This window comes from Streptomyces sp. NPDC088400 (assembly GCF_044753355.1).
Lineage (GTDB): Bacteria > Actinomycetota > Actinomycetes > Streptomycetales > Streptomycetaceae > Streptomyces.
Genome location: NZ_JBIVMZ010000005.1, coordinates 146,264 through 245,594 on the forward strand (window position 1 = coordinate 146,264; position 99,331 = coordinate 245,594).

General features: G+C 69.7%; 89 protein-coding genes and 4 tRNA genes. 47 read left to right on the plus strand and 46 right to left on the minus strand.

What is annotated here, in order from left to right; genetic code table 11:
- Nucleotides 1–297: 297 nt before the first annotated feature.
- Entirely contained in the window at nt 298–882 is a 585-nt protein-coding gene (locus ACIQD6_RS14725; protein ID WP_401882031.1) for a DUF5819 family protein, read from the plus strand.
- Entirely contained in the window at nt 872–2,020 is a 1,149-nt protein-coding gene (locus ACIQD6_RS14730) for an HTTM domain-containing protein (protein WP_401882033.1), read from the plus strand. The genes ACIQD6_RS14725 and ACIQD6_RS14730 overlap by 11 nt, the downstream gene beginning before the upstream one ends.
- 263 nt (nt 2,021–2,283) lie before the next feature.
- On the opposite strand, the gene ACIQD6_RS14735 is transcribed toward ACIQD6_RS14730, so the two are convergent.
- From ACIQD6_RS14735 to ACIQD6_RS14745, 3 genes are all read right to left on the minus strand, one after another.
- Entirely contained in the window at nt 2,284–2,502 is a 219-nt protein-coding gene (locus ACIQD6_RS14735) for a hypothetical protein (protein WP_401882036.1), read from the minus strand.
- Between the two features lie 576 nt (nt 2,503–3,078).
- A tRNA-Arg gene (locus tag ACIQD6_RS14740) sits at nt 3,079–3,151 on the minus strand.
- Nucleotides 3,152–3,361: 210 nt separating this feature from the next.
- Nucleotides 3,362–3,452: transfer RNA gene (locus tag ACIQD6_RS14745), tRNA-Ser, on the minus strand.
- 206 nt (nt 3,453–3,658) lie between these two features.
- On the opposite strand from ACIQD6_RS14745, the gene ACIQD6_RS14750 reads away from it, so the two are divergent.
- The 4 genes from ACIQD6_RS14750 to ACIQD6_RS14765 all read left to right on the plus strand — a co-directional run bounded on the left by ACIQD6_RS14750 (nt 3,659) and on the right by ACIQD6_RS14765 (nt 12,112).
- Nucleotides 3,659–4,237: an SSI family serine proteinase inhibitor gene (locus ACIQD6_RS14750; protein WP_401882038.1), complete on the plus strand. Its 579-nt coding sequence runs from the start codon at nt 3,659–3,661 to the stop codon at nt 4,235–4,237.
- A 362-nt stretch (nt 4,238–4,599) separates the two neighbouring features.
- Nucleotides 4,600–9,357: a PAS domain-containing protein gene (locus ACIQD6_RS14755; protein WP_401882041.1), complete on the plus strand. Its 4,758-nt coding sequence runs from the start codon at nt 4,600–4,602 to the stop codon at nt 9,355–9,357.
- A gap of 209 nt (nt 9,358–9,566) precedes the next feature.
- Nucleotides 9,567–9,977, plus strand: a complete 411-nt coding sequence (locus ACIQD6_RS14760) for a hypothetical protein (RefSeq protein ID WP_401882044.1) — start codon at nt 9,567–9,569, stop codon at nt 9,975–9,977.
- Nucleotides 9,974–12,112: a tetratricopeptide repeat protein gene (locus ACIQD6_RS14765; RefSeq protein ID WP_401882046.1), complete on the plus strand. Its 2,139-nt coding sequence runs from the start codon at nt 9,974–9,976 to the stop codon at nt 12,110–12,112. Before ACIQD6_RS14760 ends, ACIQD6_RS14765 begins: the two co-directional genes overlap by 4 nt.
- Nucleotides 12,113–12,389: 277 nt before the next feature.
- Here ACIQD6_RS14765 and ACIQD6_RS14770 read toward each other — a convergent pair.
- The 5 genes from ACIQD6_RS14770 to ACIQD6_RS14790 form a co-directional block, all read right to left on the minus strand.
- Nucleotides 12,390–12,479, minus strand: a tRNA-Ser gene (locus ACIQD6_RS14770).
- A 174-nt stretch (nt 12,480–12,653) separates the two neighbouring features.
- Nucleotides 12,654–13,775, minus strand: coding sequence for an asparaginase (locus ACIQD6_RS14775; RefSeq protein WP_401882048.1), 1,122 nt, complete (start codon nt 13,773–13,775; stop codon nt 12,654–12,656).
- 204 nt (nt 13,776–13,979) lie between these two features.
- A complete protein-coding gene (locus tag ACIQD6_RS14780) occupies nt 13,980–15,644 on the minus strand; it encodes a long-chain fatty acid--CoA ligase (RefSeq protein ID WP_401882051.1) in 1,665 nt (554 codons plus the stop codon).
- Between the two features lie 211 nt (nt 15,645–15,855).
- A complete protein-coding gene (locus ACIQD6_RS14785; RefSeq protein ID WP_401882054.1) occupies nt 15,856–16,590 on the minus strand; it encodes a SigE family RNA polymerase sigma factor in 735 nt (244 codons plus the stop codon).
- A gap of 491 nt (nt 16,591–17,081) precedes the next feature.
- Entirely contained in the window at nt 17,082–17,393 is a 312-nt protein-coding gene (locus ACIQD6_RS14790) for a hypothetical protein (RefSeq protein ID WP_401882057.1), read from the minus strand.
- A gap of 351 nt (nt 17,394–17,744) precedes the next feature.
- Here ACIQD6_RS14790 and ACIQD6_RS14795 point away from each other — a divergent pair, with 351 nt between their 5' ends.
- The 12 genes from ACIQD6_RS14795 to ACIQD6_RS14850 all read left to right on the plus strand — a co-directional run bounded on the left by ACIQD6_RS14795 (nt 17,745) and on the right by ACIQD6_RS14850 (nt 30,981).
- Nucleotides 17,745–18,833, plus strand: a complete 1,089-nt coding sequence (locus tag ACIQD6_RS14795) for a bifunctional DNA primase/polymerase (RefSeq protein WP_401882060.1) — start codon at nt 17,745–17,747, stop codon at nt 18,831–18,833.
- A gap of 13 nt (nt 18,834–18,846) precedes the next feature.
- A complete protein-coding gene (locus tag ACIQD6_RS14800; protein WP_401882062.1) occupies nt 18,847–19,425 on the plus strand; it encodes a TetR family transcriptional regulator C-terminal domain-containing protein in 579 nt (192 codons plus the stop codon).
- 435 nt (nt 19,426–19,860) lie between these two features.
- Nucleotides 19,861–21,213 (plus strand): KamA family radical SAM protein, encoded by a 1,353-nt coding sequence (locus ACIQD6_RS14805; RefSeq protein ID WP_401882065.1) that lies wholly within the window; start codon nt 19,861–19,863, stop codon nt 21,211–21,213.
- Between the two features lie 5 nt (nt 21,214–21,218).
- Entirely contained in the window at nt 21,219–22,241 is a 1,023-nt protein-coding gene (locus ACIQD6_RS14810) for an N-acyl homoserine lactonase family protein (RefSeq protein ID WP_401882068.1), read from the plus strand.
- Between the two features lie 11 nt (nt 22,242–22,252).
- Entirely contained in the window at nt 22,253–24,106 is a 1,854-nt protein-coding gene (locus tag ACIQD6_RS14815) for an FAD/NAD(P)-binding protein (protein ID WP_401882070.1), read from the plus strand.
- 40 nt (nt 24,107–24,146) lie between these two features.
- Complete coding sequence (locus ACIQD6_RS14820; protein ID WP_401882073.1) at nt 24,147–24,581, plus strand: cupin domain-containing protein; 435 nt, start codon at nt 24,147–24,149, stop codon at nt 24,579–24,581.
- A 26-nt stretch (nt 24,582–24,607) separates the two neighbouring features.
- Nucleotides 24,608–25,009: a VOC family protein gene (locus ACIQD6_RS14825; RefSeq protein WP_401882075.1), complete on the plus strand. Its 402-nt coding sequence runs from the start codon at nt 24,608–24,610 to the stop codon at nt 25,007–25,009.
- A 214-nt stretch (nt 25,010–25,223) separates the two neighbouring features.
- A complete protein-coding gene (locus ACIQD6_RS14830; RefSeq protein WP_401882077.1) occupies nt 25,224–26,675 on the plus strand; it encodes an MFS transporter in 1,452 nt (483 codons plus the stop codon).
- Nucleotides 26,676–26,818: 143 nt separating this feature from the next.
- On the plus strand, nt 26,819–27,193 hold the full coding sequence (locus ACIQD6_RS14835) for a cupin domain-containing protein (protein WP_401882080.1): 375 nt from the start codon (nt 26,819–26,821) through the stop codon (nt 27,191–27,193).
- Nucleotides 27,194–27,614: 421 nt separating this feature from the next.
- The gene (locus ACIQD6_RS14840; RefSeq protein WP_401882083.1) at nt 27,615–28,484 is read left to right on the plus strand and encodes a LysR family transcriptional regulator; all 870 of its coding nucleotides are present in this window, start codon (nt 27,615–27,617) and stop codon (nt 28,482–28,484) included.
- 396 nt (nt 28,485–28,880) lie between these two features.
- Nucleotides 28,881–29,792: a D-alanyl-D-alanine carboxypeptidase family protein gene (locus ACIQD6_RS14845; protein WP_401882086.1), complete on the plus strand. Its 912-nt coding sequence runs from the start codon at nt 28,881–28,883 to the stop codon at nt 29,790–29,792.
- 262 nt (nt 29,793–30,054) lie between these two features.
- Nucleotides 30,055–30,981, plus strand: a complete 927-nt coding sequence (locus tag ACIQD6_RS14850; protein WP_401882089.1) for a D-alanyl-D-alanine carboxypeptidase family protein — start codon at nt 30,055–30,057, stop codon at nt 30,979–30,981.
- Nucleotides 30,982–31,062: 81 nt separating this feature from the next.
- Here the strand turns inward: ACIQD6_RS14850 and ACIQD6_RS14855 are convergent, their stop codons facing one another.
- The 3 genes from ACIQD6_RS14855 to ACIQD6_RS14865 form a co-directional block, all read right to left on the minus strand.
- Entirely contained in the window at nt 31,063–32,451 is a 1,389-nt protein-coding gene (locus ACIQD6_RS14855) for a M64 family metallopeptidase (protein WP_401882091.1), read from the minus strand.
- A gap of 139 nt (nt 32,452–32,590) precedes the next feature.
- Entirely contained in the window at nt 32,591–32,800 is a 210-nt protein-coding gene (locus ACIQD6_RS14860; protein WP_401882092.1) for a DUF397 domain-containing protein, read from the minus strand.
- Nucleotides 32,800–33,669, minus strand: coding sequence for a helix-turn-helix domain-containing protein (locus tag ACIQD6_RS14865; protein ID WP_401882093.1), 870 nt, complete (start codon nt 33,667–33,669; stop codon nt 32,800–32,802). Before ACIQD6_RS14865 ends, ACIQD6_RS14860 begins: the two co-directional genes overlap by 1 nt.
- Nucleotides 33,670–33,965: 296 nt before the next feature.
- Here ACIQD6_RS14865 and ACIQD6_RS14870 point away from each other — a divergent pair, with 296 nt between their 5' ends.
- Both ACIQD6_RS14870 and ACIQD6_RS14875 read left to right on the plus strand, forming a co-directional pair.
- A complete protein-coding gene (locus tag ACIQD6_RS14870; RefSeq protein WP_401882095.1) occupies nt 33,966–34,451 on the plus strand; it encodes an ATP-binding protein in 486 nt (161 codons plus the stop codon).
- On the plus strand, nt 34,448–34,762 hold the full coding sequence (locus tag ACIQD6_RS14875) for a hypothetical protein (protein WP_401882097.1): 315 nt from the start codon (nt 34,448–34,450) through the stop codon (nt 34,760–34,762). The genes ACIQD6_RS14870 and ACIQD6_RS14875 overlap by 4 nt, the downstream gene beginning before the upstream one ends.
- Here the strand turns inward: ACIQD6_RS14875 and ACIQD6_RS14880 are convergent.
- Nucleotides 34,722–35,312, minus strand: coding sequence for a TetR/AcrR family transcriptional regulator (locus tag ACIQD6_RS14880; RefSeq protein WP_401882099.1), 591 nt, complete (start codon nt 35,310–35,312; stop codon nt 34,722–34,724). The two genes, ACIQD6_RS14875 and ACIQD6_RS14880, sit on opposite strands and share 41 nt — an antisense overlap.
- 115 nt (nt 35,313–35,427) lie before the next feature.
- Here ACIQD6_RS14880 and ACIQD6_RS14885 point away from each other — a divergent pair, with 115 nt between their 5' ends.
- Complete coding sequence (locus ACIQD6_RS14885; protein WP_401882101.1) at nt 35,428–36,165, plus strand: SDR family oxidoreductase; 738 nt, start codon at nt 35,428–35,430, stop codon at nt 36,163–36,165.
- Nucleotides 36,166–36,235: 70 nt separating this feature from the next.
- Here the strand turns inward: ACIQD6_RS14885 and ACIQD6_RS14890 are convergent, their stop codons facing one another.
- Nucleotides 36,236–37,072, minus strand: coding sequence for an NAD(P)H-binding protein (locus tag ACIQD6_RS14890; protein WP_401882104.1), 837 nt, complete (start codon nt 37,070–37,072; stop codon nt 36,236–36,238).
- A gap of 82 nt (nt 37,073–37,154) precedes the next feature.
- Between ACIQD6_RS14890 and ACIQD6_RS14895 the strand changes: the two genes are divergently transcribed.
- Nucleotides 37,155–38,186 carry an AraC family transcriptional regulator gene (locus ACIQD6_RS14895; RefSeq protein ID WP_401882107.1) on the plus strand — a complete coding sequence of 344 codons (1,032 nt, stop codon included), beginning with the start codon at nt 37,155–37,157 and terminating at the stop codon, nt 38,184–38,186.
- 87 nt (nt 38,187–38,273) lie between these two features.
- On the opposite strand, the gene ACIQD6_RS14900 is transcribed toward ACIQD6_RS14895, so the two are convergent.
- The 7 genes from ACIQD6_RS14900 to pdhA (ACIQD6_RS14930) all read right to left on the minus strand — a co-directional run bounded on the left by ACIQD6_RS14900 (nt 38,274) and on the right by pdhA (ACIQD6_RS14930) (nt 44,094).
- Nucleotides 38,274–38,435 (minus strand): hypothetical protein, encoded by a 162-nt coding sequence (locus tag ACIQD6_RS14900; protein ID WP_401882110.1) that lies wholly within the window; start codon nt 38,433–38,435, stop codon nt 38,274–38,276.
- 29 nt (nt 38,436–38,464) lie between these two features.
- Nucleotides 38,465–39,505, minus strand: coding sequence for a methyltransferase domain-containing protein (locus tag ACIQD6_RS14905; protein WP_401882112.1), 1,041 nt, complete (start codon nt 39,503–39,505; stop codon nt 38,465–38,467).
- Nucleotides 39,506–39,595: 90 nt separating this feature from the next.
- Nucleotides 39,596–40,072, minus strand: coding sequence for a hypothetical protein (locus ACIQD6_RS14910; protein ID WP_401882115.1), 477 nt, complete (start codon nt 40,070–40,072; stop codon nt 39,596–39,598).
- Entirely contained in the window at nt 40,057–40,239 is a 183-nt protein-coding gene (locus tag ACIQD6_RS14915) for a hypothetical protein (protein ID WP_401882117.1), read from the minus strand. The genes ACIQD6_RS14910 and ACIQD6_RS14915 overlap by 16 nt, the downstream gene beginning before the upstream one ends.
- A gap of 107 nt (nt 40,240–40,346) precedes the next feature.
- Nucleotides 40,347–41,897, minus strand: a complete 1,551-nt coding sequence (locus ACIQD6_RS14920) for a dihydrolipoamide acetyltransferase family protein (protein ID WP_401882120.1) — start codon at nt 41,895–41,897, stop codon at nt 40,347–40,349.
- 14 nt (nt 41,898–41,911) lie between these two features.
- Entirely contained in the window at nt 41,912–42,892 is a 981-nt protein-coding gene (locus ACIQD6_RS14925) for an alpha-ketoacid dehydrogenase subunit beta (RefSeq protein WP_401882123.1), read from the minus strand.
- A 2-nt stretch (nt 42,893–42,894) separates the two neighbouring features.
- Nucleotides 42,895–44,094, minus strand: coding sequence for a pyruvate dehydrogenase (acetyl-transferring) E1 component subunit alpha (pdhA, locus tag ACIQD6_RS14930; RefSeq protein ID WP_401882126.1), 1,200 nt, complete (start codon nt 44,092–44,094; stop codon nt 42,895–42,897).
- 323 nt (nt 44,095–44,417) lie between these two features.
- Here pdhA (ACIQD6_RS14930) and ACIQD6_RS14935 point away from each other — a divergent pair, with 323 nt between their 5' ends.
- From ACIQD6_RS14935 to ACIQD6_RS14945, 3 genes are all read left to right on the plus strand, one after another.
- On the plus strand, nt 44,418–45,077 hold the full coding sequence (locus ACIQD6_RS14935) for a response regulator (protein ID WP_401882129.1): 660 nt from the start codon (nt 44,418–44,420) through the stop codon (nt 45,075–45,077).
- Nucleotides 45,078–45,268: 191 nt separating this feature from the next.
- Nucleotides 45,269–45,688: a pyridoxamine 5'-phosphate oxidase family protein gene (locus ACIQD6_RS14940; protein ID WP_401882132.1), complete on the plus strand. Its 420-nt coding sequence runs from the start codon at nt 45,269–45,271 to the stop codon at nt 45,686–45,688.
- A 141-nt stretch (nt 45,689–45,829) separates the two neighbouring features.
- Nucleotides 45,830–46,804: a phosphotransferase gene (locus ACIQD6_RS14945; RefSeq protein ID WP_401882134.1), complete on the plus strand. Its 975-nt coding sequence runs from the start codon at nt 45,830–45,832 to the stop codon at nt 46,802–46,804.
- Between the two features lie 121 nt (nt 46,805–46,925).
- On the opposite strand, the gene ACIQD6_RS14950 is transcribed toward ACIQD6_RS14945, so the two are convergent.
- Nucleotides 46,926–48,512, minus strand: a complete 1,587-nt coding sequence (locus ACIQD6_RS14950) for a protein kinase (protein WP_401882137.1) — start codon at nt 48,510–48,512, stop codon at nt 46,926–46,928.
- A gap of 489 nt (nt 48,513–49,001) precedes the next feature.
- Between ACIQD6_RS14950 and ACIQD6_RS14955 the strand changes: the two genes are divergently transcribed.
- The 6 genes from ACIQD6_RS14955 to ACIQD6_RS14980 all read left to right on the plus strand — a co-directional run bounded on the left by ACIQD6_RS14955 (nt 49,002) and on the right by ACIQD6_RS14980 (nt 57,042).
- Complete coding sequence (locus tag ACIQD6_RS14955; protein WP_401882140.1) at nt 49,002–50,687, plus strand: protein kinase; 1,686 nt, start codon at nt 49,002–49,004, stop codon at nt 50,685–50,687.
- A 228-nt stretch (nt 50,688–50,915) separates the two neighbouring features.
- Entirely contained in the window at nt 50,916–51,620 is a 705-nt protein-coding gene (locus tag ACIQD6_RS14960) for a hypothetical protein (protein ID WP_401882143.1), read from the plus strand.
- A gap of 167 nt (nt 51,621–51,787) precedes the next feature.
- On the plus strand, nt 51,788–52,405 hold the full coding sequence (locus ACIQD6_RS14965) for a PadR family transcriptional regulator (protein ID WP_401882146.1): 618 nt from the start codon (nt 51,788–51,790) through the stop codon (nt 52,403–52,405).
- A 387-nt stretch (nt 52,406–52,792) separates the two neighbouring features.
- Complete coding sequence (locus ACIQD6_RS14970) at nt 52,793–53,509, plus strand: ABC transporter ATP-binding protein (RefSeq protein ID WP_401882149.1); 717 nt, start codon at nt 52,793–52,795, stop codon at nt 53,507–53,509.
- Nucleotides 53,506–56,373: an FtsX-like permease family protein gene (locus ACIQD6_RS14975; protein WP_401882151.1), complete on the plus strand. Its 2,868-nt coding sequence runs from the start codon at nt 53,506–53,508 to the stop codon at nt 56,371–56,373. The genes ACIQD6_RS14970 and ACIQD6_RS14975 overlap by 4 nt, the downstream gene beginning before the upstream one ends.
- A gap of 126 nt (nt 56,374–56,499) precedes the next feature.
- Nucleotides 56,500–57,042: a bacterial proteasome activator family protein gene (locus tag ACIQD6_RS14980; protein ID WP_401882153.1), complete on the plus strand. Its 543-nt coding sequence runs from the start codon at nt 56,500–56,502 to the stop codon at nt 57,040–57,042.
- A 210-nt stretch (nt 57,043–57,252) separates the two neighbouring features.
- On the opposite strand, the gene ACIQD6_RS14985 is transcribed toward ACIQD6_RS14980, so the two are convergent.
- The 7 genes from ACIQD6_RS14985 to pdhA (ACIQD6_RS15015) all read right to left on the minus strand — a co-directional run bounded on the left by ACIQD6_RS14985 (nt 57,253) and on the right by pdhA (ACIQD6_RS15015) (nt 65,790).
- Complete coding sequence (locus ACIQD6_RS14985; RefSeq protein WP_401882156.1) at nt 57,253–58,242, minus strand: NAD(P)H-quinone oxidoreductase; 990 nt, start codon at nt 58,240–58,242, stop codon at nt 57,253–57,255.
- A gap of 177 nt (nt 58,243–58,419) precedes the next feature.
- Nucleotides 58,420–59,475 (minus strand): potassium channel family protein, encoded by a 1,056-nt coding sequence (locus ACIQD6_RS14990; protein ID WP_401882875.1) that lies wholly within the window; start codon nt 59,473–59,475, stop codon nt 58,420–58,422.
- 20 nt (nt 59,476–59,495) lie between these two features.
- A complete protein-coding gene (locus ACIQD6_RS14995) occupies nt 59,496–61,091 on the minus strand; it encodes a molybdopterin molybdotransferase MoeA (RefSeq protein WP_401882159.1) in 1,596 nt (531 codons plus the stop codon).
- Nucleotides 61,088–61,975 carry an NTP transferase domain-containing protein gene (locus tag ACIQD6_RS15000; protein WP_401882162.1) on the minus strand — a complete coding sequence of 296 codons (888 nt, stop codon included), beginning with the start codon at nt 61,973–61,975 and terminating at the stop codon, nt 61,088–61,090. The genes ACIQD6_RS14995 and ACIQD6_RS15000 overlap by 4 nt, the downstream gene beginning before the upstream one ends.
- Before the next feature lie 166 nt (nt 61,976–62,141).
- Nucleotides 62,142–63,623, minus strand: a complete 1,482-nt coding sequence (locus ACIQD6_RS15005) for a dihydrolipoamide acetyltransferase family protein (RefSeq protein ID WP_401882165.1) — start codon at nt 63,621–63,623, stop codon at nt 62,142–62,144.
- On the minus strand, nt 63,623–64,627 hold the full coding sequence (locus ACIQD6_RS15010) for an alpha-ketoacid dehydrogenase subunit beta (protein WP_401882167.1): 1,005 nt from the start codon (nt 64,625–64,627) through the stop codon (nt 63,623–63,625). The genes ACIQD6_RS15005 and ACIQD6_RS15010 overlap by 1 nt, the downstream gene beginning before the upstream one ends.
- Complete coding sequence (gene pdhA / locus ACIQD6_RS15015) at nt 64,624–65,790, minus strand: pyruvate dehydrogenase (acetyl-transferring) E1 component subunit alpha (protein ID WP_401882170.1); 1,167 nt, start codon at nt 65,788–65,790, stop codon at nt 64,624–64,626. The genes ACIQD6_RS15010 and pdhA (ACIQD6_RS15015) overlap by 4 nt, the downstream gene beginning before the upstream one ends.
- A gap of 190 nt (nt 65,791–65,980) precedes the next feature.
- Between pdhA (ACIQD6_RS15015) and ACIQD6_RS15020 the strand changes: the two genes are divergently transcribed.
- The gene (locus tag ACIQD6_RS15020) at nt 65,981–66,508 is read left to right on the plus strand and encodes an Lrp/AsnC family transcriptional regulator (RefSeq protein WP_401882878.1); all 528 of its coding nucleotides are present in this window, start codon (nt 65,981–65,983) and stop codon (nt 66,506–66,508) included.
- A 97-nt stretch (nt 66,509–66,605) separates the two neighbouring features.
- On the opposite strand, the gene ACIQD6_RS15025 is transcribed toward ACIQD6_RS15020, so the two are convergent.
- Both ACIQD6_RS15025 and ACIQD6_RS15030 read right to left on the minus strand, forming a co-directional pair.
- Nucleotides 66,606–67,214 carry a TetR/AcrR family transcriptional regulator gene (locus tag ACIQD6_RS15025; RefSeq protein WP_401882173.1) on the minus strand — a complete coding sequence of 203 codons (609 nt, stop codon included), beginning with the start codon at nt 67,212–67,214 and terminating at the stop codon, nt 66,606–66,608.
- The gene (locus tag ACIQD6_RS15030) at nt 67,211–68,734 is read right to left on the minus strand and encodes a 3-hydroxyacyl-CoA dehydrogenase (protein ID WP_401882175.1); all 1,524 of its coding nucleotides are present in this window, start codon (nt 68,732–68,734) and stop codon (nt 67,211–67,213) included. Before ACIQD6_RS15030 ends, ACIQD6_RS15025 begins: the two co-directional genes overlap by 4 nt.
- A 170-nt stretch (nt 68,735–68,904) precedes the next feature.
- Here ACIQD6_RS15030 and paaN point away from each other — a divergent pair, with 170 nt between their 5' ends.
- Nucleotides 68,905–70,629 carry a phenylacetic acid degradation protein PaaN gene (gene paaN, locus ACIQD6_RS15035; RefSeq protein WP_401882178.1) on the plus strand — a complete coding sequence of 575 codons (1,725 nt, stop codon included), beginning with the start codon at nt 68,905–68,907 and terminating at the stop codon, nt 70,627–70,629.
- A gap of 6 nt (nt 70,630–70,635) precedes the next feature.
- On the opposite strand, the gene ACIQD6_RS15040 is transcribed toward paaN, so the two are convergent.
- From ACIQD6_RS15040 to ACIQD6_RS15050, 3 genes are all read right to left on the minus strand, one after another.
- Entirely contained in the window at nt 70,636–71,286 is a 651-nt protein-coding gene (locus ACIQD6_RS15040) for a TrmH family RNA methyltransferase (protein WP_401882879.1), read from the minus strand.
- 65 nt (nt 71,287–71,351) lie between these two features.
- Nucleotides 71,352–72,593 (minus strand): HTTM domain-containing protein, encoded by a 1,242-nt coding sequence (locus tag ACIQD6_RS15045; protein ID WP_401882180.1) that lies wholly within the window; start codon nt 72,591–72,593, stop codon nt 71,352–71,354.
- A 131-nt stretch (nt 72,594–72,724) separates the two neighbouring features.
- Nucleotides 72,725–73,474 (minus strand): DUF5819 family protein, encoded by a 750-nt coding sequence (locus tag ACIQD6_RS15050; protein WP_401882882.1) that lies wholly within the window; start codon nt 73,472–73,474, stop codon nt 72,725–72,727.
- 75 nt (nt 73,475–73,549) lie between these two features.
- On the opposite strand from ACIQD6_RS15050, the gene paaA reads away from it, so the two are divergent.
- From paaA to ACIQD6_RS15075, 5 genes are read left to right on the plus strand one after another with little or no spacing between them, the layout of a single operon-like run.
- The gene (paaA, locus tag ACIQD6_RS15055; RefSeq protein WP_401882183.1) at nt 73,550–74,548 is read left to right on the plus strand and encodes a 1,2-phenylacetyl-CoA epoxidase subunit PaaA; all 999 of its coding nucleotides are present in this window, start codon (nt 73,550–73,552) and stop codon (nt 74,546–74,548) included.
- Nucleotides 74,545–74,835 carry a 1,2-phenylacetyl-CoA epoxidase subunit PaaB gene (gene paaB / locus ACIQD6_RS15060; protein ID WP_401882185.1) on the plus strand — a complete coding sequence of 97 codons (291 nt, stop codon included), beginning with the start codon at nt 74,545–74,547 and terminating at the stop codon, nt 74,833–74,835. The genes paaA and paaB overlap by 4 nt, the downstream gene beginning before the upstream one ends.
- Nucleotides 74,836–74,876: 41 nt before the next feature.
- Nucleotides 74,877–75,593 (plus strand): 1,2-phenylacetyl-CoA epoxidase subunit PaaC, encoded by a 717-nt coding sequence (paaC, locus tag ACIQD6_RS15065; protein ID WP_401882884.1) that lies wholly within the window; start codon nt 74,877–74,879, stop codon nt 75,591–75,593.
- Between the two features lie 5 nt (nt 75,594–75,598).
- Complete coding sequence (gene paaD / locus ACIQD6_RS15070) at nt 75,599–76,102, plus strand: 1,2-phenylacetyl-CoA epoxidase subunit PaaD (RefSeq protein ID WP_401882188.1); 504 nt, start codon at nt 75,599–75,601, stop codon at nt 76,100–76,102.
- Entirely contained in the window at nt 76,103–77,164 is a 1,062-nt protein-coding gene (locus tag ACIQD6_RS15075; protein WP_401882191.1) for a 2Fe-2S iron-sulfur cluster-binding protein, read from the plus strand.
- Nucleotides 77,165–77,336: 172 nt separating this feature from the next.
- Here the strand turns inward: ACIQD6_RS15075 and ACIQD6_RS15080 are convergent, their stop codons facing one another.
- The 4 genes from ACIQD6_RS15080 to ACIQD6_RS15095 all read right to left on the minus strand — a co-directional run bounded on the left by ACIQD6_RS15080 (nt 77,337) and on the right by ACIQD6_RS15095 (nt 80,895).
- Nucleotides 77,337–77,684, minus strand: a complete 348-nt coding sequence (locus ACIQD6_RS15080) for a rhodanese-like domain-containing protein (protein ID WP_401882192.1) — start codon at nt 77,682–77,684, stop codon at nt 77,337–77,339.
- A 163-nt stretch (nt 77,685–77,847) separates the two neighbouring features.
- On the minus strand, nt 77,848–78,873 hold the full coding sequence (locus ACIQD6_RS15085; RefSeq protein ID WP_401882195.1) for a hypothetical protein: 1,026 nt from the start codon (nt 78,871–78,873) through the stop codon (nt 77,848–77,850).
- 49 nt (nt 78,874–78,922) lie between these two features.
- Nucleotides 78,923–80,371 (minus strand): DUF2252 domain-containing protein, encoded by a 1,449-nt coding sequence (locus ACIQD6_RS15090; protein ID WP_401882198.1) that lies wholly within the window; start codon nt 80,369–80,371, stop codon nt 78,923–78,925.
- Between the two features lie 173 nt (nt 80,372–80,544).
- The gene (locus tag ACIQD6_RS15095) at nt 80,545–80,895 is read right to left on the minus strand and encodes a winged helix-turn-helix transcriptional regulator (RefSeq protein ID WP_401882201.1); all 351 of its coding nucleotides are present in this window, start codon (nt 80,893–80,895) and stop codon (nt 80,545–80,547) included.
- Between the two features lie 113 nt (nt 80,896–81,008).
- Between ACIQD6_RS15095 and ACIQD6_RS15100 the strand changes: the two genes are divergently transcribed.
- Nucleotides 81,009–81,623, plus strand: coding sequence for an FMN-dependent NADH-azoreductase (locus tag ACIQD6_RS15100; protein ID WP_401882204.1), 615 nt, complete (start codon nt 81,009–81,011; stop codon nt 81,621–81,623).
- 383 nt (nt 81,624–82,006) lie between these two features.
- Here ACIQD6_RS15100 and ACIQD6_RS15105 read toward each other — a convergent pair.
- Nucleotides 82,007–82,090, minus strand: a tRNA-Leu gene (locus tag ACIQD6_RS15105).
- 316 nt (nt 82,091–82,406) lie between these two features.
- On the opposite strand from ACIQD6_RS15105, the gene ACIQD6_RS15110 reads away from it, so the two are divergent.
- From ACIQD6_RS15110 to pknB, 6 genes are all read left to right on the plus strand, one after another.
- The gene (locus tag ACIQD6_RS15110; RefSeq protein ID WP_401882207.1) at nt 82,407–83,291 is read left to right on the plus strand and encodes an FhaA domain-containing protein; all 885 of its coding nucleotides are present in this window, start codon (nt 82,407–82,409) and stop codon (nt 83,289–83,291) included.
- Nucleotides 83,292–83,301: 10 nt separating this feature from the next.
- Nucleotides 83,302–83,832, plus strand: a complete 531-nt coding sequence (locus ACIQD6_RS15115; RefSeq protein WP_401882210.1) for an FHA domain-containing protein — start codon at nt 83,302–83,304, stop codon at nt 83,830–83,832.
- Nucleotides 83,833–83,973: 141 nt separating this feature from the next.
- The gene (locus ACIQD6_RS15120; protein ID WP_401882212.1) at nt 83,974–85,470 is read left to right on the plus strand and encodes a PP2C family protein-serine/threonine phosphatase; all 1,497 of its coding nucleotides are present in this window, start codon (nt 83,974–83,976) and stop codon (nt 85,468–85,470) included.
- Nucleotides 85,471–85,499: 29 nt separating this feature from the next.
- A complete protein-coding gene (locus ACIQD6_RS15125; protein WP_401882214.1) occupies nt 85,500–86,924 on the plus strand; it encodes an FtsW/RodA/SpoVE family cell cycle protein in 1,425 nt (474 codons plus the stop codon).
- Entirely contained in the window at nt 86,921–88,387 is a 1,467-nt protein-coding gene (locus tag ACIQD6_RS15130) for a peptidoglycan D,D-transpeptidase FtsI family protein (RefSeq protein WP_401882217.1), read from the plus strand. The genes ACIQD6_RS15125 and ACIQD6_RS15130 overlap by 4 nt, the downstream gene beginning before the upstream one ends.
- A gap of 168 nt (nt 88,388–88,555) precedes the next feature.
- Nucleotides 88,556–90,568 carry a Stk1 family PASTA domain-containing Ser/Thr kinase gene (gene pknB / locus ACIQD6_RS15135; protein ID WP_401882220.1) on the plus strand — a complete coding sequence of 671 codons (2,013 nt, stop codon included), beginning with the start codon at nt 88,556–88,558 and terminating at the stop codon, nt 90,566–90,568.
- 165 nt (nt 90,569–90,733) lie between these two features.
- On the opposite strand, the gene ACIQD6_RS15140 is transcribed toward pknB, so the two are convergent.
- The 5 genes from ACIQD6_RS15140 to ACIQD6_RS15160 all read right to left on the minus strand — a co-directional run bounded on the left by ACIQD6_RS15140 (nt 90,734) and on the right by ACIQD6_RS15160 (nt 94,918).
- Entirely contained in the window at nt 90,734–91,567 is an 834-nt protein-coding gene (locus ACIQD6_RS15140; RefSeq protein WP_401882223.1) for a class E sortase, read from the minus strand.
- Nucleotides 91,568–91,603: 36 nt separating this feature from the next.
- The gene (locus tag ACIQD6_RS15145) at nt 91,604–93,160 is read right to left on the minus strand and encodes a class E sortase (protein ID WP_401882226.1); all 1,557 of its coding nucleotides are present in this window, start codon (nt 93,158–93,160) and stop codon (nt 91,604–91,606) included.
- Nucleotides 93,157–93,795: an aminodeoxychorismate/anthranilate synthase component II gene (locus ACIQD6_RS15150; RefSeq protein WP_401882229.1), complete on the minus strand. Its 639-nt coding sequence runs from the start codon at nt 93,793–93,795 to the stop codon at nt 93,157–93,159. The genes ACIQD6_RS15145 and ACIQD6_RS15150 overlap by 4 nt, the downstream gene beginning before the upstream one ends.
- Nucleotides 93,792–93,965, minus strand: coding sequence for a hypothetical protein (locus tag ACIQD6_RS15155; RefSeq protein ID WP_401882232.1), 174 nt, complete (start codon nt 93,963–93,965; stop codon nt 93,792–93,794). Before ACIQD6_RS15155 ends, ACIQD6_RS15150 begins: the two co-directional genes overlap by 4 nt.
- Nucleotides 93,966–94,150: 185 nt before the next feature.
- Nucleotides 94,151–94,918: a DUF881 domain-containing protein gene (locus ACIQD6_RS15160; protein WP_401882235.1), complete on the minus strand. Its 768-nt coding sequence runs from the start codon at nt 94,916–94,918 to the stop codon at nt 94,151–94,153.
- 141 nt (nt 94,919–95,059) lie between these two features.
- Here ACIQD6_RS15160 and crgA point away from each other — a divergent pair, with 141 nt between their 5' ends.
- Complete coding sequence (gene crgA, locus ACIQD6_RS15165; protein WP_401882238.1) at nt 95,060–95,317, plus strand: cell division protein CrgA; 258 nt, start codon at nt 95,060–95,062, stop codon at nt 95,315–95,317.
- A gap of 333 nt (nt 95,318–95,650) precedes the next feature.
- Here crgA and ACIQD6_RS15170 read toward each other — a convergent pair whose 3' ends face one another.
- Together ACIQD6_RS15170 and ACIQD6_RS15175 are read right to left on the minus strand one after the other, a co-directional pair.
- Nucleotides 95,651–96,568: a rhomboid family intramembrane serine protease gene (locus ACIQD6_RS15170; protein ID WP_401882241.1), complete on the minus strand. Its 918-nt coding sequence runs from the start codon at nt 96,566–96,568 to the stop codon at nt 95,651–95,653.
- Nucleotides 96,569–96,710: 142 nt separating this feature from the next.
- Entirely contained in the window at nt 96,711–97,238 is a 528-nt protein-coding gene (locus ACIQD6_RS15175) for a peptidylprolyl isomerase (RefSeq protein WP_401882244.1), read from the minus strand.
- Nucleotides 97,239–97,706: 468 nt separating this feature from the next.
- On the opposite strand from ACIQD6_RS15175, the gene ACIQD6_RS15180 reads away from it, so the two are divergent.
- Nucleotides 97,707–98,387, plus strand: a complete 681-nt coding sequence (locus tag ACIQD6_RS15180) for a DUF5324 family protein (RefSeq protein WP_401882247.1) — start codon at nt 97,707–97,709, stop codon at nt 98,385–98,387.
- Between the two features lie 187 nt (nt 98,388–98,574).
- Here ACIQD6_RS15180 and ACIQD6_RS15185 read toward each other — a convergent pair whose 3' ends face one another.
- A complete protein-coding gene (locus ACIQD6_RS15185; RefSeq protein ID WP_401882250.1) occupies nt 98,575–98,961 on the minus strand; it encodes a DUF6344 domain-containing protein in 387 nt (128 codons plus the stop codon).
- Nucleotides 98,962–99,331 lie beyond the last annotated feature (370 nt).

Here is a 99,331-nt window from a genome sequence, read left to right on the forward strand (position 1 = left end):
CGCCGCCGTTAGTATTCCCGCGCCCCCCCCCCCCCGCGCGGGCCCCCCCCCCCCCCCCCCCCGCCCCCCCCCCCCCCCCCCCCCCCCCCACCGGTGAAAATCCAGGAAATACGCAGATGAACAGCCGAGTCGGGAAGGCCGGGTGGGGCTGTGCCGGGTGTCTTTGAATCAGTGGATGTGAAGGGCAGGGAGCAGACAGGTGGTGGTCCGACCACACCAGGATCGTCCGGAGAATTACTCGCGGCCCACGGCCCGTCAAAGCCACCCGGTCCGCTGAAGGCAGGACTGGGTGCGGCAGTGGTGCTGTGCCTGGCGATTTCTCTGATCCATGTGCTGATGATGTTTCTGCATGTGGCCCCTCCCAACCCCGTTTCCCAGCAGTTCAGTCGGCAGGTCAACGCGTGGGTCTATCCGTTGTTCGAGCAGAACTGGCGGCTGTTCGCACCGGAACCCGAATCGGTCAACCGGCAGATCTCCGCGAGAACCGCGCACCTCACCGCGGACGGCACCGTGCGGGTGAGCAATTGGTTCGACCTGAGCGCGGTTGACAATTCAGCGACCGAGCACAACGTTCTCCCGAGCCATACGACTCAGAACATGCTGCGCCGGGCCTGGACCACTTACACCGAACTGCACGGCACCGATGACGAACCGCGTACCGAGCGCGCCGTGATGATCCAGAAGTATCTGCGCAATATCGCGGCGGCCCGTGTCACTTCCCATCACCGTGGTGCCTTCGAGTCCATTCAACTTCGCGTCACCAGCCTGCCCATCGCCCCGCCCGCCACAGCGAATGGCGACCGCCCGGCGGCCAGGACAGCACCGGCGCCGAGCGACATCCGTGTCCTCCCCTGGTGGAAGGTGACCCCCGATGGGAACTGAACAAGAGCCGGTCGCGGCATCCGTACCCCGTCCCCGCTCCCGCCCCCGATGGCGCGCGGACAACTCGCGGCTTCTCCACCGGGCCGGTGCGCTCTTGGCCGCGCTGACCGAGCGGCCCGTGTCCCTGTACGCCACGGCGGTGCTGCGCATCGGGTACGGCCTGCTCTACCTCGTCTTCCTGCTGCGCGAGTTCCCGCACCGCGACGAGATCTGGGGGCCGGATTCAGCGTGGACGCCGACGCTGGCGAAGCAGCTGTTCGACCAGACGGAATGGGCGAGCCTCCTGACGCTGTCCGACAACAGGGCGTACTTCGAGGTCTGCTACGCGGTGGCCGTCGTGACGTCCGCACTCTTCATGCTGGGCTGGCGCACCAGAGCCGTGTCCGTGCTGTTCGCGGTGGTGGTGGCCTCGTTCCACGCCCGGTCGATCTTCATGACGGACGGAGGAGACAACCTCATCCTCCTCATGGCCGTCTACCTCGTCTTCACCGCCTGCGGCCGACGCTGGTCCCTCGACGCGCGCAGGTCCCGGCTCCGAGCCTCCCAGGACAGAGCCCCGAAGCGGCCGGCCGACTCGCACAGAACCGGACTTACGGGTCAACTCGGTGACGCGCGGCACACGTTGGTGACTGTCCTGCACAACTGCGGCATGTTCGTCATCGCCGCCCAGATCTGCATCCTCTACGGCTCCGCCGGTCTGTACAAGGTGCAGGGCACCGCCTGGGGCAACGGCTCGGCCCTCCACTACGTACTGAACCTCGACCTGTTCCGGCCCTGGCCCGCACTGTCCCTCATGGCGGACGACCACGTGACGCTGATCGCCATCGTCAGCTATGTGACCGTCCTGCTGCAGGTCGCCTTCCCGTTCGTCCTGTTCGGCCGGCTCAAGTACCCCGTCCTGGCGATGCTGCTGGGCATGCATATCGGCATCGGGGTATTCATGGGGCTGCCGCTCTTCTCCGGCGCGATGATCATCGCGGATGCCGCGTTCCTCCCGGACCGCTTCTACCAGTCCCTGGCGCGGCTGTGGCGCCGTACCACGCGGCGGACAGAGACCACCGGGACCGACTCACCAGCCGAAGGCACCGCGAACGTCCCGTCGCAGCTCGGCCCCGCCGTCGTACAGAGGACGGGCTGACTGTCGGGTACCGACGGCGCCTGTCCGTCCCGGACTCCCGGGCGGTTGCCGGCGAACACCACCGTCAAGGCAGAAACCAGAGGCCCTGTGGATTGCTCCACAGGGCCTCTGAGCTGCTGTGCACTCGGCAGGATTCGAACCTGCAACCTTCTGATCCGGAGTTCTATGTGGACCGGTCAGTGACGGCCATACGGCCACGGCAAGGCTTCTGGGGTCGGTGCGGGACGCCGACGGTCGGTGAAGGTCGCTGTACCGCAGGGATGTCAGGGACGGTTGCTGGTGGCCGGACGCACATGAGGGGCTCCGGCAGCCACCATGATCCCCGCCAACACGACGGAGCTGCCCGCCGCTGCCGCTGCCGTCACCCGAACCCCCAGCGGTACGTCGTCCACTGCTCTACGCTCTCCGTCTTCCATGACGCACAGGGTGCGCAGCGTGAGGAATTGGACGTCATAGTCCGTCGCCCCCTTCAGCTGGCTCATACACGGGTGGTTGTAGGGGAGCGGAGCCGAGTTCGTCCCGCCATCCTGCGCCACGGACACGGTCAACATCAGATTGATGGCCCCCAACGAGTAAAAGGCCGTAGCCGTGGCCGCACAGGCAAGAGCGCCGGCAACGACCACACGGCGCCATCCGGACCAGTCCCGGTTCCCCGGCAGGACAATTCTGAGGCACCGGAGCAGCAAGAACACGACCATCGCGATGGCAGCCAGAAGTACCGCCGGTACCAGGAGGATCACGGCAACCCCTTCTACTGGGCTCGGTTACTCACGGTCATCTAGCCCGCAACCATCCGGCCTCGACGTCAACTGTGGTTGTGGAGGGGGCCAGCCGTGTTCGAGTCGGGCCAGGGCGGGACCAGTCCACGGCGGTGCACCAAGACGAGTCATTCCGAAGTTCCGTCTGCCCCTGCGGCGCCCAGCACGCACGCTCGCAGCGTTGCCGAAATGCCCTGGTAGCTCCGCACCCCCGGCTCCGGGACGTTGCCGTCAACTACTGCCGTCAAAGCAAAAAGTCAGAGGCCCTGTGGATTGCTCCACAGGGCCTCTGAGCTGCTGTGCACTCGGCAGGATTCGAACCTGCAACCTTCTGATCCGTAGTCAGATGCTCTATCCGTTAAGCTACGAGTGCTTGGCGTTCCGGGCTTTTTCTTCCCGGTCGGCGTTGCGAGAACAACATTACATGACCTGCGCCGTCAGATGAAATCCGTTAGCCAGACCATGGCTGACCTGCGAAAACACCTCAGAATCGGCCCGGAGTACCCGGAGTGTCCACGGCCTCCCCGAGCCGTTCAACGACCGAAGCCCCAGCCGTAGGGCCGGGGCTTCGGTGATCAACACGCGGAGGCGGAGGGATTTGAACCCTCGATGGGCTTTAAGACCCAAACCGCATTAGCAGTGCGGCGCCATAGACCGGACTAGGCGACGCCTCCAGCTACATCCGCGCTTGCGCGAATGGTGCGTGCAGATGATGACACAGCCGGGTGGGCTGTCACCAATCGGTTCTCACGGTACTAGGCAGGCGGGCCGTAGAGCAAAGCACCTCCCGGGTGCGCAACGCATGGGGCCCACGCGCGTTAGAGATGCCGGGACGCCGTCCCCCGGATCCGTAGAGATCGGTAACCCTTCAGGAGCTTCCATGCTGCGTCGCCTCGTCTGCACCGCCGCCGCCTCCGTCGCCATGTCCGCCGTCGCGCTGGGCACCGTCGCACCCGCCGCCTCCGCCGATGCCTTCGCCAGTACCTCCACCGTTCCGCTCACGCAGTTCACGCGGCCGGCGCAGATCGCGCCTCTCGCGCCGATCGCACACCGCGCGCCGCTGCCCCTGCCCCTGCCCCTGCCCCAGGAGCGCGAAGGGCGTGGGGGGCGCGAAGGGGGACTGAAGGCTCAGGACGCGTTCAGCGTCACCGTCGCGGGCCTCAAGACCAAGGCCGCCCCGGCGACCTACCAGCTGAGGTGCGGGCCGGCCGGTGGGTCGCATCCGCAGGCCCGGTCCGCGTGCAACCGGCTCGTGGAGCTGGCCGCCGACGGGAAGGATCCGTTCGCGCCGGTGGCCAAGGGCACGCTGTGCACGATGCAGCACGGCGGTGACGCCACCGCGCGCGTCGCCGGCACCTGGAAGGGCCGGAGCGTCAAGGCCGCCTTCAACCAGCAGAACGGATGCGAGATCGCCCGCTGGCGGACGCTGGAGCCGTTCCTGCCCAGCGCCACCTCGTAGGAGTTGCCGGAACCAGTCGTAGTCGGTCATCGGTCATCGTTGGCCGGTCATCGGTCATCGTTGGCCGGTCATCGGCGGTCGCGGCGGTTCGTCGCAGGTCGGGTCGCCGTCGGCCTCCGAAAGCCGGCCCTCGGAATACGTGCAGGTAGCGGGGTTCAAGACGGATTGCGGACCGGTGACCTGGGTATGAGCTGCCGGTGGCACAAGCCATCCGCACACAACCCCTGCGAGAGCTCCCGCTCATCCGCCGCCGGGGTCACCGTTCCAGCCCTTAGACTCCCTTCAGTGACAGGCCAGGACCCGAGGGGCAAGATGGGTGCGGCCGTCCGCAAGGTGCAGTAGGTCAGGGAAGGAAGCGTCTCGTGAGCAGCAGGCCATCCCGGGGCGCTGCTCGCCTCGCGGCGATACTCGACGCACTGCCTGACGGCTTGGTGCTCGTCAACGCCAACGGCACGATCGTCAACGCCAACACCATCGCGCTGGAAATGTTCGAGACGCCCGGCACCGCGCTGGTCGGTCGCGGGCTGCTCGATCTGCTGCCGGAGTTCGACTCCAAGCTGATCCCCGGTTCGATGCGCCGCCCCGCTTCGGCGGACGCCCGTGGGCGTACGAAGCCGACGCGGATGATGGCGCGGCGTACGGACGGCGGTGAGTTCCCGGCCGAAGTCACCAGCGCGAGCCTGGAGGACGGCCGGGACGCCTACAACGACTCGCACAGTTACACCGGCGACGAGCTGCTGATGCTGGTCGTACGGGATCTGTCCGGGACCATGGACACCGAGGCGGAGCTGGCGCGTTCGCAGCGGCAGACCGAGATGATCCTGCGGGCCGCGTCGGAGGGCGTCGTCGGTACGGACACCGACGGCCGGGTCGTGCTCGTCAACCCCGCCGCCGCCCAGATCCTCGGCTTCCGCGCCAGCGACCTGGGTGGCCACGAGCTGCACCCGCTGATCCTGCACTCACGCGCCGACGGCGAGCCGTTCCCGTACTCGGACTCGCCGCTCGCCGACACGCTCAGGTCGGGGCGCAAGCACCGGGTGCGCGGGCAGGTGCTGTGGGCGAAGAGCGGCAAGCAGGTGCCGGTCGACCTGACGACCGCGCCGGTACGGGACGGGGACCAGCTCGTCGGCGCCGTGATGACCTTCACCGACCGGCGTCCGTACGACGAACTCAGCGAGCAGCACACCACCGAACTGGCCGAGGCGGCCGAACAGCACGCGGCGGAGCTGACGGAGACGACGGTCCGCCTCACCACCGAGCTGGCCGAGACGACCGACCGGCTCACCGCCGAACTCGCCGAGACGACCGACCGCCTCACCGCCGAACTCGCCGCCGCCGACGAACGGCACGCGGCGGAACTCGCCGACCGCAGTGACCGGTACGCGGCCGAGATCGAGGAACTGACGGAGCGGTACGGGGAGACAGCCGACCGGCACTCCCAGCTGACCGCCGTCCTCGGCGAATCGCTGCGCGGGCCGCTGGAGGAGCTGCGCGGCGAACTGACCACGCTCGCCGCCGATCCGGCCGGGCAGCTGTGGCCCGAGGCCAACCAGATCCTGCATCATCTGGCCGCCGGTTACTCCCGGATGACGACGCTCGTGGACAACGTCCTCGGGTACCAGAAGCTTGACGTCGGCACGGAACAGCTGGCCAAGACGAACACCCTGCTCGACGGGGTCGTGGCGGCCGGTGTGGAGGGCGCGGTCGAGCTGATCGGGCCCGGCCGGGCGCAGTTCGCGGTGCATGCCCCGCCGATCGAGGCCGAGGTGGACGGCGGACGGCTGGCCACGGCGCTCGCGCATCTGGTCGCCGATGTGGCCGGGGTCGACTCGACCGGCCGGGCCCGGGTGGTGCCGGGCGGCGGTTACGTCGACTCGACGATCGTGGTGGCGGCGGCGCAGCGCGGCAATGTCGTACGGATCGAGGTGCGCGGGCCGTTCGCCGGTGGCGATCCGGTGCATGAACCGATCGTGCGCGGGATCGTACGGGCCCACGGTGGCGTGCTCCAGACGCACGAGGTGCCGGGCATGAGCGGCAGCGCGTACGTACTGGAGCTGCCGCTCGGCGACGGCGCGGGTACGGTCCAGACGCCCGCCCAGGCGCCGTCGGCACAGCCCGCGCTGCCTGCCCAGGCCTCACCGTCCCCGCAGTCTTCGTCGTCCTCGCAGTCTTCGTCGTCCTCACCGTCCTCGCAGCAGCGCGGTCCGGGGACCTCGGCGGGTGGCCGGCGGCGCGCGCGGAGGGCGTCCACGGACGCGTTCCTCGACGGGCCGGTGGAGACACCCGGCGAGCGCGAACCGACGGGACGGCGCCGGGCGCGCGCGGCCGGCGGCGCCGAGGACACCACGGCCTCCGAACAGGACAGCCAGGGCGGTCAGGACAGCCAGGGTGGTCAGGGCAGTCTGGGCGGTGGGAGCGGTCAGGACAGTCAGGCCGGCCAAGGTGGTCAGCTGATTCCGGCGCAGGACTCCGGTCCGGGCGGCGGCACCGGCCGTCGGCGTGGGCGCCCGAGCCCGGCGGAGGAATCCCCGGCCCCCAGGCCGAATGCCGGGTCCCGCTTCGCCCTGCCCCCGGGCGCGCCGTCCGAAGGCTCGGTCGTCACGGCCGCCGAAGGGGCGCATCCGACCGGGCGCGCGGCGCTCGGCCAGGCCGTACCGCCCGGAGGGGTTCCTCCGGAGACCGCGGCGGGGACAGGGCGCCGGGCGCGGCGCGCACTGCCTGCCCTGCCCTCCGGTCCCGTGTCGCCCAGTCCGATCGCGACCCCCGGTCCCGTGGGGCCCGCCAGTGCCATCGCGCCCGAGGCGCCGGCCGAGGCCGCCTCGCCTTCCGTGCCCGCAGCGCCCCCGGCGGGGCCCGCGGCCCAGGGGCAGCTCCAGCCTTCGGGCGCGACGCCAGGGACGTATCCGGTTCCCTCGGCGGGCGCCTCCCCGGGGCAGCCCGCCGGGCGACGGGCCCGGCGCGCGCTGGCCCCCGCGCAGGAACGGCCCGCCCCCGCACCGGCCGAGGAGGGCCCCCGGAGCGCGTTCGCGCTGCCGCCCGCCGCTGCCGACCGGACGCCTTCCCCGGCCCAGTCCGCCGGGCCCGCCGGGCCCATCCGGCCGACCGCCGACGGCTCGGTGCTGGGCCACCACGACGCCGTACGGGACGCTGTACGGACGGAGCCGGACGCCGATCACACCCCGCCCCAGGCGCACCCCTTGCCACCGGGGCGGCGCCGGGCGCGCAGTGCCCCCGCTCCGGCGCCCGAGTGGCCCGAGAGCGGTACTCCCGGTCAGGGACTCGCCTGGCCTGCGGCGGAGGACCAGATCGAAGGGGTCGAAGGGGTCGAAGGGGTCGAAGAGCCCGTCGAGCTCGACACCGGCGCCATGGCCGTCGACCCGCACGGCTGGGCGGGACCCGGTCAGGACGCCCCCGGCCGGGGCGCGGGCCTGGCGACCAACGGGCAGGGACTGCCGGCCTCTTCGGGCTTCGGCATGATGCCCGGCCCGCCCGGCTGGCCCGACGCCCCCGAGCCGAGCAGCGGCACCGACGGTGCCGGTCAGGGCGAATACGGCGCCGGGAACGGCCCGGCCGCCCGCCCCCACGCCCACGAAACGGACAGCCGTACGGACCTTCGTACGAACGGTGGCACCGGCAGCATTCCGACCGGCCAGACATCCCCGGCCCCTGGGGCCCCAGGGGCCGGGCAGACCGGACAGGCCGCACAGGCCTCTGAGGCCACTTCCGCCTCGTCCGCCGCTTCGGCCGCTTCTTCGGAGTCGTCCCTTCCGGATCCCCGGCTCGGCGCTCACCAGCCGCTGCCGCCCGCACAGCCCCTCCCCGAAGAGACACCGGCGCCGCCGACGGCACCGATCCCGCCCGACTCGACCATGGGACGCGCCTTCAACGTGCGCACTCTCGGCCAGGGCATGCCCTTCGTCCAGCCGCAGACGCAGCCCCAGGCGCAGAACCAGACGCAGGGCAAGGCACCCGGGCAGGGGCAGGCGCAGGGCAAGGCTCCGGGACAGCCGCAGTCCCTCGGCTCCGGCAGGCGCCGGAAGCTGGGCACTCCGCCCGACGGCACCGAGCGCGCCGCCGAACGCCCCGAGCCGACTGCCAAGCCCCACCCGCAACTTCACGCGCAGCCTCATCAGGGCCAACAGCCCCCGTCACAAACGGGCGTGGGCACACGCACAGGCGCAGGCCCCCGCACCGGCGCCTCCCAAACCGCCCAGGCCGCCCAGGCCGCGCAGGCCTCCCAAGGCGGTTCGCGGCTGCCCGCCGCGTACTCCGAGGGACGGTCGTACGCGATAGGAGCGCCCGACGAGGGCGCCGAGGGCCCCGAGCCGCTGGACGGTCCCGGCGGCGCGGTCGAGGTCGCCAACCGCCCGCAGCCGCAGCCCGTCGACGACGAACTCCCCCCGGAGCCGCTCGACAACCCCCGGCGGCTGCTGGTCTGGCCCGCGCCGGACGTCGCCACCCAGCACGCGCTGAGCTCCCGCGGCTACCGTCCGGTGATCGTGCACTCCCGTGAGGAGGTCGACGCCCAGATCGCCGCGTTCCCCGCGGCGCTCTTCGTCGACCCGCTGACCGGACCGATCACCCGTACCGCCCTCCAGTCGCTGCGCCAGGCCGCGGTCGCCGCCGAGGTCCCCGTCCTGGTGACGTCGGGTCTGGGCCAGGCGACCCGCGAAGCGGCGTACGGCGCGGACCCGGCCGTACTCCTCAAGGCCCTGGCACCGCGCGACAGCGAACAGCACCCGTCACGGGTCCTGTTGATCGAGGAGCACGACGAGATCGCGGTCGCGCTGACGGAGACGCTGGAGCGGCGCCTCATGCAGGTGGCACGGGCGTCCACCGACGAGGAAGCGGTCCACCTGGCCACCCAGATGCGGCCGAACCTGGTGGTCATGGACCTGATGCAGGTACGGCGCCGGCGCGCGGGGATCATCGACTGGCTGCGGGCGAACGGCCAGTTGAACCGGACCCCGCTGGTCATCTACACCTCGACCGGCATCAACGAGGCGGATCTGCCGCGGCTCGCGTCCGGCGAGACCGTACTGTTCCTCGCGGAACGCTCCACCAGCACCGAGGTGCAGTCCCGGATCGTCGACCTGCTCGCGAAGATCGGGACCAACTAGCCGCCGTACGCGTGCGTAGGAGAGGAGGCGGCGGCCCTGGGCCGCCGCCTCCTCTCCTACGCACGCGATTACAGCAACGGCTCGATCAGCGACCACAGTTCATCCGAGACGATCCACGGACGCTACTCCCTCACGATAGTTGTTTTGCCTACGCTGGAGCACTGGCTAGTCTGAGATCACACGTTACGGCTGATTGGAGGGGTGAGTTCGTGGATCCGGAGATGGCTGCGCTGGCGGGAACTGCAGGGACAACCCTGGTCTCATTATTGACGACTGAGGTGTGGCAGCGGGCCAGCGACAGTATTGTCTCGTTGTGGCGGCGCAGTCAGCCGGATCGGGCCGATGCCATCACTGCGGAGATCGACGCGACCCGCAATGACCTGATTGCCGCGCGGGCCGACGGCGATGCGGGCACGTCGGCTGAGCTGGGTGCGGAGTGGCAGGGCCGCATCCGGCGGCTGCTCGTGGCACATCCTGAGGCCGCCGACGGTCTGCGGGCGCTGCTCGCAGAGCTGGCCCCAGCGGCACCTGTGGCGCCTTCGGTGACGCAGCACGCCAGCGCCTCCGGGCATGCACGGGTCTACCAGGCCGGCCGCGACCAGAACTTCAACCATCGGTGACCCGCCACAACGACGCCCAGGCCGACGGCCAGGGCCGCATCTACCAGGCCTCCGGCGACCAGCACATCACCGAACACCACCACCACAGCCCCGACTGGAGCGGCCCGGACTCCGTACGCCGCCCCGCAGTCGGCCGTGCCCCGGTAGTGCTCCGTGACCGCACTGGAGAGATGGACCGCCTGCGCGCCGCCGTCGAACCCGGCATCGGCAACCGCGTCTATGTCCTGCACGGCCTCGGTGGTTGCGGGAAGACCGCCGTCGCCTACACGCTCTTCGACCACGCGACCATCCAGGTCGGCCGGATCGGCCTATGGGTCAACGCCTCCGACCCCGCCTCCCTCCGCGCTGGGATGCTTGCGGTGGCCGCCGACCGCGGTGCCACCGACGGCGAACTGATGGGCGCTCGCAGTGGACTACGCCCCGCAGCCGACCTTGTCTGGCAGCACCTTGACCGCTCCGACCGACCCTGGCTGCTTGTCCTCGACAACGCCGACGATCCCGCGATCCTCCGCGACGGCGGCTGGCTGCGCACCAGCCCGGTTGGCATCGTCATCGTCACCAGCCGACAAGCAGCAGCCCACTGGTGGCCCGGCGCCGAACTCCTCCAATTCGGCGTACTCCCACGTGACGAAGCCGCCCTGATTCTGCGCGATCTCGCACCCCACGCCGGGACAGTCGAGGACGCCGCAGAAGTCGCCGACCGTCTCGGCCGACTGCCGCTCGCGCTCACGCTCGCTGGTGGGTTCCTGGCCCACCAGGTGATCGATCCCTGGACCATGGCTGACTACGGCCGACGGCTCGAGGGCACAGAGGGCCTCGATCCCATCGAGCTGATCGACCAAGGCGCCGTGGGCGGCAGCGACTCACGTCACCTGCTCAGCCGCACCTGGCAGCTCTCCCTCGACGCCCTTGCCAACCAAGGCCTACCCGAAGCCGGCAGCCTGCTGCGCTTGCTCGCCTGCTGGGCGAGTGACCCGCTGCCACTCGCGCTGCTCCCAGGCGCCGAAATCGGCTCGGACCTGCCCGCGTTCCGTATCGAGTCAGCCCTTCGCGGACTACTCGACCAGTCCCTCACCGAGCTGGTGCCCGGTAGTGTGCGCTGCCTGCGCACCCACGGTGTGCTACTCGACAGCGTGATCCGAACCACAACCGCCGACCAGCGTGAGCTGCTCGCCGCAACGGCCGCCCGGCAACTCAAAACTGCGCTGCCGGAGGCTCCGGAACACGCAGCGCAGGATCCTCAAGTGAGCATGCTCGCCCCGCATGTGCTGGCGCTGCTGCGCCGGGTCGCGGACTGGCCGGTCGACCGAGTGGTTGTCGAGGAAGCCACCCAGTGCTCGTTGCGGCTCGTGGTTGCGCTACACCGCAGCGGCGACTACTCCTCGGCATTGACCGTCGCCAACAAAGCTGTCGAACTTACCAAGCGGCGTCTGTCTGAAGACCACCAGTTGGTTCTCAGGCTGCGTCAACGTGTCGGTCGGGCTTTGTACCGGCTCGGTCGATTCGAGGAAGCCGAGGACCTGCACCGCCATGTACTTGAAGCGTGCGAGCGCTCCTTCGGTTCTGCCGCCTTGGACACCCTTGAGAGCTGCCTGGGCCTGTCGCGGCCGCTGTGGCAACTTGGGCACGAATCTGAGGCAATGCCGCTGATACGGCGGGCCATGACAGGCCGGACCGAGGTGCTGGGATCCGTCCACCCGTTAACGCTCGTCGCGCGGACGTACCTCTTGGAAGTAGCCCCAGGACCAGAGCTGGACGAGGAAGTAGCCATGGGGCAAACCCTCGTTGCGGATTGTCACCGAGCAGCCGGGGAGCAGCATTCGATCACGCTGGCGGCTGAACTCAACCAGGCGGATCTCCTCCGTCGCGCAGGGCAGGCTGCCGAGGCGCTTCCCGGTGCCCGCAGGGCCTTTACAGCGCACGAGCAGCATTACGGGACCGAGTACCCGATCACATTGGCCGCTCGGACGCTGCTGAGCATCGTCCTATCGGAACTCGGCCAGTATGCGGAGGCGATCGAACATGCAGAGGCGGTGGTGGAGGGCCAGACCCGAGTGCTGGGCGCGTCCCATCCTTGGACGCTGGCGTCCCAGAAGCGTCTGGGCCAGTATCGAATCTCGCGCAGGCAGCCGTAGCACGGATGATGCCCGGCGTCCGTGCTAATGAGTAGGTGACCGTCGAGCCGCATAAGTCGCCGCAGCCGCCAGTTTGTGTCTGCACCCCGCTCGCGCGGGGATGTTCGGTCCGGCTGGCGAAAACCCACGCAGAATTCGGCCCCGATCTATAACCAGTAGCAGACGACAGCCCCGGCTGCCCAAGCATCAACGATGACTTTGGAATCATGCTCCCTCCACACAAGCGGAGATATCCCGGAACTCCTCGACGACACCGAAGGGGAAAATTGACACAAAGTAGGGCTAGTGGGGCTTTAACCCACGGTGACATCGCTGCTACAACGGCTTTCAAGGACGTCCCCTTGGGCCGCTCGGGTAGCCCAGCCTTGCCACGCGGAGCGGCTACAGCCTACCGGTCGTGGCCGGTCTCGGGGGCCGTTGGTCGGTCCCTGGGGTCTTCGTGTGGATCCGGCCGCCATGGCGGAGCTCTGGTGACCGGCGACAACGCGGCAAGCCACGGTGCCGGGGCTCGCGAGCCCCGGCACCGTCCGAACGAAGAGCGCTAGCCGCGGCTCTTGAACTCCGCCGTGCCCAGGGTGGTGAACCAGCCGCGGATCTTGTCGACGTCGTCGGTGGTCGCGAGGGAGAGCAGGAGCAGGATGCGGGCCTTCTGGGCGCCGAGGTCCGCCGCGCCGATCACCGAGCCGTCCGCCTTGTCGTCGTAGACGGCGCCGTTGCCCGTACGGGTGGTGGAGGCGAAGACCATGTCCTTCTTCTCGACGGCCTCGTCACGCGCCTTGGTCATCGCCGGTGAGATGCCGCCCGCGCCCGTGCCCGCGGTGACGACCCCGGCCGCGCCGGAGTCGGCGAACGCCTTGATGGCCTCGCCGCCCGCGTCCTGGTAGCTGTAGGCGATCTCGACCTTCGGCAGGCTCTTTCCCGGGCCCGCGATCTTGTCGAGGTCGAACGGCGTCTTCCAGCCCGGCTTGCCGCACTTGTCCACCCGCGCGGGCGCCCTGTTGATCCGGACGCGGTCCTGGTCCACCACGCCCAGGGCGCCGCCGGCACCACTGTTGAACGTGTCCATGCGCAGCGCGTCCGACTTGCGGGCCTCGCGGGCGGCCTGTATCTCGTCGTTGAGCATGATGACGCTGCCGAAGCAGGTCGTCTTGCCGCTGGCGGCAAGCTGGATGGCGTTGTACAGATTCGCCGGGGCGTCGGTTCCGATGACGGTCCAGGGGCGCATCGATCCGGTCAGGATGACCGGCTTGTCGCTGCGGACGGTCAGGTCGAGCCAGTAGGCGAACTCCTCCATGGTGTCCGTCCCGGTGGTGACGACCGCCGCGTCTTTCGTACGCAGTTGTTCGTCGACCGTCCGGGTCAGCTTGCGGAAGTCGGCCATGGTGTAGGCACTCGACCCCTTGTTGCCGAACTGCACGGTGGAGACGTCGGCCACGCGGCCCACCTCGGGCCTGAGATCACCCACCAGCTTGGAGACGGGGAGTTTGCCCGACTCGTAATCCTGGAAGTCCACCCGGCTCTTGCTCACCCCGGCGATCGTTCCGCCGGTGCCGATGACCGCGACCTTGGGCAGCTCGGCCGGGGCCTTGCGCTGCTCGGCGGCGGTGGCCGTACCCGCGGTCAGGGCTATGACGGCCGTCAGCAGGACGGAGCGACGCAGCATTCCTCGCATAACAGAACTCTCTTTTCCGGGATCGACAGGAAGCTGGGGTTCCGGGATCGCCGGTACTGCCGTGATGCGCCCGGATCGGGTGGAGCCGAGCACAGTCTGGGGAAAGAGTGGCCGAGTCACGTTTCACGCTGCGCCGTCCCCGTTAATTCTGCGTTTCTCCTGCCTGCCGTGTTGCAACGACCACTGGAAACGCTCTCAGACCCGCACGACCTCCAACGCCCCCTCAGCGAAGCGTCCCCGCAACACCTTCTTGTCGAACTTCCCCACGCTCGTCTTGGGCACCTCGGCCACCACGGCCCACCGCTCCGGCAGCTGCCACCGTGCGATTCCGTTGGAGGCGAGGTGCTCACGAAGGGCGAGGAAATCGGCCGTGGCACCGTCCCGGAACACTACGGTGGCCAGCGGCCGCTCTCCCCATTTCTCATCCGGGACGGCCACGACGGCGGCCTCGGCAATGCCGGGGTGGGACATGAGCACGTTCTCCAGCTCGACCGACGAAATCCACTCGCCGCCCGACTTGATGACGTCTTTTGCCCGGTCGGTGAGGGTCAGGTATCCGTCGGGGGAGATCGTCCCCACGTCCCCCGTCTTCAGCCAACCGTCCTCGCTGAATTTGTCAGCCGGACGCGTGGACTCACCCTCTACCCCGCCGACGTACGCGCCCGTGACCCAGGGCCCGCGCACCTCCAGCTCACCGGCCGACGCACCGTCCCACGGAAGTTCTTCGCCGCCCGGACCGATGAGGCGTCCCTCGACGCCCGCCGGAAAGCGGCCCTGCGTAAGCCGGTAGGCGAACTCCTCCTCGGAACCGGGCGCCACCGTGGCCGGCGGCCTCGCCACCGTGCCCAGCGGCGACGTCTCCGTCATGCCCCAGGCGTGGAAGACCCGCATTCCGAGCTCGTCGAATGCCTTCATCAGGGACGGCGGGCACGCCGAGCCGCCGATCGTCACCTGAGTCAGGGTGCTGACGTCACGCGGTTTCGCGGTCAACTCGGCGAGCAGGCCCTGCCAGATGGTGGGGACGGCGGCGGCGTGCGTGGGCCTTTCGCGCTCGATCATTTCGGCGAGCGGGGCGGGCTGGAGGAATCGGTCGGGCATCAGCATATTGATGCCGGTCATGAACGCCGCATGCGGCAAACCCCAAGAATTACAATGAAATTGGGGCACGATCACAAGCGAGAGGTCCGCATCCGTCAGACCCATCGACTCGGCCATGTTGACCTGCATGGAGTGCAGATAGATGGACCGATGCGAATACGCGACCCCCTTGGGCTCCCCGGTGGTCCCGGATGTGTAGCAGAGCGAGGCCGCGCGCCGTTCGTCCAGCTCCGGCCAGTCATAGGCCGTAGGGTGCCCGGCGAGCAATTCCTCGTACTCGTGAACCCGCACGCCGGAAGCCGCGGACAATGCCGCACGGGCTTCGTCCGCCACCGCGCCGGAAACGACCACGTGCTCAAGCTGTGGCAAATTCGGGAGGAGCGGGAGCAGCAACCCGACCAATGAGCCATTGACCAAGATCACCTTGTCGCCGGCGTGGCGCGCAATGTAACTCAGCTGATCGGCCGGAAGCCGCAGATTCAGAGTGTGGAGAACCGCACCCATGGACGGCACAGCGAAGTACGCCTCCACATGCTCGGAGTTGTTCCACATCAGGGTTCCCGTAACGTCACCCTCGCCGACACCCAACCCACGGAGCGCGTGCGCCAGCCGCGCGGCACGTGCCCCCACTTCGGCGAAACTGCGGCGCTGTGGCTCGCTCCCGCCGGTCCAGGTGGTGACCTGTGACGTTCCATGTACGGTCATCCCGTGACGCAGGATGCGGGTCACAGTCAGCGGTACGTCCTGCATGGTGCTGAGCACGGCGTCCTCCCGGTGGGCGCTTGCGCTACGTGGCAGAAGAAGCAGAAGAGTTGCGCGAATTGTGCGCACGTACCGTCTGGTATGTCACTACCCAGGAGTAGAAACCGCCGTACGAACTCTCCGAAGCCCGCCTTGGACGCACCGCTCGGGAAACGCCAGGCATCACCTGGAAACGCCAGGTATCAAGCGCCGGGCATCAAACGCCGGGTCATCAGCGGACCGGTGAGAGCTCCGGGTCCTCGCGGAGCTTGCCGAGCGCACGCGACACCGCGCTCTTGACCGTGCCGACCGAGACGCCGAGCACCTCGGCGGTCTGGGTCTCGCTGAGATCCTCGTAGTACCGCAGGACGACCATCGCCCGCTGACGGTCGGGGAGTCTCATCACCGCGCGCCACATCGCGTCGTGGAGCACCTGCTGCTCGGCGGGGTCGGGCTCCGGCAGGCCCGCCGGCTCGGGCAGTTCCTCGCACGCGAACTCGTCGACCTTGCGCTTGCGCCACTGCGAGGTACGGGTGTTCAGCAGGGCGCGGCGGACGTAGCCGTCCAGGGCTCGGTGGTCCTGGATCCGGTCCCAGGCGACATACGTCTTGGTGAGGGCGGTCTGGAGCAGGTCCTCGGCGTCGCACGGGTTGGAGGTGAGCGAGCGCGCGGTCCGCAGCAGCACGGGCCCCCGCGCCCGTACATACGAGGAGAACGACGCGTAGCGCGGGTACTGAGCGAAGGTGACCTGCGGCGAGTGGGCCTGATGCGAGTAGGCCTGATGCGAGTAGGCCTGATGCGAGTGGGCTTGATGTGAATGGGCTTGATGCGGCGGCTGCGTCTGATACGTCTGGTGCACCGGCGGGCCCTGAGCCGGGGGCGCGGAGAGTGCGGGCAGCGATGCGTACGGCGGGAACGCGGCCGGCTTGGCGGCTTTGGAGGCGCTCGTGCAGACAGGCGTGGTCATGGCTCAACGCTAGGAGCGGGCCCCACCTCAGGGGATCGGCCCCAAGTCCCGAAGCGTTGTCCGCCTCAGGGAGTACGAGGGGTGTCGGCTGCACCTCCTGAAGGTGGAGAGGGGGAGTGGACCCGTAAGGGTCCGAACCCCGGGGCGGGACCGGGCGGCACCGGGCGACAGGGGCCCGCGAGCACTCTGCGGGCACTCTGCGGGCGATCGGCGCCGTCCGTCGCAGGTGGGACGCGTACGGTACGAGGCCGACGCGGCGGGCGCATCGGCCATGCGGCCACAGCACGCCGAAAGGCCCGTACACCATGCGTACAGGCCCCCCACGAACAGACCCCACGTACAGACACGTGCGATACGCGTGGCACACGCGGCACAGCGGCACGCGCGGCACACGCGCTACATGAGGGGAACGGACTGCGCGACGGCGCCGAAGCACCGTCGCGCAGAACGTCGTTCACCCCTCGGTCATCCCCCCGTCGGGCCGCGCATTACTACAGGAAGCGGTTGAAATTGACCGCGATGGTCTCGTTGGACTGGTCGATGGCGGTGAAGGCCGAGCCGATCACGTTCGCGGTCTTGTTCTGATTCGAGGCTCCGGCGCCGGTCGCCACCTGTTGCGTGGTCGTCGAATTGCCGAGGTTCGCGCCGCCTACCCCGGTACCGCCGATCGTGGCCACGGTCGCGTTCGATCCATCGTTGGAGACGGCGCCGTTGTCAGCCTGGGCCACACCGGTGTAGAGCGCGGCGACGAGGGGCAGCGCGGCGACAGCGGCGAAGGCACGAGCGGTACGGAAGCTTGCCATGTCATTTCCTCCAGTGAACCAGAAGTACGGCTGTTTCCAAGGCAGTTGGCCGACCGCCTCGGTCGTGGTGACGACGTCGCGAATCCAGAATTGCCCACCGAATCCGCCGCGAACCAGCCTGGAGGACCTGATTCGCTCGCAAGCGTGATGACATGTCGATAAACCCCCGATGCGCCCCCAAAGCCCCAGCTCAACCCCAATCGTCGACAAACCTGCGTCGATGAACCTGGCCACCGCCTGGTCACCACAAGGCTTCCCGACGGCAGGCCAAAAGGTGCGCCATCGCCCGAATCTGGCGTTCTCTCGCCACCACCCCTTCCTTTCTTCGAACGCTTGTACGAACATAGAACCATGGCCACCACCGCCCGGCACTCCGCCACCACCCCGGCCCTCGCCCACGCGCTGTCCGCCGCCGAACGTGGGCTCCCCGTCTTCCCCCTGTCCCCCACCAAGCTCCCCGCGCTGCGCTCGCCCCATCGGGACGAGCCCGAGCCGGTCCGCTGCCGTGGCGAATGCGGGCTCCCGGGCCACGGCGTGCACGACGCGACCACGGACCCCACCGGCGTACGCGCCCTGTTCGCCGCCGCGCCCTGGGCCACCGGCTACGGCATCGCCTGCGGCAGGCCCCCACACCAGCTCATTGGTATCGATCTCGACGTCACGCCCTCCGACGGCGTCGGTGCCGGTGCGGTCGCCGGTGCCGATGCCCGTGCCGGTGCGGGCTCCAGGGCCAGTGCCGGTCCGAGGGCACTCTCCGGTCCCGCCCCGGACTACGGTTTCGCCCCGGACTCCGTGGCCGCCCCGGACTACGGTCCCGCTCCGGACTCCGTGGCCGCCCCGGACTACGGTCCCGCTCCGGACTCCGTGGCCGCCCTCCAGCAGCTGGCGCTCCAGCACCTGTTCACGCTGCCGGAGACCGTGATCATCCTGACCCCCAGCGGCGGCCGCCACATCTGGCTGACGGGCCCGCCGGACGTCGTCGTGCACAACTCGGCGGGCCGCCTCGCCCCCGGCATCGATGTCCGTGGCACCGGCGGCTATCTCGTCGGCCCCGGCTCCGTCACGGCCCGTGGCGCCTACCGGGTGGCTCCGGGCCCGGCCGGACTCCGGCCCGCCCCGTGCCCTCGCGCGCTCCTACGGCTGCTCGCGCCGCCCGTACACCCGCGACACCAGCCCCAGGGGCGGCCCGCGCAGGGCCACGGCCTGGTGCGGTTCGTCCTCGCTGCGCACGAGGGACAGCGCAACACCCGGCTGTTCTGGGCCGCTTGCCGTGCGTACGAGCACGGATACGGCGAAGCTCTCGTGGAACCGCTGGTCGCCGCCGCCGTACGCACGGGCCTGAACGAACGCGAGGCGCGCGCGGCCATCGCCTCGGCCGCCCGCCTGACGGCCGGCCCACGGGAGCACCGTTCACCGGCTTTCCGGTGTAACGAGTGGTAGGTACAGTGACCGCATGAGCAAGAAGGAGGCACTCACCCTGGCCACGGCCGACCTCCTGTGGGAGCGGGGGTACACGGGCATGAGCCCGGCCATGATCCTGGAGCGCGCGGAAGCGGGCCAGGGGAGCATGTACCACCACTTCTCCGGCAAGGCGGGGCTGGCGGTCGCCGCCATGACGCACATGAGCGACCAGCTCCGGTCCAGCGTGGAGGAGGCCCTGGACGGGGAGGAGTCCGCCGTCGCGCGCGTCTGCGCCTTCCTCGACCGGGAGCGCGACCCGCTGGCCGGCTGCCGCATGGGGCGCCTGGCACAGGACCACGACGTCGTCGCCGACGCCGGTCTGCGCGCTCCCACGGCGGACTTCTTCACCTGGCTCGCCGACCGCCTGGCCGCGGTGCTCGCGGACGGGGTACGCACGGGTGAACTGCGTTCCGACACCGACCCGGACGTGATGGCTTCGCTGATCATCGCGACGGTGCAGGGCGGTTACGTCCTCGCCCGCGCGCACCAGGATCCCGCGGCGTTCCACCGGGCGGTCGACGGCGCCAAGCAGGTCGTGACGCGTCTCGCCGCCACTCCGGGACAGGACTGACGCGAACAGGACGGACGCGACGCGGTACGAGTCGCCGATGCGAAGCCGTACGAGCTGACGCTTCGTCGCGGTACAAGCTGACGCTCCGTCATGTCCAGAGTCGACGCTCCGCCATGTCCCTTTCCTGGCACGGCCATTGGGGCCTGCCGCTCGTACGGTCTCCACGACACGGACGCCAAGTCGGCACGACGCAATTGATGCCGCCCGCAGACCATTTATTCAGAAGACTCATGAAACCAATTCATGCACGAGACGAATGGATGGGCGGCTGCGGCTATTTCCCCTCCGCCCGGTCCCTCGTCTAACTTTCTGACGTGCAAGCAGTAATGCCTTGCAGGACCGGGCTCCACCCGGCCGCGGCCGGATCGCCGTATCCCGCCGCAGTATCACGCGCTCACCGATGCTCACCTTCTGCCGTTCGGACGGAGAATCCGCATGGGTAACGAAACTGCCGTCAAGTACAAGCCCTACAATCGTTCGTCGATCAAGCGGGCACCCCAGTGGGAACGCATTCCTGAGGAACTCCGCGAGGCGGTCGACGTGGTCACCCACGTACTGCCGTTCAGAACCAACCAGTACGTGCTGGACCAACTCATCGACTGGGACCGCATACCGGACGATCCGATCTTCCGGCTGAACTTCCCGCACCGGACGATGCTGGATCCGGACGACTACACGACGCTCCGGGACCTGGTGCGCTCGGGCGACAAGAAGCTGCTGGCCAAGGAGATCCACCAGGTCCGCTCGCGCATGAATCCGCATCCGGCCGGCCAGTTGACGCACAACGTGCCGCGGCTGGACGGCGAGGTCGTCCCGGGGATCCAGCACAAGTACGCGCAGACCGTCCTCTTCTTCCCGAGCGCCGGCCAGACGTGCCACGCGTACTGCACGTTCTGCTTCCGGTGGCCGCAGTTCGTCGGGGAGGACGACCTGCACTTCGCGGCCCGGGACGCCGCTGGCCTGGCGGCCTATCTCAAGCGGCACCCCGAGGTCACGGACGTGCTGATCACCGGCGGCGACCCGATGATCATGCGGACGGCCACGCTGGAGCGCTACCTCGAACCGCTCCTGTCGCCGGAGCTGGCGCACATCCAGAACATCAGGATCGGCACGAAGGCCCTCGGGTACTGGCCGCAGCGCTTCGTCAGCGACGTGGACGCCGACGGGCTCCTACGTCTGTTCGAGCGCCTGGTGGCCGCCGGAAAGCACCTCGCGCTGATGGGCCACTACAACCACCCGGCCGAACTGCGGCCCGAGATCGCGCAGAACGCCCTGCGCCGCGTCCTCGCGACCGGCGCCGTCGTCCGTATGCAGTCGCCCGTACTGCGGCACATCAACGACGACCCGGCCGCCTGGAACGAACTCTGGACCCGGGGCGTGCGACTGGGCGCCGTCCCGTACTACATGTTCGTCGAGCGGGACACCGGCGCGCGGTCCTATTTCGAGCTGCCGCTGGCGGAGGCGTACGACATCTTCCGTACCGCCTACGAGTCGGTCTCCGGCCTTTCCCGTACCGTGCGCGGGCCGTCGATGAGCGCCTTTCCCGGAAAGGTACTCATCGACGGAGTCCCAACGATCCGCGGCGAAAAGGTATTCGCCCTGCAATTCCTCCAGGCACGCCGGGGAGATGTCGTACGCCGTCCCTTCTACGCGAAATTCGATCCCGCCGCGACCTGGTTCGACCAGCTTGTCCCGGCCTTCGGCGAGCGCACGTTCTTCTTCGAAGAGGAACCGGTCGCGGACGGCCCTTCCGTGCTCGGCCGGCCGCTCGACCTCGTGGGGGCGTGAGGCGCATGACCGAGGAAACGCATCCGACCTATGAAGTCCTGGCACTCCGTTTCGGCACGCACGCAGACCGGCCGGCGCGGGACAACTTCCTTTTCGACGAAGGGCAGTTCACGCCGGGCCCGATGCCGATGGACTTCTACCTCTGGGTGATCCGCGACGACCGGCGTCTCCTGCTGGTGGACACCGGCTTCTCCGAGGAGATGGCGCTGCGCCGGGGACGGACCCTGTTCCGCTGCCCCGTCGACGCCCTGGCCGACATCGATGTCACGGCCGATGACGTACCGGACGTCGTGATCACCCACATGCACTACGACCACGCCGGGAACCTCGACCGCTTCCCGGCGGCCCGCGTCCATCTGCAAGAGGAGGAACTGCGCTTCTGCACCGGGCCGTCGATGCGCCACCACGCCGTACGCAGACCCTTCGAGCCGGTCAACGTCCACACGGCCGTGCAGGGGCTGTTCGAGGAACGGCTGGTGCTGCACCGGGGGGAGGCCGAGATCCTCCCCGGAGTGACGGTGCACCGGGTACCGGGCCACACCCCGGGCACCCAGGTGGTCCGGGTGCCCACCGCGCGCGGCTGGGTCGTGCTGGCGAGCGACGCCACCCACCTGTGGGACAACATCCGGCTGCGCAGCCCGTTCCCCATCGTCGACCAGCTCACTCCGATGATGGAGGGCTACGCCACGATCGAGGCCCTGGCGGACAGCGACGACCACATCATTCCCGGCCACGACCCGCGGGTGGCCGAGCGGTTCCCCCGGCTGCCCGGGGCGCCGGACTGGGTCCGCCTCCACGAAGAGCCCCTCGCCGAGCCCGTTCCCGTAGAGCCTGTTCTCGACGGCACGCGAACCGGCACGCAAACGGGAACGCCGACCCGTACGCAGACCGGCACGCAGACCCGTACGCCGACCCGTACGCAGACCGGCACGCAGACCCGTACGCGGACCGACACACCGACCCGTACGCGGACCGGCACGCAGACCGGCGCGCAGACCGGCGCGGTGGCGAACGGGGCCCTGCGGTGAGGGCCCTGCGGGTGTCCGTCGTAGGGGTGGGGCCACGCGGCCTGAGCGTCCTGCAACGGATCTCCGACCTCGCCGACCGGCTGCCGGAGGGGTACGCCCTGGAGGTGCACCTCATCGACCCGGGCGACGGCGGCCAGGGCTCGCACTCCGGGCGCCAGCCCGCCCATCTGCTGACCAACACCGTTGCCAGCCAGGTGACGATGTTCGCCGACGGGCGGGGCCCCTCGTTCACCGAGTGGGCGGCGGGCAGCGGCTACCGGGAATTCGGCGCCGCGTTCTATCCGACGGGCGGCGACGCGGGCGACGCGGTCGGGGAACACGCCTATCTGCCACGGCAGATGCTCGGTGCCTATCTCAGCTGGGTCTTCGACCACACGGTGCGCGGCCTGCCGCCCCGGGTCGGCGTCGTGCACCACCGCGACCGGGCCGTGGACATCGTGGTACGGGACGACGGACGCTTCGACGTCCACCTGGAGAAGGGATTCGTCCTCGCCAGCGACTACGTGTTCCTCACCACCGGGCACGGCCGGCGCATCCCCACCGAGGAGGACCGCGCGCACGAGGCGTTCGCCCGGGAGTACGGCAGCCGCAACCCCCGGCTCCTGTACTGCCCCACTCCCTATCCGGTCGACGTGCTCCAGGAGATCGCCCCGGGCTCGACCGTCGCCGTGCAGGGATTCGGGCTGACCGCGCACGACGTGATATCCGAACTGACCGTCGGCCGCGGCGGACAGTTCCACGGGACGGGACCGGACATGGAGTACCGGCCCTCCGGACGCGAGCCCGGCATCCGGCTCTTCTCCCGCCAGTGCCTGCCGTTCAGCGCGCGGGGGGTGAACCAGAAGGGCGTCACCGGACAGCACCGGCCCCGGTTCTTCACCAAGGAGGCCGTCCACCGGCTCCAGGAGGAGGCGCGGGAGCGCAGGGGCGATCCCCGGCTCGATTTCGAGAGCGAGGTCCTTCCTCTCCTGCTGCGGGAAATGGGGTACGCGTACCGCACGGCACGGGAACAACGCCCCGTCGCGCCCGAGGACTACCACCTCACAGCGGCCGAGCGGCGCGCGGTCGAGGCCGTCATCGACCCGTTGCGTGGCAGACGATTCGCGAACCAGCGAGCCTTCACGGACTTCTTCGTCGACTACCTGGTCGGCGACCTGGAGCACGCGGAACTCGGCAACAGGACAAGTCCGGTGAAGGCCGCCACCGATGTCGTCCGGGACACCCGGGCGGCGCTGCGGGAGGCCGTCGAGTTCGGCGGGCTCACCCCCGCGTCGCACCGTACGTTCAACGGGACGTACGTCGCGGTCATGAACCGGATCGCGTTCGGCCCGCCCCGGCACCGCAACCACCAGCTCCTCGCGCTGCTGCGGGCGGGGATCGTGGACCTGGCCGGCGGACCGGGCTGCCGGGTGAGCGCCGACCCGGACGCGGCACGGTTCGCGATCGGCACGGACTACCCGGACGGCCCGGAGGTCCGTCACGCCGACGCCCTGGTCATCGCCCGTCTCGACGCGTTCGTCCCCGGGCACGACAGGTCGCCGCTGATCGGGAACCTGCTGGAGCGCGGCCTGGTCCGCCCCTTCGCGAACGGCTCGTTCGAGCCGGGCGGCCTCGACATCGACGAGCGGGGACGGCCGGTCACGGCGTCCGGTGAGCCGCTCGACGCCGTCTGGGCGGTCGGCTGCCCGGTCGAGGGGCCGCGGTTCTACACCCACGCGCTGCCCCGGCAGGGACTGGCCTCGCAGTTCACCCTCGATGCCGACACCGCCGTACGGGACATGGTCGACCACATCCGCCGACGAGACGACACCACCCGGGAGGAAGAGCATGCCGGTGCAGTCCGGAAGTCAGTTTCCGTACCCTGAGTTCCGCGCGCGCCATGTGCGGCGGAGTCCGTCACCCATCGTGTGGCAGTGGGAGAACCTCGCCAAGGAACTCCAGGCCGCCGAGCACACGGAGTACGGAACGCTCACCCTGGCCGCGCCCGACGGAGGCCACGAGATCGTCCCGGGCACGTCGATGACGTTTCAGGCCGTCCGGCCCGGCGACCGCACCACCCCGCACTCGCACTCCTGGTGGCACCTGTATTTCGTCCGGTCCGGATCCGGCACCGTCGTCTTCGACGAGACCGGGGACACGGCCGCGTTGAGCGAGGGCGACATCCTGCTCATCCCGGCCTGGTCCGTGCACCACTTCGAGAACGGCGAGGTCGAGAACGACGGGTCCGCGAACGGTGCGTTCGAGAACGGCGGGACGGCCGACGACCTGCTTCTCCTCAACATGTCCAACCTGCCCCAACTGGCGCTCCTGGACAACAAGTTCTCCAAAGAGCACGAGTGATCAACCGACACGAGCCGGAGGCGCACATGTTCAAGCGGATTGACCACATCGGTGTGGTGGTCGACGACCTCGCCGAGGCGAGGGCGTTCCTGGAAAGCCTGGGGATGCGGCTGGAACGGGCCCAGGAGGTGCCCGAGCGGAACGTGAAGATCGCGTTCTACCACTGCGGAGACGGCCGGATCGAGCTGATCGAGCCCACGACCGAGGAGGCCCGGGGGCGTCGGCTCGGCGAGGGGAACCAGGCCCGTATCGAGCACATCGGCGTCGAGGTCGACGACGTGCCGCGGATCATGCGGGCGGTCCAGGGGCTGGGGGTCGAGCTGACCACGAGCGAGCCCGTTCCGGTCGGGCCGAACCTCAACGCCTGGACGCGGCCCGAGACATCCGACGGCATCCAGTTCCAACTGGTCCAGCGGGACGCCGTCTAAAAACTCGCTCAGGTCCTGTTTCCCGGGTCACCGAGGACAGCCGGTCCGCGCCGAACGCCCCGCGCGGACCGGCTGTCCGCACCTCAACCGCCATGGGGGGCCTTGACCGCCACGGGGGGCCTTGACCGCCACGGGGGCCTTGCGGGCCGCTCATATTTCAAGGTCGTATTGCGAACCGTACATACTAGTAGTTACATTCTGGGATGTGGATTCCTTGAAGACGTCTGTCGCAAGAGAGTCGGCGCGGACCGGGACCGGGCAGGTCCTTTCGGGACAGCGCGGGAGACGGCCGGGCTGGCTGCTGGCCTCCTTGCTCGGCGGGATGTTCCTCGGAAACGTCGACATCGCGGTGGTCAACGTCGCGATCCCGTCGATCCGCGATCATCTGCACGCGTCCGCCGGCGAACTCGAACTCATCGTCTCGGGCTACACGCTCGCGTACGCGATGCTGCTGATCACCGGCGCCCGGCTGGGCGAGATCCACGGCCGGCGGTTGATGTACCTGCTGGGGCTCACCGTCTTCACTCTGTCCTCACTCGCCTGCGGCCTCGCGCCCAACGCCCCCGCCCTGGTCGGCGCCCGCGTCGTGCAGGGAGTCGGCGCGGCCCTGATGGTGTCTCAGGTCCTGACGGGCATCCAGGTGCACTTCGAGGGCGCCGCGCGCCGCCGGGCCCTCGGCGCGTACACCGGCGTACTCGGTGTCAGCTCCGTCATCGGCCAGGCGCTGGGCGGCGTCCTGGTGGCGGCCGACATCCTCGGGACGGGATGGCGGCCCATCTTTCTGATCAACGTGCCGATCGGCGTCGTCCTGCTGATCACCTCGTTCGTCTTCCTCCCCGACGACGAGACCTCGCGGGAGAAGACGCTCGACATGCGCGGCGTCGGCCTGCTGTCGCTCGGGCTGTTCCTTCTGGTGACCCCGCTGGTCCTCGGCCGGGACGCGGGGTGGGCCCCGTGGACATGGCTGTGCCTCGCGGCCTCCCTGCCGGTGTTCGCCCAGTTCTTCCGGACCGAGCGGCGCATCGCGGGGCGCGGGGGCGATCCGCTGATGAATGTCGCGCTGCTCGCCCGGAAGGAGATATCCCTCGCCCTCGTCTCCCAAGCGGCCACCCGGGCGGGCTACTTCGCGCTCCTGTTCGTCCTCGCGCTGTACCTCCAGCAGGGGCTCGGCAGGAGCGCGGTCTACTCGGGGCTCGTTCCCATCGCGTGGGTGGCGACGTTCGCGCTGGTCGGTCCGGTCCTCGGGCGGGTCGGCGGGCGCGCCAGGAAGCTCGCGGCCCCGGTGGGGGGCCTGCTGATGGCGGTCTCCTTCGCCGCGGTGGCCGCCGGCGCGCAGAGCACCGGCTGGCTGATCGTCCTCCTCGGCATCGGTGGCATCGGCTACGGCGCCGCCTTCAGCGGGACCCTGGCCCACCTGACCGAGTCCGTCGAGTCCCGCTACGCGCCCGACGTGAGCGGCCTGTTCAACACGACGCTCCAGGTCGGCGGAACCCTGGGCGTGGCCGTCTTCGGCACCGTGTACCTGGACCTCGCCGCCCGGAGCGGAGCACCGCAGGACGCGTTCAGCACGACCAGCGCCGTACTGGCCGTCGTGTCGGTCGCCGCCTCCGTGCTGGTCCTGCTGGCCGGGAGGGCCGGTTCCGACACCGCGGCGGGCCGGTCCTGACACCGCAGCCTCCCGGCACCACCGCGGACCGGTCCTGACACCGCCGCCCTCTCCAGCGCCTCCGACACCACTCCCGACACCACCCCCGACACCGCCAACCTCTCACCTCTTACGTCGGCACCCCCGAAGAAGGAGTTCGCTTCATGGACGTCAACCGTCACCCCGGAGACTCGATCAAGGGCCCCGAGGACCGGTTCTCCGGCGACGTATGGCTGTGGCCGCGCATCGGCGCCACCGCCAACGCCGAAGTGCGCAACGTGCTCTTCACGCCCGGCGCGCGCAGCGCCTGGCACCGGCATCCCGCGGGCCAGGTCCTGCACATCACCGAAGGTGTGGGAGTCGTCCAGTCGCGCGGCGGCGAGCGACAGGAGGTCAGGGCGGGCGACACGGTGATCTGCCACCCCGGCGAAGAGCACTGGCACGGCGCGGGGCCGGGCACGTTCATGACGCACATCGCGGTCACGGACGGCCCCACCGAATGGAAGGAACGCGTCACCGACGAGGAGTACCGGAACTGACCTTCCGTATACGAGAAGGCGGTCCGTCCGGCCGGGAACCGGGCTTCCCCCCAGGGCCGGATCCGGGGCGAGTGCCCCTCGACCTCGCCGGATGCCCGTACGGGACATCCGCGAGTACCTCTCAACCCCGCGGGCTGCCCGTACGGGTACACCCGCGAGTGCCCCTCGCGCCCCGCGGATGCCCCTACGGGTACACCTGCGGGGCGCGAGGTTTTAATCCGGATGTCCTGAATAAGTCTGCGTGAGCTTCATCGATTTTTCGGCGTGGTCACGAATCCTGGCGACATAGGAATGCGAGGCCCACGGGATGCATCCCCACAGGTCCTAGGGGAGAGCGGCCCCGAAACATTGGACAGCACGGGAAATTTGATCGTCCGGAAGTTTCCAAGGCGCTCTTGAGCCATTACTTATGCTGCTGTCCATGAGTATTGAGCTACATCACCTGCGCGGGTTCCTGGCCCTGGCGGACGAGAGACACTTCACCCGAGCGGCGAAGCGCATGAACGTGTCCCAGCCGACACTCAGCCGCAACATCCGGCGCCTGGAAGAACTGCTCGGCCGGCGCCTGCTGGAGCGCACGACACGTCAAGTCGCCCTCACATCGGCCGGCGAGGGCCTCTACGACCAACTCAGCCTTCTCTTACCCAAGCTGGAGTCCGCCTTACGTCTCGAACTCCACGACGAACCGTTCCGCATCGGCTTCACCTGGGGTTTTCCCACAGGGTGGCCGCAGGAGGCCATCGCCCGATTCGAGGAGGAAACCGGCCTGTCGGTGAGCGCGCACCGGCACAACTCCTCCCTCGCGGGGGTGGATCGCGGGGACGCCGACCTGGCGATCCTGAGGGGCCGAATAACCGCCCCTCGAACGGAGGTCGTCACCCTGCTGTACGAGCGAGCAATCGCCGCGGTCTCCATACGGTCCGAACTCGCCGGGCGAGAGGAGATCCGCTGGCAGGAAATCGCCGATCAGGACCTCGTCATCGACGAGGTGAGCGGGACGACGGACTTGGCCGACTGGCCGCGCGACCACCGTCCCGGCGTCTCCGTCGTATGCCGCAATTTCGACGAATGGCTGGAAGCCGTCGCCGCCAACAAAGGAATGGGCGTGGTCCCGGAGTTCGTCGGACGGCAGCATATTCATTCGTTCGTATCGTTCCTCACCATTCCGGACGCGCCACTCATTCCCCTCAACCTCGTCTACCCCCGGCACGGCGGACACCCACTGATACCGCGCTTCGTCGCCTTGGCGCAGGCAGCCGTGGCCACACCACCGGGTACGGGCCCGCGTTAACCCCTCCCGCACGCCCCGCCCGAACCCCTTCCCGGCCCCGAAGCCCGCCCTGCCCGACCCGCCCGGATCGACCAGCGGACCACCGCCACCACCCGCCCCGCCCCGGGTCGACCAGCGGACCACCGCCAACTCCCCACCGCCCATTCCCCACCCCCGTCCCCCCTTCTGCGGCATGCACCCGTACGTCCGTACACCTGTACGCCGGTGCACCCCGCACACCCGTGCCCCCGCACACCCCCACGCCGAGAGATTCCGCCCCGAACTCCGGCTTGCCTACATCCTTTCGGTACGTTTGCGTGTCTCACCCTGGGACCCTCTTTCCACCGGGTCCCCTTTAGGCGCATTTCCAAGCATTCGCGAACTCGGAGAGTTTCCTTGACACGCACCCTCCCCACCATGCGGAGAGCCGCCGCAGTCACTCTCGCCACCGGCGCGCTGCTGAGCGTCTCCGCTCTTGCCGCCCCGGCCCAGGCGGCCACCGCACCGACCGTCAGCGCCAAGGGCGCCTTCCTGCTGAACAACGCGTCCAGCGCGACGGTGTACAGCAAGGCCGCCGACACCCGCCGCCAGATGGCCAGCACGACGAAGGTCATGACGGCCGCCGTGGTCCTCAGCACCAAGGGCGTCGACCTGAACCGCAAGGTCACCGTCAAGCAGGCCTACCGCGACTACGTCACCAAAGAGGGCGCCAGCACCGCCGATCTGCGTACCGGTGACAAGATGACCGTGCGCCAGCTGCTGTACGCGACGCTGCTCCCCTCGGGCTGTGACGCGGCGTACGCCCTCGCCGACACCTTCGGCACCGGCTCCACCACCGCCGCGCGCACCAAGTCGTTCGTCTCGAAGATGAACGCGAAGGCCACCGAACTCAAGCTCAAGAACACCAAGTTCGACTCCTTCGACGGCATATCCGGTGGCGGGAACAACTACTCGACGCCGCGTGACCTGGCGAAGGTCGCCCAGTACGCCATGAAGAACACGAATTTCCGTACGGTCGTCAAGGCCACCTCGTACAAGGCCACGGCGCCGGCGAGCAACGGCGGCTCGCGCACGTACACCTGGTACAACACCAACAAGCTGCTCGGCTCCTACAAGGGCGCGATCGGCATCAAGACCGGTACCGGCACGGCCGCGGGCCCCTGCTTGATCTTCGCCGCCACGCGCGGCAGCAAGACCGTTGTCGGCGTCATCCTGAACGGTTCCGACCGTTACAAGGACGCGGCCAAGATGCTCGACTACGGCTTCGGTTCGAGCACCGCGAAGACGATGAAGCTGCGTACGCTCCCGTCGGACGCACAGCGCGACTGATCCAAGCGCCGGTCGACGTGCCCGATCCGGCTCAGGGATGGCTGAGCCGGATCGGGGTCGCAGGTCGAGGCGCAGGTCGAGGCGGCGGGAAATCAAGGCGCGCCTCCGTGCAACCCGTCCCGCATCTCATGGCGTTGATGCGTGGGGCACCTTTCCCCACAGTGCCCCCACCCGAACCACGGATCGCAGGTCACAGATCACAGCTCCACGATCCGCGGTTCCACGGTGCCGGAACAAGCAACGCAGATGCGGAGCAATCGCCTTGACCTCCAGAGTTCTGACCCTACGCAAGGCCGCCGTCGCCACCGTCGCGGCCGGCGCGCTGCTCGCCCTCACCCCCCTGGCCGCCCAGGCCGCCGCCGGGCCCGCGGCCCCGACCCTCGCCGCCAAGGGCGCCTCCCTGGTGAACAGCACGAGCGGCGAGACGCTCTACGGCAAGGACGCCGACACCGTCCGTCCCATGGCGAGCACGGCGAAGATCATGACCGCCACCGTGGTGCTCGACACCAAAGGCGTGAACCTCGACCAGCAGGTGGTCGTCCAGCAGAAGTACCGCGACTACGTCACCGCGCACAGCGCCAGCACGGCGGACCTCCAGACCGGCGACAAGCTCACCGTCCGCCAGCTGCTCTACGCGTCGCTGCTCCCCTCCGGCGCCGACGCGGCCTACGCGCTCGCCGACACGTTCGGCACCGGCGCCGACAGCACCGCGCGGACCGCCTCGTTCATCCAGAAGATGAACACCAAGGCCAACGAACTCCAGCTCGACAAGACGGAGTTCGAGAGCTTCGACGGAGTGAAGGCGGACCGCAGCACCCCGGCGGAGCTGGCCCAACTGGCCCAGCACGCCATGCAGAACGACACGTTCCGTACGGTCGTCAAGTCCACGCAGTACAAGGGCGACGCCCCGGCCGCCAACGGCCGTATCCGCACGTACACCTGGCACAACACGAACCAGCTGCTCGGCTCGTACGACGGCGTCATCGGCATCAAGACCGGTACGACCACCCCGGCGGGCGACTGCCTGGTGTTCGCGGCCACCCGTGGCGGCAAGACCCTCGTCGGTACGGTCCTGAACAGCACCGACCGGTACGGCGACGCGGCGAAGCTGCTCGACTACGGCTTCGGGACGGACGCGGCCGAGAACATGAAGCTGCGGAAGCTCCCGGCGGGCGCGCAGCAGGACTGATCCGCCGAGTTCATACGAGGCAGACGTGCCAGAGGACGCGGTCACAGCGGTGACCGCGCCCTCCGTGCGTGCCGCCCGTACTCAGCCGTGAACCCGCCACTCGACGGAATCCGTCAGGGCCTTGCGGACGGCGGGGTCGCGTACCGCGTCCGTACGGTCCACCGCGCGCGCCGTCAGCGTGTGCTCGGCGCCGTCGTCCGGTACGAGCCCCCCGGTGATCCGTACGTCGGTCTTCCCGCGCAGACCCGCCACCTCCTTGCCGTCCAGGTACCAGCGGAGGTCCGTCCCCCGGTCGCCGACCGGCGTGGGCACCTCGACCGAGACCCGTGCCCCGGGCCGGAGCTCGGACTTGGTGCTGATGCCCGCGCCCACGATGACCGTCTTGGCGTGCCGGTGGAAACCGTTGACCATCGCCTCGGCCCCCGGCAGATTGAACTTCCGGCCCAGCGTCCGCATGATCGAGTTCTCGGTCGGCCGGTAGATGCCCTGCGGGTAGTAACTCGATCCCTCGTACGCCCCGACCGTGCCGCCGTCCGGCGACTGCTGACCGAGCCACCGGTACCACTTGGTCTGCCGGGCGGCCAGCTGATCGGCGGTGTAGATCGAGGAGTTGAGGGAACCCAGCTCGGCGCCGGTGTACCGGCCGTACTCCGCATACGTGTACTCGTCGTCGAGCTTGCCGAGCGAGTGCCCGGTCTCGTGGATCGCGATCTGGCCCGAATCGCTGTTACCGGCGGAGGCCGTGGCGATTCCCTCGTAGCCCAGCTGCGCGTTGCCGCCGGTGTAGCCCGCGCCGCCGTACTTGGTGCTGTTCGCGAGGACGATCACCAGATCGGCCTCCGGAGCCTTCGCCACGTAGCGGTCCAGCCTGTTCGTGTCGACACAGAGCAGCCGCTCGATGTCCCCGCACCAGAAGTTCGAGCCGAGGGCGGTGTTCTTGACGGTGCCCTTCGCCGGGTCACCGGAGACCCCGGAGTCGACGGAGACCGCGTCGACCGCCCAGACGTTGAAGAGCTTCTGATACGTGGTGTACGGCTCGACGCCCAGGACGTCGTTCCACTTGGTCTTCACATCGGTCTGGAACTGGGCGAGTTCGCCCTCCCGGTAACCGTCACCGACGAAGACCACGTCGAGCTTGTCGGCGGTGGCACCGTTGTCGATGACCTTGGTGACAGTGCCGTCGGCGGCTGAACCGCTCGGCTCCGCCGTGTCGGTCGCGTCGGCGGGGCCGCCGCTCGCGGGGACGCGTACGTATCCGGAGCCGGCCGGTGTGTCCTTCCGCTTCCGTCCATCGGCCGACGCGGCGGGCTCGGGCCCAGGGACCTCCACCCGTACCGTACGGCCGTCCCCCTGCCCCGCATCACCGGCGCCGGGAGCGGCCCCCGCACTGCCCGGCGCCGCGAACGCCGCCCCCACAGCCACCATCGCCACCAGCGCGGCACCCGCTGCGCGGGCTCTTCGTATTCGCACGCCAAGTCCTCCTGTACGCAGCCGACGTGCATTGGCCCAGGCCAATGCGACGGGCTGTGACTGTAGAGGCCGCTGTGACGTTCGGCAATGAGTTGGCTAACAATGGCCGGGGAGGCGGCCGACCGCGCCAACCGGCGGCTCAGAGAGGCTGGTTGGTGGAGGAAGCCGTCTGCGGGTCGCGCGCGATACCGGCCTGGAAGTCGGACCAGGCGGCGGGAGCGAGGAGAAGCATCGGGCCGGCGGGGGCCTTGGAGTCCCGTACGGCGACGGTGCCGGGTATGTTGCGGGCGACCTCGACGCATTCACTGGACAGACCGCTGTAGCTGGACTTGCAAAACTGAAAGGCCATCACTCGCTCAATTCCTTGCCCACGCTGTCGATGAACTGAACAGAGTCGTAAGGCGAGAGGCTCGCCCTGGACACTCGGTCGAAGATCATCGCGAAGGCGGAGCTTTCCTCAACGTCTTCGATCCAGATAGTGGACCCGACACTGTCCATGTGTACAACGTCCACCGCCTCTTCTTCACCAAAGGAGAGGATATTGAAGGGCCCTCCGACGCAGGGATGCATGCCAAGCCGAAACGGCAGCACCTGAATGTGGACGTTGGGGAGATCTGTCAGCTCACAGAGGTGCGCAAGCTGTCGGCCCATCACCTTCGATCCGCCCATCAGCTGTCGGAGGGCGGCCTCCCAGATCACCGCGTGGATCCGCAGCGGTTGATCGCCGTACAGCCGTGCCTGGCGCTTGGCACGCCCCGCGACGACGTCCTCGATCCGGTCGATGTCGTCCGAGGAAATATCTCCCATCCCCATGGCACGGGTGTACTCAGGCGTTTGGAACAGCCCTGGAATGAGGGCCATTTGCCACTGCCTGACCTTGAGCGCGGCGTCCTCCATCGCGATGTACTCCACCTGCGTCTCCAGCGTGGGAGTGTCGTTCCACCAGCCCTTGACCTTCCGGCGATCCCGGTCCTGCTTCGCCAGCCTCACAAGTTGATCCACCGCGTGGACGTCAACCACTCCGTAAAAGTGGCACAGCGCCTTGATGTCCGGGTCTCGCATCGGAACCCAACCGCGCTCCATCTTGACGACCTTCGTCGCCGTCGCACTCAGCTCCTCAGCCGCCTGTTGCTGGGTTTTACCGGCCGCAGTACGCAAGCGCAGCAGCTCACCACCCAGTTTGCGTCCCAGCACTGTGGAGGTTCGGTTGCCGCTCACGCGTACCCCAGATGACCGCATATCACTCTCCTCCTCACCGGCGATCAGTCTTGCAGCCCCGCACGCCCGGCGGGAGCGCATCACTCAAATGGGGAAGATATTCCCCGGACTGCTTGCTCCTGGATCACGGACGCCGCTACTTTCAGTGCGCAACCGCTCGCACAGCGGCGCCACTTGGTGGAAGTGCATCGCCCTGCCCTGCCGTCAGCACCACCGCAGGCGTCGGCCGCGACATCGCCACCACCACGCGCACCCCGTACGGGCGACCCCCACCCTCATACGGAGGTGCCGCGTCCATGGCCTCAGCCCAAGAGACGCCCCAGCCCCAACCTCAGCCCGTCATCCAGGAAGACCAGCTCGACTACACCCCCGTCGCCGGGAGCGTCACTCTCGCCCGGCGGCGGGCGGCGCGGCTCGTCACCGAGTGGGGGCATCCCGAACTCGCCTGGTCGACGGCCTTGTTGGTCAGCGAACTCGCCGGCAACGCCCTGCTGCACGGCTGCCTGGGCAACCGCCCCTTCAAAGTACGGACCAGCCTCCGCGCCGACGCCCTCCGTATCGAGGTGAGCGATCCACGCGGAGAACGGCTGCCCAGCCCGCGCCTCGCAGAGGACGAGGAATGCTTCGGCCGGGGCCTGTTGATCGTCGCGCAGGTCGCCGACCGCTGGGGCACCGCGCCCTGCCCCACCGGCAAAACCGTCTACGCCGAGCTCGACATCACCGACAAGCACGACGAGCCCGGCACGCACGACGCACATGACCGTACGGACACCGCACGGTGACCGATCCCGGGAACGACCAGGCCCTGTGGGGCGTCGTGGTGCTCGCCGTCAGCTTTGTCGTACTGGTCCTGGGCGTGCTGTACGCGGTGACGTGGCGCCCCGAGGTTGACGTGCCGCTGGTGCCGTTCGACGCGGAGGAGGCGTACACGTACACCTGTTACTGCTACCGCGAGCCCATCAACGTCCGCCTCCGGGCGTCCGAACTGCCCCGCAGGCACGCGTACGGGCGGCTCGCCATGCGTCACGCGCGCCCGGCGGCACGGAGCACGTTCACCGCTCGTGGTCCGGGCGCTCGCGCAGGCCGTCCATGACGAGAGTGAGCAGGTGCCGTGAGCGCGCTTCCCAGTCGGGGTTCTCCATGCGCCACAGGAAGCTCACGAGCAGCAGTACCTCGTCCGCGTCGACGTCCGGTCGCACCGTACCGGCCGTCTTGCACGCGTCCAGCAGCAGCGTGATCGCGGCGATCACCGGGTCGTAGTACTCGTTGGACAGATCGGCGCGGGTGGCGGCCTCCACTGCCGCCGCGACGCCGTGCTTGATCCTCGCGTAGGAGGCGAGGCGGTCGAACCAGAGGCGCAGCGCCTCGAACGGCGTTTCCTGCGCGAGGAGTTCGGGGGCCGCGTCGATCAGCGCCTGGACGTCGTGGCGGTAGACCGCGAGCAGGAGTGCTTCGCGGTTCGGGAAGTGCCGGTACATGGTGCCCTGGCCGACACCGGCGCGCTTGGCGATCGAGTTCATGGTCGCGTCGCTCGACGCGGTCAGGGCGGTGCGCGCGATCTCCAGGATCCGGGCGCGATTCTGCTCGGCGTCGGAACGCTTCGTCGCTCCTGGCTTCTCGGTCGCCCGCTCCCTTTCGATCATGAGGGCCATCCTACCCCCGCCGAGTGGCTAAGCGGACACATGTCCGGTACTGTCGAAAGCGAGACGGACACGTGTCCGTTTAGGACTTTGTGCCGGAGAGGCCGAGAGGAAAGCCATGTCAGGGATCAAGGGAAAAGTCATCGCGATCACGGGCGCGAGCAGCGGAATCGGGGAGGCCACCGCGCTTCGGCTCGCCGAGGGCGGGGCCAAGCTCGTCCTCGCCGCGCGCCGGTCGGACCGCCTCGAAGCGCTGGCGTCCCGTATCAACGAGGCGGGCGGCGAGGCGAGCTTCCTCGCCACGGACGTACGACGACACGAGGACCTGTCCAGCCTGGTGGCGCTGGCGCGTGAGCTTTACGGGAGGCTCGACGTGCTCGTCAGCAACGCCGGTGTCGGGCTCGTCTCCCGGTTCGACGACCTGCGCGTCGAGGACTGGGACACGATGATCGACGTCAACGTCAAGGGTGTTCTGTACGGCATCGCCGCCGCGCTGCCGGTCTTCCGCGAGCAGGGTGCCGGGCAGTTCGTGCACACCCTCTCCGTCGCGGGCCTGAGCATCACGCCCAACCTGGCGGTCTACGCCGGGACGAAGAACGCCGTACGGGCCATTTCCGAGGGCCTGCGCCAAGAGGCCGGCGACAGTGTGCGCGTGACGACCGTCTCGCCGGGCTTCATCTCGACCGACTTCGCGGAAGCGGCGACGGACCCCGAGCTGAGGGCCCAACTCCTCGCACGCCGGGAGGAAATCGCCATCGCGCCGGATGCCATCGCGCGCGCCATCGCCTTCGCGATCGAGCAACCGGCTGATGTCGACGTGAACGACATCGTCGTCCGCCCGACAGCCCAGGCCTGACATGGAGTGGCGCCGTGCCAGGAAGGGCGCCTCGGGCAGGTCGATGGCGTCCGACGGATGGGTGGAGAGGTCATCGCCGCCAGGCCCCCGCAGCCGCGGCCCGTACGACGTAGTCCTCGAAGGTCCGGGGCGCGCGCCCCAGCACGGTGGCGATACCGTCCGTCGTTTCAGCGAACACCCCGCGCTCCATCAGCACGAACATTTCGGCGACGTGGTGGGCGTCGTCCTCGCTCAAGCCCTGCTCGACCAGCGCCGCGACGTACTCGTCGGGGGAGACCTGCTGGTAGGCGATGGGCAGCCCGGACGCCCGTGAGATCAGCTCGACGGCCTCGGCGAAGGTCAGCGCACGCGGCCCGGTCAGCTCGTAGGTCCGCCCGGCGTGCGGGCCGGGCTCGGCCAGCACCGCGGCCGCCGCGTCGGCGACATCCTCCAGGTCGATGAACGGCTCGGGGACCGCACCGGCCGGGAGCGCCAACTCGCCGCCGAGCAGCGGGGCGTGGAAGACGTCCTCATCGAAGTTCTGGTTGAAGTTCGACGCCCGCAGAACGGTCCACTCCAGCGCCGAGCCGCGCACCGCGTCCTCGGCCGAGCGCATGTCAAGACCGAACGGGGAGTCGCCCCAGGTGTCGGCGCCGTGTCCGGAGAGCAGGACCAGGCGCCGCACGTCGGCGGCCTCCGCCCGCGCCACGAACTCGTGCACCGGTCCGGGCACGGGCGGGGGCACCACGTAGGCGGCGGTGACGCCCTGGAGGGCCGAATCCCAGCCGTCGGGGTCGGACCAGTCGAAGCGGGTCGGGCTGGATCGGGAGGCGGTGCGCACCTGCGTGCCGTGCAGTCGCAACCGGGCGGCGACGCGTCGGCCGGTCTTGCCGGTGGCGCCGAGGACGAGGGTGGTGTCGTTGCTCATGGCAGCGATTCAACGGCACCCTCTCGGACGGATCCATGGGCGAAAAGCCGGATCGCATGTGTGATCGTCTAACCTCGGCGGGATGGACGCATTCGCTGACCTCTTCCGCGGGATGCGGGCCCAGGGCTCGTTGTTCGGCAGTTCGACCCTGACCCCTCCCTGGGCACTGCACTTCGTGGACGGCGCACCGCTGACGTTGTGCACCGTCCTCGGCGGGGCGGGCTGGATCGTGCCGGAGCATCGCCCGCCCGAACGGCTCCGCGACGGTGAGACGGTCATCGTGCGGGGCCCCGCACCGTTCACCTTCGTCGACGAGGTCGGCACCAGGGCCGAACCGATCGAGTGCGGCGAGCACTGCGCGACGCCCGAGCAGGGCGGGACCCGGCACCGGCTCGGCTGGAACGACAACAGCTGCGACGGCTACGGCTACGGTGACGGCGCGACGACGCTGATCGTCGGCGCCTACCCGGTACGTGGCGAGATCAGCCGCAGGCTGCTGGACGCGCTGCCCGTCGTCCTGCGCGTGGCCTCCGGCGGCGGGGCCGACGCCGTACTGGACCACCTCGCCGCCGAGGTCGCCGCCGACACTCCGGGCCAACAGGTGGTACTGGACCGGCTGTTGGACTGGCTGCTGATCTGCGCGCTGCGCGAGTACTTCGACCGGCCCGGCAGCGAGCCACCGGCCTGGTACGCCGCCCAGCGGGACCCGGTGGTCGGCGACGCGCTGCGCCTGCTGCACGCCGAACCGGCGGCGCCCTGGACGATCTCCTCACTGGCCGAGCGGACCGGGGTGTCGCGTTCCACCCTGGCGAAGAGATTCGCCGACCTGGTCGGCGAACCGCCGCTGACCTACCTCACCCGTCGGCGCATGACGCTCGCGGCAGACCTGCTGACCGAGCGCGAGGCCGCGACCGTCGCCGAGATCGCCCGCGCCGTGGGCTACTCGGACGCGTTCGCGTTCAGCGCGGCGTTCAAACGGATCCGAGGCGTCAGCCCGAGCGAGTTCCGGCGCACCGGCACGGCCGTTCCCGAGCGGCCGACCGGCCCGCCCCTGCGGGCTCCGGGTGCTGTGCCGCCTGTCATCCCCGCGCCTTCTGCCGTCGTGCGGTCCTAGATCAGTCCTAGATCCTGTCTGAACACATCCCGCCTGGTCGACAAATGGGCCATGAGCCACGCTCGTCCAGCGCACAGCGAACAGCTCTCAACTCACCGCGTTGCCAGGGGCGTCCAGCCAGATGGCCTGTTCGCCGTCGGACCCGACGGTCACGCCGAACCGCGTCAGGTCCGGGCGCCCCGCACCCTCCCACCAGAGCCGGGCGGCGGTGATCTCGTCCCAGAGCCTTCGGGGACCGGCCTGGCGCACGGCGGATTCGGACGCCCACCCCTCGTACCTCACGGAGGCCCAGGAACCCGCACCGTCCGCGAGCCGCATCCGGAAGGTGCCCTGCGGTTCGGCGTCGTCCCAGGTGTGGGCGTACCGCACGCCGGGGACGCGCAGCCCGATGGCGAAGGCGGCGTGCACGTTCTCCAGCGCGAGGTCGGGTCGATCTCCGAGCGCCCGGGGGAATCAGGGAGGCCAAGGGGATCAGGGAGGCCAAGGGGGTCAGAGGGATCAGGGGCCTTGGGCGACCGGGGCTCGGCCGCCCCGGTCATCGGCGGGGGCCGCTCGGACCGCATCCACATGAAGCTGACGTCGGCCACGAAACGGCCGTACGACTCACCGCCCCGCTCGCCGGTCACCAGCCGCAGCAGTCCCGCGTTGGCGTACGGCGTGCCCCAAGGGGTCACGACGACTCCGCCCGGCCGGGTCTGCTCGATCCAGGCCCGGGGCACGCTCCGTACAGCCGCAGTTGAGTGGATACGGTCGTACGGCGCCTTGGACGGCCATCCGGCGAGACCGTCCCCGACGACGCACCTCGGGGCGAACCCGGCCGCCGCCAACCGTTTCGCCGCCCCGGAGGCGATCCGGGGGTCGACCTCCACGGTGGTGACGTTCCCGTCGCCTACCCGGGCCGAGAGAAGGGCACTTGTCCATCCCGTGCCGGTGCCGATGTCGAGCACGGTGTGGCCGTCGGTCACGTCGAGATGCCGGAGCATGGTGGCGACCAGCGAGGGCATGGACGCCGACGACGTGGCGACCGGAACGTCCGCCCCGCGCCCGCCGCTCCCACCGTCGGCGTCGTCAGCGTCTTCGCCGACGCCGTCGTCCAGTTGTGTCACCACCACGTCGTCCGCGTTCACCAACGCCCACCAGCCGACGGGGTCGTCGGCCCGGGTGAGCCGGCGGTAGCCAGTCGGGGAGGCATCGTCCGCAGCCCAGACGGTCTCCGGGACGAACGCGGACCGCCGGGCCCGCCCGAACGCGCCACGCCACGCTTCGTCCAGCGCACCGGCCTCCGTCAGGTCGGCGAGCAACCGCGCGTACGCGTCCAACCCAGCCCCCTCCCCGAGCCATTACCGTTCGGCTACGGAACGAACGGTAATGGCTCCGCTCTGCAATCAAAGGCGCATCCGCCTGCCTGGTCACCAATCGGTGAGGTCCACCAGATACCGGCAGTGCGGGTCGTCCACCGCGTCCGAGGTCCGCCACTCCTCGCCGAGCAGTGAGGGCAGCGCTGCCAGGAGAGCGGTCAGCGCACCGCCCGGTCGTACGTCGGCGGCGATCACGCCGGGGACTTCGTCACTGTCCATGTACAGGCGCAACAGGCCCCCTTCCCTGAACAGGAACCCGCGCAGACGCGCCTCCGACCGTTCCTCGGAGGGATGGGCCAGGCACCGCAGGAGGGTCGAAGCCCAGTCGTCCGTGGTGAACGGAGCCTCTTTCACGTGCGCCGGATCGACCAGGTACAAGTCGATCCCCATGACGGAAGTAACCCTGCCCGAGGGGTAGATGTGCGTTCCGGTGTGTACCGCGCGAAGCAGGGCGACGACGTCGTGCGAGGTACGCGGTTCCTCGCCCGCGCCCAGGGGAATCTCGTACGCCGTCAGCCGGGACGGCACGCACTCGCCCCTGTCGCCGAGGGCGACCCGGACAGCCGGGGCCCCCGACGGGGCGGGCAGGACTCCCCGTACGTGCTGGTCAGGAGCGGCGCGTAGACGTGGTCCAGCAGGAGGCCGGCCACTTCCACCTGAAGGTCTTCGATCTCGTGGTCGTCCTTGCTCACCACAGCACTCGTTGCTCCTCCGACCGGGAGGTCACCTCGCCCAGGTGGTCGGGCCAGGTGATCCCCCGGTCACGCGGTCCCATCGGGCCCGGGCCGTCGGGACCAGGCCATCACGCCCAGGTGATCAGGCGCTTCGGCTGTTCCAGGATCGCGGCCACGTCCGCCAGGACCTTCGAGCCCAACTCGCCGTCCACCAGGCGGTGGTCGAAGGAGAGCGCGAGCGTGGTGACCTGGCGGGGCTTGACCTTGCCCTTGTGGACCCAGGGCTGGAGCTTGATCGCGCCGACCGCCAGGATCGCGGACTCGCCCGGGTTGAGGATCGGCGTACCGGTGTCGACGCCGAAGACGCCGACATTGGTGATGGTCACCGTGCCGGACTGCATGGACGCCGGGGTCGTCCTGCCCTCGCGGGCCGTGGACACCAGCTCCCCCAGCGCTTCGGCCAGTTGGGGCAGGGTCTTGTCGTGGGCGTCCTTGATGTTCGGGACGATCAGGCCGCGCGGGGTCGCGGCCGCGATGCCCAGGTTGACGTAGTGCTTGACCACGATCTCCTGGGCGGCCTCGTCCCAGGTGGCGTTGATCTCGGGGTGGCGTTTGATGGCCACCAGCAGCGCCTTGGCGACGAGGAGCAGCGGGTTGACCCGCAGGCCGGCCATGTCCTGGTCGGACTTGAGCTCCTCGACCAGCTTCATCGTGCGCGTCACGTCCAGGGTGACGAACTCCGTGACGTGCGGCGCGGTGAAGGCGCTGCCCACCATGGCCGTCGCCGTGGCCTTCCGTACCCCCTTGACGGGGATACGGGTCTCCCGGCCGCCGGTGTCCGTCACCACCGCCGTCGGCTGCGGGGTGGCGGCGGCCGTCGCGGTCACCGGTGCGGGGGCCTGGACGTCCGGCGCCGGGGCCGTCGCCGCGTGGACGTCCTCGCGCGTGATGATCCCGTCCGGTCCGGTCGGCGTGATCGTCGCCAGATCCACCCCGAGGTCCTTGGCCAGCTTGCGCACGGGAGGCTTGGCCAGCGGACGGGCGGACGGGGACGGGACCGGAGCCGCGTGCCCGTTCATCTCGGACTGGATCGCCGCCGAAGCAGGCGAAACAGCCGAAGCAGGCGAAACAGCCGAAGCAGCCGAAGTGTCCGAAGGCACCGAAGCCGCCGGAGCCCCCGTCACCTGTCCGGGCACCGAAGTGCCCCTGCGCGCACGGCGCTTCGTGGACGCCTCGGCGACCCCGTACCCGACGAGGACCGGCGTACGGCCAGCCGGTTCGGCCTTCTCGCCGACGGGCTCGGCAGGTTCAGCGGGTTCAGGAGCCTGGGCCGAAGCCGAAGCCGGTTCGCCGCTTCCCGGCGCCACGTCCACCGTGATGATGGTCGCGCCGACGTCGACCGTCGTCCCCTCCTCGAAGCGCAGATCGTGCACCACGCCGTCGTACGGAATGGGCAGTTCGACGGCGGCCTTCGCGGTCTCGACCTCGCACACCACCTGGCCGTCCTCGACGGAATCGCCGGGCTGTACGTACCACTTGAGGATCTCCGCCTCGGTGAGCCCCTCGCCCACGTCGGGCATCCTGAACTCGCGGTAGCGAGCGGAAGTACCGGCGGAAGTGCCGGCGGAAGTGCCGGCGGAGATGTCGGATGAAGTGTCGGCTGAGGTCTCAGCAGTCATGGTCACGGCACTCCTCAGTACGCGAGCGAGCGGTCGACGGCGTCGAGCACCCGGTCCAGGCCCGGGAGGTACTCGTCCTCCAGCCGGGCCGGCGGATACGGCGCGTGGTAGCCGCCGACCCGCAGTACCGGGGCCTCCAGGTGGTAGAAGGACCGCTCCGTGACGCGGGCGGCGATCTCCGCGCCCGAGCCGAAGAAGACCGGCGCCTCGTGCACCACGACCAGGCGGCGCGTCTTCTCCACCGACGACTGGATCGTGTCGAAGTCGATCGGGGACATCGACCGGAGATCGACGACCTCCAGCGACTTGCCCTCCTCGGCCGCCGCCGACGCCGCCTCCAGACAGACCTTCACCATCGGGCCGTACGCGGCGAGCGTGAGGTCCGAGCCCTCCCGGACGACCCGCGCCGCGTGCAGCGGTCCCGGGATCGACTCGGTGTTGACCTCGCCCTTGTCCCAGTAGCGCCGCTTGGGCTCGAAGAAGATCACCGGGTCGTCGCTCTGGATGGCCTGCTGCATCATCCAGTACGCGTCCGACGCGGTGGACGGCGAGACGATCTTCAGGCCCGCCACGTGCGCGAAGAGCGCCTCGGGGGACTCACTGTGGTGCTCGACCGCGCCGATGCCGCCGCCGTACGGGATACGGATCACGACCGGCAACTTGATCTTGCCCAGCGAGCGGGCGTGCATCTTCGCGAGCTGCGTGACGATCTGGTCGTACGCGGGGAAGACGAAACCGTCGAACTGGATCTCCGCCACCGGACGGTAGCCGCGCAGCGCGAGACCGATGGCCGTGCCGATGATGCCCGACTCGGCGAGCGGGGTGTCGATGACCCGGCCCTCGCCGAAGTCCTTCTGGAGTCCGTCCGTGACCCGGAAGACGCCGCCGAGTTTTCCGACGTCCTCGCCCATGACCAGGACCTTGGGGTCGGTCTCCAACGCCTTGCGGAGCGACTCGTTGATCGCCTTCGCGAGCGGAAGCTTCTTTGCTGCCATGGCTACTTGCCCTCCCCGGCGGAGCCGCTGTCGGGTTCCGCGTCCTCTTCCGCGTCCGCGAACGACGCCTGGTACGCGGTGAACTGGGCGCGCTCCTCGTCGACGAGCGCGTTCCCGTCCGCGTAGACATGGTCGAAGATCGCCAGCGGGTCCGGGTCGGGCATGGCCCGTACCGTCTCGCGCACCCGCTTGCCCAGCGCCTCGCTCTCCTCCTCCAGCGCCGTGAAGAAGGCCTCGTCGGCCAGGCCCTGCTTCTCCAGGTACCGGCCCAGCCGCAGGATCGGGTCCTTGGCCTCCCAGGCCTCCCGCTCCTCGTCCGCGCGGTACTTGGTCGGGTCGTCGGAGGTGGTGTGCGCGCCCATGCGGTACGTGAACGCCTCGACCAGCATGGGCCCTTCACCCCGGCGCGCGCGCTCCAGCGCGGAGCGGGTCACGGCCAGACAGGCGAGTACGTCGTTGCCGTCGACCCGGACGCCCGGGAAGCCGTACCCCTGCGCGCGCTGGTAGAGCGGTACGCGGGTCTGCCGCTCGGTCGGCTCGGAGATCGCCCACTGGTTGTTCTGGCAGAAGAAGACCACCGGCGCGTTGTAGACGGCGGAGAAGGTGAAGGCCTCGGCGACATCGCCCTGACTGGAGGCGCCGTCCCCGAAGTACGCGATCACGGCGCTGTCCGCGCCGTCCTTGGCGACGCCCATGGCGTAGCCGGTGGCGTGCAGGGTCTGCGAGCCGATGACGATCGTGTACAGGTGGAAATTGTTGGAGCTGGGGTCCCAGCCGCCGTTGTTCACCCCGCGGAACATGCCCAGCAGGTTGGTCGGGTCGACCCCGCGGCACCAGGCCACGCCGTGCTCGCGGTAGGTCGGGAAGACGTAGTCGTCGTCGTGCAGCGCGCGGCCCGAGCCGATCTGCGCGGCCTCCTGGCCCAGCAGCGACGCCCACAGTCCGAGCTCGCCCTGGCGCTGGAGCGCCGTGGCCTCGGCATCGAAGCGGCGGGTCAGGACCATGTCCCGGTACAGCCCGCGCAGCTCGTCCGGCGTCGGATCGATCTGGTAGTCAGGGTGCTCGACGCGCTCGCCCTCGGGGCTGAGCAGCTGTACGAGCTGGGGCTCGGAACTCTTGGATTGCGGCGTCTTCTTCGCGCTGGCGCGCTTGGTACCGCTGCTGCGTCGCGGTTTGCGAGCGGCGGTGCTCTCCACGGTCACGTGCGTGCTCCTCCGTCTGTCCGGCCCCCGGGATCCGCCGGGAACCAGTGCGGCTCGCCTGAATCGACCGCGCGCACGGGGTGGGTGCGACCCGGTCGGGACAGACGTGACAGGTGCCCCGGCGAGCGCCCTGTCACAGGCACGTTACCCAGTGGGCCGCATTACCGCGAAACCCCTCTGACCTGCCATTTTGCTTGGATTTCCAAGTAAATCGGCAAAGTCCGGAACAACCACTGGTCACAGCCTTGCAGGCCGCCGGAACAACGGCACGTTATCCCGCTGATCTGCGGCAGGGAAGGGGTGAGTGTGTGAGACTGAATTCTGTGTATGAAGATGGAAAAATCACTGTTTTTCTGGTTGATGACCATGAAGTCGTCCGCCGGGGCGTCCATGAACTTCTCGCCTCCGAGGACGACATCGACGTCGTCGGAGAGGCGGGGACGGCCGCGGACGCCATGGCCCGGATACCGGCGGCGCGCCCCGATGTGGCGGTGCTGGACGTACGGCTGCCGGACGGCAGCGGGGTGGAGGTCTGCCGGGAGGTCCGTTCGCGGGACGAGAGCATCAAGTGCCTGATGCTGACCTCGTTCGCCGACGACGAAGCGCTCTTCGACGCGATCATGGCCGGGGCCTCGGGATATGTGCTGAAGGCGATCCGCGGAAATGAACTCCTGGCGGCGGTAAGGGATGTGGCGGCGGGGCGGTCGCTGCTCGACCCGGTGGCGACGGCCCGGGTGCTGGAGCGGCTGCGCAGCGGCAACGAGCCCAAGGAAGACGACAAGTTGGCCGGTCTGACCGACCAGGAGCGCAAGATCCTGGATCTGATCGGCGAGGGCATGACGAACCGCGCCATCGGCGAGCAGCTGCATCTCGCCGAGAAGACGATCAAGAACTATGTCTCCAGCCTGCTGTCCAAGCTGGGGATGGAGCGGCGCTCGCAGGCGGCGGCGTATGTGGCACGGCTCCAGGCGGAGAGGCGCTGAGGCCGAGGCCGAGGCCGAGACTGAGACTGAGGCCGACGGCATCGAGGTTGCGGGGCTCGGCCTACGTGGCTGGGCGGGCGGCGTGTGGCCCTCGTACCGCGACCGGACCTTTCCTAATCGGGACCAACGTCCTCCGCTTCCGGGGCCGCCTCCTCTGTCGCCGGGCGGGCCGACGACGGAGAGTGGACCACATGCTCACCGAGGACCTCCGCGCCCTGCAGTTGCTCTCCCGCGTCCCGTACGGCCGGGTGGCGACGAGCATGCGCGCGATGCCCTTTGTGACGCCCGCACGCCATGTCGTCGTGACCGACGGCTCTGTCCTGCTGCGCATGCACGCGGGCCACGGCTACCACCGGGCGTGCGGTGGCGGGGTGGTCGCGTACGGGGCGGACAACTACGGCAGCGAGGACGCCGAGCAGTGGTCGGTGCAGTTCACCGGCACCGCCGAACTGGTCGAACCGACGGCGGAGGAGCTCGAACTGTTCGGTTCCGGGCCCTACCAAGTGGATGGACAACCGTTCGAGCCGGTCTATATGCGGCTTGTGCCGCAGTTCGTCTCCGTACATACGCTCGACTACTGCCGGGAGCGACGGAGCCAATACGTTGCGTGATCTAACATCTGACAAGTGCCGCGCTCATATGAATTCGCTGCGCCTGCCGCGACTGCCTTAATCCCCGCACCCGCCTTCGCCGCTCGCGCCCCGCATGCCCCTCGTCAAGGGCAGGCGCATGTCTCCGCCCCGCCCGTCCGGATGCTGCTCCGCCGCTACCGGAACGCGGGCGAGCCCCTGTCCTGCGAACCCGTCGCCCAGGGACTGCTCAACCGCGGCTACCGGCTCTCCACGACCCGGGGCCGCTACTTCCTGAAACACCATCTGGACGGCGACCACGAGGCCATCGCCCGCCAGCACCGGGCGACCCAGCGGCTCCAGACGCTCGGCGTGCCCGTCGCCCCGCCCGTCGAGAAGACCGACGGCGACACCGTCGCGGTGATCGGCGGCGACTGCTACGCCCTGCACCCCTGGGTCGACGGGCGCCACCGCGACGGCGCCCAGCTGACATCCGCCGCGTCGAAGCGGCTCGGCGGGCTCCTCGGGCTCGTACACACCTGCCTGGAGCAGGTGATGGGGCCGGACCCGGCGGCGCTCACGCACGAGAGTCCGGACCCGGCGAACACCTTCGCGCTGATCGACGAACTACTGGGCCTGGCCCGGGACCGTACCCCCCGCAACGTCTTCGACTCGCTCGCCGAACACCGCCTGCTGGAGCGCCGCGCCCTGCTGGAGCGCCATGCCCACCGCCGCCCGCCGCCCGGCGCCGAGCCGGCCACCGGCTGGGTGCACGGCGACTTCCACCCGCTGAACCTGCTCTACCGGGGCGCGGAACCGGCCGCGATCGTCGACTGGGACCGGCTGGGCGTACAGCCGCGCGCCGAGGAGGCGGTACGGGCGGCGGCGATCTTCTTCGTCCGGCCGACCGGCGAACTGGAGCTGCCGAAGGTACGGGCATACGCGCGCGCCTACCGCCGGGCGGCCGGGGCGGGCGCCGACGAACTGGCCGCGGCCGCGCACCGGGTGTGGTGGGAGCGCCTCAACGACTTCTGGATACTGCGCTGGCGGTACCAGCTGGACGACCGAAGGGCCGACCCGCTGTTCGCCGCGGTGTCGGCCCTGGCGGTCTGGTGGACGCGGGAGTACGACGCGGTCCGCGAGGCCTTCGCGGGGTGAGGCGCGGAGTGACGGGGCGAGGTGACGGGGCGGCGGACGAAAGGAGGGCGGGGAGGGCGCGCCGCGCGCGTACCCTCCCCGCCCTTCCGTCCGTCCCGCTGCTCTTCCGTCCCGCCGTGTGTCAGCCGACGGCGCCGGCCGTGTCGGCACCCGCGGAGGTGCCCGCGTTGGTGTCGCCGGTGGGAGGGGTGCCCCCGGTGGGATCGCCCTCGGTCGGCGGCGGATCCTCGTCGTCCGTCTCGCCGCCGCCCCCGTTGTTGTCACCGGTGTCGTCCGTCTCACCCGGATCGGCCGTGGGCTGCGTGTCGTTGGTCGGCACGCCGGACGGACTGGGCGTGAACGACGGTGAGTACGAGGGCGTCCAGCCCGGATTCTGGTTCCCGCCCGAGGAGTTGTCCGTCTCCTCGCTCTCCTCGGTGCTCTGCTCTTCCGACGGTGTCGGATCGTCGGACGGGGCCGACTCGCTCGTGCTGACCGTCGGCTCGTTGTCCGTCGTGTCGCCTGTGCCCGTGTTTCCCACGGAGTTGATCGCGTACGCCACCCCCGCCACGATCGCGATCAGCGCGAGCGCGACGAAGAGGTACATCTTGGAGCGGCCGCCGGAGCTGCGGCGGCGGCCGCGGCCGTCGTATCCGCCGTCGTCCGGGTTCATCGGCGGCAGGATCGGGCCCTGCGAGGTGTCGTGGTGCGGCGGGTGGGCCATCGCCGTCGTCGCGGACATACCCATCGCCGGGGTGCTGCCGCCCATGTGCGGGTCGACCGCGCCGGTGTTCCACACACCGGTGTGGCTGCCCTGCTGCTGGAGCATCTGCAGGCCGTACTGGATCAGCCCGCGCATTTCTTCGGCGCTCTGGAACCGGTCGTCGGGCTCCTTCGCGAGCGAGCGCATGACCAGCCCGTCCAGCTCCGGCGGGGCCACGTCCGAGACCTCGGAGGGCGGCACCGGAATGTCCTGGACATGCTGGTAGACCACGGAGAGCGGGGTCTCACCGGTGAACGGGGGTCTCAGCGCGAGGAGTTCGTAGAGCAGACAGCCCGTCGCGTACAGGTCGCTGCGGTGGTCGACGGCCTTGCCCAGCGCCTGCTCGGGGGAGAGGTACTGCGGCGTGCCCATGACCATGCCGGTCTGGGTCATCGTCGACTGCGCGCCGTGCAGGGCGCGCGCGATGCCGAAGTCCATCACCTTCACCGCGCCCGCGTCCGTGATGATCACGTTGGCGGGCTTGATGTCACGGTGCACGATGCCGTGCTGGTGCGAGTAGGCCAGCGCCTCCAGCACACCGGAGACGATGATCAGCGCCTGCTCCGGCGGCGGGGCGTCGGCGCTGATCAGCAGGTCACGGATGGTGCGGCCCTCGACCAGCTCCATCACGATGTACGGGACGGTCTGCCCGTTGACCGTGTCCTCGCCGGAGTCGTACACCGCGACCACCGCGTGGTGGTTGAGGCCTGCGACCGACTGGGCCTCGCGCGTGAAACGGGCCTTGGAGACCGGGTCCTCGGCGAGATCCGCGCGGAGCAGCTTGACGGCGACGGTGCGTCCGAGCCGTACGTCCTCGGCCGCGAACACCTCGGCCATACCGCCGCGGCCGAGGCGGTGGGTCATGCGGTAGCGGCCGTCTCCGACCAGCCCACCGACGAGCCCGCCGTCGCCCCAGGAGTCCGCAGCATCCGACACTCCGCCGCCTGCTTCGGGTTCGGGTGCCATCAGTCCTCGCCGTCGTTTCTGTCCGCTCGGTGACCGCGCGTGCGGCCGGCGGTGGGTCTGTGTGTCTCAGGGGGTGATTCAAGGGTGGCTATGGCACATCACGCTACAGCCTTCGGGTGACACGCCGGTCCAGGATGGACCGGTCATGAAACCCGCTAGGGCGTCGCCCATGCAAATTCCATGGGTTTCCTGTAACGCTTCCGAGACTCTTGCTGTGCTTACGGTCACGGAACGGGCACCTGGCTTGACGTGTCGGTGCCCTACGGCAGACTTGGCCTGTAATAGCGGATCAGCGGATCACCGTGTCGAAGTCACTGCGGTCCGCGACGGGTTCGGCAACTCGGCGACAGAGCGTGAGCAGCAGGGCGTTCAGAGCGTGAGCAGTATCGCGTTCGGCAAACGGGGCTCGGCGACGGGTTCGGCGACGGGTTCGGCAACGGGTAACGAGTTCAGCACGACGCGTCAGCGCGCCGAGGGGGAAGCACAGTCATGAGCCAGGACGGCGCACAGGGCCGCTACGCGGGCGGTTCGGTCGCGGGCGGCCGGTACCAGCTTCGCGACTTGCTCGGCGAGGGCGGGATGGCGTCCGTGTACCTGGCGTACGACTCCGCGCTGGACCGCCAGGTCGCCATCAAGACGCTCCACACGGAGCTGGGCCGGGAGCAGTCCTTCCGCGAGCGCTTCCGCCGCGAGGCCCAGGCCGTCGCCAAGCTGTCGCACACCAACATCGTCTCCGTCTTCGACACCGGCGAGGACGAGCTGGACGGCGCGATGATGCCGTACATCGTCATGGAGTACGTCGAGGGGCAGCCGCTCGGCTCCGTACTGCAGGCGGACGTCGCGCAGTACGGCGCGATGCCGGCCGACAAGGCGCTCAAGGTGACGGCGGATGTACTGGCCGCGCTGGAGACCAGCCACGAGATGGGCCTGGTCCACCGGGACATCAAGCCCGGCAACGTGATGATGACCAAGCGCGGCATCGTCAAGGTGATGGACTTCGGCATCGCGCGCGCCATGCAGTCGGGTGTCACTTCGATGACGCAGACCGGCATGGTCGTCGGCACGCCGCAGTACCTGTCGCCCGAGCAGGCGCTGGGGCGGGGTGTCGACGCCCGCTCCGACCTCTACTCGGTCGGGATCATGCTCTTCCAACTGCTGACGGGCCGGCTGCCGTTCGACGCGGACTCGCCGCTGGCGATCGCGTACGCGCATGTGCAGGAGGAGCCCGTCGCTCCGTCCAGCTTCAACCGCGCGATCACCCCGGCGATGGACGCGCTGGTGGCGCGGGCGCTGAAGAAGAATCCGAACGAGCGCTTCCCGAGCGCGGAGGCGATGCGCGACGAATGCGCGCGCGTGCTGTCCGCCGGGCAGACGGGCGCCCCGGTGATCGTGCAGGGCGCTCCGCAGAACAGCAGCGGCTCGGGCGTGGGCTCGGCGGTCTTCCCGCCGGTGGACCAGTCGATGCCGACGCCGGCCCCGGCTCAGCAGGGCGTGCAGTCGCCGTACCAGCCGGGTCCGTACGGTCCGCCGACGCCCGCGCACATGCAGACGCCCGCCCCCGGCTACGGCTATCCGCAGGCGTCCCCGGCCTACCAGACGCACACACCGTCGCCGTACACCATGCCGCAGCAGCAGATGGCCGGTTCCGGCCACAATGGCCAGGGCGCGCCCGGTGGAACGAACGGCTCCGGCATCGGTGCCGGTAACGGTCCTGGCAACGGTCCCGGTAACAGCGGCGGCAAGCGGAACATGCCGGTCATCGTGGGCTCGATCGCGGTCGCGGTCGTGGCGATCGCCGGACTGGTCGCGGCACTGTCGATGAACGGCGACGACAAGGGTGGCGGCGGCGCGGACCCCAGCGAGAGCGCGACCGTGGCGGCGGAGCACCGCGGCCCGGAGCGGAACCGGACGATCGAGGCCTCGGAGTGCTCGGAAGCGTCGGAGGACGCCACGGACCCGTCCCGGGTGACGGCTCCCGACCTGCGCTACAAGGACATCCTCTCGGTGAAGGACTGCCTCCGCGCGGCGGGCTGGACCTGGTCGGAGCCGAAGAAGCAGAACGACGGCTCCCAGGCCGAGGACATCGTGATCGACCAGTACCCGCGGCCGGGCGCCGCCGTGCTGCCCAAGGAGCAGGAGTTCGAGCTGACGCTCTCCACCGGCGACGCCGGATAGGCGGCGGGCCGGGCCTCCGCCGGCCCCCTTCGCTGGAGCGCGTGCGCTCGTTCGTCCGCCCACCCGTCCGTTCGTCCGGCCGTCCGTTCATTCGTTGGTTAGTTAGCTAGTTCATTCGTTCGGATATGCCTCGCGCCCACGTGTCTCATCCGTACGTGTCTCATCCGTACGTGTCTCGTCCCGGACATTCGAGATGCCGGAGTTATCGCCTCATGTGACTCTGAGTCGGTGACTCCCACGCTCCGCACTCCCTGCGCGATCGCGGTCGCGACTCTGCTGCTGGCCGCGCTCGCCGCGCCGGTCGCGTACGCGAAGGAGTCCTCCCCACCCACCACGCCTCCCGCCGTGTCCGCGGGGTCGGCCGGCTCCCTGGCCGGGCATCCGTCGGGCGAGGGACGTCCACGGCCGGGGCGGCCGGCGGGGGGCGGAGCCGACTCGGCGGCGGACGCGAACCCGAGCGGGAGCGAGGACGGGGACGAGAGCGGGGACGAGGAACTGGACGCCGCGGCGCGCCCCGACCCGTCAGCCGCGTCCCCCTCCTCGGCGGCTTCCTCTTCGGCGTCCGCTCCCTCCTCCGATACGGCGGCGTCCGCCTCCGCGTCCCCCTCCGCGTCCCCGTCCGCTTCGTCGTCCGGCCGGAGCACGGGTGAGGCGGCTGAGGGAGAGGGGACGGACGAGGACGGGGAAGAGGGCGAAGGGGATGGGGAAGGGGACGGGACGGGGGACGCGGAAGGGCTGACGGAGAAGCCCGTGCAGCCTTCCCGGACACCCTCCGCACCGCGGGACCACCCGCCGACCGCCACCCGTAAGACGGAGGACCAGGGCGTCACGGAGACCGCCGCGCGGCCCGTCGTCGTACTGACCATGGGCGCCGGAATCATGCTGCTCGGGCTGGGGCTCGGCTTCATCGGACTGCGGCTCCGGCGCCGCTGACCGCCGCCGGCCCTGGACACTCTCCCTCGCCGCCGGCCCTCACGGCCGACCCTCGCCGCCGGCCCTCGCCGCTGGCCCTCACCGCCGGTTGTCATCCTTACGGCGTACTTACAGGCTCCGTCTCAAGTCGCTTGTGAGACGCCCCGCCGCCCGGCAACATACTCAGTATGTCGATCCGCCATGGACTACTCGCACTGCTGGAACGCGGTCCTCGCTACGGCTCTCAGCTCCGTACGGAGTTCGAGACCCGTACGGGTTCCACGTGGCCGCTCAACGTCGGTCAGGTCTATACGACCCTGAGCCGCCTGGAGCGCGACAGCATGGTCACGCAGGACGGCGAGGACGACGCGGGCCACACGCTCTACGCGATCACCAACGCCGGCCGCGTGGAGCTGAAGTCCTGGTTCCGTACGCCCGTCGACCGCGCCAGCCCGCCCCGGGACGAGCTGGCGATCAAGCTCGCGATGGCCGTGGGCGCGCCCGGGGTCGACATCCGGGAGGTCATCCAGTCGCAGCGCCGGCACACCATCAAGGCGATGCAGGACTACACGCGCCTCAAGGCCCAGGCCCTCGACACCGTCCCGGCCAACCGGGACGAGGTGGCCTGGCTGCTCGTCCTCGAACAGCTGATCTTCCAGACGGAGGCCGAGGCCCGCTGGCTCGACCACTCCGAGCAGCGGTTGATCCGCCTCTCGATGATGCCGGAACCGATCAAGCCGTCACCCGGGTTGCCCGAACCGAAGATGCCGGTGGGGACCGCGCGGGAGGAGGCCGACGGCCTATGAGGCCTCGGGCCCGTGAACTCGCAGGACCGTGAACCCGCCGGACCGGAGAACGTAGGACCGAGGACCGTAAGGCCCAGGTCCGTAAAGCCCGGGGATCACGGAGTCGGAACCCGCCCACCGTGGCTCCGGCACCTTCATCACTTCGGCGGCCGCCGACTTTTCCGCCTGTGCCGGGCCGGTGCCCCCGTACCTACCCGTCGGGCACCTCGGGGCAGACCGCCCCCGCGTCTCTCGCCCCGCTTCTGACTCCTCACACACATCCGCTCATTGCGTACGCCCTCGCAGGCCTACGCCGAAGGGGGATTCCTCATGCCTCGTAAGTCACATAAGACCCACCAGCAACATCAGTCACAGCGCGCTTCTCAGCCGCAGCAGGCGCGGACGCCTGTGCTGCAACTCCAGGACCTGGCCCGTGTCCATGGCAGCGGCGCCACCGAGGTGCACGCCCTGCGGGGCGTGAACCTCGATGTGTTCCCCGGCGAACTGGTCGCCGTCATGGGCCCCTCCGGCTCCGGCAAGTCCACGCTGCTCACCATCGCCGGTGGCCTCGACACACCCACCTCGGGCCGCGTGATCGTCGAGGGCACCGAGATCAACACCGCCGACCGCAAGAAGCTCGCGGCCCTGCGCCGCCGCAGCATCGGCTATGTCTTCCAGGACTACAACCTGATACCCGCCCTCACCGCCGCCGAGAACATCGCTCTCCCGCGCGAACTCGACGGCGTCTCCGCGCGCAAGGCACGCGTCGAGGCCCTGGCCGCACTGAGCGAGATGGGGCTCGAACAGCTCGCCGACCGCTTCCCCGACGAGATGTCCGGCGGCCAGCAGCAGCGCGTGGCGATCGCCCGCGCGCTCGTCGGCGACCGCCGCCTGGTCCTCGCCGACGAGCCGACCGGCGCGCTGGACTCCGAGACCGGTGAGTCCGTACTCGCCCTGCTGCGCACCCGCTGCGACGCGGGCGCGGCCGGCATCCTGGTCACCCACGAGCCGCGCTTCGCCGCCTGGGCCGACCGTGTGGTCTTCCTCCGGGACGGCGCGGTCGTCGACCAGACCCTCCGCAGCCAGCCGGACTCGCTGCTCGCGGACCAGGCGGCCGAACTGTGACGACCTGGTTCCATTCCTGGCGCGCCGCGGTGCGCATCGCCCGCCGTGACGCCTGGCGTTTCAAGGGACGCAGCTTCCTCGTCCTCGCCATGATCGCCCTTCCCGTCCTCGGCGTGAGCGCCTTGGATCTGACCCTCCGCAGCTCGGAAATCTCGACCGCGGAGAGCCTGAACCGTGAACTCGGCCAGGCCGATGCCCGGTTCACCGATCCTCACCTCGGCGGTGCGCCCCTCCTCCAGGACCCGGAGGGCAGCGGCTACACACCGAAGGGCGACTTCGACGGCGGAGAAAAGCCGTGGCCCGAGGGCGATACCGACGTCTCGAAGGCCTTCCCGCCGGGCGCCGGCACGCTTGAGGACACGAAGGGATCCGGGAAGCTCCGCACCGCGCACGGTCTGCTGCAGGCCGAGATCCGTGAGCTGAAGGCCTCGGACCCGATGGCCCGGGGCATCATGACACTCGACACGGGCCGCTTCCCCGAGAGGGCCGGCGAGGTCGCCGTGACCACCCACTTCCTGGAAAACAGCGGTCTGAGCGTGGGCGGGAAGCTCACGGCGCGTGGACTCGACGCCGACTACCGGATCGTCGGTACGTACGAACTGCCCGACGGCCTCAACACCGACCAGGTGAACGCCCTTCCCGGAGCCTTCCTGGCCCCGCTCGACAAGGCGCTGAAGGCCGACGGACTGGCCGGAACGGACTCGGACACCAGCCACCTGGTGAGCGTCTCCGGTGGTTTCACGTGGAACATGGTGCAAGAGGCCAACACTCTTGGCGTCAAGGTGAGTTCACGCGCCGTGATCCTCGACCCTCCCGCCGACGCGGACGTTCCCCTGTTCCAGCAGGACGACTGGAACAGGTACGCCGGGACGGGGGACGAGGGCGAGGAGATGGCCATAGTCGGCACCATCGTCGGCCTCGCGATGCTGGAGATCTGCCTGCTGGCAGGCCCCGCCTTCGCCGTCGGCGCCCGGCGCTCGCGCCGTCAGCTCGGCCTGGTGGGCGCCAACGGTGGCGACCGGCGCCATATCCGGGCCATCGTCCTCGCCGGCGGTCTGGTGATCGGTGTCGCCGCGGCCGTCGTCGGTACGCTCCTCGGCACCGGCCTCGCCGTCGCCCTGCGACCCGTACTTGAGGAGTACGCGGGCAAGCGCTTCGGCGGCTTCAACGTCCGGCCGCTGGAGCTTCTCGGTATCGCACTGCTCGCCGTACTCACCGGTCTGCTGGCCGCGATCGTCCCCGCCGTCACCGCCTCCCGGCAGACCGTCCTGGCCTCGCTCACCGGCCGCCGCGGGGTACGCAACAGCAGCAGGGTGCTGCCGGTCCTGGGGCTGATCGCGTTCGTGCTGGGTGCGGCGATCGCGCTGTACGGATCAGTGGTGAGCAGCCAGATCATGATCGTCGCGGGCGGCAGCGCCATCGCCGAACTCGGCGTGGTCGCACTGACACCGGCCCTGGTGGGCCTGTTCGGCCGGATCGGCCGCTGGATGCCGCTCTCGCCGCGCCTGGCACTGCGTGACGCCGTACGCAACCGGGGCCGCACGGCCCCTGCCGTGGCGGCGGTGCTGGCCGCGGTCGCCGGCACCGTGGCGGTGTCCACGTACTCCGCGAGCCAAGACGCGGAGAACAGGGCCAAGTACGAGCCGCAGCTGCCCAGCGGCGCCGTCTCCGTCATGGTCGAGCAGAGCGACAGCCGGGATGTTCCGGCCATTCGTGCGGCTGTTCAGAAGAACCTGCCCATCAGCGTACGAGCCGATGCGGCGCATATGAAGGTCGGTAAGCCCGACTGCGTCATGTACGCCGAAGAGAACGCCTGCGGGCGCTACGAAGTGGTGATCCCCAAGGCCAATCGCTGTCCCCTCCGGGACGACGCGGGCATGGATATCTCGGAGAAGCTCAGCGAGGCAGAGCGCCGCAAGTTCGCCAGGGACCCGCGCTGTCAGGAGTCCGACGTCTACAACAGCTTCGCCGAGGGCGTGGTGGTCGGCGACGCCGGGATGCTGAAGGTCCTCGGCATCAAGGATCCGGCGGCGGAGAAGGCCCTGGCGGACGGCGAGATCGTCTCGCTCGACAAGCGGAACGTGCACGACGTCAACTCGGGCAACACGGGCGACACGATCGACATCCGGCTGGTCACGGACGTCGAGAAGGCGGACGCGATCAATGAGAAGGGCAAGGAATCTCCCGGCACCGTCAAGTCGTTCCCGGCGCACCAGGTCTCGGGAGGGCACGAGACGTACGGCATCTCGATGATCGTCTCCCCGGCCACGGTCAAGGCGGCGGGCATTGACACCTTCCCGGTCGGCGCGTACTTCTCGACCGCTTCTACGCCGACCAGCACGCAGAAGCAGCAGCTGGACAGCGATCTCGCCGCGACCGGTGCCGCCGTCAACCTCCACATCGAGAACGGCTACACCAGCGAGAGCGACATAGTGCTGCTGGCACTGACCGTCTTCGCCGGACTGGTCACGATCGGCGCCGCGGGTATCGCCACCGGACTCGCCCAGGCCGACGCCGAGGCCGACCTCAGGACCCTGGCGGCGGTCGGAGCCCCGGCACGGGTCCGCCGGACGCTCAGCGGATTCCAGTGCGCGGTGGTCGCCGCGATGGGTGTGGTGCTGGGTTCGGCGGCCGGGGTGCTCCCCTCGATCGGACTGCGTCTGGCGGAGCGTCGCAACGCATTGGAGTTGCACGAAGAGGCGTTCGGTCAAGGCGTGGGCAGCGACATGCTGCCTCATGTGCCGATCGTCATCCCCTGGGGCACGCTGGCCCTCCTCCTGATCGCCGTTCCGCTGGGTGCCGCGATCCTGGCGGCCCTGGTCACGCGCTCGCACCGGACGGTGGCGCGCCGCGCGGCGACATAGCCCCCTGCCCCGACCGGATCCGTGCCCCCGTACGCAGGTGCGTCACCATGGCGCTTCACCGTGGTGGGTCGTCTTCGTACGGGGGCACACCACGTGGTGATGGGCAGGTGCGAGACAATGGGCCACATGGAGATGCCGAGGAACGAACGGTCGCAGGAGAGCCCCCATGTCCTCGTGGTGGGACAGGACGGGATGGCGCTCGGCGGTGGTGGATCCGGCGACGAGGCACGCGAGATCCCGGTGACGGAGATGGTCGAGCAGCCCGCGAAGGTCATGCGGATCGGCAGCATGATCAAGCAGCTTCTGGAGGAGGTGCGGGCGGCTCCCCTGGACGAGGCGAGCCGGGTACGCCTCAAGGAGATCCACGCCGGCTCGGTGAAGGAGCTGGAGGACGGGCTCGCCCCCGAACTGGTCGAGGAACTGGAGCGGCTCTCGCTTCCCTTCACCGACGAGGCGATCCCCTCGGAGGCCGAACTGCGTATCGCACAGGCCCAGCTGGTGGGCTGGCTGGAGGGCCTCTTCCACGGGATCCAGACGGCGCTGTTCGCCCAGCAGATGGCGGCCAGGGCCCAGCTGGAGCAGATGCGCCGCGCGCTTCCGCCGGGCTCGGTGCCGGAGGAGGACGAGGAGCAGGGGCACGGGCCGATCCGTTCCGGCCCGTATCTGTAAGCCTCCGGACTTCACCGAGCGTCCGGACTCACTCCCGTTTCGTCCCTGCTTCGTCCCGCGCGGCCCGGCACACCAGGAGGTGTGCCGGGCCGTCGGCCGTTGTACGGGACCCGAGTGCGGCGCTTCGGGCAGATCGCGGGGCCTCTGACAGATGGCGCCGTGCCACGTCAGGCAGTGGTCGGACCCCGGTCAGGCGTTGGTCGGCCGCGGTCAGGTTGTCGCGGAGGTGAGCAGCAGCAGCTTGCCGACATGGCCGCCCGCTTCCAGGGCGCGGTGTGCCTCGGCCGCCTCCGCCATCGGCAGGGTCCGGTCCACGACCGGACGGATACCGCCACCGGCGATGAGCGGCCAGACATGCTCCCGTACGGCCGCGACGATCGCCGCCTTCTCGGCCTGTGGACGGGCCCGCAGCGAGGTCGCCGTGACGGCGCCGCGCTTGCTCAGCAGGGCGCCCAGATTGAGCTCGCCCTTCACCCCGCCCTGGAGGCCGATCACCGCGAGCCGGCCGTTCACGGCCAGGGCCTTCACGTTCCGATCCAGGTACTTCGCGCCGACGATGTCGAGGATGACATCCGCGCCGGCGCCGTCCGTGGCCTTGCGGATCTCCTCGACGAAATCCTGCTCGCGGTAGTCGATCAGGATGTCCGCGCCCAGCTCGGCACAGCGCGCCAGCCGGTCGGAGCCGCCCGCCGTCACCGCGACCCGCGCGCCCACGGCCTTCGCGAGCTGGATCGCCATCGTGCCGATCCCGCTCGCCCCGCCGTGCACGAGCAGCGTCTCGCCCGGCCGCAGGTGGGAAATCATGAAGACGTTCGACCAGACCGTGCAGGTGACCTCAGGGAGCGCCGCGGCCGTGGCCAGGTCCAGCCCCTCCGGTACGGGCAGCAACTGCCCGGCCGGTACGGCGACCTTCTCGGCGTATCCGCCGCCGGCGAGCAGCGCGCAGACCTCGTCGCCGACGGCCCAGCCGGAGACCCCCGGCCCAAGCGCGGTGATCCTGCCCGCGCACTCCAGGCCGGGGTACGGGGACGAGCCGGGCGGCGGATCGTAGAAGCCCTGGCGCTGCAACAGATCGGCGCGGTTGACGGCGCTCGCCACGACCTCGACGAGGACCTCTCCCTCGCCGGGTACGGGATCGGGCACCTCGGCCCATACGAGAGCCTCAGGGCCGCCGGGTTCCGGAATCGTGATCGCATGCATGGCCGCGAGGCTACTCCTCGACGGCCCTCCGGAGCGGGTCTCCCGGCGGCGTTCTCCGCGGTGGCTTTCCAACTGCCGCGCAGCCGCACAGGCGCCCCGTGGGGCATGACGCGGACGTTCCGTCACCTACGGCCCCATGGAGCCCCATGGCGACGGCCGGCGCCAACAGCCCGCGCGTCAGCCGGAATAGTCCGGGGCCGAGGTGCTCTCCGCCCGGACGATGGTGATCAGACGGTCGGTCAGCTGGAGCGGGCTCGCGGCCGGGTCGTCGTAGCCGAGCAGCCGGTGGCCGCGCAGAACGCTCACCACCAGGTCGTCCGTCTCCCGTACGCTCCGGCCCACCTCGGACTTTATGACCGGGCGTTCGATGAGATCGAGGCCGCTGCCCTGCTGGATCAGATCCTCCATCACCGTGCCGGCGCTGGGGCTGAGTACGGAGAGACCGAGCAGCCGGCCGGCCGCGCTGGCGCTGGTGATCACCGCGTCGGCTCCGGACTGGCGCAGCAGCGGCGCGTTCTCCTCCTCACGCACGGCTGCGACGATCTTCGCGCCCCGGTTGAGCTGACGCGCGGTCAGCGCGACCAGGACCGCCGTGTCGTCGCGCTGGGTGGCGATGACTATCTGGCGGGCGCGCTGGAGTTCGGCCCGCATCAGTACATCGCTGCGGGTCGCATCGCCGATGACCCCCACGAACCCCTCCGCGCTGGCCGCCTCGATCACCTTGCCCGAGGGGTCGACGATGACGATCTGTTCCTTCTTGATGCCCGTCGCGCAGAGGGTCTGCATCGCGGACCGGCCTTTGGTGCCGTAGCCGACGATGACGGTGTGGTCACGCAAGTTGGACCTCCAGCGGTTCAGCCGCCACTCCTCCCGGGTCCGTTCCGTGAGGACCTCAAGAGTGGTGCCGACCAGGATGATGAGGAAGATCACCCGAAGCGGCGTCACGAGCAGCACGTTCACGAGCCGCGCGCCGTCGCTGTACGGGACGATGTCGCCGTAACCCGTCGTGGAAAGCGTGACGGTGGCGTAGTAGACGGAGTCGAGGAAGTCGACCGAGTCATCCGCGTTGTCGTGGTAGCCCTGTCTGTCGATGTAGACGATGAAGACCGTCAGGGCCAGCACAAACAGGGCCATCAGCAGTCGCCTGCTGACCTGGCGCAGTGGCCGTACGGCCTTGCGGCGCGGCAGCTTCACCCGCGCGGTGACCAGATACTCGTCGGCCTGCCTGGCCATCGCGTCATGGCCGGGAAGTTTCACGTGAAACACCCGCCATCAGCCGAGGCTGCCCATGGCAGATCCAGCACTTCCAACTCCTCACCCGGCCGTGCGCCGCCCGGCGGCACGACCGCGATCCCATCAGCTGCGGCAATGCCACGCAGCATGGCCGGACCGCTGAAACGCAACGGCACGAGTCCCTCATCGCGGTGGACGAAGGGCACCAGACGGGTGTCGTACGGATGGCCATGCACCGCGTCGCGCAGCGGCGCGTGATACGGGACCCGGGGCGCCCGGCCCGCCAGCGCGCGCAGCAGAGGCTCGGCGAGCGTCAAGAGACCGGAGACCGCGGCGAGCGGGTTGCCCGGCAGTCCCACCAGATGCCGCCCCGAGACCAGCCGGGCCAGCAGCATGGGATGGCCCGGACGTACGGCGACGCCGTCCACCAGCAGTTCGGCGCCCACCTTCCGCAGGACCGGGTGGACATGGTCGACCGGCCCCCCGGCCGTACCGCCCGTCGTGATCACGAGATCCGCCGTGGACTTGGCGACCGCGCGGCGCAGCGCCTCGGCGGAGTCGCCGAGGCGGCGGGTGGCGATCACGTCGGCGCCGAGCGTGCGCAGCCAGGGGGCGAGCATCGGGCCCAGGGCGTCGCGGATCAGCCCGTCATGGGGAAGCCCCTTGGCGAGAAGTTCATCGCCGAGGACCAGCACCTCGACGCTCGGGCGCGGGACGGTGAGCAACTCGTCGTACCCGGCGGCCGCCGCGAGGCCCAGTGCGGCCGGGGTCACCAGGGAACCGGCGGGCAGGAGCCGGTCACCGGAGCGGCACTCCTGGCCGCGCGGCCTGATGTCCTGCCCCTGGATCACTTCGCGCTCGGCGTGGAGACGGCCGCTGCCGTCCGTACGGGCATGCTCGGTGCGGATCACCGCGGTCGCGTCGGCCGGGATCCGGGCGCCGGTCGCGATCCGTACCGCCTCGCCGTCGGGGAGCGGCCCGGCGGACGCGTGTCCGGCGAGGATGCCGTTGTCGTCGGCTGCCGGGGGAGCGTCCGTCGCGCGCTGTCCCGTGTCGCTCGCGCGCTGTCCCGTGTCCTCAGCGCTCTGTTTCGCGTCCTTCGCGTCCTTCGCGGTCTGTGTCGCGTCGCTCGCGGTCTGTACGGTCCACGGGCCGGGTCCGGAGACCGCCCAGCCGTCCATGGCCGAGGTGTCGAAGGACGGCAGATCGGTTTGCGCGGTCAGGGACTCGGCGAGGGCCTGACCGAGAGCCTGGTCGAGAGGGACCCGGCGGGCGCGGGCGACCGGAACCGGCCCCGCCGAGCGCGCCGCGAGCGCGCGGGCCGCGTCCCATGACCCGGCCCGATGCCGGGAGGACCGGGCGTCCGTGCCGGCCGCCCCTGACGCCCGGTCGTCCCGGGCCGGGTTCGCGGAGCCCCGACTCCGGACGTGGTCCTGATCCGCAGCGTGGTCGTACGGCCCCGCACCGCCGCCCCGGCTCGCGCCGTGGCCCGGTCCCTGGCTCGCGCGGTGCGCCGGGCCGGTGTCCCGGCCCGGGTCGTGCGTCGCGGCCGGCTGTCGGCCGACCAGGGCCAGGGCATCCTCGATCCCCTCGACCTCGCGGTCCTGGGCCGTCATCCGGTGTCGTCCCTCTTGGCCCCGGCCCCGTCGGTGTCCGTCTCTTCGTCCGCGGCCTCGTCCGCCCAGCGAACGGCGAGCGCCGCGGCCTTGCGGGCCGCTTCGGCGACGGCTGCGGGCCCGTCTCCCCCGGCCTTGGCCGCCGCGTAACCGACCAGGAAGGTCGTCAGCGGCGCCGCCGGCCGGGCGACGCCGTGCGCGGCGTCGCGGGCGAGGTCGAGGAGGGCGTGGGTGTCGACATCCAATTCGATGCCGAGTTCGGCCTTGACTGCGGTGATCCATTCGTCCAGCACAGTCCCATGCTCTCTGATCCGGGCCCGGGCTGTGGAGATGTCTTCCCAGGTGTCGCAGTCGAAGGAGGCGAGGGGACCGGCGTCGACCCGGGCGAGGTCGAGTTCCTGCGACAGCAGACGCAGCGGCAGACCGGAGAGACTGCCGTACTCGGTGGCGAGAAGGGCGAGTTCGCGGCGCAACGGCTCGGTCCGGTAGGCGGCGACCAAGGGCTGGTCCCGGCCGCCGGCATCGGTGAGCAGCGCCGCCTCGCGGCCGGAGACGTCCAGTGCCTCGATCAGCCGGTGCACCGTCTCCGTCCCGAGGAACGGCAGATCCGCCGAGAGCACGAGCACGGTGGCCGCGTCGGCGCGCCGAACCCCCGCGTCGAGCGCGGCGAGCGGTCCGCCACCGGGCGGCTCCTCGCGCGCCCAGCACACCGGCCGCGCCGTGGGCCGTCGGCCGCCCACGACAACGGTGCGGGCGGCCCCCTCACATGCCGCCAGCACCCGGTCGAGCAGCGCCCGGCCCCCGACGCGCACTCCCGGCTTGTCGATCCCGCCGAGCCGCCTGGCGGCACCTCCGGCGAGCACGATGGCGTCATAGGCGGTCATGGCTGAAGTATGGGCCGCGCCGCCCTGCCCGGAGCACACAGGGTTCCCCCTCCGCACGCCGAAGCGCACCCGTCCGCGGACCGCACCCGTCCGCGGACCGCACTCGTACACGGACCTCGACGCGAGGCCCACCCCTACGTGGACCTCCACCCGGGGCCCACAGCGGCTACAGGGTGCGCAGCAGCATCGCCGGCTGTTCGACGCAGTCCGCCACGTACCGCAGGAAACCTCCGGCCGTACCGCCGTCGCAGACCCGGTGGTCGAAGGTGAGCGACAGCTGGACGACCTGGCGGACGGCCAGTTCCCCCTCGTACACCCAGGGCTTGGGCACGATCCGGCCGACCCCGAGCATCGCCGCCTCGGGGTGGTTGATGATCGGCGTGGAACCATCCACGCCGAACACCCCGTAGTTGTTGAGCGTGAACGTCCCGCCGGTCACATCGCCCGGCGTCAGCCCGCCGGCCCTCGCCGCTTCCGTCAGCCGCGCGAACTCGGTGCTCAGCGACTCCGCCGAGCGCGCGTGCGCGTCCCGTACGACGGGGACGACCAGCCCGCGATCGGTCTGCGCGGCGAAGCTCAGATGCACCTCGGGCAGGCGCACGATCTCCCTGGCGGCCATGTCCACAGTGGAGTTGAGCTCCGGATGCCGCGCGAGAGCCGCCGTACAGATCCGCGCGAGCAGGGCGAGGAGCGAGATCCTGGCCCCTCCGGCCGCGTTCATCGCCGTGCGGGCGGCCAGGAGTTCCGTGGCGTCCGCGTCGACCCAGCAGGTCGCGTCGGGGATCTCGTGCCGACTGCGGGAGAGCTTCTCCGCGGCGGCGCCCCGTACGCCTCGCAGCGGCACCCGGGTGGCTCCCGGCTGTGCCCGCGAGGGCTCGGCCGCGACCACGGACACAGGTACGACGGGAGGTGCGGCGGGCGGTGCGGACAAGGCCGGGGACATCGCGCCCCGCCGGATCGCCTGCTCGACATCGGACCGCAGGATCAGCCCGTCCCGTCCCGAGCCCGTCAGGTTCCGCAGATCCAGGCCGTTCTCGCGGGCCAGCCGGCGTACCAGCGGCGAGACGACGGGAACCGGCCCGGCCGAACCGTTCACCGGCTGTGCGGTGGATTCGGACAGCGGGGGCCGCCGGACCCGCCGCCTGCGCGGCACCGGCGCCCCCGTCCCGTACCCGACCAGCACATTGCCCGACGCCCCGGCCGAGGCCGGAGCCGCTGACGGGGCCGCGACCGGTGCCCCGTCAGCCGGTGCCGACGCGTCGTCGCGGGCCGAACCGCCCGAAGAGGCATGACCGTCCGAGCCGGGAGCCGACACGTCCGGTCGCGGCCTCGCCCCGGCCGACGCCTCCGGGGCCGACGGTGCCGCGGGCGACCCCGCCGACGCCGCTTCGTCCCTGGCCTGCGCCCCCACGGCCACGGTCAGCAGCGGCGCCCCGACCGGCAGCTCCGTACCCTCCTCGCCGTAGCGCGCCGTCACCACGCCCTCGTAGGGGCAGGGCACCTCCACCATGGCCTTGGCCGTCTCGACCTCGACGACCGGCTGGTCTATGGCGACGACATCTCCCACCGCCACCAGCCAGCGGACGATCTCCGCCTCGGTCAGTCCTTCCCCGAGGTCCGGCAGTTTGAATTCCAGCACCTGGGCCATCAGCTCTCCGTCTCCCACTGGAGCCGCGCGACCGCGTCCAGCACCCGGTCCACTCCCGGAAGATGGTGCCTCTCCAGCATGGGCGGCGGATAGGGAATGTCGAATCCGGCCACTCTCAGCACCGGTGCCTCCAGATGGTGGAAGCAGCGCTCGGTGACCCGCGCGGCGATCTCCCCGCCGGGGCCGCCGAAGCCGGTGGACTCATGGACGACGACCGCCCGTCCCGTCCTCCGTACGGATGCCGCGACCGTCTCGTCGTCGAACGGCACCAGCGATCGCAGATCGACGACCTCCAGATCCCAGCCCTCGGCGCGCGCCGCCTCCGCCGCCTCCAGACAGACCGGCACGGAAGGCCCGTAGGTGATGAGGGTGGCGCTGCTGCCCCGGCGCCGTACGACAGCCCGTCCGACCGGCTCCACGGCCGCCGGAGCGTCCGGTGACCACGGTGCCTTCGACCAGTAGAGCCGCTTGGGCTCCAGGAAGACGACCGGGTCGTCGGAGGCGATCGCGGCCCGCAGCAGTCCGTACGCGTCCTCGACCGTCGCCGGGGTGACGACATGGAGGCCGGGCGTCGCCATGTAGTACGCCTCGGAGGAGTCGCTGTGGTGCTCGACCCCGCCGATCCCGCCGCCGTACGGCACCCGCACGGTGATCGGCAGCGGCATCTCGCCACGCGTGCGGTTGCGCATCTTCGCCACGTGGCTGATCAGCTGCTCGAACGACGGATAGGCGAAGGCGTCGAACTGCATCTCCACGACGGGCCGCAGCCCGTACATCGCCATCCCGACGGCCGCCCCCAGGATGCCCGCCTCGGCGAGCGGCGTGTCCGTACAGCGCTCGTCGCCGAACTCGGCGGCAAGCCCGTCGGTGATCCGGAAGACACCGCCGAGCGTGCCCACGTCCTCTCCGAGGACATGGACGGACGGGTCCTCGGCCATCGCGTCACGCAGCGCGCGTCGGAGCGCCTGCGCCATGGTGGCGGGCTTCACCGCGACCGTGGTCATCGCTCCTCACCCGGTCCTTTGCCGGCAGCCGCGTCCAGTTCGGCCCGGAGCAGATCCGCCTGTTCGCGCAGCTGGCTGGTCTGTTCCGCGTAGACATGGGCGAACAGGTCCATCGGGTCCAGCGCCGGTTCGGTGTTCAACTGCTCACGCAGCCGCGCGGCCAGCGTCTCGGCGGCCTCGGCGGCCTTCCTGATCCCGGCCTCGTCGAGCACCCCGCGCTGCGTCAACTCGTGCTCCAGCAGCCGTATCGGGTCGTACGCACGCCAGGTCTCGACCTCGCCGTCGGCGCGGTAACGCGTCGCGTCGTCCGCGTTCGTATGGGCATCGATGCGGTACGTCACGGCCTCCACGAGCGTCGGTCCCTCGCCCCGCCCGGCACGGGCCATGGCCTCACCGAGCACCGTGTGGACCGCGACCGCGTCGTTGCCGTCGACGAGCCGGCCCGGCATGCCGTACCCCACGGCCTTGTGGGCGAGGGAGGGCGCCGCGCTCTGCTTGTCGAGCGGTACGGAGATCGCGAAGCCGTTGTTCTGTACGAGGAAGACCACCGGGGCCCGCCATACGGCGGCGAAATTCAGGGCCTCGTGGAAGTCGCCCTCGCTGGTGCCACCGTCGCCCACCAGGGCGAGCGCGACCACATCGTCCCCCTTGAGCTGGGCGGCACGCGCCAGACCCACGGCATGCGGCAACTGGGTGGCGAGCGGGGTGGACAGCGGCGCGATCCGGTGTTCGTGCGGGTCGTAGCCGGAGTGCCAGTCGCCGCGCAGCAGCGTCAGCGCCTGTACGGGGTCGAGCCCGCGCACCACGGCGGCGAGGGTGTCGCGATAGCTCGGGAAGAGCCAGTCCCGCTCCCGCAGGACCAGCGCGGCGGCGACCTGACAGGCCTCCTGTCCGGTGCTCGACGGGTAGACCGCGAGCCTGCCCTGCCGGGTGAGGGCGGTGGCCTGCGTGTTGTACCGCCGGCCGCGGACCAGCTCGGTGTAGAGCCGCAGCAGCAGTGCGGGATCGGCGCCGGCCGCGGCGTCCGTGCCCAGCACGCGGTACGGCTCGGGATCGGGGAGCAGCGGTGCGGGGTCGGTACGCGGCTGCCATACCGGGGGCGTGGTGGGCCGGTGGACGGCGCCACCGGGCGGTTCCTGGACCGGCGTACTGCTCTTCTTCACGCGTGCACCTCCTCATGGGAACGGGGAGAACGGGGCGCCGAGATGCCGCACGCCTCACCTACCGATTGTTCGGTCGTTCAGGCATTTTGGCTACAGGCGGCTCCAGCCTGTGGACAAACGGTTCTCCACAGCCTGGGATGGAAACAGGCCGTCCATTGCGGAGAGGCGGGGAGACATGGGAGCTGAACAAATGGCCGACGACGCCGACCGGACGCCCGGCAGAGGCGGCGACGGCCTGGAGCCGGTTCCCCCACCACGTCCGCTGGACGCGATCGACCGGGACATCCTCCGGATTCTGCAAACGGACGGCCGGGCCTCCATACGGTCCGTGGCCGAGCGCGTCCATGTCTCGCGCGCCAACGCGTACGCCCGCATCAACCGGCTGATCGACGACGGCGTGATCCGGGGATTCAGCGCCAGGGTCAACCATGAACGCGCGGGTCAGGGCGCGTCCGCGTACATCACCCTGAAGATCGTGCAGAACTCCTGGCGCACCGTCCGCGAACAGCTCCAGGAACTGCCGGGCGCCACGCATATCGCTCTGGTGAGCGGCGACTTCGACGTACTGCTGCTGGTGCACACGCCCGACAACCGGACGCTGCGCGAACTGGTCCTGACCAGACTTCAGGCCATTCCCGAGGTCCTGTCGACGCGCACGCTGCTGGTGTTCGAGGAGACGGACCTGGACCCGGGCGCGGGCGCCGTGCCGCCTCCTTAGGAAGCGGCGTCTTCAGGAAGCGGCTTCCTCAGGAAGCAGCTTCCTTCGAGGGCCTCCCGCCGAGGCCTCCGGGAAGCCCTTCAGCCCTTCAGCCCTTTCAGCCCTGCGGGCCCTGAGGGTCCGTGCGCAGCCCGTCCAAAGCCAGCCGTACGACCGCGTCCGCCACCTGGTCACGGTCGTAACCTCCGGCCGCGTGCGGCCGGTACCACTCCACCAGGGAGTTGACCATGCCGAAGAGCAGCCGGGTCGCCAGCCTGATGTCGATATCGGCCCGCAGGTCCCCGTCGGCGGCGGCCGCCTTGAGCAGATCGGCGACCCGCTGGTCGAACTCCCGGCGGCGTTCCATCGCCCAGCGCTCGGTCCCGGTGTTGCCCCTGACCCGCAGCAACAGCGTCACATAGGGCAGTTCGGCCGTCAGCACCTCGACCGTCCGGCGGGTCACGTACTCGACCCGCCCGATGGCCCGTCCGTGTGTCGCACCCTCCTCCTCAAGGATCCCGAAGAGGCCGTCCAGAGCGCGGCTGACCGCACGGCGCAGCAGCTCCTCCTTGCCGACGACATGGTGGTATATCGAGGACTTCGAGATCCCGGCCGCCTTGGAGAGATGCTCCATGGACGTGCCGTCGTAGCCGCGCTCGTTGAAGACCTGGACGGCCACGGTCAGCAGGGTCTCGGGCGTGTAGGTGTCGCGCTTGGCTGTGGTCATGACGCGTCGTCCTCCCGCGCGGCTACCAGACGGCGGAGTTCCTGGGACGGGGCGTAGCGGCCCGTGGGGTACTCGTCGTGCAGGGACTGCAGCGTGGCCAGCACCCACCGGACGCCCAGTTCCAGCACCCAGTCCAGGGGCCCCCGCGGATAGTTGACGCCGAGCCGCATCGCGGTGTCGATGTCGTCCGGGGCCGCCACCTCGCGCGCGGCCGCGTCGAGCGCGAAATCGGCCAGCATCGCGACCGTGCGGGCCACGATCATGCCGGGGATGTCGGCGATCACGCTGACATCCTTGCCCAGCGCCTGGAAGAGGCCGACAGCCTCCTCCACGGCCTTCGGTTCCACCCGGGCGGCCGGCGCGAGGGCGATCCTGGTCGCCTCCCGGTAGTCCAGCGCAAGATCGAAGTGGATGACGGGCATCCCGGCGTCGTCGGCCGCCGTACCGTCCGCCAGGAAGAGGCGTGTGCCGTTGGACAGCTCGATCCAGCCCGGGTAGTCGGGCACGGCGTCGTCCTCACGGACGACTTCGATGCCCGCCTCCTCGAACAGGCCGGGCAGAGCGGACGCGGCGTAGAGCTCGCCCTGGACGGTGATCGAGGAGGGCGCGGGCGCGGGCCCCGCGGTGTGCGCTCTCGGCCTCGGCGCGGCGTTCTCTCCGTACGGGAACCAGCCCTGGCCCGACTTACGGCCCAGGCGCCCCGACTCGACCAGCCTGCGCTGGGCGAGCGACGGCGTGAACTTCACGTCCTGGAAGAAGGATTCCCAGACGGACCGGGTGACGGCCTCGTTGACGTCCTGGCCGATCAGGTCGGTCAGCTCGAAGGGCCCCATCCGGAAGCCCCCGCACTCACGCAGCACCGCGTCGATCGTGGCGGGGTCGGCGGCCCGCTCCTCGTACACGCGCAGCGCTTCTGCGTAGAAGGGGCGGGCGATGCGGTTGACGATGAACCCCGGGGTGTCGGCGCAGCGCACCGGCGTCTTGCCCCAGGCCCGGGCCGTCTCGTACGCGCGGTCGGCGGCCGTCGCGTCCGTCGCGAAGCCACTGACGACCTCCACGAGCGGCAGGAGGGGCGCCGGGTTGAAGAAGTGCAGTCCGACGAAGCGGCCCGGGTGGCGCAGCCCGCCGCCGACGGCGGTGACGGAGAGGGAGGAGGTGTTGGTGGCGAGCAGACAGTCGTCGGAAACGATGTCTTCCAGGGCCGCGAACAGCTCCCGCTTGACGGAGAGGCGTTCCAGGACGGCTTCGACGACGAGCGCGGAATCGGCCAGTTCGGCCAGTTCCGCGGCCGGGTGCAGCCGCGCCGACGCGGACTCGCGCGCCGCCGCGTCGAGCCGGCCCTTCTCGACCAGCCGGTCGAGTCGCCCGGCGATGGATGTGGTGGCCTGCTCCGCGCGGCCCGGCACGGTGTCGTAGAGCCGTACGGAATGGCCGGCGACCAGCGCCACCTGGGCTATGCCCTGGCCCATCGTGCCGGCGCCGACAACCGCGACGACGCGGTCGGGCTCGATTGCTGTCATGGGCGCAATCCTCCCGTATGAGTGAGCCGAGTGGTCCACGGCCGAGTTATCCACAGGTTTCGCCGGACTCTCTTGCCCCGACCGATCGTTCGGTTACTCTAACTCTGTCCGTCCGCTCGCATCCCTGCCCGTGTCCCTGATGCTCAGCCCGACCGAGGAGTGGGTCCGTCATGGCCGTCGCCCAGCTCAGTCCCCAGCAGCTCTCCGAGAAGCACCGGCCCACGCTCGACCAGGCCCTCGATACGATCCGCACCCGCGCCTACTGGTCGCCGCACCCCGAGCATCCCAAGGCGTACGGCGAGAGCGCGCCCGCCGACGGCCTCGCCGCCTTCGAGGCGCTGCGCGGGACCCGCTTCGAGCTGGATCAGCCGGGCCTGGACGGCTGGACGGGCGGCGAGATCTCGCCGTACGGGCCGGCGCTGGAGATCGAGTATCCGCACGCGGACATGGACGTGCTGCTGCCCGCTCTGCGCGCGGGCATGGGCGCGTGGCGCGCGGCGGGCCCCGAGGCTCGCGCCCTGGTCTGCCTGGAGATCCTGGCGCGGATCAGCGCCCGTACGCACGAGTTCGCGCAGGCGGTGATGCACACCAGCGGACAGGCCTTCATGATGGCGTTCCAGGCGGGCGGCCCGCACGCCCAGGACCGCGGCCTGGAGGCCGTGGCGTACGCGTATCAGGAGCAGACCCGTACGCCCGCCGCCGCGGACTGGTCCAAGCCGCAGGGCAAGCGCGACCCTCTTGCGCTGCGGAAGTCCTTCACGGCCGCCCCGCGCGGGATCGCGCTGCTGATCGGCTGCAACACCTTCCCGACGTGGAACGGCTACCCGGGCCTGTTCGCCTCCCTGGCCACCGGCAATCCGGTCCTGGTCAAGCCGCATCCGCGCGCGGTCCTGCCGCTCGCGCTGACGGTCAAGGTGGCCCGCGAGGTGCTCGCCGAAGCCGGTTTCGACCCGAATCTGGTCGCTCTGGCCGTGGAGCGTCCCGGTGAGGGCATCGCCAAGTCGCTGGCCGTGCGCCCCGAGATCCGGATCATCGACTACACCGGGTCCACCGCGTTCGGCACCTGGCTGGAGACCCACGCCGGCCAGGCGCAGGTCTACACGGAGAAGGCCGGCGTCAACACCGTGGTCATCGACTCCACCGACGACTACAAGGGAATGCTCGCCAACCTCGCCTTCTCGCTGTCCCTCTACAGCGGTCAGATGTGCACCACGCCGCAGAACCTGCTGATCCCCCGGGACGGCATCGCCACGGACGCGGGCGAGAAGTCGTACGACGACGTGGTGGCCGATCTCGCGGCCTCGGTGAGCGGGCTGCTGGGCGACGACGCCCGTGCCAACGCGCTGCTGGGTGCGCTGGTCAACCCCGATGTGAAGGCCCGCCTGGAGGCGGCCGCCGGGCTCGGGGACGTCGCGCTCCCCTCGCGCGAGGTCACGCATCCGGACTTCCCGGACGCGGTGGTCCGGACGCCCGCGATCGTGAAGGCCGACGGTGCCCGCAAGGTGTGGGAGAAGTCCGGGGAGGGCGGGCCCACGGGCGAGGCGGCGGAGGTGGCGTATCTGTCCGAGTGCTTCGGCCCGGTGTCGTTCGCGGTTGCCGTGGATTCGACGGCGGACGCGCTGGAGCTGTTGCGGCGCACCGTACGGGACAAGGGCGCGATGACCGTCGGCGCGTACACGACCTCGCCGGAGACGGAGCGTGCGATCGAGGAGGTCTGCCTGGACGAGTCCGCGCAGCTCTCGCTGAATCTCACGGGCGGGGTGTATGTGAACCAGACCGCGGCCTTCTCCGACTTCCACGGCTCCGGGGGCAACCCGGCGGCGAACGCGGCGCTGTGCGACGCGGCGTTCGTGGCGAACCGCTTCCGGGTGGTGGAGGTCAGGCGCCAGGCCTGAGACCTGTCAGAGGGCGGGCGGTGCCGGGATGTCCGCGTACCGCTGGACCCAGGCGTGCATGGCGATCGCCGCGGCCGCTCCCGCGTTGATCGACCGGGTCGATCCGAACTGCGCGATCGAGCACACCATCGAGGCGTGCTCGCGAGCCTCCTCGGTCAGGCCGGGGCCCTCCTGCCCGAAGAGGAGGACACAGCGGCGCGGCAGCTCGGTCCGCTCCAGCGCCACGGCGCCGGGCAGATTGTCGATCCCGATGATCGGCAGCCCCTCGGCCGCCGCCCAGGCCGTCAGCTCCTCGGTTCCGGCGTGGTGGCGGACGTGCTGGTACCGGTCGGTGACCATCGCACCGCGCCGGTTCCAGCGCCGCCGCCCGACGATATGGATCTCCTTCGCGAGGAAGGCGTTGGCGGTACGGACCAAGGAGCCGATGTTGAAGTCATGGCTCCAGTTCTCCACCGCCACATGGAAGTCGTGCCGACGGGTGTCGAGATCGGCGACGACCGCCTCACGCGTCCAGTACCGGTAGCGGTCGATGACATTGCGCCGGTCACCGGCCGCCAGCAGTTCGGGGTCGTACCGCTCACCCTCCGGCCAGGGACCGGGGTGCGGCCCGACGCCGATCTCCGGGCCGAAGCCGTCGTCATACTGAACCGCTTCCACGGCCTCGACCGGGGTCTGAAGGGCTTCAGCCGGTGTGTCAACGGCCTCGGCCGGTCTCTCACTGCTCACCCGACGAGGGTACGTGGCTGCTCCGGGCTCTCGTGCCGCTGCTCCGGCAGGCGCGTGCGGACCCGGGAGTGCAGCCGCTTCCGCAGCCCGGCCATCCGGCCGGCGGACCAGAGCAGGAAGTTCGTCGGCAGGAACACCGCGTCGGCGGCGATCATCGCGAGCGAGAAGAACGGCAGTCCGAGCAGTACGGCGATGCCCGCGTGCTCCATCATCATGGCGACCAGCAGCACATTCTTGACACGCCGGTTGAAGAGCGTGAACGGGAAGGCGACCTGCACGATGACGGTGCCGTACGTCAGCAGCATCACGACGACGGCGCCGGACGCGAGGAGACCGGAGAGCTCCGGCCAGGGGGTGAAGTAGTCCAGCTTGAGCGGGTAGTACAGGGCCGTGCCGTCCTGCCAGCGCGAGCCCTGGACCTTGTACCAGCCGGCGGTGGCGTATACGAGACAGACCTCGGCCATGATCACGCCGAGTGCGGCATTGTGGATGAGGTTGGCGAGGACGTCCAGCAGAGCGCGCGGCTCACCACGGGGCGCGTAGCGGTTCGCCGCCCACCACAGCCCCTGCGAGGCCCAGGTCCCCCAGAGCAGGACCAGCAGCCACGTTTCGACGGGGACGCGATCCGTCACCGTTCCGACGAGGAGGCACAGGCCCAGGGCACCCCAGAGGACCGGCCCGACCAGGTCCCGTGCGGCGCCGCCCCGAGCCGTGGCTCCTTGCTCAGCCACCGGGGCGGCCACCGGGGTCCGCCCGGCCTCGGCCCGTGCCGCACGCCTGGCGTCCAGCGACCAGACCCGACCGCACCGCGTCAGCGTCAGATAGATCGCCATCAGATGAATGATGTTGTCGCCGCCGTCGCCCATGAAGATGCTGCGGTTCTGCAGCGACAGCACGCCGAACATGAAGAGCACGGACATGGTGCGGGTGCGCCAGCCGAGCATCAGCAGCACGCTGGACAGCACTGCGACGGCGAACACCACCTCGAACCACACCGTGCTGTCCGACCACATCAGCCCGGTGAAGGCGCCGTTCTTGGCGATCAGTTGCTGGGCCATGCCCCAGCTCCACGGGCCGTCCGGCCCGTACAGCTCACGACGGTGGGGCAGTTCGCGCAGCAGGAAGAGCAGCCAGGTGCCGGCGAATCCGATCCGGACGACGGCGCTCTGGTACGGGCCGAGGGCGGTCGATGTCAGGAGCTGGACGGCACGGGCGACGCCGCGCAGGTCGGAACTCAACCGCCCGGTCAACGCCGGTCCGCCGGCTCGCTCTTCAGCTCGCTCGCCAACGGGGCCGTCAACTGGGCCGTCAACTGGCTCGTCAGGGCGCTGACTTACCTGCCCACTGATGTCCTTGCTCGTCGGCTCGCTCACTCGCCCGCCTCCGTGCGGCCGTTCCGTACGCCCTCGGAAAGATCCCCGGCGTTCACCGTCCACCACGGGTAGAACTCGTAGGACGGCCGCGTGGAGACGCTCTCCTTGCTCCAGGAGGGGGAGGCGACGGCCCTGGTGGCGGACCTGAGCTGGATACGTTCCACGGACCCGCCCAGATCGTGGTCATCGAGGCGCAACATCACGATGCGGCGGACGTAGCTCTCGGAGAGCTGCCCGCGCAGACCGTTGGGGCGGCCGTCGTCGCCGTGCGATCCGGCGTAGAAGTCCCAGCCCCGGCGCAGCTCGTTCTGGTCGATGTGGCTGGGGAGGAGGTTCCCGCGGATGGCTTCGCCGTCCTCGGCGGAGAGATCGATCCAGCCGGTGGTCGTGGATGCGCCACCGGAGTCCACGACCAGGGCACGTACCTGGAGGGCGACGTTCTGCTGGAGCGGGTTGGGCGCGAAGAGCTTCCAGTTCTGCTCGAACTCGGGATAGACCCAGTCGTCGACAGCCTCGCCGTGCTGCTTGGTGAGCGTGTTGGACGGCGCGACATGCAGAAACACCATGGCCAGATGAGTGCAGGCCAGCAGCCCGACGACCGCGAGAGCGACAGCGGCCACCACCTGACCGGGGAGGGAGAGGCCCGCTATCCCCATGCCGGGTGGCGGCCCGGCATTCACACCCTTGTCGTCGTACGAATCCATGCCGTCCGATCCCCGCCCGGTAGCCCAGTCAGTTATCCACAGGAGGTTGACACCCTACGGGCCGTCGACTCACCATTGAAGCCAGCGAACCGAACGATCGGTCGGTAGGGGGTCCGGATGACGGCAGTGACCACGGGGACAGTTGCGGAGGCGGCGATGGAGACGACGGTGGAAGGGTTGGAGGCGGCGTTCGACGCCGCCGTGGCCGCCGACGAGCGCATCGAGCCACGCGACTGGATGCCGGAGGCGTACCGCGCCTCGCTGGTCCGCCAGATGGCCCAGCACGCCCACTCCGAGATCATCGGCATGCAGCCCGAGGCGAACTGGATCACGCGCGCGCCGTCGCTGCGCCGCAAGGCGATCCTGATGGCCAAGGTCCAGGACGAGGCAGGACACGGCCTGTACCTCTACAGCGCGGCCGAGACTCTGGGCACCGGCCGCGACGAGCTGCTCGACAAGCTCCACACCGGCCGTCAGAAGTACTCGTCGATCTTCAACTATCCGACGCTGACCTGGGCCGACGTCGGCGCGATCGGCTGGCTGGTGGACGGCGCGGCGATCACCAACCAGGTGCCGCTGTGCCGCTGCTCGTACGGCCCCTACGCCCGCGCGATGGTCAGGATCTGCAAGGAGGAGTCGTTCCACCAGCGGCAGGGGTACGAACTGCTGCTGGCCCTCAGCAGGGGGACGCCCGCGCAGCACGACATGGCGCAGGACGCGGTGAACCGCTGGTGGTGGCCGTCCCTGATGATGTTCGGCCCGCCGGACGACGAGTCGGCACACTCCGCGCAGTCCATGGCCTGGAAGATCAAGCGGCATTCCAACGACGAGCTGCGCCGGCGCTTCGTGGACATCTGTGTCCCGCAGGCCGAGGCCCTCGGGCTGACCCTCCCCGACCCGGATCTCCGCTGGAACGAGGAGCGGGGCCACCACGACTTCGGGGCGGTCGACTGGACCGAGTTCCAGCAGGTGCTGAAGGGCAACGGGCCGTGCAACGAACAGCGGATCACCCAGCGCCGCCGGGCGCACGACGAGGGAGCCTGGGTGCGCGAGGCGGCTGCCGCATACGCGGCGAAGCACAGCACCGACGGAGCACGGCGGGAGGCGACGGCATGAGCGACTCGACCGACTGGCCGCTGTGGGAGGTGTTCGTGCGCTCCCGCCGGGGGCTGTCCCACACCCACGCGGGGAGCCTGCACGCCCCGGACGCGGAGATGGCACTGCGCAATGCCCGTGATCTCTACACCCGGCGCAACGAGGGCGTGTCGATCTGGGTGGTGCCGTCCACGGCGGTCACGGCCTCCTCGCCCGACGAGAAGGACCCGTTCTTCGCCTCCGCCGCCGACAAGCCGTACCGGCACCCGACCTTCTACGAGATCCCGGAAGGGGTGAGACACCTGTGACGACATCTGTGCCGAGTGAAGCCCCTGTGACCGGCGTACCGATGACGGCCCCGGCCCGTGCGGCGGCCCTCGCCCTCGGCGACGACGCGCTGGTGCTCTCGCACCGGCTGGGGGAGTGGGCGGGTCACGCCCCGGTACTGGAGGAGGATGTCGCCCTCGCCAATATCGCCCTCGACCTGCTGGGCCAGGCGCGGATCCTGCTCTCGCTCGTGGGGGACGAGGACGAGCTGGCCTATCTCCGCGAGGAGCGGTCCTTCCGTAACGTCCAGTTGGTCGAGCAGCCGAACGGCGACTTCGCGCACACGATCGCCCGCCAGCTCTACTTCTCCACCTATCAGCTGTTTCTGTACCGGCAACTGGCTGCGGGGGAAAGTGAGTTCACCGGACTCGCGGCGAAGGCGGCCAAGGAGGTCGCGTACCACCAGGACCACGCCGAGCACTGGACACTGCGGCTCGGCGACGGCACGGGCGAGAGCCACGAGCGGATGCGGCGAGCTTGCTCGGCGCTCTGGCGGTTCACCGGCGAGATGTTCCGGCCCGTCGAAGGGCTGGAGATCGACTGGCAGGCCCTGGAGGGAAGTTGGCTCGATTCCATCAACGCCGTGCTGGAGCGGGCGACGCTGCCGGTGCCGGACGGGCCCCGGTCCGGGGCCTGGACAGCGGGCGCGGGCCGGCAGGGACTGCACACCGAGCCGTTCGGGCGGATGCTCGCCGAGATGCAGCATCTGCACCGCAGCCACCCGGGCGCGTCATGGTGACCGGCATGGGTTCCCCCGTCGCCTCCACGGCGCTGGAGGCGGAGCTGCGCGAGCTCGCCGGTGCCGTTCCCGACCCCGAGCTGCCGGTGGTGACGCTGGAGGAGCTGGGCGTGCTGCGTGCGGTCCAGGTGTCGGGCCCCGGGAAGGTACGGGTCGAGCTGACCCCCACCTACACCGGCTGCCCGGCGATCGAGGCGATGTCCTCGGACATCGAGCGCGTGCTGCGGGAGCACGGGATGCGGGAGGTCTCGGTCGTCACGGTCCTCTCCCCGGCCTGGTCGACGGACGACATCAGCGCCGAAGGCCGGCGCAAGCTCGCGGAGTTCGGCATAGCTCCGCCCCGCCCGCACACCGTGGACGGACCGGTGCCGCTGACGCTCTCCCTGCGCTGCCCGCACTGCGGCTCGACCGACACCGAGCTGCTGAGCAGGTTCTCCTCCACTGCCTGCAAGGCGCTGCGCCGCTGCACGGCCTGCGGCGAACCGTTCGACCACTTCAAGGAGTTGTAGATGTTCCATCCGCTCCGGGTCAGCGAGGTCGAGCGGCTCACGGACGACGCGGTGGCCGTCACCTTCGCCGTGCCGCCCGAGCTGCGCGAGACGTTCCGGCACCTCCCCGGCCAGCACATCGCCCTGCGCCGCACCTCAGGGGGCGAGGAGATCCGGCGTACGTACTCGATCTGCACGCCGGCCGGGGCCGACCCCGTGCTGCGGGTGGGCATCCGGCTGGTCGACGGCGGAGAGTTCTCGACATACGCCCTCAAGGAGCTGGCCGTGGGCGACCTGGTCGAGGTCATGGAGCCGGCCGGTCGTTTCGTACTCACGCCCCGTGCCGGGCGGTTCGCGGCGATCGTGGGCGGCAGCGGCATCACCCCAGTGCTGTCGATCGCGGCCACCCTGCTGGCGCGCGAGCCCGATGCCCGGTTCTGTCTGGTCCGCAGCGACCGCACGGTGGCCTCGACGATGTTCCTGGAGGAGGTCGCCGACCTCAAGGACCGCTATCCGGACCGCTTTCAGCTGGTCAGCGTGGTTTCGCGGGAGGAGCAGCAGGCGGGGCTGCCGTCCGGGCGGCTGGACCGGGCGCGGCTCAGCGGACTGCTGCCCGCGCTGCTCCCGGTGGCCGATGTCGACGGCTGGTTCCTCTGCGGCCCGCTGGGTCTGGTGGTCGGCGCCGAACGCGCGCTGCGCGGACTCGGGGTGCCCCGGGCCCGTATCCACCAGGAGATCTTCCACGTCGACGACGCGGCGGCCGGTGCCACGCCGGCCGCGTCCTCGGCCGCGGTCCGGGCTCCCGCCCACAGCACCCTCACCGCGACCCTCGACGGCCGCTCCGGCACCTGGCCGGTCCAGGACGGGGATTCCCTGCTGGAGACCGTGCTGCGCAGCCGCGCGGACGCGCCGTACGCGTGCAAGGGCGGTGTGTGCGGGACCTGCCGGGCGTTCCTGGTCTCGGGCGAGGTCCGGATGGACCGTAACTTCGCGCTCGAACCGGAAGAGACCGAAGCCGGTTATGTACTGGCCTGCCAGTCCCATCCGGCCACCGCGGAGGTGGAGTTGGACTTCGACCGCTGACACCGGAGCCCTGGGCCGGGGCCTCGCCGGGACGGCTCCAGCCGGTCCGAGTTCGGCACCCGGGCCGGCTCCGCGTCCGGGGGGGGCCAGACCGGTCCGATCTTGTTCCGATCCGCTGCGGCGGCCGAGCGGCCGGTCTCAGCCCGTGCCCGCTCCTAGGGTCGGGCGTGCCTCAGAGGACGAACGCCGGGCTGTCGTTGTCGTCGGTGACCATCGGACGCCCGGCACCGTCCCAAGCGAGCATGCCGCCGTCCACGTTCACCGCGTCGATGCCCTGCTGCACCAGATACTGGGTGACCTGTGCCGAGCGGCCACCGACCCGGCACATCACATACGCCCTCCGGCCCCCGTCCACTGCCTCGGTCACCTCGCCGAGACGGGCGACGAAGTCGCTCATCGGGACATGCAGCGCACCCTCGACATGACCGGCCGCCCACTCGTCCGCCTCGCGGACGTCCAGCACCAGACTGTCGGACGGAACCGCCGCGGCGTCGACCGAGGGCAGCGGAGCGAAATTCATGAGTGTCGCCTTCTCTCGTACGGGACCGGTGCCGAAGCCGAATCCGGCGCCGGGGCTCGGCGCCAGAACCCGGTACCGGAATCCGGTGCCGGGATCCCTGCGGGAGCCAGGACGGAATCCGGTCCGGAGCCAGGACGGGCCCCGGTCCGGGGCTCCGGAAAACCTACTCCACCAGCCCGGCGAGTCGTGTCTCACGCTCGGAGACCTCCGCGAGCAACTGTTCGGCGATCTCCTCCAGCAGCCGGTCCGGGTCGTCGGGCGCCATCTTGAGCATCGCTCCGATCGCGCTCTCCTCCAGCTCCTTGGCGACGAGCGTCAGCATCTCCTTGCGCTGCGACAGCCACTCCAGCCGGGCGTAGAGCTCCTCGCTCTCACTCAGCTGGGGCGCCCGCGGTGCGGGACCCGCCGCCCACTCCTCGGCGAGTTCCTTCAGCAGCGGCTCGTCCCCGCGCCCGTACGCCGCGTTGACCCGCGTGATGAACTCCTCGCGGCGGGTCCGCTCCGCGTCTTCCCGCGCCAGGTCCGGGTGCGCCTTGCGCACCAGATCCCGGTAGAGCTTGCGTGCCTCGTCGCTCGGCCGGACCCGCTTGGGCGGCCGCACCTGCTGACCGGTGAGCATCGCCGCCGCCTCGGACGACAGGCCGTCGGAGTCGAGCCAGTCGTGGAACAGCTCCTCGATGCCAGGCATCGGCTGCACGATCGCACGGGCCTCGCGCGCCTTGCGCAGATCCTCGGGGTCGCCGGTACGAGCCGCACGGGCCTCGGCGATCATCGCGTCCAGCTCGTCCAACCGGGCATACATCGGGCCGAGCCGCTGGTGATGCAGCCGGGAGAAGTTCTCCACCTCGATCCGGAAGGTCTCCAGAGCGATCTCGAACTCGATCAGGGCCTGCTCGGCTGCGCGCACGGCCTTCTCCAGCCGCGCCTCGGGCCGCGACGAGGCCGCGTCGGCCCTCTCTGCCTCGGCCGCAGCCTCCACGGCCGCTTCCGATGCTGTAGCCGTGGCTGCCGCGTCGGACGTGACTGCCTCGTCACCCCTGTCACCTGCCGCCGACGACTCCCCCGGCCCGGCATCCGCCGCGCCGCTCAGGCCCACGGCCGCCGTGGACTCCGCGGCATCCGGCACGTCTCGTACGTCCTGCTCGTCTTCGTTACGGATCGTCGGCTCCCCAGGGGCGTCGTGCATCACCCGTCCAGCCTACGGGCGATCGCGGCCGCCTCCGTCCCCTGCCCGGCTGTCACACCCCGAGCTCGGCCGCCGTCCGCCCGCTCCTGATGGCCGCCACCAGCGCGGAGTGGTCCGCCTCCGTCCGGTCGGCGTACGCCACGGCGAAGGCCGCGACGGCCGTGTCCAGCTCCTCGTTCTTGCCGCAGTACCCGGCTACCAGGCGCGGATCCACGCTGTGGGCGTGTGCCCTGGCCAGCAGCGCCCCGGTCATCCGGCCGTAGTCGTCCACCTGGTCGGCCGGCAGCGCCGCCGGGTCCACGCTCCCCTTGCGGTTCCTGAACTGCCGTACCTGACAGGGCCTGCCCTGGACGGTCGTCCAGCCCAGCAGGTTGTCGCTCACCACCTGCATCCGTTTCTGACCGAGAACCACGCGGCGCCCCTCGTGCACCACTTCGGGTGCCTCGAATCCGACGGCCGGCAGATGCGGCAGCAGGGCGGAGGCCCGCGCCTCCTTCACCTGGAGCACCAGCGGCTCGCCCCGGTGGTCGAGCAGCAGCACCACATACGACCGCGTCCCCACGCTCCCGGTGCCGACCACCCGGAACGCCACGTCGTGGACCGCGTACCGCGCGAGCAGCGGCAGCCGGTCCTGGGAGAGCGTGCCCAGGTACTCCTCCAGCGAGGCGGCGACCGCCGCGGCCTCCTCGTCGGGCACCCGCCGCAGCACGGGCGGAGCGTCCACGAAGCGCCGTCCCGCGGAGCCCTCCCCGCTCTCGTCGTCCAGCGCCTCGGTGGCCTTGGCGGCGAACCGCGCGCTCGTGTTGTTCCTGGCCTTCTCCGAGACGCGCTCCAGCGTGCCGGCCAGATCGCGCGCGTCCGCGTGCGAGACGAGTTCCTCGTCGGCGATCGCGTTCCACGCGTCCAGCGCCGGGAGCTTCGCCAGCAGCCGCATCGTGCGCCGGTAGGCGCCCACCGCGTCGTACGCCCCTCGCCGGCAGGTGTCCTCGTCCGCACCCGCCTCCCGGCCGGCCAGCACCAGCGAGGTGGCGAGCCGCTTGACGTCCCACTCCCAGGGACCGACCACGGTCTCGTCGAAGTCGTTGAGATCGATGACGAGCCGGCCCCGCGCGTCTCCGTACAGGCCGAAATTCGCCGCATGCGCGTCACCGCAGATCTGCGCACCGACGCCGGTGACCGGCGTACCCGTCAGATCGTGCGCCATCAGCCCGGCGGCGCCCCGCAGAAAGGCGAAGGGCGTCGCGGCCATCCGTCCCACCCGGATCGGCACGAGCTCGGACACCCGACCGCGGCTCGACTCCTCGACGGCCCGCACCGCGTCGGGCCGCCCCGCCCCGAACGCCACCGCGTCGTGCGAGGACCGCGGCACCCGGTCCCGCAGCGCCTTCCCCCGGGCCTTGGGAGCATCGGCGGCGCCCATACGCGGCGCGAACCCCGGCACCTCGGGAATGCGCCCGGAAGCCGTCCGCCGTCCGGACACCACTGCCTCGACCTCGCCCATGGCGTGTCGCCTCCCCCGTACTCGTAACCCGACCTCGCGTGAGATCAACTGCCCACGACGGTACCGCCGAGCGCGGACAACCGTCCTCGCCTGTGGACAACTCCCGCGCAGCTGACCGGCCGCGCCGGGACCACCATGAACCATCACGTCCCAAGCCGCCCCGGGACCACGCCCTAACAGGGTTCTTCGGGCTTCTTCCACAGGTAGGAATCGGCCCACAGCGACAGTTCCTTCAGCGCGGGTTCCATCGCCGCCCCCGCCTCGGTCAGCCGGTACGAGACACGCAGCGGCGGCCCCTCGTCGACCTCACGCAGGACCAGACCCGCCGCCCCCAACTCGGTCAGCCGGTCCGAAAGCATGCGCTCACTGATGCCCGGGATCGCCCGCCGCAGCTCGGCGAAGTAAGCCGCCCGTTCCATCAGTACGGAGATGATCGGCCCGGTCCAGCGCTTGCCGAGCAGCCCGAAGACCCGCGTGATGCCCACGTCGACCTTCTTGCACGCGTCCTCGCTGTGGTCCGCCATACGCACAGAGTACTGGCCCGGGCCAACGGGATGAAAAAAAGTAAGCGACTATGTTATCCATAGTGCATACGGATTTTTCATCCGCCCGTCCCGCGCCACCCATGGAGACCGTCATGGCCACGCTTCTGCACATCGACTCCGCCGTCTTCCCCGAGGGCTCCGCCTCGCGTGACATCACCGCCGCCTTCGTCCGGTCCTGGACGGAACAGCACCCGGAGGGCAAGGTCATCTACCGCGACCTCGCCGCCACCCCGCTGCCGCACCTGGACACCGCCGCCGTCATGGCGGGCGCGGAGAACGAACTGCGCGCCGAGCTCGCGGCCGAGCTGGCCGAGGCCGACGCCGTACTCATCGGCGCACCGATGTACAACTTCTCGATCCCGTCCACCCTGAAGGCGTGGCTGGACCAGGCGATCATCGTCGGCCACAACGCGGGCCCCGACAGCACGCTGGCGGACACCCCGTTCACGATCGTCGCCAGCCGCGGCGGCTCGTACGCTCCCGGCACCCCGCGTGAGGACTTCGAGTTCGTCCAGAACTACCTGGAGAAGGTGCTGAACGGCATGTTCGGCGTCACCGAGATCGACTTCATCGTCCCGGAGCTGACCCTGGCCCGCTCCAAGCCGGAGATGGCCGAACTGATCCCGCTCGCCGACGCGTCCCGCGCCAAGGCCGACGAAGAGGCCACCCAGAAGGCCAAGGCCCTGGCCGCCCGCCTCTCGGCCTGACCCCACCCCTGAGCGTCCACCGCGCGAACGCTCCGACACCGCCGGCGCTTCGGCACCGCGAGCGCTCCGACGCCCCGACGCCCCGACGCCCCGAGCGCGGACGCGCCGAGGATCACGGGCGTACCAGGACACCGCCGAGAGCCGGGAGATGCCTCCCGCAGGGCCTCAGCCCTGCGGGAGGCATCTCTCACACCGCGCCGCCACAGCCACAGCCACAGCCACAGCGAACCGGACAAGAAACCGGCCGGAATGCGAAGCCGAACCCACCCCCGAAGACGTCCGGAGAACCCCGGAGAGCCGAAGACGTCCGGAGAACCGAAGACGTCCACGAACGAAAAACGAAGAAGCCCCGCAGGTCGATGACCTGCGGGGCTTCTCTTCTGTGCGCGAGGGGGGAGTTGAACCCCCACGCCCTTTCGGGCACTGGAACCTGAATCCAGCGCGTCTGCCTATTCCGCCACCCGCGCATTGGGTGTGTCGTTTGGTGCTTCACCTGCTGGTGTGCGCTCCTGGCGACTTCGAGAAGATTAGCACGCTGGCGAGGGTGGGTTCACATCCGATTGTTTGGACGACCCGGCGGCGGAACAGGGAACCTGAACCGGTCGCCACCCGCTCCTCCTGTGTACTCCCAGGGTGCGGGACACTGTCGGCAGGCCGCCTCTACGATCCCGTGTGAGAGGTGACACTCATGGACGGGGCAGACAAGGGGAACCACCCGATTTCCCTGCGCGTGGATACGATCAGTAAGCAGTACCAGGACGGCAACGACGGAGGAGGTGCCCCATGGGAGTCATGAAGCGTTTCGAACAGCGTCTCGAAGGTTTGGTCAACGGCACCTTCGCGAAGGTGTTCAAGTCCGAGGTCCAGCCCGTCGAGATCGCCGGCGCCCTCCAGCGCGAATGCGACAACAACGCAACGATCTGGAACCGCGAGCGGACCGTCGTACCCAATGACTTCATCGTGGAGCTGAGCACGCCCGACTACGAGCGGCTCAGCCCCTACTCCGGCCAGCTCGGCGACGAGCTGTCCGGGCTGGTCCGCGACTACGCGAAGCAGCAGCGCTACACCTTCATGGGCCCGATCAAGGTCCATCTGGAGAAGGCGGAGGACCTCGACACCGGTCTGTACCGGGTACGCAGCCGCACTCTGGCGTCGAGTTCGTCACAGGCTTCCGAGCAGGGCCCCGCCGGCGCCTCGCCGGCCGCGGCCGGCCGCGGCGGTGCCCCCGGCGGCTACGGATATCCGCCGAGCGCGGCGCCCCCGATGCCGGCCGCTCCGCCGCCCGGCTCCGGAGCCTCGCCCTCGGCGGGACGAGGACCGTCCGCAGGCCCCGGACCAGCGGCGGGACACGGCGCGGGGCCGGGTTCCGGCGCCATGCCGCAGGGCCAGGTGCGCCGCTGGATCGAGATCAACGGCACCCGCCACCAGATCTCCCGTGCGACCCTCGTCCTGGGCCGCAGTACCGACGCCGACGTACGGATCGACGATCCCGGCGTCTCCCGCCGGCACTGCGAGATCCGCGCCGGAACGCCCCCTACGATCCAGGATCTCGGGTCCACCAACGGCATCGTGGTAGACGGACAGCACACCACCCGCGCTACGCTCCGCGACGGCTCGCGGATCGTCGTGGGCAACACCACCATCGTTTACAGGCAAGCCGAAGGGTGAAGCGGGGGCAATGTCAGAGCTGACCCTGACGGTCATGCGGCTAGGTTTTCTGGCCGTTCTGTGGCTGTTCGTGATCGTGGCCGTTCAGGTCATTCGTAGCGATCTGTTCGGAACACGCGTCACGCAGCGCGGCTCACGCCGCAATGCCGACTCCCGTCCGCAGCAGACGCGCCAGTCCGCTGCCGCGGCATCGCCGCCGCAGCAGCGCCAGCAGCAACAGCAGTCCGGCGGTCGTCAGCGCCGGGGAGCACCCACCAAGCTGGTCGTCTCCGAGGGCACCCTCACCGGAACCACGGTGGCGCTCCAGGGGCAGACCATCACGCTGGGCCGCGCGCACGATTCGACGATCGTGCTGGACGACGACTACGCGTCCAGCAGGCATGCCAGGATCTACCCGGACCGTGACGGCCAGTGGATCGTCGAGGATCTCGGGTCCACCAACGGCACGTATCTCGACCGGACCCGACTCACCAGCCCGACACCGATCGCGCCGGGCGCTCCGATTCGCATCGGCAAGACCGTCATCGAGCTGCGGAAGTAGTACGACAATGAGCGAGCGGAGCGAGCGAGCCGCAGCGGTCCCGACAGCGGACCGCAGCAGGCTCCCGACCGGAGGGTGGGCAGTGTGGCTCGAGACCGGCTGGCGCGACAGTCGACCGGCGAGCCGACGGGCGAGGTGCGCATGAGTCTCTCTCTGCGTTTCGCCGCCGGATCGCACAAGGGCATGATCCGGGAAGGCAACGAGGACTCCGGCTACGCCGGTCCCCGGCTGCTGGCCATCGCCGACGGCATGGGCGGCCAGGCCGCCGGTGAGGTCGCCTCCTCCGAGGTGATCTCCACGCTCGTGCAGCTCGACGACGACGTGCCCGGATCGGACATCCTCACCTCGCTCGGTACGGCGGTGCAGCGCGCCAACGACCAGTTGCGGGTGATGGTCGAGGAGGACCCCCAGCTGGAGGGCATGGGCACCACGCTCACCGCGCTCCTCTGGACCGGCCAGCGGCTCGGCCTCGTCCACGTCGGCGACTCCCGCGCGTACCTGCTCCGGGACGGCGTCCTGACCCAGATCACCCAGGACCACACCTGGGTGCAGCGGCTGGTCGACGAGGGCCGGATCACCGAGGAAGAGGCCACCACCCACCCGCAGCGCTCCCTGCTGATGCGCGCGCTGGGCAGCGGCGACCACGTCGAGCCCGATCTCTCGATCCGTGAAGTCCGCGCCGGCGACCGCTACTTGATCTGCTCGGACGGCCTCTCCGGCGTTGTCTCCCACCAGACGATGGAAGAGACCCTCGCCGGCTACCAGGGCCCGCAGGAGACCATCCAGGACCTTATCCAGCTCGCCCTGCGCGGCGGCGGCCCCGACAACATCACCTGCATCGTGGCCGACGTCCTGGACGCCGAGACCAACGACACCCTGGCCGGTCAGCTCAACGACACCCCGGTCGTCGTCGGCGCGGTCGCCGAGAACCAGCTCCCGCTGAGTTCCGCCGAGGACGCCGCGATGCAGACCCCCGCGGGCCGTGCGGCCGGCCTCGGCCGCGGCGTACCGCAGCAGCCCGGCGGCGGCTTCGGCCCGCCCGGCAGCGGTGACAGCTCCGACTACGACGGCATGCCGCCCGAGGGCAGCTTCGGCGCATACAGCGACGGGGACTTCACCAAACCACGTACGGGCCGTAAGTGGTTCATGAGATCCTTCTACACCGTGCTCGCGCTGGCCGTGGTCGGCGGCGGTCTGTACGGCGGTTACCGCTGGACGCAGACCCAGTACTACGTCGGCGCCGACAAGGAACATGTCGCGCTCTACCGGGGCATCAGCCAGGATCTGGGCTGGCTCTCGCTCTCCAAGGTGGAGAAAGAAACGGACATCGAACTCAAGTACCTCCCGGACTACCAGCGCAAGCAGGTCGAGGCCACCATCGCGGAGGGCAGCCTGGCCGACGGACGCGTCAAGATCGAGGAGCTCTCCGTCCAGGCGTCGGCCTGCAAGAAGGACGAGCTGCGCCGCCAGGCGGCCGACAAGCAGGCCGACGCGGTCACCGGCGAAGCCGGCGGCGGCACGACCGGCACGAACTCCTCCGCGAAGACCACCGACATCAAGCCGAAAGCAGCTCCCACTCCAGGCCCCAGCCTCTCGGAGGACGAGCAAAAAGTGGCCTCGAACTGCGGGAAGCAGTAGTAGGCGGCCGTAGGGGGCCCTTCACCACCATGAGCGTTGTCACCAATACGACCACCATCGGCGCGATCGACGCACCGAGCCGGCGCAACACCGAGCTGGCTCTGCTCGCCTTCGCGGTCGCCATCCCGGTGTTCGCGTACCTGAACGTGGGCCTCGCCATGGACGGCGAGGTCCCCTCCGGAATGCTGGGCTACGGGCTGGGACTCGGCCTGCTCGCGGCCGTCGCACACCTCGTGGTGCGGAAATTCGCCCGCTACGCCGATCCGCTGCTGCTGCCGTTGGCGACGCTGCTCCAGGGCCTCGGTCTGGTACTGATCTGGCGCCTCGACCAGTCGCCACGGCTGATCCGGCTCGCCGAGATCGCTTACAACTCCCCCTTCAAACCCGTCGCCCCGAAGCAGCTGATGTTCGCGGCGCTGGGCGTCGCTCTTTTCGCGGCCGTACTGATCCTCCTGAAGGATCACCGCATCCTGCAGCGCTATACCTACATCTCCATGGCCGTGGCGCTGGTGCTGCTCATCCTGCCGGTGTTCTTCCCGCCCCGGTTCGGTGCCAGGATCTGGATCCAGATCCCCGGTTTCGGCACCCTCCAGCCCGGTGAGTTCGCCAAGATCATCATCGCGATCTTCTTCTCCGGCTATCTGATGGTCAAACGCGACGCCCTGGCCCTCGCCAGCCGTCGCTTCATGGGGCTCTATCTGCCGCGTGGCCGTGACCTCGGCCCCATCCTCGCCATCTGGGCGATGTCGATCCTGATCCTCGTCTTCGAGACCGACCTCGGCACCTCGCTGCTCTTCTTCGGTCTCTTCGTGGTCATGCTGTACGTGGCGACCGAGCGCACCAGCTGGATCGTCTTCGGTCTGCTGATGTCCGTGGGAGGGGCCGTCGGCGTCGCGACCTTCGAGCCGCACGTCCAGTCCCGTGTCAATGCCTGGCTCGACCCCTTCGCCTGCTACAAGACAGACGGCAGCGGCGCCTGCCAGCAGATCGCCGACGGCCTGATGTCCTTCGGCTCCGGCGGCACCCTCGGCGCCGGGCTCGGCCAGGGGAATTCCGACCTCATCGGCTTCGCCGCCAACGCCGACTTCATCCTCACCACCGTCGGCGAGGAACTCGGTCTCGCGGGCACGATGGCGTTCCTGCTGCTCTACGGTCTGATCGTGGAGCGCGGTGTACGTACGGCCCTGGCCGCCCGCGACCCGTTCGGCAAGCTCCTCGCGATCGGCCTCTCCAGCGCCTTCGCCATCCAGGTCTTCGTCGTCGCCGGCGGCGTCCTGGGCCTCATCCCGCTGACCGGTATGACCATGCCGTTCCTCGCGGCCGGTGGCTCCTCGATCCTCGCCAACTGGGCTCTGATCGGCATCCTGATCCGTATCAGTGACACCGCACGTCGGCCCGCACCGGCTCCCGCCCCGTCACCCGACGCCGAGATGACCCAGGTGGTCCGACCGTGAACAAGCCCCTGCGCCGCATCGCGATCTTCTGCGGGCTCCTCGTCCTCGCCCTGCTGATCCGGGTCAACTGGATCCAGTACGGCCGCGCCGAAGAGCTGAACACGCACGAGTACAACCGCCGGGTGCTCATCGAGCGCTACAGCCACGAGCGCGGAAACATCATCGTCGACGGCAAGCCGATCACCGGCTCCGCCAAGACCGACGGCACCGACTTCGCGTACAAGCGCACCTATACGGACGGCCCCATGTGGGCACCCGTCACCGGCTACGCCTCGCAGGCCTTCGGCGCCAACCAGATCGAGAATCTTGAGGACGGCGTCCTCAGCGGCAACGACGACCGGCTCTTCTTCGACCGCACCATGGGGATGTTCACGGGCAAGAAGCAGAGGGGCGGCAATGTCGTCACCACCCTGAACAGCGCCGCCCAGAAGGCCGCGTTCAAGGGCCTGGGCAAGAAGAAGGGCGCCGTCGCGGCCCTCGACCCGCAGACGGGCAAGATCCTCGCGCTGGCCTCCGCTCCCAGCTACGACCCCTCCAAGTTCGCCGGCAACAGCGACAAGGACAGCAAGGCCTGGACCGCGCTGGGTAAGAAGAACGACGCCAACGACCCGATGCTCAACCGCGCCCTGCGCGAGACCTACCCGCCCGGCTCCACGTTCAAGGTGCTCACCGCCGCCGCCGCCCTGGAGCACGGCACGGTCACGGACCCCGACGCGGCGACCGACTCGCCGCTGCCCTGGATCATGCCGGGGACCACCAGTCCGCTGCCGAACGAGAACAACATCCCCTGCAAGAACGTCTCGCTCCGCGAGGCGCTGCGGATGTCCTGCAACACCGTCTTCGGCAAGCTGGGAGCGGACCTCGGCAAGGACAAGATGCTGGAGACCGCGAAGAAGTTCGGCTTCAACGCGGAGCACTTCACCCCGGTCCGGGCCGATGCCTCGTACTTCTCCGACGACATGAACGTCTCGCAGACCGCGCTCTCCTCCATCGGCCAGTTCGACACCCGCGCCACCCCGCTCCAGATGGCCATGATCGCCTCCGCGGTCGCCAATGACGGCAAGCTGATGAAGCCGTACATGGTCGACCGGCTGGAAGCGCCCAACCTGGACGTGCTCGAGCAGACCGAGCCCGAGGAAATGAACCGGCCGCTGAGCCAGGAGCACGCCCAGATACTGCAGAGCGTCATGGAGACCGTCGTCAACGACGGCACCGGCAAGAACGCGCAGATCCCGGGAGTGACGGTCGGCGGCAAGACCGGTACCGCCCAGCACGGCGAGAACAACAGCAAGAACCCTTACGCCTGGTTCATCTCGTACGCCAAGACGGACGGCGGTTCGCCGGTCGCGGTCGCGGTCGTCGTCGAGGACGAGGAGGCCAGCCGTGACGACATCTCCGGTGGCGGTCTCGCCGCCCCCATCGCCAAGAGCGTGATGAAGGCAGTCGTCGACAGCAAGGAGTGACGCCGGTCACGCCTCACGTCCATATCTGCACATTGCGATACCGGTCGTATATCAGGTCACCGTTACGGGCCAACGGCATACGGCGTGCCCGGTAGCGTAGGCGCGAGCAGCACACCGCCGGACCACACACGGGTGCGGTCGGGACCGACGGAGAGGGCTGGAACAGTTATGGAAGAGCCGCGTCGCCTCGGCGGCCGGTACGAGCTGGGCTCGGTGCTCGGCCGTGGTGGCATGGCAGAGGTCTACCTCGCCCATGACACCCGGCTCGGCCGCACCGTCGCCGTGAAGACGCTGCGGGCGGATCTCGCCCGCGACCCGTCCTTCCAAGCCCGGTTCCGCCGTGAGGCCCAGTCAGCCGCCTCGCTCAACCACCCGGCGATCGTCGCCGTCTACGACACGGGCGAGGACTACGTCGACGGCGTCTCCCTCCCGTACATCGTGATGGAGCACGTCGACGGATCGACCCTGCGTGAGCTGTTGCACTCCGGGCGCAGACTGCTGCCCGAGCGCACGCTCGAAATGACGGTCGGCATCCTCCAGGCGCTGGAGTACTCGCACCGCAACGGCATCGTGCACCGTGACATCAAACCGGCCAACGTCATGCTGACGCGCACCGGCCAGGTCAAGGTCATGGACTTCGGCATCGCCCGCGCGATGGGCGACTCCGGTATGACGATGACGCAGACCTCGGCCGTCATCGGCACCGCCCAGTACCTCTCCCCGGAGCAGGCCAAGGGCGAGCAGGTCGACGCGCGCTCCGACCTCTACTCCACCGGCTGTCTGCTGTACGAGCTGCTGACGGTCCGGCCGCCCTTCATCGGCGACTCCCCGGTCGCGGTGGCTTATCAGCACGTCCGGGAAGAGCCGCAGACGCCGAGCGTCTTCGACCCCGAGATCACGCCCGAGATGGACGCGATCGTGCTGAAGGCCCTGGTCAAGGACCCGGACTACCGCTACCAGTCCGCCGACGAGATGCGCGCCGACATCGAGGCCTGCCTCGACGGGCAGCCCGTCGCGGCCACGGCCGCCATGGGCGCGGTCGGCTACGGCGGCGGTTACGGCGGCGGCGACCAGCAGACGGCGGCGCTGCGCCAGCACGAACCGGCCGGCGGCCAGACGGCGATGCTGCCGCCGGTGAACCCGAACGACGGCGGCTACGACGGGTACGACGAGCGCCGGGAGCGGCGTCGGCAGCCCCCGAAGAAGTCCAACACCTCGACCATCCTGCTGGTGGTCGCGGGCGTCCTGGTGCTGATCGGCGCGATCCTCATCGGCCGGTCGATCTTCCCCGGCAACGCCGGCGACAACAGCCAGGTGCCGGTCCCGCAACTCGTCGGCAAGACCCTCTCAGAGGCCGAGCAGCTCGCGAGCAACGCGAGTGTGAAGGTGGCCGAATCGGGTTCGGAACGCTGCGACGAGCCCAAGGGGGCGATCTGCAGCCAGAACCCCGAGAGCGGCAAGATGAACCAGGACGAGACCATCCAGGTCGTCGTCTCGGAGGGCGCCCCCCAGGTCAAGGTTCCCGACGTCACGCAGAAGGACGTCGACAACGCGAGCCGCATACTCAAGAACGACGGCTTCGAGGTCAAGACCGAGGAGGCCGAGTCCTCGGAACAGGACCCCGGCACGGTCCTCGATCAGAATCCCAAGGGCGGCGCGAAGGCCGAGCAGAAGTCCACGATCACGCTGACGATCGCGAAGCAGAGCAAGATCCCCGTACCGGACGTGACCGGTCAGGCGGCGGACAGCGCGGAGGCGCAGCTGAAGACGCTCGGCTTCACGGTCGCACGGACCCAGGTGGACTCGGATCAGCCCCCCGGCACCGTCACCGCGCAGTCCCCGGGCGGCAGCACGCAGGCCGCCAAGGGCGCCCAGATCACCCTGAGCGTCTCCAAGGGCCCGCAGCAGCAGCCGGTCCAGATCCCTGGCGACATCGTCGGCAAGCGCCTCGGAGAGGCACAGGCCGCGCTCCAGGGCCTGGGGCTGAATGTCTCGCTCGCGCCGGGCTCGTCCAACGACGGCAACGCCCTCGTGGTGAAGGCCGATCCTGGAGCCGGCCAGCAGGTCAACAAGGGAGACACCGTCACCCTGACCACGCTGGGTGGCAACAACAACGGCAACAACGGTGACAACGGCAACAATGGTGACAACGGCGGCTTCTTCGGCGGCGCCACCGGTTAGGTTCGCCCAGGTCCCCGGACCGAAGCACGTGAACAGCCCCGGCACCCTCACATCGGGTGCCGGGGCTGTTCTTTCTGTTCCGTACGACTCGTCTGTTCCGTACGGCTCGTCTGCTCCGTACAGCTCGTCTGCTCCGTACAGTTCGTCAGGCTTCTCAGGCGCTCCTCAGCGGAGTTCCGGCGGGAGCGCGCGCTCCTTGTCGACCTTCTCCGTACGGACGAGCTCGGCCCACACGATGTAGCGGTAGTCCGAGGTGTAGACCGGCGTACAGGTCGTCAGCGTGAGATAGCGGCCCGGCTTGGTCTTCCCGGATCCCTTGGGGACCGGCTGGAGCACGTCCACGTTGTACTTCGAGGTCTTCGGCAGCTCCTTGAAGACCTTGTAGACGTACCAGGTGTCGCGGGTCTCGAAGACGACCGGATCGCCGTCCTTGAGCTTGTGGATGTTGTGGAACCTCGCGCCGTGGCCGTCGCGGTGCGCGGCCAGCGTGAAGTTGCCCTTCTTGTCCCAGGGGAGCGCCGACTTGACGGGTTCGGTGTAGTAGCCGGCGGTGCCGTTGTTCAGCGACGACGTGCTGGTGCCCTTCTTGACCAGCACCTCGCCCTTGCCCATCGCGGGAACGTGCAGGAAACCGATGCCGTCCTCGGAGTCGAAGGTCCGGGGGCTGTCGCCGGTGGCGCCCCGCGCCCAGCCGTGCCGTACGTCGTCGCCCTGTCTGGCGGCCTCGCGGTCGGCCAGGACATTCGTCCACCACAGCGAGTAGACGACGAAGAGGCCCATCACCACACCGGCGGTGATGAGCAGTTCACCGAAGACGCTGACCGTGCCGGCGATCCAGCCCCGGGTCCGGGGCCGACGGGCCGCTACCGCGTCAGAGGCCGGTTCAGGGGCCGGATCAGGGGCTGGATCGGGGTCCGAGGGGGGTGCCGCTTCGGTCGTGGGCGGGTCCGGCGGGGGCGGCGTGCCGTTCTGCTCGTCGTTGTCGGTCCTCGCTGCCACCGCACCCGTCCCCGTCCCTGTCGTTTCCGATCGGCCTCAGCCGACGAGAGCGTCGGGCTTGCCCTTGCTGCGTGGCCGTTCCTCCACCATCTTGCCCCACACGATCATGCGATAGGTACTGGTGAACTCCGGTGTGCAGGTTGTCAGCGTGATGTAGCGCCCCTCCTTCGTGAACCCCGAACCCGCCGGTACGGGACGGATCACGCTCACGTTGGACGGTGGCGTCTGCGGCAGGATGCTGGCCATGTCGTACGTGTAGTACGCCTCCCGCGTCTCGACGATGATCTCGTCGCCGGGCTTCAACTGGTTGATGTACCGGAACGGTTCACCGTGGGTGTTGCGGTGACCGGCCACCGCGAAATTGCCCTGCTTGTCGTCGGGCATCGCCGTCTTGAGCCTGCCCTCCGCGTAGTGGCCGACCATGCCGTGGTCCAGGACCTTGGACTTGCTGATGCCCTCGGCGATCGGCACGACGACGTCCAGCTTGGGGATGTGCATGATGGCGAAGCCCTGGCCGGGCTCGAAGGCACCGGGCTTCCTGCCGTTCGCAAAGCCGTCCTGGATCTTGTTCGTCTCCTGGCCCGCGTACATCCCGGCCCGGATGTTCGTCCACCAGAGCTGATACGTGACGAACAGCAGCATCACGACGCCGAAGGTGATGAACAGTTCGCCGACCACGCGGCTGGCGATGACAGCGGGGCTCTCCTTACGGAGGCGTGCCGCGCGGCGCGCCTCCACACGGGAGAGCGGCCGGGAGGGCGCGCCGCCTACCGAGCCGTGCTCGGACTCGGCCGCCGGGGGCTCAGGGCGTTTACGGGCCCGGCTGCCGCCCTTGGCCGCCTTACGGCGCTCGGCGCGGCCTCCGGTGGGCGTCTCCGGCTCCTCCCGGCCACGAGCGGCCTCGGAGCCCGCCCCCGCCCCGGAACCGTCCCCGGAACCCGTCCCGGGCTGGGACTCGGACCATCTCCCGGCACCCGGCTCGGCCGCGCGGCGGGTGTCCGCCGTACGGAGCCCGACCGTCCGGTCGTCCAGAACAGGAGCGGGTACGTCAGGGGCAGGTGCGTCAGCGGCGGGTACGGGGGGTGGAGCGGCGGATGCGGGATCGGTGGCCGGATCGGGTACGGCGGCGGCCCGGTCCGGCCCCTGAGGCCCCTGAGGCCCCTGCGCGTAGTACGGGGCGCCGCCGGACCACTCCCCCTGCGGGTCCTGCTCCGCGTACTGGCGGTAGTAGTCGCCGGACCACTCCGGCTCCGGGGGCTGTGGGGCCGGTACGGGCGCCGTGCCGAGGCCGTCGCCCGGGAGCCACGGCGCGTCCGGGGGTCTGCGGTGCTCCGGCTGTCCCGGGCCTCCACGCTGCTCCTGCTGCCCGGGGATCCCCGGAGGTCCCGGGGGCTCCTGCTGGTCCCGCCGCGGCCCGCGGTGCCGCCCCTGCCCGGGTCTCTCCCGAGGCGGCTGCCGCTGGCCCGGAAGCGGATCGCTCAGCGGATCCGCCAGCCCGTCGACCGCCGCCTCCAACTCGCCGGCGTCCCCGTACGCTCCCTGCTCGTGGGAGCCTCCGTAACCAGCGTCGTCGCCGGGACGGGGTGCGGTCACGCGAGTGCCTTGCCCACCACCGGCGCCAGGCCGTCCGACCGGCCCACCGCGCCCGGATCACCGCACTGCGCGAGCCAGTTGGCCATCATCAGATGACCGTATTCGGTGAGGACCGACTCGGGGTGGAACTGCACTCCCTCGACGGGCAGTTCACGGTGGCGCAGGCCCATGATGATGCCGTCCGAGGTCCGGGCCGTGACCTCCAGCTCGGCCGGCAGTTCCGCCGGCTCGGCCGCGAGCGAGTGGTAGCGGGTCGCGGTGAACGGTGAGGGCAGTCCCGTGAAGACGCCCTTGCCCTCGTGCGTGACGAGGGACGTCTTGCCGTGCAGCAGTTCGGGGGCGCGGTCGACGACACCGCCGTACGCCACGGCCATCGACTGCATGCCGAGGCAGACGCCGAAGACGGGCATGCCGGTACCGGCGCAGTGACGCACCATGTCGATGCAGACACCGGCCTGTTCGGGGGTACCGGGCCCGGGGGAGAGCAGGACACCGTCGAAGCCGTCCTCGGCGTGCGAGGTGGCCACCTCGTCGTTGCGCAGCACCTCGCACTCGGCACCGAGCTGGTACAGGTACTGGACGAGGTTGAAGACGAAGCTGTCGTAGTTGTCGACGACGAGGATGCGCGCGCTCATGAGGCGGCCCCCGCTCCGTCGACCGTCACGTCGTTGAACGGCAGCAACGGCTCCGCCCACGGGAAGACGTACTGGAACAGCACGAAGACGACGGCGAGCGCCAGCACGAGCGAGATCGACGCCCGCAGCCACACGTTGCCCGGCAGATGCCGCCAGATCCAGCCGTACATGCTGTCCCTTCCGTTCGGTGCCGCCCCAGGCGGCACCGCACCAGACTAAAGGGCGACGGTGACACATGGGCGGCGCATGCGTCAGGTGTACTGAGGTTCGGGCTTGCTCTTCGTCACAGACACCCGGACGGACGCCCGGAACGGATCCGGACGGACGCCCGGAGCGGACGCCGGACCGACGCCGGCTACTCGACGGGCTTCGCGTAGTGAAGATCCACCGTGCCCGAGTAGCCCGGGAGCGTCGTCCTGCCGAGCTCGTCGACCTTCCAGCCGAGGCCGTACGCCTTGACGTACAGCTGGTAGTTCTGGAGCGCCTGGGAGTCGGCGAGTCCCTTACGGAGCCTGTCCTGGTCACCAACAGCGGTGATCTTGTAGGGCGGAGAGTAGACACGCCCCTGGAGGATCAGCGTGTTGCCCACGCACCGCACCGCGCTGGTGGAGATCAACCGCTGGTCCATGACGCGGATGCCCTCGGCACCGCCGTCCCACAGGGCGTTGACGACGGCCTGGAGATCCTGCTGGTGGATGACGAGGTCATTGGGTTGCGGCTCGGGGTAACCGGGGTTCGCGGTGGCGTTCGGCGGCGCGTCGTCGAGGGTGACGGTGAGCCCCTGGCCGGTGAGCTTCTCCGTGCCCGCGGTCTTCTCCAGGGCGCGCAGCTTGGCGTTCTCGGCCTCGGTGGAGCCGTCGTCGCGGCTGACGAGGGTGTCGATGTCGTGCCGTAGCGCGGCGGTCCTGTCACCCAGCTCGTGGTTCTTGCGGTCGCGCTCGTGGATCAGGTCGGAGAGCTTCAGCAGCGAGGCGTCGGTACGGATGTTCGTGCCTTTGGCCGTGTTGAAACTGGTCACGAAGATCAGTCCGGCGAGCGCGAAGACGGCAGCGGTGAGCAGCCGGACGGGCCGTCGGACGGATCGGCGGACCGGCCCTGGGGGAGAGTCGGCGGAATTGCTCAACGTACCCTTATCTCCTTAGGCGCCACGGAAGCACTACGCTAACGGACGCCCGGGGACGGTGGTGTTCCCCCTGCTCCCCACCCCGGCACCCCTTTTCGTCCCCCTGCGCGGTCACGCAGCGCATCGACAGGAGAGTCCCTCGTGCCGAAGTCACGTATCCGCAAGAAGGCCGACTTCACGCCGCCGCCGGCCGCGAAGCAGGCGGTCAACATAAAGCTCACCAACCGGAGCTGGGTGGCACCGGTCATGCTCGCCCTGTTCCTGATCGGGCTCGCCTGGATCGTCGTCTTCTATGTGACCGACGGCGACCTTCCGGTCAAGAGCTTCGGGAACTGGAACATCGTGGTCGGGTTCGGCTTCATCGCCGCCGGCTTCGGCGTCTCCACCCAGTGGAAGTAGCCGGTCCACCACCCCACCGTCAAGCTCTACCCCTACTTATCCACAGCGTTGTCCACAGCAGGGGAAAAGGTCAGACGATCTGTGGATAACTCCACGAGATGTTGACGCCGGTGTGACTGCATCCGCCATTCTGATGACGCCGACGCCCCTTGTCGCCACTGGTCAAACCCACATTGGCGACAAGGGGCACGCATGTTCCCCACAGGATGCACAAGATCCGGCACACACTGTGGACAACTGTGGAGTACGGGCCGTCCTGGCCGGAAGCCGCCTCAGACACCGACGGTCACCTCGGACACCGACCGAAGGTCACCTCGGACGCCGGAAGCCGCCTCAGGCGCCCGAAGTCAGCGACGCCGTCCTGACCACGACGGTCACGACCGTCGCCACCAGCACCAGCGCGCACGTGCCGTACTGCACCAGCGCCCGGCGCTCACGAGGCGCGTGCACCATGCCTATCGCGATCGCCGTACCCGCCACCAGGCCACCGACATGCGCCTCCCAGGCGATACCGGCCCAGGTGAACGTGAAGAGCAGGTTCAGCGCCAGCAGGGCGAGGACCGGCCGCATGTCGTAGTTGAGCCGGCGCATCAGTACGGCGGTGGCGCCGAGCAGACCGAAGATGGCGCCGGAAGCGCCCAGCGAGGGCTGGTTCGGCGCGGCCACGAGGTAGGTGAGGGCACTGCCGGCCAGGCCGGAGAGCAGGTAGAGCGCCAGAAAGCGGACCCGGCCGAGCGCCGCTTCCAGCGGGCCGCCGAGCCACCACAGGCCCAGCATGTTGAAGCCGATGTGCCATACCTCCTGGTGCAGGAACATCGCGGTGCCCAGTCGGTACCACTCACCGTCCGCCACGCCGACGACCTGGCCGAGCTGAGGATCGCGGGCAATCCCGATGAGATCGAGATCGGCGACGAGGCGGTAGTTGTCACCCACCGCGAGAACGGCGATGAAGACCGCGACATTGATGCCCAGCAGGATCTTGGTGAGCAGCCGGGGATCGGCGGCGATCGTGCCGCCGGCGAGGGTGCGCGGCGCGGCGGCCGTCGCCCCGCGCCCCGTACCGGAACCGCGGACACAGTCCGGGCACTGGAATCCGACGGAGGCGCTGACCATGCACTCCGGACAGATGGGGCGCTCGCAGCGGGTGCAGCTTATGCCCGTCTCCCGGCCCGGGTGCCGGTAACAGCTGGGCGGACCCTCACTGACGGCGGGCTGGTCCTGGCCTCCACGGCCTCCTGGCGGGTGGTCCATCGGTCCCCTCGGTCCTCGTGACGGCGGACGGCACACAGCGCACCGCCCCGCCCGTCCGGTATGTAACCACTACGGACGGGCAGGGCGGGAAGGTTCCCCGAACCGGGGATCCGGACCAGGGATCCGGACTGTCTGTGAGCGGTCAGCGGGTCTCGATGACGACCGACTCGATCACCACGTCCTGCACCGGACGGTCGGTGCGCGGGTTGGTCTGGGTGGCGCCGATGGCGTCCACGATCTTCTTGCCGGCCTCGCTGGTGACCTCACCGAAGATGGTGTGCTTGCGCGTCAGCCAGGCGGTCGGCGACACGGTGATGAAGAACTGCGAACCGTTGGTGCCCGGACCGGCGTTGGCCATGGCCAGCAGGTACGGCTTGTCGAAGGCGAGGTCCGGGTGGAACTCGTCCTCGAACTCGTACCCCGGGCCGCCGGTGCCGTTACCCAGCGGGTCCCCGCCCTGGATCATGAAACCGCTGATCACACGGTGGAAAACGGTGCCGTCGTACAGCCGGTCCGTGGTCTTCTTACCGGTCGCCGGGTGGGTCCACTCCCGCTCGCCCTGCGCGAGCTCGACGAAGTTCTTGACCGTCTTCGGCGCGTGGTTCGGCAGGAGCCGAATCTCGATGTCGCCCTGGTTGGTCTTCAGGGTGGCGTAAAGCTGCTCGGCCACGATCTGCCTTCCGTAAGTCTTCTCTGACTCGCACGATCCTCGCATGAGAGGCCCGGATACCGCCCGGCCGCTGCCCCCGAACATGCTTTACGCCCGACTTGGGGCGATTTCGGGGCCGTATGGAGGCAGATCCACAGGGCAGCAGAACCACAGACAACAGACAGAGTGCGGAAAGAGCCGGCGCAGAGCCGACACGGAGGAGGCTGGATCGAGGACGCAACGAGGGCATGCCGAAAACAGGACCGACGGCTGAGTCACGTCAGGACCCGCGCATGCCGAGGCGAAGCGTGGCATTGTCGTCCACAAGCTCCCGCTCGGCTCGTATTGGACCGCAATGCCCGAACATCACCCATGTCGCCACCCACTGACCCGGATGCCCGCATCACATGCCGAGACCGAGCCCGGCGGGCATGATTTCGCAAAGGGTGGATAGGCGAAATACGGAACGCCACCGAGGAGGATGATCCTGTGACCCGCATGGACAGCGTGCGCGCCGCTACCGGTTCGGCGAAGGAGAGCGTGCAGCACGCCGCGGAAGCGGTGGCCCCCTACGCCGGTACGGCCAAGGAGCAGGCCGCTCTGTATGCCAACGAGGCGCGCGTACGGCTCGCCCCGACTATGTCGAAGGCCGCCCAGCAGGCTCGTATTCAGTACGGCGCCCATGTGGCGCCCCGCGTACCTCCAAAGGTCGATGTCGCGGCTCACCGCGCTGCCGTCCGCACCCGCACGGCCGCCCGTCAGGCGGCGGACTACACGGTGCCGCGGGTCGAGCAGGCAGTGGCCACCGCACAGCCGATGGCCGAACAGGCCGCCGCGCGTTCGGCGGCCGCCCTGGCCGCTCTGCGCGGACAGGTCACGGCGAAAGAGATCCAGAAGCTGGTGAGGAAGCACGAGCGGCGGGCCAGGGCCGGCCGGGTGGCCAAGGGCCTCGCGGTCCTCGGAGTGCTGGCCGGCGGCGCTTTCGCCGCCTGGAAGTGGTGGGACAAGCAGGCGAATCCGGACTGGCTGGTGGAACCGCCCGCCGCGACCGAGGTCTCGGACCGCGACCCGCTGACGTCCGTCGACGGCAGCCATGTGGTCGATCCGCTCGACCCCGAGGTACAGGCCAAACAGGCGGAGGCGGAAGCGGACCGGGACGATCGTCCCTGACGTCCTCCGCGCATTGCCTGACGTCTCTGGCGTCCTTGACGGCACTGGTGTCCTCGACGTCCTTGTCCCTGCCGCCGATCACAGACCGTGCGTCGCGTTCGTCGCGACGGGGGCTGTGCCACGGGGGACGTACCAGGTGACGTAGCAAGTTCGTGAGGCGCCGGGAGACCGCGGTGATCCCGGTGCCTCACGCCGCGACGGAGGCCGCGCCGGCGGCGGACGCGCTCTCACGTACGTCGCGCATCTCACGCAGCGTGGGGGCGTCGGCCTCGTTCAGCGGACTGGCCGGCAGGTGACGGACCGACGGTGACGAACCGTGCGCCTCGGCACGGATACGTTGCTTGATCGTGGGCGGCAGCGACCGGTCACGTGGCATCGACCTGGGCAGTGGCACCCGGGCCGTCGCGGACTTGGCGTTCTGGTGCGCGGCGGGTGCGGGCGCGGGCTGCTCGGCCGGCTGGTGCACGGCGGCGCCGGCGGCCGCGGCCGGAGTGGACAGTCCCAGGGAGGCGAGCACCGCGAAGAACGCGGTGATGAATACGGTCCACAGTTTCTTGACCTTGAAGGTGGCCATGACCCCTCGCTTTCGGATTGGTCGATTTCCGGGTTGGTAGATTTCGGGTTAGTTGGTTTTGGGTGGGTTGATTTCGGGTTGGTCGATCTACATACCTTCCTCATGATGTGTACGCATCTCGAAAATCCACGGAGCGACGCCGACAGTCCGCAGCTCTTCGGATGAACACCACTCGTACGGTCCAACCAGCCCCGCGAAAGCGGTCCGTGAGCACACCCGGAACCTGGCCGGGAAAATGGCGAGAAGGGCGTTCCGGCCTGCTGAACAGGCCGGAACGCCCCAGACGGTGGAACCGCCCGGCGCCCCCCCCCGCACCCCGTAAGGGCACCCGGCCCCATGTTAGTGATAAGCCACCAACAGCCCGCACCCA

What these genes read in the sequence shown, in the direction of transcription:
- ACIQD6_RS15025 (WP_401882173.1), bottom strand. Translation starts at nt 67,214, where the DNA reads ATGACCACAGCCAAGCGCGACACCTACACGCCCGAGACCCTGCTGACC.
- pknB (WP_401882220.1), top strand. Translation starts at nt 88,556, where the DNA reads ATGGAAGAGCCGCGTCGCCTCGGCGGCCGGTACGAGCTGGGCTCGGTG.
- ACIQD6_RS15125 (WP_401882214.1), top strand. Translation starts at nt 85,500, where the DNA reads ATGAGCGTTGTCACCAATACGACCACCATCGGCGCGATCGACGCACCG.
- ACIQD6_RS15000 (WP_401882162.1), bottom strand. Translation starts at nt 61,975, where the DNA reads ATGACCGCCTATGACGCCATCGTGCTCGCCGGAGGTGCCGCCAGGCGG.
- ACIQD6_RS14845 (WP_401882086.1), top strand. Translation starts at nt 28,881, where the DNA reads ATGCGGAGAGCCGCCGCAGTCACTCTCGCCACCGGCGCGCTGCTGAGC.
- ACIQD6_RS14775 (WP_401882048.1), bottom strand. Translation starts at nt 13,775, where the DNA reads ATGCTGCGTCGCTCCGTCCTGCTGACGGCCGTCATAGCCCTGACCGCG.
- ACIQD6_RS14880 (WP_401882099.1), bottom strand. Translation starts at nt 35,312, where the DNA reads ATGATCGAAAGGGAGCGGGCGACCGAGAAGCCAGGAGCGACGAAGCGT.
- ACIQD6_RS14890 (WP_401882104.1), bottom strand. Translation starts at nt 37,072, where the DNA reads ATGAGCAACGACACCACCCTCGTCCTCGGCGCCACCGGCAAGACCGGC.
- ACIQD6_RS14995 (WP_401882159.1), bottom strand. Translation starts at nt 61,091, where the DNA reads ATGACGGCCCAGGACCGCGAGGTCGAGGGGATCGAGGATGCCCTGGCC.
- ACIQD6_RS15020 (WP_401882878.1), top strand. Translation starts at nt 65,981, where the DNA reads ATGGCCGACGACGCCGACCGGACGCCCGGCAGAGGCGGCGACGGCCTG.
- ACIQD6_RS14810 (WP_401882068.1), top strand. Translation starts at nt 21,219, where the DNA reads ATGACCGAGGAAACGCATCCGACCTATGAAGTCCTGGCACTCCGTTTC.
- ACIQD6_RS14940 (WP_401882132.1), top strand. Translation starts at nt 45,269, where the DNA reads ATGCTCACCGAGGACCTCCGCGCCCTGCAGTTGCTCTCCCGCGTCCCG.
- ACIQD6_RS15185 (WP_401882250.1), bottom strand. Translation starts at nt 98,961, where the DNA reads ATGGCCACCTTCAAGGTCAAGAAACTGTGGACCGTATTCATCACCGCG.
- ACIQD6_RS15010 (WP_401882167.1), bottom strand. Translation starts at nt 64,627, where the DNA reads ATGACCACGGTCGCGGTGAAGCCCGCCACCATGGCGCAGGCGCTCCGA.
- ACIQD6_RS14840 (WP_401882083.1), top strand. Translation starts at nt 27,615, where the DNA reads ATGAGTATTGAGCTACATCACCTGCGCGGGTTCCTGGCCCTGGCGGAC.
- ACIQD6_RS15100 (WP_401882204.1), top strand. Translation starts at nt 81,009, where the DNA reads ATGGCCACGCTTCTGCACATCGACTCCGCCGTCTTCCCCGAGGGCTCC.
- ACIQD6_RS14990 (WP_401882875.1), bottom strand. Translation starts at nt 59,475, where the DNA reads ATGGCCAGGCAGGCCGACGAGTATCTGGTCACCGCGCGGGTGAAGCTG.
- ACIQD6_RS15090 (WP_401882198.1), bottom strand. Translation starts at nt 80,371, where the DNA reads ATGGGCGAGGTCGAGGCAGTGGTGTCCGGACGGCGGACGGCTTCCGGG.
- ACIQD6_RS14795 (WP_401882060.1), top strand. Translation starts at nt 17,745, where the DNA reads ATGGCCACCACCGCCCGGCACTCCGCCACCACCCCGGCCCTCGCCCAC.
- ACIQD6_RS14965 (WP_401882146.1), top strand. Translation starts at nt 51,788, where the DNA reads ATGTCGATCCGCCATGGACTACTCGCACTGCTGGAACGCGGTCCTCGC.
- ACIQD6_RS15080 (WP_401882192.1), bottom strand. Translation starts at nt 77,684, where the DNA reads ATGAATTTCGCTCCGCTGCCCTCGGTCGACGCCGCGGCGGTTCCGTCC.
- paaC (WP_401882884.1), top strand. Translation starts at nt 74,877, where the DNA reads ATGACGGCCCCGGCCCGTGCGGCGGCCCTCGCCCTCGGCGACGACGCG.
- ACIQD6_RS15155 (WP_401882232.1), bottom strand. Translation starts at nt 93,965, where the DNA reads ATGTACGGCTGGATCTGGCGGCATCTGCCGGGCAACGTGTGGCTGCGG.
- ACIQD6_RS14790 (WP_401882057.1), bottom strand. Translation starts at nt 17,393, where the DNA reads ATGGCAAGCTTCCGTACCGCTCGTGCCTTCGCCGCTGTCGCCGCGCTG.
- ACIQD6_RS14835 (WP_401882080.1), top strand. Translation starts at nt 26,819, where the DNA reads ATGGACGTCAACCGTCACCCCGGAGACTCGATCAAGGGCCCCGAGGAC.
- ACIQD6_RS15110 (WP_401882207.1), top strand. Translation starts at nt 82,407, where the DNA reads ATGGGAGTCATGAAGCGTTTCGAACAGCGTCTCGAAGGTTTGGTCAAC.
- paaD (WP_401882188.1), top strand. Translation starts at nt 75,599, where the DNA reads ATGGGTTCCCCCGTCGCCTCCACGGCGCTGGAGGCGGAGCTGCGCGAG.
- ACIQD6_RS14735 (WP_401882036.1), bottom strand. Translation starts at nt 2,502, where the DNA reads ATGAGCCAGCTGAAGGGGGCGACGGACTATGACGTCCAATTCCTCACG.
- paaN (WP_401882178.1), top strand. Translation starts at nt 68,905, where the DNA reads ATGGCCGTCGCCCAGCTCAGTCCCCAGCAGCTCTCCGAGAAGCACCGG.
- ACIQD6_RS14730 (WP_401882033.1), top strand. Translation starts at nt 872, where the DNA reads ATGGGAACTGAACAAGAGCCGGTCGCGGCATCCGTACCCCGTCCCCGC.
- ACIQD6_RS14895 (WP_401882107.1), top strand. Translation starts at nt 37,155, where the DNA reads ATGGACGCATTCGCTGACCTCTTCCGCGGGATGCGGGCCCAGGGCTCG.
- ACIQD6_RS14885 (WP_401882101.1), top strand. Translation starts at nt 35,428, where the DNA reads ATGTCAGGGATCAAGGGAAAAGTCATCGCGATCACGGGCGCGAGCAGC.
- ACIQD6_RS15150 (WP_401882229.1), bottom strand. Translation starts at nt 93,795, where the DNA reads ATGAGCGCGCGCATCCTCGTCGTCGACAACTACGACAGCTTCGTCTTC.
- ACIQD6_RS14945 (WP_401882134.1), top strand. Translation starts at nt 45,830, where the DNA reads ATGCTGCTCCGCCGCTACCGGAACGCGGGCGAGCCCCTGTCCTGCGAA.
- ACIQD6_RS14805 (WP_401882065.1), top strand. Translation starts at nt 19,861, where the DNA reads ATGGGTAACGAAACTGCCGTCAAGTACAAGCCCTACAATCGTTCGTCG.
- ACIQD6_RS15115 (WP_401882210.1), top strand. Translation starts at nt 83,302, where the DNA reads ATGTCAGAGCTGACCCTGACGGTCATGCGGCTAGGTTTTCTGGCCGTT.
- ACIQD6_RS14860 (WP_401882092.1), bottom strand. Translation starts at nt 32,800, where the DNA reads ATGGCCTTTCAGTTTTGCAAGTCCAGCTACAGCGGTCTGTCCAGTGAA.
- ACIQD6_RS14750 (WP_401882038.1), top strand. Translation starts at nt 3,659, where the DNA reads ATGCTGCGTCGCCTCGTCTGCACCGCCGCCGCCTCCGTCGCCATGTCC.
- ACIQD6_RS14950 (WP_401882137.1), bottom strand. Translation starts at nt 48,512, where the DNA reads ATGGCACCCGAACCCGAAGCAGGCGGCGGAGTGTCGGATGCTGCGGAC.
- ACIQD6_RS14825 (WP_401882075.1), top strand. Translation starts at nt 24,608, where the DNA reads ATGTTCAAGCGGATTGACCACATCGGTGTGGTGGTCGACGACCTCGCC.
- ACIQD6_RS15170 (WP_401882241.1), bottom strand. Translation starts at nt 96,568, where the DNA reads ATGGACCACCCGCCAGGAGGCCGTGGAGGCCAGGACCAGCCCGCCGTC.
- ACIQD6_RS14920 (WP_401882120.1), bottom strand. Translation starts at nt 41,897, where the DNA reads ATGACTGCTGAGACCTCAGCCGACACTTCATCCGACATCTCCGCCGGC.
- ACIQD6_RS14800 (WP_401882062.1), top strand. Translation starts at nt 18,847, where the DNA reads ATGAGCAAGAAGGAGGCACTCACCCTGGCCACGGCCGACCTCCTGTGG.
- ACIQD6_RS15095 (WP_401882201.1), bottom strand. Translation starts at nt 80,895, where the DNA reads ATGGCGGACCACAGCGAGGACGCGTGCAAGAAGGTCGACGTGGGCATC.
- paaA (WP_401882183.1), top strand. Translation starts at nt 73,550, where the DNA reads ATGACGGCAGTGACCACGGGGACAGTTGCGGAGGCGGCGATGGAGACG.
- paaB (WP_401882185.1), top strand. Translation starts at nt 74,545, where the DNA reads ATGAGCGACTCGACCGACTGGCCGCTGTGGGAGGTGTTCGTGCGCTCC.
- ACIQD6_RS15030 (WP_401882175.1), bottom strand. Translation starts at nt 68,734, where the DNA reads ATGACAGCAATCGAGCCCGACCGCGTCGTCGCGGTTGTCGGCGCCGGC.
- ACIQD6_RS14985 (WP_401882156.1), bottom strand. Translation starts at nt 58,242, where the DNA reads ATGCATGCGATCACGATTCCGGAACCCGGCGGCCCTGAGGCTCTCGTA.
- ACIQD6_RS15075 (WP_401882191.1), top strand. Translation starts at nt 76,103, where the DNA reads ATGTTCCATCCGCTCCGGGTCAGCGAGGTCGAGCGGCTCACGGACGAC.
- ACIQD6_RS14785 (WP_401882054.1), bottom strand. Translation starts at nt 16,590, where the DNA reads ATGACCACGCCTGTCTGCACGAGCGCCTCCAAAGCCGCCAAGCCGGCC.
- ACIQD6_RS14980 (WP_401882153.1), top strand. Translation starts at nt 56,500, where the DNA reads ATGGAGATGCCGAGGAACGAACGGTCGCAGGAGAGCCCCCATGTCCTC.
- ACIQD6_RS15005 (WP_401882165.1), bottom strand. Translation starts at nt 63,623, where the DNA reads ATGGCCCAGGTGCTGGAATTCAAACTGCCGGACCTCGGGGAAGGACTG.
- ACIQD6_RS14955 (WP_401882140.1), top strand. Translation starts at nt 49,002, where the DNA reads ATGAGCCAGGACGGCGCACAGGGCCGCTACGCGGGCGGTTCGGTCGCG.
- ACIQD6_RS14925 (WP_401882123.1), bottom strand. Translation starts at nt 42,892, where the DNA reads ATGGCAGCAAAGAAGCTTCCGCTCGCGAAGGCGATCAACGAGTCGCTC.
- ACIQD6_RS14870 (WP_401882095.1), top strand. Translation starts at nt 33,966, where the DNA reads ATGGCCTCAGCCCAAGAGACGCCCCAGCCCCAACCTCAGCCCGTCATC.
- ACIQD6_RS15120 (WP_401882212.1), top strand. Translation starts at nt 83,974, where the DNA reads ATGAGTCTCTCTCTGCGTTTCGCCGCCGGATCGCACAAGGGCATGATC.